General features: G+C 59.3%; 90 protein-coding genes and 2 pseudogenes. 59 read left to right on the top strand and 33 right to left on the bottom strand.

All coding sequences use genetic code 11. The features are described from left to right. The 31 genes and pseudogenes from AACY49_RS23965 to bfr form a co-directional block, all read left to right on the top strand. Positions 1-127: pseudogene (locus tag AACY49_RS23965) on the top strand (hypothetical protein); the annotation flags it as partial. Positions 128-268: 141 nt separating this feature from the next. Then, complete coding sequence (gene rpsJ / locus AACY49_RS23960; protein ID WP_003186070.1) at positions 269-580, top strand: 30S ribosomal protein S10; 312 nt, start codon at positions 269-271, stop codon at positions 578-580. 80 nt (positions 581-660) lie between these two features. Continuing rightward, on the top strand, positions 661-1296 hold the full coding sequence (gene rplC, locus AACY49_RS23955) for a 50S ribosomal protein L3 (protein ID WP_003186059.1): 636 nt from the start codon (positions 661-663) through the stop codon (positions 1294-1296). Positions 1297-1308: 12 nt separating this feature from the next. Continuing rightward, on the top strand, positions 1309-1911 hold the full coding sequence (rplD, locus tag AACY49_RS23950; protein ID WP_003228735.1) for a 50S ribosomal protein L4: 603 nt from the start codon (positions 1309-1311) through the stop codon (positions 1909-1911). Then, positions 1908-2207: a 50S ribosomal protein L23 gene (rplW, locus tag AACY49_RS23945; protein ID WP_002555488.1), complete on the top strand. Its 300-nt coding sequence runs from the start codon at positions 1908-1910 to the stop codon at positions 2205-2207. The genes rplD and rplW overlap by 4 nt, the downstream gene beginning before the upstream one ends. Before the next feature lie 14 nt (positions 2208-2221). Further along, entirely contained in the window at positions 2222-3046 is an 825-nt protein-coding gene (gene rplB, locus AACY49_RS23940) for a 50S ribosomal protein L2 (RefSeq protein ID WP_003186055.1), read from the top strand. Between the two features lie 16 nt (positions 3047-3062). After that, positions 3063-3338, top strand: a complete 276-nt coding sequence (rpsS, locus tag AACY49_RS23935) for a 30S ribosomal protein S19 (protein WP_002555486.1) — start codon at positions 3063-3065, stop codon at positions 3336-3338. Positions 3339-3351: 13 nt separating this feature from the next. Then, positions 3352-3684 carry a 50S ribosomal protein L22 gene (rplV, locus tag AACY49_RS23930; RefSeq protein WP_003103908.1) on the top strand — a complete coding sequence of 111 codons (333 nt, stop codon included), beginning with the start codon at positions 3352-3354 and terminating at the stop codon, positions 3682-3684. 13 nt (positions 3685-3697) lie between these two features. Further along, positions 3698-4384: a 30S ribosomal protein S3 gene (gene rpsC / locus AACY49_RS23925; protein WP_003176422.1), complete on the top strand. Its 687-nt coding sequence runs from the start codon at positions 3698-3700 to the stop codon at positions 4382-4384. Positions 4385-4396: 12 nt separating this feature from the next. Then, on the top strand, positions 4397-4810 hold the full coding sequence (gene rplP / locus AACY49_RS23920) for a 50S ribosomal protein L16 (protein ID WP_003228729.1): 414 nt from the start codon (positions 4397-4399) through the stop codon (positions 4808-4810). Further along, positions 4810-5001 carry a 50S ribosomal protein L29 gene (gene rpmC, locus AACY49_RS23915; RefSeq protein WP_002555481.1) on the top strand — a complete coding sequence of 64 codons (192 nt, stop codon included), beginning with the start codon at positions 4810-4812 and terminating at the stop codon, positions 4999-5001. Before rplP ends, rpmC begins: the two co-directional genes overlap by 1 nt. Positions 5002-5003: 2 nt before the next feature. Beyond that, positions 5004-5270: a 30S ribosomal protein S17 gene (gene rpsQ / locus AACY49_RS23910; protein WP_003176419.1), complete on the top strand. Its 267-nt coding sequence runs from the start codon at positions 5004-5006 to the stop codon at positions 5268-5270. 23 nt (positions 5271-5293) lie between these two features. Further along, positions 5294-5662 carry a 50S ribosomal protein L14 gene (rplN, locus tag AACY49_RS23905; protein ID WP_002555479.1) on the top strand — a complete coding sequence of 123 codons (369 nt, stop codon included), beginning with the start codon at positions 5294-5296 and terminating at the stop codon, positions 5660-5662. 11 nt (positions 5663-5673) lie between these two features. Continuing rightward, positions 5674-5988: a 50S ribosomal protein L24 gene (gene rplX / locus AACY49_RS23900; protein WP_007896770.1), complete on the top strand. Its 315-nt coding sequence runs from the start codon at positions 5674-5676 to the stop codon at positions 5986-5988. A 20-nt stretch (positions 5989-6008) separates the two neighbouring features. Next, entirely contained in the window at positions 6009-6548 is a 540-nt protein-coding gene (rplE, locus tag AACY49_RS23895; RefSeq protein ID WP_003210069.1) for a 50S ribosomal protein L5, read from the top strand. Between the two features lie 13 nt (positions 6549-6561). Further along, positions 6562-6867, top strand: coding sequence for a 30S ribosomal protein S14 (rpsN, locus tag AACY49_RS23890; RefSeq protein ID WP_003176414.1), 306 nt, complete (start codon positions 6562-6564; stop codon positions 6865-6867). Positions 6868-7077: 210 nt separating this feature from the next. After that, positions 7078-7470, top strand: coding sequence for a 30S ribosomal protein S8 (rpsH, locus tag AACY49_RS23885; RefSeq protein WP_003186040.1), 393 nt, complete (start codon positions 7078-7080; stop codon positions 7468-7470). An 11-nt stretch (positions 7471-7481) separates the two neighbouring features. After that, positions 7482-8015 carry a 50S ribosomal protein L6 gene (gene rplF, locus AACY49_RS23880; RefSeq protein WP_007896774.1) on the top strand — a complete coding sequence of 178 codons (534 nt, stop codon included), beginning with the start codon at positions 7482-7484 and terminating at the stop codon, positions 8013-8015. A gap of 10 nt (positions 8016-8025) precedes the next feature. Beyond that, the gene (rplR, locus tag AACY49_RS23875) at positions 8026-8376 is read left to right on the top strand and encodes a 50S ribosomal protein L18 (protein ID WP_003186037.1); all 351 of its coding nucleotides are present in this window, start codon (positions 8026-8028) and stop codon (positions 8374-8376) included. 3 nt (positions 8377-8379) lie between these two features. Then, the gene (gene rpsE, locus AACY49_RS23870) at positions 8380-8880 is read left to right on the top strand and encodes a 30S ribosomal protein S5 (protein WP_003186035.1); all 501 of its coding nucleotides are present in this window, start codon (positions 8380-8382) and stop codon (positions 8878-8880) included. A gap of 2 nt (positions 8881-8882) precedes the next feature. Next, positions 8883-9059 carry a 50S ribosomal protein L30 gene (gene rpmD / locus AACY49_RS23865; protein WP_003176408.1) on the top strand — a complete coding sequence of 59 codons (177 nt, stop codon included), beginning with the start codon at positions 8883-8885 and terminating at the stop codon, positions 9057-9059. Positions 9060-9062: 3 nt separating this feature from the next. Beyond that, entirely contained in the window at positions 9063-9500 is a 438-nt protein-coding gene (rplO, locus tag AACY49_RS23860; protein WP_003228720.1) for a 50S ribosomal protein L15, read from the top strand. Next, positions 9501-10829: a preprotein translocase subunit SecY gene (gene secY / locus AACY49_RS23855; protein WP_003228718.1), complete on the top strand. Its 1329-nt coding sequence runs from the start codon at positions 9501-9503 to the stop codon at positions 10827-10829. It abuts the gene before it with no gap. Positions 10830-10856: 27 nt separating this feature from the next. Further along, positions 10857-10973, top strand: coding sequence for a 50S ribosomal protein L36 (gene rpmJ / locus AACY49_RS23850; RefSeq protein WP_002555468.1), 117 nt, complete (start codon positions 10857-10859; stop codon positions 10971-10973). 130 nt (positions 10974-11103) lie between these two features. Further along, on the top strand, positions 11104-11460 hold the full coding sequence (gene rpsM, locus AACY49_RS23845; RefSeq protein ID WP_003186020.1) for a 30S ribosomal protein S13: 357 nt from the start codon (positions 11104-11106) through the stop codon (positions 11458-11460). Between the two features lie 30 nt (positions 11461-11490). After that, positions 11491-11880 carry a 30S ribosomal protein S11 gene (rpsK, locus tag AACY49_RS23840; RefSeq protein WP_002555466.1) on the top strand — a complete coding sequence of 130 codons (390 nt, stop codon included), beginning with the start codon at positions 11491-11493 and terminating at the stop codon, positions 11878-11880. Positions 11881-11898: 18 nt separating this feature from the next. After that, the gene (gene rpsD / locus AACY49_RS23835) at positions 11899-12519 is read left to right on the top strand and encodes a 30S ribosomal protein S4 (RefSeq protein WP_003176404.1); all 621 of its coding nucleotides are present in this window, start codon (positions 11899-11901) and stop codon (positions 12517-12519) included. A gap of 22 nt (positions 12520-12541) precedes the next feature. Next, positions 12542-13543, top strand: a complete 1002-nt coding sequence (locus AACY49_RS23830; protein ID WP_003186012.1) for a DNA-directed RNA polymerase subunit alpha — start codon at positions 12542-12544, stop codon at positions 13541-13543. Positions 13544-13585: 42 nt separating this feature from the next. Then, positions 13586-13972 carry a 50S ribosomal protein L17 gene (rplQ, locus tag AACY49_RS23825; RefSeq protein ID WP_007955635.1) on the top strand — a complete coding sequence of 129 codons (387 nt, stop codon included), beginning with the start codon at positions 13586-13588 and terminating at the stop codon, positions 13970-13972. A 212-nt stretch (positions 13973-14184) separates the two neighbouring features. Beyond that, the gene (locus AACY49_RS23820) at positions 14185-15633 is read left to right on the top strand and encodes a catalase (RefSeq protein WP_339526825.1); all 1449 of its coding nucleotides are present in this window, start codon (positions 14185-14187) and stop codon (positions 15631-15633) included. Positions 15634-15788: 155 nt separating this feature from the next. Beyond that, complete coding sequence (gene bfr, locus AACY49_RS23815) at positions 15789-16253, top strand: bacterioferritin (protein ID WP_258698832.1); 465 nt, start codon at positions 15789-15791, stop codon at positions 16251-16253. Positions 16254-16325: 72 nt separating this feature from the next. Here bfr and uvrA read toward each other — a convergent pair whose 3' ends face one another. Continuing rightward, the gene (gene uvrA, locus AACY49_RS23810; protein WP_339526823.1) at positions 16326-19160 is read right to left on the bottom strand and encodes an excinuclease ABC subunit UvrA; all 2835 of its coding nucleotides are present in this window, start codon (positions 19158-19160) and stop codon (positions 16326-16328) included. Between the two features lie 191 nt (positions 19161-19351). Here uvrA and AACY49_RS23805 point away from each other — a divergent pair, with 191 nt between their 5' ends. Continuing rightward, on the top strand, positions 19352-20749 hold the full coding sequence (locus AACY49_RS23805; RefSeq protein WP_320393155.1) for an MFS transporter: 1398 nt from the start codon (positions 19352-19354) through the stop codon (positions 20747-20749). Between the two features lie 9 nt (positions 20750-20758). Continuing rightward, on the top strand, positions 20759-21283 hold the full coding sequence (locus AACY49_RS23800; protein ID WP_007896798.1) for a single-stranded DNA-binding protein: 525 nt from the start codon (positions 20759-20761) through the stop codon (positions 21281-21283). Between the two features lie 65 nt (positions 21284-21348). Here AACY49_RS23800 and AACY49_RS23795 read toward each other — a convergent pair whose 3' ends face one another. From AACY49_RS23795 to AACY49_RS23750, 10 genes are all read right to left on the bottom strand, one after another. After that, positions 21349-23553 (bottom strand): OsmC domain/YcaO domain-containing protein, encoded by a 2205-nt coding sequence (locus AACY49_RS23795; RefSeq protein ID WP_339526820.1) that lies wholly within the window; start codon positions 23551-23553, stop codon positions 21349-21351. 120 nt (positions 23554-23673) lie between these two features. Continuing rightward, a complete protein-coding gene (locus AACY49_RS23790; protein ID WP_339526818.1) occupies positions 23674-24831 on the bottom strand; it encodes a glutathionylspermidine synthase family protein in 1158 nt (385 codons plus the stop codon). A 12-nt stretch (positions 24832-24843) separates the two neighbouring features. After that, a complete protein-coding gene (locus AACY49_RS23785; RefSeq protein ID WP_258698837.1) occupies positions 24844-25572 on the bottom strand; it encodes a DUF1190 domain-containing protein in 729 nt (242 codons plus the stop codon). A gap of 19 nt (positions 25573-25591) precedes the next feature. Beyond that, a complete protein-coding gene (locus AACY49_RS23780) occupies positions 25592-26020 on the bottom strand; it encodes a DUF350 domain-containing protein (protein ID WP_008008913.1) in 429 nt (142 codons plus the stop codon). A 14-nt stretch (positions 26021-26034) separates the two neighbouring features. Further along, a complete protein-coding gene (locus tag AACY49_RS23775; RefSeq protein ID WP_258698838.1) occupies positions 26035-26709 on the bottom strand; it encodes a YjfK family protein in 675 nt (224 codons plus the stop codon). Next, complete coding sequence (locus tag AACY49_RS23770; protein ID WP_339526815.1) at positions 26696-27730, bottom strand: potassium channel family protein; 1035 nt, start codon at positions 27728-27730, stop codon at positions 26696-26698. The genes AACY49_RS23775 and AACY49_RS23770 overlap by 14 nt, the downstream gene beginning before the upstream one ends. 73 nt (positions 27731-27803) lie before the next feature. Beyond that, complete coding sequence (locus AACY49_RS23765) at positions 27804-28367, bottom strand: rhomboid family intramembrane serine protease (RefSeq protein ID WP_258698840.1); 564 nt, start codon at positions 28365-28367, stop codon at positions 27804-27806. 183 nt (positions 28368-28550) lie between these two features. Next, entirely contained in the window at positions 28551-29249 is a 699-nt protein-coding gene (locus tag AACY49_RS23760; protein WP_258698841.1) for a PspA/IM30 family protein, read from the bottom strand. Between the two features lie 24 nt (positions 29250-29273). Next, complete coding sequence (locus tag AACY49_RS23755) at positions 29274-29855, bottom strand: YjfI family protein (protein WP_258698842.1); 582 nt, start codon at positions 29853-29855, stop codon at positions 29274-29276. Between the two features lie 367 nt (positions 29856-30222). Then, positions 30223-30771, bottom strand: coding sequence for a cysteine hydrolase family protein (locus tag AACY49_RS23750; protein WP_258698843.1), 549 nt, complete (start codon positions 30769-30771; stop codon positions 30223-30225). 102 nt (positions 30772-30873) lie between these two features. Between AACY49_RS23750 and AACY49_RS23745 the strand changes: the two genes are divergently transcribed. The 3 genes from AACY49_RS23745 (at position 30874) to AACY49_RS23735 (ending at position 33949) form a co-directional block, all read left to right on the top strand. Next, positions 30874-31869, top strand: coding sequence for a GlxA family transcriptional regulator (locus tag AACY49_RS23745; RefSeq protein WP_339526811.1), 996 nt, complete (start codon positions 30874-30876; stop codon positions 31867-31869). A 222-nt stretch (positions 31870-32091) separates the two neighbouring features. Beyond that, on the top strand, positions 32092-33201 hold the full coding sequence (locus tag AACY49_RS23740) for a DUF3182 family protein (RefSeq protein WP_339526809.1): 1110 nt from the start codon (positions 32092-32094) through the stop codon (positions 33199-33201). Beyond that, on the top strand, positions 33191-33949 hold the full coding sequence (locus AACY49_RS23735) for an alpha/beta hydrolase family protein (protein WP_339526807.1): 759 nt from the start codon (positions 33191-33193) through the stop codon (positions 33947-33949). The genes AACY49_RS23740 and AACY49_RS23735 overlap by 11 nt, the downstream gene beginning before the upstream one ends. Before the next feature lie 118 nt (positions 33950-34067). On the opposite strand, the gene AACY49_RS23730 is transcribed toward AACY49_RS23735, so the two are convergent. The 4 genes from AACY49_RS23730 to AACY49_RS23715 form a co-directional block, all read right to left on the bottom strand. Beyond that, complete coding sequence (locus tag AACY49_RS23730; protein WP_339526805.1) at positions 34068-35054, bottom strand: lysylphosphatidylglycerol synthase domain-containing protein; 987 nt, start codon at positions 35052-35054, stop codon at positions 34068-34070. Next, entirely contained in the window at positions 35051-36337 is a 1287-nt protein-coding gene (gene clsB / locus AACY49_RS23725; protein WP_339526803.1) for a cardiolipin synthase ClsB, read from the bottom strand. The genes AACY49_RS23730 and clsB overlap by 4 nt, the downstream gene beginning before the upstream one ends. Beyond that, positions 36334-37131, bottom strand: coding sequence for an endonuclease/exonuclease/phosphatase family protein (locus AACY49_RS23720; protein WP_339526802.1), 798 nt, complete (start codon positions 37129-37131; stop codon positions 36334-36336). The genes clsB and AACY49_RS23720 overlap by 4 nt, the downstream gene beginning before the upstream one ends. Before the next feature lie 256 nt (positions 37132-37387). Continuing rightward, positions 37388-41704 (bottom strand): DEAD/DEAH box helicase, encoded by a 4317-nt coding sequence (locus AACY49_RS23715; RefSeq protein WP_339526801.1) that lies wholly within the window; start codon positions 41702-41704, stop codon positions 37388-37390. Between the two features lie 324 nt (positions 41705-42028). On the opposite strand from AACY49_RS23715, the gene AACY49_RS23710 reads away from it, so the two are divergent. Together AACY49_RS23710 and AACY49_RS23705 are read left to right on the top strand one after the other, a co-directional pair. After that, positions 42029-42913: a sugar nucleotide-binding protein gene (locus AACY49_RS23710; RefSeq protein ID WP_223485583.1), complete on the top strand. Its 885-nt coding sequence runs from the start codon at positions 42029-42031 to the stop codon at positions 42911-42913. Next, entirely contained in the window at positions 42906-43835 is a 930-nt protein-coding gene (locus tag AACY49_RS23705; protein WP_339526799.1) for an NAD-dependent epimerase/dehydratase family protein, read from the top strand. Before AACY49_RS23710 ends, AACY49_RS23705 begins: the two co-directional genes overlap by 8 nt. Before the next feature lie 175 nt (positions 43836-44010). Here AACY49_RS23705 and AACY49_RS23700 read toward each other — a convergent pair whose 3' ends face one another. From AACY49_RS23700 to AACY49_RS23680, 5 genes are all read right to left on the bottom strand, one after another. After that, a complete protein-coding gene (locus AACY49_RS23700; protein ID WP_339526797.1) occupies positions 44011-44709 on the bottom strand; it encodes an OmpW/AlkL family protein in 699 nt (232 codons plus the stop codon). 228 nt (positions 44710-44937) lie between these two features. Beyond that, the gene (locus tag AACY49_RS23695; RefSeq protein ID WP_339526795.1) at positions 44938-45456 is read right to left on the bottom strand and encodes a DUF3299 domain-containing protein; all 519 of its coding nucleotides are present in this window, start codon (positions 45454-45456) and stop codon (positions 44938-44940) included. Between the two features lie 11 nt (positions 45457-45467). Further along, a complete protein-coding gene (locus AACY49_RS23690; protein ID WP_339526793.1) occupies positions 45468-46733 on the bottom strand; it encodes an ABC transporter permease in 1266 nt (421 codons plus the stop codon). Position 46734: 1 nt separating this feature from the next. Continuing rightward, positions 46735-47445 carry an ABC transporter ATP-binding protein gene (locus AACY49_RS23685; RefSeq protein ID WP_320393171.1) on the bottom strand — a complete coding sequence of 237 codons (711 nt, stop codon included), beginning with the start codon at positions 47443-47445 and terminating at the stop codon, positions 46735-46737. 166 nt (positions 47446-47611) lie between these two features. Next, positions 47612-48205 carry a DUF2796 domain-containing protein gene (locus AACY49_RS23680; protein WP_258698856.1) on the bottom strand — a complete coding sequence of 198 codons (594 nt, stop codon included), beginning with the start codon at positions 48203-48205 and terminating at the stop codon, positions 47612-47614. A gap of 135 nt (positions 48206-48340) precedes the next feature. Between AACY49_RS23680 and AACY49_RS23675 the strand changes: the two genes are divergently transcribed. Continuing rightward, the gene (locus AACY49_RS23675) at positions 48341-48688 is read left to right on the top strand and encodes a hypothetical protein (RefSeq protein ID WP_258698857.1); all 348 of its coding nucleotides are present in this window, start codon (positions 48341-48343) and stop codon (positions 48686-48688) included. 43 nt (positions 48689-48731) lie between these two features. Here AACY49_RS23675 and trxA read toward each other — a convergent pair whose 3' ends face one another. From trxA to AACY49_RS23660, 3 genes are all read right to left on the bottom strand, one after another. Continuing rightward, the gene (gene trxA / locus AACY49_RS23670) at positions 48732-49604 is read right to left on the bottom strand and encodes a thioredoxin (RefSeq protein ID WP_052967072.1); all 873 of its coding nucleotides are present in this window, start codon (positions 49602-49604) and stop codon (positions 48732-48734) included. Positions 49605-49781: 177 nt separating this feature from the next. Continuing rightward, entirely contained in the window at positions 49782-50438 is a 657-nt protein-coding gene (locus AACY49_RS23665) for a class I SAM-dependent methyltransferase (RefSeq protein WP_339526789.1), read from the bottom strand. Beyond that, complete coding sequence (locus tag AACY49_RS23660) at positions 50435-50899, bottom strand: YbaY family lipoprotein (protein ID WP_320393174.1); 465 nt, start codon at positions 50897-50899, stop codon at positions 50435-50437. Before AACY49_RS23660 ends, AACY49_RS23665 begins: the two co-directional genes overlap by 4 nt. Positions 50900-51016: 117 nt before the next feature. Between AACY49_RS23660 and nrdR the strand changes: the two genes are divergently transcribed. The 12 genes from nrdR to AACY49_RS23600 all read left to right on the top strand — a co-directional run bounded on the left by nrdR (position 51017) and on the right by AACY49_RS23600 (position 59818). After that, the gene (nrdR, locus tag AACY49_RS23655) at positions 51017-51481 is read left to right on the top strand and encodes a transcriptional regulator NrdR (RefSeq protein ID WP_007906838.1); all 465 of its coding nucleotides are present in this window, start codon (positions 51017-51019) and stop codon (positions 51479-51481) included. Beyond that, complete coding sequence (gene ribD, locus AACY49_RS23650; RefSeq protein ID WP_320393175.1) at positions 51478-52611, top strand: bifunctional diaminohydroxyphosphoribosylaminopyrimidine deaminase/5-amino-6-(5-phosphoribosylamino)uracil reductase RibD; 1134 nt, start codon at positions 51478-51480, stop codon at positions 52609-52611. The genes nrdR and ribD overlap by 4 nt, the downstream gene beginning before the upstream one ends. 47 nt (positions 52612-52658) lie before the next feature. Beyond that, the gene (locus AACY49_RS23645; protein ID WP_258698861.1) at positions 52659-53321 is read left to right on the top strand and encodes a riboflavin synthase; all 663 of its coding nucleotides are present in this window, start codon (positions 52659-52661) and stop codon (positions 53319-53321) included. Between the two features lie 31 nt (positions 53322-53352). Continuing rightward, positions 53353-54444 (top strand): bifunctional 3,4-dihydroxy-2-butanone-4-phosphate synthase/GTP cyclohydrolase II, encoded by a 1092-nt coding sequence (ribBA, locus tag AACY49_RS23640; protein WP_258698862.1) that lies wholly within the window; start codon positions 53353-53355, stop codon positions 54442-54444. Between the two features lie 90 nt (positions 54445-54534). After that, positions 54535-55011: a 6,7-dimethyl-8-ribityllumazine synthase gene (ribH, locus tag AACY49_RS23635; protein ID WP_003228649.1), complete on the top strand. Its 477-nt coding sequence runs from the start codon at positions 54535-54537 to the stop codon at positions 55009-55011. Beyond that, the gene (nusB, locus tag AACY49_RS23630; RefSeq protein WP_214379096.1) at positions 55008-55508 is read left to right on the top strand and encodes a transcription antitermination factor NusB; all 501 of its coding nucleotides are present in this window, start codon (positions 55008-55010) and stop codon (positions 55506-55508) included. Before ribH ends, nusB begins: the two co-directional genes overlap by 4 nt. An 18-nt stretch (positions 55509-55526) precedes the next feature. After that, entirely contained in the window at positions 55527-56492 is a 966-nt protein-coding gene (thiL, locus tag AACY49_RS23625; RefSeq protein ID WP_339526780.1) for a thiamine-phosphate kinase, read from the top strand. Beyond that, positions 56489-56992, top strand: coding sequence for a phosphatidylglycerophosphatase A family protein (locus AACY49_RS23620; RefSeq protein ID WP_258698864.1), 504 nt, complete (start codon positions 56489-56491; stop codon positions 56990-56992). The genes thiL and AACY49_RS23620 overlap by 4 nt, the downstream gene beginning before the upstream one ends. Before the next feature lie 22 nt (positions 56993-57014). Then, positions 57015-57749: a substrate-binding periplasmic protein gene (locus AACY49_RS23615; protein WP_339526777.1), complete on the top strand. Its 735-nt coding sequence runs from the start codon at positions 57015-57017 to the stop codon at positions 57747-57749. Positions 57750-57984: 235 nt separating this feature from the next. Continuing rightward, the gene (gene ribA, locus AACY49_RS23610; RefSeq protein WP_007906827.1) at positions 57985-58602 is read left to right on the top strand and encodes a GTP cyclohydrolase II; all 618 of its coding nucleotides are present in this window, start codon (positions 57985-57987) and stop codon (positions 58600-58602) included. Beyond that, a complete protein-coding gene (locus AACY49_RS23605; protein WP_339526775.1) occupies positions 58599-59018 on the top strand; it encodes an MFS transporter in 420 nt (139 codons plus the stop codon). Before ribA ends, AACY49_RS23605 begins: the two co-directional genes overlap by 4 nt. Continuing rightward, positions 59018-59818 (top strand): cobalamin-binding protein, encoded by an 801-nt coding sequence (locus tag AACY49_RS23600; RefSeq protein WP_339526773.1) that lies wholly within the window; start codon positions 59018-59020, stop codon positions 59816-59818. The genes AACY49_RS23605 and AACY49_RS23600 overlap by 1 nt, the downstream gene beginning before the upstream one ends. Positions 59819-59992: 174 nt before the next feature. Here the strand turns inward: AACY49_RS23600 and dxs are convergent, their stop codons facing one another. The 3 genes from dxs to AACY49_RS23585 all read right to left on the bottom strand — a co-directional run bounded on the left by dxs (position 59993) and on the right by AACY49_RS23585 (position 63109). Beyond that, positions 59993-61891, bottom strand: a complete 1899-nt coding sequence (gene dxs / locus AACY49_RS23595) for a 1-deoxy-D-xylulose-5-phosphate synthase (RefSeq protein ID WP_258698868.1) — start codon at positions 61889-61891, stop codon at positions 59993-59995. Between the two features lie 91 nt (positions 61892-61982). Continuing rightward, complete coding sequence (gene ispA / locus AACY49_RS23590) at positions 61983-62870, bottom strand: (2E,6E)-farnesyl diphosphate synthase (RefSeq protein WP_258698869.1); 888 nt, start codon at positions 62868-62870, stop codon at positions 61983-61985. Then, entirely contained in the window at positions 62867-63109 is a 243-nt protein-coding gene (locus AACY49_RS23585) for an exodeoxyribonuclease VII small subunit (protein WP_007894317.1), read from the bottom strand. The genes ispA and AACY49_RS23585 overlap by 4 nt, the downstream gene beginning before the upstream one ends. A 480-nt stretch (positions 63110-63589) precedes the next feature. On the opposite strand from AACY49_RS23585, the gene AACY49_RS23580 reads away from it, so the two are divergent. The 8 genes and pseudogenes from AACY49_RS23580 to AACY49_RS23545 all read left to right on the top strand — a co-directional run bounded on the left by AACY49_RS23580 (position 63590) and on the right by AACY49_RS23545 (position 75664). Then, positions 63590-64381 (top strand): YfaP family protein, encoded by a 792-nt coding sequence (locus AACY49_RS23580; RefSeq protein ID WP_339526770.1) that lies wholly within the window; start codon positions 63590-63592, stop codon positions 64379-64381. Between the two features lie 35 nt (positions 64382-64416). Continuing rightward, positions 64417-66141: a DUF2138 domain-containing protein gene (locus AACY49_RS23575; RefSeq protein ID WP_339526768.1), complete on the top strand. Its 1725-nt coding sequence runs from the start codon at positions 64417-64419 to the stop codon at positions 66139-66141. Further along, complete coding sequence (locus tag AACY49_RS23570; RefSeq protein ID WP_258698872.1) at positions 66126-66776, top strand: DUF1175 domain-containing protein; 651 nt, start codon at positions 66126-66128, stop codon at positions 66774-66776. Before AACY49_RS23575 ends, AACY49_RS23570 begins: the two co-directional genes overlap by 16 nt. Then, the gene (locus AACY49_RS23565) at positions 66773-71347 is read left to right on the top strand and encodes an alpha-2-macroglobulin family protein (protein WP_339526831.1); all 4575 of its coding nucleotides are present in this window, start codon (positions 66773-66775) and stop codon (positions 71345-71347) included. The genes AACY49_RS23570 and AACY49_RS23565 overlap by 4 nt, the downstream gene beginning before the upstream one ends. Position 71348: 1 nt before the next feature. Then, positions 71349-72968: a DUF2300 domain-containing protein gene (locus AACY49_RS23560; protein ID WP_339526765.1), complete on the top strand. Its 1620-nt coding sequence runs from the start codon at positions 71349-71351 to the stop codon at positions 72966-72968. 3 nt (positions 72969-72971) lie between these two features. Then, positions 72972-73787, top strand: a complete 816-nt coding sequence (locus AACY49_RS23555; RefSeq protein WP_258698874.1) for a YfaP family protein — start codon at positions 72972-72974, stop codon at positions 73785-73787. A 30-nt stretch (positions 73788-73817) separates the two neighbouring features. Continuing rightward, positions 73818-73973 (top strand): annotated as a pseudogene (locus AACY49_RS23550) (DUF1016 N-terminal domain-containing protein); the annotation flags it as partial. A 260-nt stretch (positions 73974-74233) separates the two neighbouring features. Continuing rightward, complete coding sequence (locus tag AACY49_RS23545) at positions 74234-75664, top strand: aminotransferase-like domain-containing protein (protein WP_339526763.1); 1431 nt, start codon at positions 74234-74236, stop codon at positions 75662-75664. A 34-nt stretch (positions 75665-75698) separates the two neighbouring features. Here the strand turns inward: AACY49_RS23545 and AACY49_RS23540 are convergent, their stop codons facing one another. The 7 genes from AACY49_RS23540 to AACY49_RS23510 all read right to left on the bottom strand — a co-directional run bounded on the left by AACY49_RS23540 (position 75699) and on the right by AACY49_RS23510 (position 81741). Beyond that, positions 75699-75965 carry a hypothetical protein gene (locus tag AACY49_RS23540; protein WP_339526762.1) on the bottom strand — a complete coding sequence of 89 codons (267 nt, stop codon included), beginning with the start codon at positions 75963-75965 and terminating at the stop codon, positions 75699-75701. Positions 75966-76082: 117 nt separating this feature from the next. Beyond that, positions 76083-76865, bottom strand: coding sequence for a class I SAM-dependent methyltransferase (locus tag AACY49_RS23535; RefSeq protein WP_258698877.1), 783 nt, complete (start codon positions 76863-76865; stop codon positions 76083-76085). Positions 76866-76968: 103 nt separating this feature from the next. Continuing rightward, positions 76969-77868, bottom strand: coding sequence for a DMT family transporter (locus tag AACY49_RS23530; RefSeq protein WP_258698878.1), 900 nt, complete (start codon positions 77866-77868; stop codon positions 76969-76971). Between the two features lie 63 nt (positions 77869-77931). Beyond that, positions 77932-78555 carry a 2OG-Fe(II) oxygenase gene (locus AACY49_RS23525; protein ID WP_258698879.1) on the bottom strand — a complete coding sequence of 208 codons (624 nt, stop codon included), beginning with the start codon at positions 78553-78555 and terminating at the stop codon, positions 77932-77934. 3 nt (positions 78556-78558) lie between these two features. Then, complete coding sequence (locus AACY49_RS23520) at positions 78559-79797, bottom strand: hypothetical protein (RefSeq protein WP_258698880.1); 1239 nt, start codon at positions 79795-79797, stop codon at positions 78559-78561. After that, positions 79797-80786, bottom strand: coding sequence for a hypothetical protein (locus AACY49_RS23515; RefSeq protein WP_258698881.1), 990 nt, complete (start codon positions 80784-80786; stop codon positions 79797-79799). Before AACY49_RS23515 ends, AACY49_RS23520 begins: the two co-directional genes overlap by 1 nt. Positions 80787-81000: 214 nt before the next feature. Further along, positions 81001-81741, bottom strand: coding sequence for an SDR family NAD(P)-dependent oxidoreductase (locus AACY49_RS23510; protein WP_258698882.1), 741 nt, complete (start codon positions 81739-81741; stop codon positions 81001-81003). Positions 81742-82071: the final 330 nt, after the last annotated feature.

Here is an 82071-nt window from a genome sequence, read left to right as displayed (position 1 = left end):
AGGTGACAACATCCAGATGACTGTCACTCTGATCAAAACCATCGCGATGGAAGATGGTCTGCGTTTCGCTATCCGTGAAGGCGGTCGTACCGTCGGCGCTGGCGTCGTAGCCAAAGTCATCGAGTAAGTTTCGATGAGTTGAAAAAGCCCCCGCCTAGCGGGGGCTTTTTTATTGGGTTGACACCTATCAGGGGCGTCTATAGAATTGCGCCTCCTTTTAACGGGCGTATTGCGCTCGGTGGGAATAGCAGCCGGAGTCTGAAATCCAATGCAAAATCAGCAAATCCGTATCAGGTTGAAGGCTTTTGACCATCGCCTGATCGACCAATCCACCCAGGAAATCGTGGAAACCGCGAAACGTACTGGTGCTCAAGTGCGTGGTCCAATTCCACTGCCTACCCGTAAAGAGCGGTTCACCGTTCTGGTCTCCCCGCACGTCAACAAAGACGCGCGTGACCAGTACGAGATCCGTACTCATAAGCGCGTTCTGGACATCGTCCAGCCAACGGATAAAACCGTTGATGCTCTTATGAAGCTTGATCTTGCGGCCGGTGTGGAAGTGCAGATCAGCCTCGGCTAAGACTCGGTCTTAGTCGTGTAACGCTCTGAAATGGGCGGCCATAGCGGGTGAAAGCCCCGTACACTCATGAGGTTTACAACATGACTATTGGTGTAGTCGGTCGTAAATGCGGTATGACCCGTATTTTCACCGAAGAAGGTGTCTCCATTCCGGTCACGGTCATTGAGATCGAACCGAATCGCGTCACCCAGTTCAAAACTGAAGAGACCGATGGCTATCGTGCAGTGCAAGTCACTGTCGGCGAGCGTCGTGCTTCGCGTGTAACAGCAGCTCAGGCTGGCCACTTCGCTAAAGCGAACGTTGCCGCTGGTCGTACCGTAATGGAATTCCGCCTTGAAGAAGGCGAGTACCAAGCCGGCGATCTGATCAACGCTGAAATCTTCGCCGCCGGTCAACTGGTTGATGTAACCGGTCAGTCCAAAGGTAAAGGCTTCCAGGGTACGATCAAGCGTTGGAATTTCCGCGGGCAAGATAACACCCACGGTAACTCCGTATCCCACCGCGTTCCAGGCTCTATCGGCCAGTGCCAGACTCCTGGTCGTGTATTCAAGGGCAAAAAAATGTCCGGTCATATGGGCGCTGAGCGCGTGACCGTGCAGTCCCTCGAAGTAGTGCGCGTGGACGCTGAACGCAATCTGTTGTTGGTCAAGGGCGCTGTTCCTGGCGCTACTGGCGGCAACTTGGTTGTACGTCCAGCAGCCAAGGCTCGCGGTTAAGGGGAAGCTGACATGCAATTAAATGTAAATGACGCTCAAGCGATCGAAGTTTCCGAACTGACATTTGGCGGCGAATTCAACGAGACGCTGGTTCACCAAGCAGTCGTGGCCTACATGGCTGGCGGCCGTCAAGGTAGCAAGCAGCAAAAGACCCGTTCCGACGTTCGTGGTGGCGGTAAGCGTCCATGGCGTCAGAAAGGTACTGGCCGTGCTCGTGCCGGTACTATCCGTAGCCCAATCTGGCGTGGCGGCGGTACCACTTTCGCAGCTCGTCCTCAGGATCACTCCCAGAAGCTGAACAAGAAGATGTATCGCGCAGCAATGCGTTCCATCCTTGCTGAGCTGGTGCGTACTGATCGTCTGGTTGTGGTTCAGGATTTCGCCGTTGAAACGCCGAAAACCAAAGACCTGCTGGGCAAGCTGAACAACATGAGCCTGACCGACGTTCTGATCGTGTCGGACGCTGTTGATCAGAACCTGTACCTGGCTGCTCGTAACCTGCCACACGTAGATGTACGTGACGTGCAAGGTTCCGATCCAGTTAGTCTGATCGCATACGACAAGGTGTTGATCACCGTGTCGGCCGTGAAGAAATTCGAGGAGCTGCTGGGATGAACCAGGAACGCGTATTTAAAGTTCTGCTTGGCCCGCACGTTTCCGAGAAGGCTACGGTTCTGGCAGACAAGAAAGGCCAGTTCGTTTTCAAGGTTGCTACTGATGCAACCAAGCTGGAAATCAAGAAGGCCGTCGAAAGCCTGTTCAGCGTGAAAGTAGAGCGTGTTACTACCCTGAATGTTCTGGGTAAGAGCAAGCGCACTGCTCGCGGTCTGGGCAAGCGTAATGACTGGAAGAAGGCAGTTATCTCCCTTCAGCCAGGCCAAGATCTCGATTTCAGCAGCAGTGCTGAGTAAGGAAGGGGTGCATCATGGCAATCGTTAAATGCAAACCGACTTCCCCTGGCCGCCGTTTTGTGGTCAAGGTGGTCAACCAGGAGCTGCATAAAGGCGCTCCTCACGCACCGCTGCTCGAGAAAAAATCGAAGTCTGGTGGTCGTAACAACAATGGTCGTATTACCACTCGTCACATCGGTGGTGGCCATAAGCAGCATTATCGTCTGGTCGATTTCCGTCGCAACGACAAAGATGGCATCGCTGCCACTGTCGAGCGTATCGAATACGATCCAAACCGTACTGCTCACATCGCTCTGCTGTTGTACGCAGATGGCGAGCGTCGCTACATCATCGCCCCTAAAGGCGTGAGTGCTGGTGACCAGCTGATCGCGGGTGCTCTGGCACCGATCAAGCCGGGCAACGCTCTGCAACTGCGTAACATTCCAGTTGGTAGCACCGTACACGGCATCGAATTGAAGCCAGGTAAAGGCGCACAGATCGCTCGTTCCGCTGGTGCTTCGGCTCAGCTGATCGCTCGTGAAGGTGTCTACGTGACCCTGCGTCTGCGTTCTGGTGAGATGCGTAAAGTGCTGGCTGAATGCCGCGCGACCCTGGGTGAAGTCTCGAACTCCGAGCACAGCCTGCGTTCGCTGGGTAAAGCTGGTGCCAAACGCTGGCGTGGCGTTCGCCCAACCGTTCGTGGTGTTGCCATGAACCCGGTTGACCACCCACATGGTGGTGGTGAAGGTCGTACCTCTGGTGGTCGTCATCCGGTATCGCCATGGGGCTTCCCGACTAAGGGCGCGAAGACTCGTGGTAATAAGCGTACCGACAAAATGATCGTCCGTCGTCGCAAGTAAATAGAGGGATACGACAGTGCCACGTTCTCTGAAAAAAGGTCCTTTTATTGATCTTCACCTACTGAAGAAGATCGAAGTGGCGGCGGAAAAGAACGATCGCAAACCAGTTAAGACCTGGTCGCGCCGTTCCATGATCCTGCCACAAATGGTCGGTCTGACCATTGCTGTGCATAACGGTCGTCAACATGTTCCAGTTCTCGTGAACGAAGACATGGTCGGCCACAAACTGGGCGAGTTTGCCGGTACCCGCACATATCGTGGGCACGTGGCAGACAAGAAAGCCAAGCGTTAAGGGGTAAGGAACGATGGAAGTAGCCGCTAAGTTGTCGGGCGCTCGAATCTCCGCCCAGAAAGCCCGCTTGGTCGCCGACCAGATCCGCGGGAAGAAGGTGGGCGAAGCGCTCAACCTGTTGGCTTTCAGCAGTAAGAAAGCCGCCGAGATCATGAAGAAAGTGCTGGAGTCGGCCGTAGCCAACGCCGAGCATAACGAAGGCGCAGACGTTGATGACCTGAAGGTCAGCACCGTTTTCGTCAACGAAGGGCGTTCGCTGAAGCGCATCATGCCACGTGCCAAAGGCCGTGCTGATCGCATCGTCAAGCGGTCTTGCCATATCACTGTCAAGGTTGCTGACAAGTAACGGAGTCGAAGAGATGGGTCAGAAAGTACATCCCATTGGCATTCGCCTGGGAATCGTCAAGGAGCACACCTCCGTCTGGTACGCAGACGGTCGGACTTATGCGGACTATTTGTTCGCTGATCTGAAGGTGCGTGAGTATCTCCAAGACAAACTAAAAAGCGCGTCCGTAAGCCGTATCGATATCCATCGTCCGGCTCAGACTGCACGTATCACCATCCACACCGCTCGTCCAGGTATCGTTATCGGGAAGAAAGGTGAAGATGTTGAGAAACTGCGTCAGGACCTGACCAAGCAAATGGGTGTGCCTGTGCACATCAATATCGAAGAGATCCGCAAGCCGGAGCTCGACGGTATGCTGGTTGCGCAGAGCGTAGCTCAGCAGCTGGAGCGTCGCGTAATGTTCCGTCGCGCTATGAAGCGCGCTGTTCAGAACGCCATGCGCATTGGTGCCAAAGGCATCAAAATCCAAGTGAGCGGTCGTCTCGGCGGTGCTGAAATCGCACGTACTGAATGGTATCGCGAAGGTCGTGTGCCACTGCACACCCTGCGTGCCGACATCGACTATGCCAACTACGAAGCTCACACCACTTATGGTGTGATCGGTGTAAAGGTTTGGATCTTCAAAGGCGAAGTAATTGGTGGTCGCCAAGAAGAGCTGAAACCACAAGCACCAGCGCCTCGTAAAAAAGCTGCTAAGTAAGGGGTACGCCAAATGTTGCAACCAAAGCGTACGAAGTTCCGCAAGCAAATGACTGGTCACAACCGTGGCCTGGCATTGCGCGGTAGCAAAGTCAGCTTCGGCGAGTTCGCGCTGAAGTCTGTTGCTCGTGGTCGTCTCACCGCTCGTCAGATCGAGTCAGCGCGTCGTGCACTGACCCGTCACGTTAAACGTGGCGGCAAGATCTGGATCCGTGTATTCCCGGACAAGCCTATTTCCAAAAAGCCACTCGAAGTTCGGATGGGTAAAGGTAAGGGTAACGTGGAGTACTGGGTTGCCCAGATTCAGCCAGGCAAAGTCCTGTATGAAATCGAGGGTGTTTCTGAAGAGCTGGCGCGTGAGGCTTTCGCCCTGGCTGCTGCAAAGCTGCCGCTCGCCACCTCCTTTGTTAAACGGACGGTGATGTGATGAAAGCGAATGAACTTCGTGAAAAATCCGCACAGCAGCTGAACGAGCAACTGCTCGGCCTGCTGCGCGACCAGTTCAATCTGCGTATGCAGAAAGCAACTGGCCAGTTGGGGCAGTCTCATCTGCTCTCGCAAGTTAAGCGTGACATCGCTCGCGTGAAGACTGTGCTCAACCAGCAGGCAGGTAAGTAATCATGGCTGAAGCCGAAAAAACTGTCCGTACGCTGACTGGCCGTGTTGTCAGCGACAAGATGGACAAAACCATCACCGTTCTGATCGAGCGTCGCGTTAAGCACCCGATCTACGGTAAATACGTTAAGCGTTCGACTAAGCTGCACGCGCACGACGAAACCAATCAGTGCCACATCGGCGACAAAGTCACTATTCGTGAAACTCGTCCTTTGGCCAAGACCAAGTCTTGGGCGCTGGTTGATGTTCTCGAACGCGCTGTGGAAGTCTAAGGACTAGGGGTCGGAGAAATTATATGATTCAGACTCAATCCATGCTCGATGTGGCCGATAACAGCGGCGCTCGCCGCGTTATGTGCATCAAGGTGCTGGGTGGCTCCCATCGTCGTTACGCTGGTATCGGTGACATCATCAAAGTTACCGTGAAGGAAGCAATTCCTCGCGGTAAGGTGAAAAAAGGCCAAGTGATGACTGCTGTTGTGGTCCGCACTCGTCACGGCGTTCGCCGTGCAGATGGCTCCATTATCCGCTTTGATGGCAACGCTGCTGTTCTTCTGAACAACAAGCAAGAGCCGATCGGCACCCGTATCTTTGGGCCAGTGACCCGTGAACTTCGTACTGAGAAGTTCATGAAGATCGTCTCGCTCGCCCCAGAAGTGCTGTAAGGAGATCCGACATGCAAAAGATTCGTCGTGACGACGAGATCATCGTGATCGCCGGCAAAGACAAAGGTAAGCGCGGTAAGGTGCTTAAGGTTCTCGCTGATGACCGTCTGGTCGTTGGTGGTCTGAACCTGGTTAAGCGTCATACCAAGCCTAACCCGATGTCGGGCGTACAAGGCGGTATCGTCGAGAAAGAAGCGCCACTGCACGCTTCCAACGTTGCCATTTTCAACGGCGAAACCAACAAAGCTGATCGCGTTGGTTTCAAAGTAGAAGACGGTAAGAAAATTCGTGTCTTCAAGTCGACCCAAAAAGCGGTTGATGCTTGAACACTGCTAGGTAGAAGACCATGGCACGACTAAAAGAGATTTACCGGAAGGAAATCGCACCGAAGCTTAAGGAAGAACTTAAGCTGTCGAACGTGATGGAAGTTCCGCGCGTTACCAAAATCACCCTGAACATGGGTCTGGGCGAAGCGATCGGTGACAAAAAAGTCATCGAGCACGCTGTTGCTGACCTGGAAAAGATCACCGGCCAGAAAGTCGTTGTGACCTACGCTCGCAAATCCATCGCTGGCTTTAAAGTCCGTGAGGGTTGGCCGATCGGCGTCAAAGTGACCCTGCGCCGTGAGCGTATGTATGAGTTCCTGGATCGTCTGCTGTCGATCTCCCTGCCTCGGGTTCGCGACTTCCGCGGCCTGAATGCCAAGTCCTTCGATGGTCGTGGTAACTACAGCATGGGCGTTAAAGAGCAGATCATCTTCCCGGAAATCGACTACGACAAGATCGATGCTCTCCGCGGTCTGGACATTACCCTGACCACCACTGCCAAGAACGATGATGAAGGTCGCGCCCTGTTGCGTGCTTTCAAATTCCCGTTCCGCAACTGATTGGAGTAGGAAAATGGCCAAGATGAGCATGAAGAACCGCGAGCTGAAGCGTCAGCTCACGGTTGCCAAGTACGCCAAAAAGCGTGCAGCACTGAAAGCAATCATTGTTGATCTGAACGCAAGTCCAGAAGCGCGTTGGGAAGCTACAGTAGCTCTGCAGAAGCAGCCACGTGACGCAAGCGCTTCGCGCATGCGTAACCGCTGCCGCCTGACCGGTCGTCCACACGGCGTTTACCGCAAGTTCGGCCTTGGCCGTAACAAGCTGCGTGAAGCTGCAATGCGTGGTGACGTACCTGGTCTGGTTAAAGCCAGCTGGTAAGCACTGTCAAAGTCTCGGTGCTCGGGGTCGCAAGATCCTGACCATCGGTGACCTTGAACTTGAATCAAGCCCCTATTGGGGCTTGATTCATTTGTGGGGTGTGTCTAGAATACCCGGCTCGCCTGAGCCCGTGCTTTTTTTGCGCGGATGTATTCGGCGACACGTAGTAGCCGCAAGGCTAATTTTTTGTGTATTAGGAGCGTCTAGCCCATGAGTATGCAGGACCCGTTAGCGGACATGCTAACTCGAATCCGTAATGCCCAGATGGCTGAAAAGTCCGTCGTAAGCATGCCATCTTCTACTTTGAAGGTAGCTGTTGCCAAAGTCCTGAAGGACGAAGGTTACATTGCGGGTTATCAGATCAGCAGCGAAATCAAGCCACTGCTGTCCATCGAGCTGAAGTACTTCGAAGGCCGTCCGGTCATCGAGGAAGTGAAGCGCGTTAGCCGTCCAGGCCTGCGTCAGTACAAGTCCGTCGATGATCTGCCAAAAGTTCGTGGCGGTCTCGGTGTGTCTATCGTCTCCACCAACAAAGGTGTGATGACGGATCGTGCTGCGCGCGCTGCCGGTGTCGGCGGCGAAGTTCTTTGCACTGTGTTCTAGGGGGGATAAGCATGTCACGCGTCGCTAAGAACCCCGTTAAGCTGCCAGCCGGTGTCGAAGTCAAATTCGCAGGCCAACAGCTTTCGGTGAAGGGTGCCAAGGGTACTCTCGAACTGAACATCCATTCGTCCGTTGAGATCGTTGAAGAAGCTGGTGAGCTGCGTTTCGCTGCTCGCAATGGCGATCAACAAACTCGCGCAATGGCTGGTACCACTCGTGCGTTGGTAAACAACATGGTCCAAGGCGTAAGCCAAGGCTTCGAGCGCAAGCTCCAGCTGGTCGGTGTTGGTTACAAAGCGCAAGCAAAAGGCACAGTGCTGAACCTGGCTCTTGGCTTCTCGCACCCAGTGGATTACGAACTGCCGGAAGGCATCACCGCTGAGACTCCTAGCCAAACCGATATCCTGATCCGGGGCATCGATAAGCAGCTAGTAGGTCAAGTGGCCGCCGAGATCCGCGACTTCCGTCCACCAGAGCCGTACAAAGGCAAAGGTGTGCGCTACGCGGACGAAGTCGTCCGTCGTAAAGAAGCCAAGAAGAAGTAGGGCATAGCAAATGACCGACAAAAAAGTTACTCGCCTGCGTCGCGCTCGCAAAGCACGCCTGAAAATGCACGAACTCGAAGTCGTGCGTCTCTGCGTGTTCCGCTCGTCGCAGCACATCTACGCCCAGGTCATTTCGGCCGACGGCAACAAAGTCCTGGCAAGCGCCTCGACTTTGGATAAAGAACTGCGTGATGGCGCCACTGGCAACATCGACGCGGCCACTAAGGTTGGCCAGCTGGTCGCTACGCGTGCTAAAGCCGCTGGCGTCTCGCAGGTGGCTTTCGACCGCTCTGGCTTCAAGTACCACGGCCGCGTCAAGGCGCTGGCTGATGCTGCTCGTGAAGCTGGGCTGGAGTTCTAAGTTATGTCAAATAACGACCAAAAGCGCGACGAAGGCTACATCGAGAAGCTGGTTCAAGTTAACCGCGTAGCCAAAACCGTTAAAGGCGGCCGTATCTTCACTTTCACCGCGTTGACCGTGGTAGGTGATGGTAAAGGGCGTGTTGGCTTCGGCCGTGGCAAGTCGCGTGAAGTGCCTGCTGCGATCCAGAAGGCAATGGAAGCTGCTCGCCGCAACATGATTCAAGTTGATCTGAACGGCACCACTCTGCAGTACGCAATGAAGTCCGCTCACGGCGCTTCGAAGGTGTACATGCAGCCTGCTTCTGAAGGTACCGGTATCATCGCTGGCGGCGCTATGCGTGCTGTCCTCGAAGTTGCTGGCGTTCAGAACGTTCTGGCCAAGTGCTACGGCTCGACTAACCCGGTAAACGTGGTTCACGCCACTTTCAAGGGTTTGAAAGCAATGCAGTCTCCTGAATCCATTGCCGCCAAGCGTGGCAAAAGCGTCAAGGAGATCTTCTGATCATGGCTACCGTTAAAGTTACGCTGATCAAAAGCATGACCGGCCGCATCCCTAACCACAAACTGTGCGTTAAGGGTCTGGGTCTGCGTCGCATCGGTCACACTGTAGAAGTCCAGGATACTCCCGAGAATCGCGGGATGATCAACAAGGCTTACTACATGCTGCGTGTCGAGGGTTAATCGATGAAACTCAATGATCTGAGTCCAGCGCCGGGTTCCCGTCGCGAAAAGCATCGTCCGGGCCGTGGTATCGGTAGCGGTTTGGGTAAGACTGGTGGCCGTGGCCACAAAGGTCAAACCTCCCGCTCCGGTGGCACCATTGCTCCAGGCTTTGAAGGCGGTCAACAGCCGCTGCATCGTCGCCTGCCGAAGTTTGGTTTCGTTTCCCTGAAAGCCATGGATCGCGCAGAAGTGCGTCTGTCCGAGCTGGCTAAAGTGGAAGGCGACATCGTCACCGTGCAGTCCCTGAAAGATGCCAACGTGATTAACGTCAACGTTCAGCGTGTGAAAATCATGCTGTCCGGCGAAGTTACTCGCGCTGTCACCATCGGAAAGGGAATCGGCGCCACCAAAGGTGCGCGTGCGGCTATCGAAGCAGCTGGCGGCAAGTTCGAGGAATAAATGGCTAAGCAAGGTGCTCTCTCTGCGCTCGGCAAAGGCGGTATGTCTGAACTCTGGGCTCGTCTGCGTTTTCTGTTCCTGGCGATTATCGTCTACCGAATAGGCGCACACATCCCGGTTCCAGGTATTAACCCGGACCGACTCGCGGACCTGTTTCGACAGAATGAGGGGACCATTCTTAGCTTGTTCAACATGTTTTCCGGCGGCGCGCTGGAGCGGATGAGCATCTTTGCACTGGGGATCATGCCGTACATTTCGGCATCGATCATCATGCAGCTGATGACCGCCGTCAGCCCGCAGCTGGAGCAGTTGAAGAAGGAAGGTGAAGCTGGCCGTCGCAAGATCAGCCAGTACACCCGCTACGGCACTGTCGTCCTTGCTCTCGTTCAGGCTATTGGCATGTCCATTGGTCTGGCGGGGCAGGGCGTTGCGTTCACTGGTGACTTTGGCTTCCATTTCGTCGCGGTATCCACTTTTGTGGCTGGTGCGATGTTCATGATGTGGCTGGGTGAGCAGATTACTGAGCGTGGTGTTGGCAACGGTATCTCGATGTTGATTTTTTCGGGTATCGTCGCCGGTCTTCCGAGAGCGATCGGGCAGTCTTTCGAGTCTGCACGTCAGGGTGATATCAACATCTTCGCCCTGGTTGCCATCGGTTTGCTGGCAGTAGCGATTATCGGTTTCGTGGTGTTCATTGAGCGTGGTCAGCGTCGTATTGCTGTTCACTACGCCAAGCGTCAGCAGGGCCGCAAGGTCTTCGCTGCGCAGACTAGCCACTTGCCGCTGAAGGTGAACATGGCCGGTGTTATTCCGGCTATTTTCGCGAGCAGCATTTTGCTGTTCCCGGCTTCGTTAGGTGCCTGGTTCGGTCAGTCTGAAGGTATGGGCTGGTTGCAGGACATCTCGCAGTCGATCGCTCCTGGTCAGCCGTTGAATATTCTGCTGTTTAGTGCAGGGATTATTTTCTTCTGCTTCTTCTATACGGCGTTGATGTTCAATCCGAAAGACGTAGCGGAAAACCTGAAGAAGTCCGGTGCCTTTATTCCGGGCATCCGTCCAGGTGAGCAGTCTGCGCGCTACATTGATGGCGTTCTGACTCGCTTGACCATGTTCGGTGCTCTTTACATGACGGCCGTCTGCCTGTTGCCCCAGTTCCTGGTGGTTGCAGCAAACGTACCGTTCTACCTTGGCGGGACCTCGTTGCTGATCGTGGTCGTGGTTGTGATGGACTTCATGTCCCAAGTACAATCGCACCTCGTTTCGCACCAGTACGAATCCCTGATGAAGAAAGCCAACCTGAAGGGTTACGGCAGCGGCATGTTGCGCTGAGTACCCATAAGGTTCGAGGAGTTGGTGATGAAAGTTCGTGCATCGGTGAAAAAGCTGTGCCGTAACTGCAAGATTATTCGCCGCGAAGGTGTTGTTCGAGTAATTTGCAGCGCGGAACCGCGTCACAAACAGCGCCAAGGCTGAGTGTGATTGTGCTTCAAGCCCGGCAGCTAGTGCGCTGCCGGGTTGATTATTTGTTATTACAGCGATATTATCTCGCGCCCTATTTCTTGGCTTCCGGGGCGTAGGTAGCTGTCAATTGGAGTCCCACTGAATGGCCCGTATTGCAGGCGTTAACATTCCAGATAACAAGCATACTGTTATCTCGCTGACCTACATCTATGGTGTTGGTCGCACTACTGCACAGAAAATTTGTGCAGTGACTGGGGTAAACCCAGCGGCAAAGATCAAAGATCTGAGCGACGAGCAGATTGAACAGCTGCGTGGCGAAGTGGCGAAGTTCACCACTGAAGGTGACCTGCGTCGCGAAATCAACATGAAAATCAAGCGTTTGATGGACCTCGGTTGCTATCGCGGTCTGCGTCATCGTCGTGGTCTTCCAGTACGCGGTCAGCGTACCAAGACCAACGCGCGTACCCGTAAAGGTCCGCGTAAGCCGATCCGCAAGTAATCGCCCCAGCGAATCGACAGGAAATTAATCATGGCAAAACCTGCTGCTCGTCCTCGTAAAAAAGTTAAAAAGACAGTGGTTGATGGCATCGCCCACATCCATGCTTCTTTTAACAACACCATCGTGACCATTACCGACCGTCAAGGTAACGCTCTTTCCTGGGCTACCTCCGGTGGTTCGGGTTTCCGCGGTTCCCGCAAGTCCACCCCGTTCGCTGCTCAAGTAGCTGCTGAGCGTGCTGGTCAAGCTGCGCTGGAATACGGCCTGAAAAACCTCGACGTTAACGTCAAAGGTCCAGGTCCAGGTCGTGAATCCGCAGTCCGCGCTTTGAACGGCTGTGGCTACAAGATCGCCAGCATCACCGACGTGACGCCAATCCCGCACAACGGGTGCCGTCCGCCGAAGAAGCGCCGCGTGTAATCCAGGAGATTGTAAAGAATGGCTCGTTACATTGGTCCAAAATGCAAACTCGCTCGTCGCGAAGGTACCGATCTCTTTCTGAAGAGCGGCGTGCGCGCGATCGAATCGAAGTGCAACATCGAAGCAGCACCTGGTATCCACGGCCAACGCCGCGGTCGCCAGTCCGATTACGGCACCCAACTGCGTGAAAAGCAGAAGGTCCGTCGTATCTACGGCGTTCTCGAGCGTCAATTCAGCGGCTACTACAAAGAAGCTGCTGGCAAGAAAGGCGCAACTGGCGAAAACCTGTTGCAGCTGCTCGAATGCCGTCTGGACAACGTTGTATACCGTATGGGTTTTGGCTCTACTCGTGCCGAATCCCGTCAGCTGGTATCGCACAAGTCGATCAGCGTTAACGGTCAGACCGTAAACGTTCCGTCTTACCAGGTTCGTGCTGGTGACGTGGTCGCAGTTCGCGAGAAAGCAAAGAACCAACTTCGCATTGTCCAAGCTCTCGATCTGTGTGCCCAACGTGGCCGCGTAGAATGGGTAGAAGTAGACACTGAGAAGAAGTCGGGCGTTTTCAAGAACGTTCCTGCTCGCAGTGATCTGTCCGCCGACATCAACGAAAGCCTGATTGTCGAGCTCTACTCCAAGTAAGGGCTAGAAAATAGGTGCATCCATGCAGATTTCGGTAAATGAGTTCCTGACACCCCGCCATATTGATGTGCAGGTTGTCAGTCCAACCCGCGCCAAGATCACTCTCGAGCCTCTCGAGCGTGGTTTCGGCCACACCCTGGGCAACGCGCTGCGCCGCATCCTGTTGTCCTCAATGCCCGGCTGTGCAGTAGTCGAGGCCGAGATTGACGGTGTGCTCCACGAGTACAGCGCCATCGAAGGTGTACAGGAAGACGTAATTGAAATCCTGTTGAACCTTAAAGGTCTGGCTATCAAGCTGCACGGTCGAGACGAAGTTACGCTGACCTTGTCGAAGAAGGGTTCGGGGGTGGTTACCGCTGCCGATATTCAGCTGGATCATGATGTCGAGATCGTCAACCCCGATCACGTAATCGCTAACCTGGCGTCTAACGGCGCCCTGAACATGAAGCTCACTGTAGCTCGTGGTCGTGGTTATGAACCGGCAGACTCGCGTCAGAGCGATGAAGATGAAAGCCGCAGCATCGGTCGCTTGCAGCTTGACTCTTCGTTCAGCCCGGTTCGCCGTATCGCATACGTGGTGGAAAACGCCCGTGTCGAACAGCGTACTAACCTGGACAAGCTGGTTATTGATCTGGAAACCAACGGTACCCTGGATCCTGAAGAGGCTATCCGCCGCGCTGCAACCATTCTGCAACAGCAGTTGGCTGCGTTCGTCGACCTCAAAGGTGACAGTGAGCCAGTGGTTGTCGAGCAGGAAGACGAGATTGATCCGATCCTGCTTCGCCCGGTTGACGATCTGGAACTGACTGTACGTTCGGCTAACTGCCTTAAGGCGGAAAACATCTACTACATCGGCGACCTGATTCAGCGTACCGAAGTAGAGCTGTTGAAGACTCCGAACCTTGGCAAGAAATCCTTGACTGAAATCAAGGACGTTCTGGCCTCCCGCGGTCTGTCCCTCGGCATGCGCCTCGACAACTGGCCGCCTGCAAGTCTTAAGAAGGACGACAAGGCGACTGCCTGATCGTCGTAATCACCGAACGTTGTGTTTGGTAAGGAATGAACCATGCGTCATCGTAAAAGTGGTCGTCACCTGAGCCGCACCAGCTCGCACCGCAAGGCCATGTTTCAAAACATGGCGGTGTCGCTGTTCGAGCACGAGCTGATCAAAACTACACTGCCAAAAGCCAAAGAACTGCGCCGCGTTGCTGAGCCGCTGATCACTTTGGCCAAGACAGACAGCGTTGCTAACCGTCGTCTGGCTTTTGACCGTACTCGTTCGAAAGCTATCGTTGGTAAGCTCTTCAACGACCTGGGCAAGCGTTACGCTACCCGTGAGGGTGGCTACCTGCGCATCCTCAAGTGCGGTTTCCGCGCTGGCGACAACGCGCCTATGGCGTACGTCGAGTTGGTTGATCGTGCTGTCGGCGGTGAAGCTGTATCCGCTGAGTAAGACGTCAGTCTGAAACAAGGAACCGGGCCTAGTGCCCGGTTTTTTGTGCGCGTCTGAAAAGTATGGCCTTGCGACTATCCATCTCCGATCTCCGTTAGTAAATTTCTATCACTGCCCACAATTTAATGAATTTGATGGCGTCATGTGCATGGTTGATACTCCCTCCCAGCCGATTAGCCGGCAGTTCCAAGACTGACAGAGGAAGAGATCGCATGAGCCAGAATAAAACGCTTACGACCGCCAGTGGCGCTCCTGTTGCCGACAACCAGAATTCCCGCTCCGCCGGCCCTCGTGGTCCTTTGCTGCTCGACGATTTCCACCTGATTGAGAAACTTGCCCACTTCAACCGTGAAAACATCCCGGAGCGTCGCGTGCATGCGAAAGGGTCGGGTGCTTACGGTACATTCACGGTGACTCGCGATATCACTCAGTACACCAGTGCCAAGCTGTTCGAGTCTGTTGGCAAACAAACTCCGACCTTCCTGCGATTCTCCACCGTGGGTGGCGAGCGCGGTTCGGCTGATACCGAGCGTGATCCACGCGGATTTGCCCTGAAGTTCTACACAGAAGAAGGCAACTGGGACATCGTCGGTAACAACACACCGGTATTCTTCATCCGTGATCCGCTGAAATTCCCTGACTTTATCCACACCCAGAAGCGCCTGCCGCAAAGCAACTTGAAAAGCGCGCAGGCGATGTGGGACTTCTGGTCTCACTCACCTGAGGCATTGCACCAGGTCACTATTCTGTTCTCGGACCGCGGCATCCCTGATGGTTATCGCCACATGCACGGCTTTGGTAGCCACACCTACAGCCTGATTAACGCCAATGGCGAGCGTCACTGGGTAAAGTGGCACTACAAAACCAAACAGGGGATCAAGAACCTTGCTCCGGCAGAAGCGGCGCGGCTGGCGGGTACCGATCCGGATTACGCACAACGTGACCTGTTCGGCGCCATTGAGCGCGGAGACTTCCCGAAATGGAGTGTCAACATCCAGGTCATGACCGAGGCCCAGGCCGCTGATCACTACGAGAACCCGTTCGACGTGACCAAAACCTGGTCGCAGAAAGAGTTTCCGTTGATCAAGGTGGGCGAGCTGGAGCTCAACCGCAATCCGCTGAACTACTTCGCTGAAGTCGAGCAAGCTGCGTTCGGTCCGAGCAACATGGTCCCGGGTGTCGGTCTGTCCCCTGATCGCATGCTGCAAGGTCGCGTGTTCGCTTACGCCGATGCCCATCGCTACCGTGTGGGCACCAATCACCAGCACCTGCCGGTGAATGCGCCTCGTAGTCCGGTCAACACCTACCAGCGCGACGGCTCCATGGCATTTGGCGTCAATGGTGGTGCGGCGCCGAACTATGAGCCGAACAGCTACGTGGAATCACCGAAACAGGCACCGCATTATGCGGAACCAGCCTTGGCCTTGAGCGGCGCCGCCGATCGTTACGATCATCGCGAAGATACTGACTACTACAGCCATGCCGGTGCGCTGTTCCGTCTAATGAACGATGAGCAGAAAGCCCTGCTGATCAACAACATTGCCGGTGCCATGGCCGGGGTTTCCGGTGACGTGATTGATCGTCAACTGCAGCATTTCTTCAGGGCTGACCCAGCTTATGGAGAAGGCATCGCAAAGGCGTTGGGCTTACAGCTTAACTAAGTCTAAACGATAAGCAGAACCGCCCTCATTTGGGCGGTTTTTGCGTCATTTAAACTGTTTTTCTCAGAATATCTTCGCTTTCATTGCGTCGAGCGAGTGACCTTCCGGTCAGCTTGGTTCAAACTACAGACTTTCAAGCAGGGAGATGTAGGGCGATGCAAGGTCACCCAGACGTAATCGATTACCTCAACACGTTGCTGACAGGCGAACTGGCAGCCCGTGATCAATATTTCATCCATTCGCGGATGTACGAGGACTGGGGGTTCACCGAGCTCTACGAACGTATCAATCACGAGATGGAAGAAGAGGCGCAGCACGCTGACGCCCTGATGCGTCGGATCCTCATGCTCGAAGGTACTCCGCGTATGCGTCCGGACGATCTGGATGTCGGCACCACCGTGCCTGACATGCTCGCCGCTGACTTGCGTCTGGAGTACAAGGTTCGGGCAGCTCTCTGCAAGGGCATTGAGCTTTGCGAGCTGCACAAGGACTACGTCACCCGCGAGATCCTGCGCATTCAGCTGGCCGATACCGAAGAAGATCATACCTACTGGCTGGAGAAGCAGCTGGGTCTGATCAAACTGATTGGTCTGGAAAATTACCTGCAATCGCAGTTCTGATCTTTTAGCAGGCCACACAAACAAAAGCCCCTGTCACCGACAAAGTGACAGGGGCTTTTTCATGGCCCTGATTCAGGCCCTGTCGCGAGCCAGCAGCGGTTTGAGGTAGTAACCGGTGTGAGACTGCTTCATCTCGGACACTTCTTCCGGTGTGCCGACGGCAATGATCTGGCCGCCCTTGGAACCACCTTCCGGCCCCAGGTCCACCAACCAGTCGGCGGTTTTGATCACATCCAGGTTGTGTTCGATCACGACCACGGTATTGCCGTGGTCGCGCAGACGATGCAGTACGTCGAGCAGTTGCTGGATATCGGCGAAGTGCAAGCCGGTAGTCGGTTCATCGAGGATATACAGCGTCTTGCCGGTATCGCGCTTGGACAACTCGCGCGACAGTTTCACCCGCTGGGCTTCACCGCCAGATAGTGTGGTCGCCGATTGTCCTAGCTTGATGTACGACAGACCGACATCCATCAACGTCTGAAGCTTGCGCGCCAGAGCCGGAACCGCGTCGAAGAAGACTCGAGCTTCCTCGATGGTCATCTCCAGGGTTTCGTGGATGCTCTTGCCCTTGTACTTGATCTCCAGCGTTTCGCGGTTGTAGCGCTTGCTCTTGCAAACATCACACGGAACATAGATGTCCGGCAGGAAGTGCATCTCCACCTTGATCAGGCCATCGCCCTGACAGGCCTCGCAGCGTCCGCCCTTCACGTTGAAGGAGAAGCGCCCAGGACCGTAACCGCGAGAGCGGGACTCCGGAACGCCAGCGAACAGTTCGCGAATCGGCGTGAACAGCCCGGTATACGTTGCCGGGTTGGAGCGCGGCGTGCGGCCGATCGGGCTCTGATCGATGTCCACAACCTTGTCCAGATGTTCCAGGCCTTTAATGCTGTCGTGAGCAGCCGCTTCCAGAGTCGTTGCCCCATTGAGTGCTGTAGCGCTCAAAGGAAACAGCGTGTTGTTGATCAGCGTCGACTTGCCCGAACCGGAGACACCCGTCACGCAGGTCAGCAGGCCGATCGGAATCTCCAGATCGACATTGCGCAAGTTGTTGCCGCGAGCGCCTTTGAGGGATAGCGACAACTTCTTGTTACGCGGCGTGCGTTTGGCTGGAACTTCGATCTTCACCCGGCCCGACAAATACTTGCCGGTCAGCGAATCAGGGTGAGCCATGACTTCGGCCGGCGTCCCTTCGGCAACGATATGCCCGCCGTGCACGCCTGCACCCGGGCCGATATCCACCACATAGTCGGCCAGACGAATCGCATCTTCATCGTGCTCGACCACGATCACTGTGTTGCCGATGTCCCGCAGATGCTTGAGGGTGCCCAGCAACCGGTCGTTGTCCCGTTGATGCAGACCGATCGACGGTTCATCGAGGATATACAGAACCCCCACCAGACCGGCGCCAATCTGACTGGCCAGGCGAATCCGCTGGGCTTCACCGCCGGACAGCGTGTCGGCACTGCGATCCAGTGATAAGTAGTCCAGGCCAACGTTGACCAGAAACTGCAGCCGCTCGCGGATTTCCTTGAGGATCTTGTCGGCAATCTCGCCACGGCGGCCGGTCAGTTTCAGCACGCCGAAATACTCACAGGCGTCGCCGATCGGCAGATTGGTCACCGCCGGCAAGGTTTTCTCACCAACCCACACATGCCGTGCCTCGCGACGCAGGCGGGTGCCGCGGCAATCCGGGCAGGGTTGGGTGCTGAGGAACTTGGCCAGTTCTTCACGGACCGAAGCCGACTCGGTTTCGCGGTAACGGCGTTCCAGGTTCGGCACGATGCCTTCGAACGGGTGCGAACGTTTGACGATATCGCCACGGTCGTTCAGGTATTTGAAGTCGACGTTCTGCGAGCCGCTGCCATGCAGGATGAATTTCTGCTGATCGGCCGGCAGTTCGTTGAACGGCACTTCAAGACTGAATTTGTAGTGCGAGGCCAGCGAGCCAAGCATCTGGAAGTAATAGACGTTACGCCGGTCCCAGCCGCGAATCGCGCCTTCGGCCAGGGTCAGTTCACCGTTCACCAGTCGTTTGATGTCGAAGAACTGTTTAACCCCCAGACCATCGCAGGTCGGGCAAGCGCCGGCCGGGTTGTTGAAGGAAAACAGCTTGGGTTCCAGCTCGCTGATGGCATGGCCGCAGATCGGGCAGGCGAAGCGGGCGGAGAAGATGATTTCTTCGCCGGGCTCGTCGTCCATTGGCGCCACAAGAGCGATACCGTCCGCCAGTTTGAGCGCGGTCTCGAACGATTCGGCCAGGCGTTGTTGCAAATCGGCGCGGACCTTGAAGCGGTCGACCACGACGTCGATCGAGTGCTTCTTCTGTTTATCCAGCTTCGGCAACTCGTCCAGTTCGCAGAGCTTGCCGTTGACCCGTGCCCGCACAAAACCCTGGGCCCGCAGTTCTTCGAAGACCGAGAGGTGCTCGCCCTTACGCTCGCGGATCACCGGGGCCAGCAACATCAGTTTGCTGCCCTCAGGTTGTGCCAGCACCAGATCGACCATCTGGCTGACGGTTTGGGCTTCCAGCGGAATGTCGTGATCCGGGCAGCGCGGAATACCGACGCGAGCGTAGAGCAGGCGCAGGTAGTCGTAGATTTCGGTAATGGTGCCGACCGTCGAACGCGGGTTGTGCGAGGTCGACTTCTGTTCGATGGAGATCGCTGGCGACAGGCCTTCGATGGTGTCGACGTCAGGTTTTTCCATCATCGACAGGAACTGCCGGGCGTAGGCCGACAGCGATTCGACATAGCGTCGCTGGCCTTCGGCGTACAGCGTGTCGAAAGCCAGCGACGACTTGCCGGATCCGGACAGGCCGGTGATAACAATCAGTTTGTCCCGTGGCAGGGTCAGGTCGATGTTCTTCAGGTTGTGGGTTCGGGCCCCACGAATCAGGATCTTGTCCAAAGTGGCCTCGCTCGGCGGGCGTCGAAAACGTAGGAGTATACGGCCAAATACTGGATGGATGCACACTATCAAATGAGAGGGCCGCAGCCTTACATGAAGAGTCTGTCAGCAGAGCGCGTCATTGCGTCGCGATATACCCCGTCAATCGATGGGACTGGTAGAATCGCCGCCGGTTCACATGAGGTTTTTCCATGCACGATCCCCACAGCGAACGCATGAGTGGCAGTGAGACCCGCGCAGCAAGCGGTCTGGCCCTGGTGTTCGCCTTCCGTATGCTTGGCATGTTCATGGTGTTGCCGGTACTGGCGACCTATGGGATGGAACTGGCGGGAGCGACCCCGGCCCTCATCGGGTTGGCGATTGGCGCTTACGGCCTGACCCAGGCGATCTTTCAGATTCCTTTCGGCTTCATTTCCGACCGCATCGGTCGCCGTCCGGTGATTTACCTGGGGCTGATCGTCTTCGCCCTGGGGAGCGTGCTGGCGGCCAATGCGGATTCGATCTGGGGCGTCATTGCCGGACGCATCCTGCAGGGCGCCGGGGCGATTTCCGCGGCGGTCATGGCGTTGCTGTCGGACCTGACCCGGGAACAGCATCGGACCAAAGCCATGGCCATGATCGGCATGACGATCGGCCTGTCGTTCGCTGTCGCCATGGTTGTTGGGCCGTTGCTGACCCGTGCCTTTGGCCTGTCCGGGTTGTTCTTCGCCACCGGCGGCATGGCGTTGTTCGGCATCGTCATCGTGATGTTCATGGTGCCCCGCGCCACCGGCCCGTTGCAGCACCGCGAGTCCGGTGTCGCGCGCCAGGCGCTGATACCGACGCTCAAGCATCCGGACCTGCTGCGCCTGGACCTGGGCATTTTTGTGTTGCACGCGATGTTGATGTCGAGCTTCGTTGCGTTGCCGCTGGCTCTGGTCGAAAAAGCCGGTTTGCCCAAGGAGCAGCACTGGTGGGTATACCTGGCCGCGCTGCTGATTTCCTTCTTCGCCATGATCCCGTTCATTATCTACGGCGAGAAGAAACGCAAAATGAAACGAGTTTTACTCGGCGCCGTCGTGACGCTGATGCTCACTGAGCTATTCTTCTGGCAGTTCGGCGACAGCTTGCGGGCTCTGGTGATCGGGACGGTGGTGTTCTTTACCGCGTTCAACTTGCTGGAAGCTTCGTTGCCATCGCTGATCAGCAAGGTTTCACCGGCGGGCGGCAAGGGCACGGCGATGGGGGTTTATTCCACCAGTCAGTTCCTCGGTTCGGCACTGGGCGGGATCCTCGGCGGCTGGATGTTCCAGCACGGCGGTTTGTCGGCTGTCTTCCTCGGATGCGCCGGCCTGGCTGCCCTCTGGCTGGCCTTTGCTGTTACCATGCGCGAACCTCCGTATGTGACGAGCCTGCGCTTGCCGTTGTCGCCCGAAGCGATTCGTGAAGCTGGCCTGATCGAGCGCCTGAAGGCCGTCGTTGGAGTAACCGATGCAATCGTGGTTGCAGATGAAGCGGCGATTTACATCAAACTGGACACCGAATTATTGGATCGCACTACCTTGGAGCGTCTGGTGAACAACCCGGCCGCGACAGCGTGCGAAGCCTAGGAGAACGTTATGGCCCGTGGGGTTAACAAAGTCATATTGGTCGGCACTTGCGGCCAGGATCCCGAAGTTCGCTACTTGCCTAACGGTAACGCCGTGACCAACCTGAGTCTGGCGACCAGCGAACAGTGGACCGACAAGCAAACCGGTCAGAAGGTCGAGAAGACCGAATGGCACCGTGTGTCGATGTTCGGCAAGGTTGCCGAAATTGCCGGCGAATACCTGCGTAAAGGTTCGCAGGTCTACATCGAAGGCAAGCTGCAGACCCGCGAGTGGGAAAAAGACGGTATCAAGCGTTACACCACTGAAATCGTGGTCGATATGCAAGGCACCATGCAACTGCTGGGCGGCCGTCCACAACAGGGCGACCAACAAGGCGGGGGCAATAACTACCAGCAATCCGCCCCAGCCCCACGTCAGCAGGCTCCGCGTCCGCAGCAGTCGGCACCGCAACAGTCGCGCCCGGCTCCACAGCAGCAGGCCGCTCCTCAGCCGGCTCCGGATTTCGACAGCTTTGATGACGATATCCCGTTCTAAAAAGCAGCTATCCAGTCAGTAACAAAAAAGCGAAGCCATCTGGCTTCGCTTTTTTGTGGGCGCTGTTAACTGAATAAAGTGGTCACATTGGCCCGTGCCGAGTGCAGTTTCTTGTAGCTATCGATCAACCGCAGGTGCCTGTCGAGCCCCTCCAGTTTCATGCTGGTCGGCGTCAAGCCATGGAAGCGCACGCTGCCGTTCACCGATCCGATTGCTGCATCTGTCCGCTCGTTGCCGAACATCCGGCGGAAATTGGCCTCGTAGTCTTCCAGTTCCAGGTCTTCGTCCAGCTTCATCTCCAGCACCACATTGACAGCCTGATAGAACAAGCCACGCTCAACCGTGTTGTCGTTGTACTGCAGGAACATTTCTACCGCTTCTTTTGCCTCTTCAAACCGCTGCAAGGCGAGATAAATCAGCAGCTTCAACTCCAGGATCGTCAACTGACCCCAAGCCGTATTGTCGTCAAACTCGATGCCGATCAAGGTGGTGATGTCGGTGTAGTCGTCCAGCTCACTTTCCACCAGGCGTTCAACCAGCGCTTGCAGTTCGTCTTCGTCCAGGCGATGCAGGTTCAGGATGTCGGTGCGGAAGAACAGCGCTTTGTTGGTGTTATCCCAGATCAGATCGTCTGCGGGATAGATTTCCGAATAGTTCGGTACCAGGATGCGGCAGGCCGTTGCACCGATATGCTCGTAGACCGCCATGTACACTTCTTTGCCCATGCCTTTGAGAATGCCGAACAAGGTCGCGGCTTCCTCGGCATTCGAGTTTTCACCCTGGCCGGAGAAGTCCCACTCCACGAATTCGTAATCCGATTTTGAGCTGAAGAAGCGCCACGACACCACGCCGCTGGAGTCGATAAAGTGCTCGACGAAGTTATTCGGCTCGGTCACTGCATGACCTTCAAAAGTCGGCTGGGGCAAGTCGTTGAGGCCTTCGAAGCTGCGGCCTTGCAGCAATTCGGTCAGGCTGCGTTCCAGCGCCACTTCCAGGCTCGGATGCGCGCCGAACGAGGCGAACACACCACCGGTTCGCGGGTTCATCAGCGTGACGCACATCACCGGGAATTCACCTCCCAGGGACGCATCCTTCACCAACACGGGGAACCCTTGTTCTTCCAGCGCCTGAATACCGGCCAGTATCCCGGGGTACTTCGCCAGTACGTGAGCTGGCACATCCGGCAGGGCAAATTCACCTTCGATGATTTCGCGTTTTACCGCGCGCTCGAAGATTTCCGACAGGCACTGCACCTGGGCTTCGGCCAGCGTGTTACCGGCACTCATGCCATTGCTCAGGAACAGGTTTTCAATCAGGTTGGACGGGAAATACACCACCTCGCCGTCCGACTGGCGCACGTACGGCAGCGAGCAGATGCCGCGCTCTTCATTGCCCGAGTTGGTATCGATCAGGTGGGAGCCACGCAGCTCGCCGTCGCGGTTGTAAATCTTCAGGCAATACTCGTCGAGGATTTCGGCCGGCAGTGCATCTTTACGGCCAGGCTTGAACCAGCGTTCGTCCGGGTAGTGCACAAACGCTGCGTCGGCGATGTCTTCGCCCCAGAACTGGTCGTTGTAGAAGAAGTTGCAGTTGAGTCGCTCGATAAACTCGCCCAACGCCGACGCCAACGCGCCTTCCTTGGTCGCACCCTTGCCGTTGGTAAAGCACATCGGCGAGTGCGCATCGCGGATATGCAGCGACCACACATTGGGCACGATATTGCGCCACGAGGCGATTTCAATCTTCATGCCCAGGTCCGCCAGAATGGCCGACATGTTGGCGATGGTTTGCTCCAGCGGCAGATCCTTGCCGGCAATATAGGTGCTCGCCTCTGAGTTGGAAGCAGGCATCAACAAAGCCTGGGCATCGGCGTCGAGGTTGTCCACCTCTTCGATCACAAACTCAGGCCCGGCTTGCACCACTTTTTTCACGGTGCAACGGTCGATGGAACGCAGGATGCCCTGGCGGTCCTTGTCGGAGATGTCCGCCGGCAACTCGACCTGGATCTTGAAAATCTGGTTGTAGCGGTTTTCCGGATCAACAATGTTGTTCTGCGACAGGCGGATGTTATCCGTGGGGATACTGCGCGTGTCGCAGTACAGTTTCACAAAATACGCCGCACACAGCGCCGACGAAGCCAGGAAGTAGTCGAACGGACCCGGTGCCGAGCCATCGCCCTTGTAGCGGATAGGTTGATCGGCCACCACCGTGAAGTCATCGAACTTGGCTTCAAGTCGAAGGTTGTCGAGAAAGTTGACCTTGATTTCCATGGGGGATTACCAGAATAGCGGCTAAACGAATGGCCGCCATTATCCGGCATTTGCGCAGTAAGTCTTGTGGGTGTCTGACGATATGTCGACACCCGGCCTTTTTAGTGGGCGATGGAGGGGTCAATCGAGTATCAGATGCGGCAAGAACCGGCTCGAATCCTTGGTAATCAAACTGTTGTCCTCGCGCACGCCGATGCCGGCCGCTTGATCCCCGATCACCCAGGAACCGATCAGCGTGTAGCTGTCGCCAAACTTCGGCAGCGGGGCGAACTCCTGAAGGATAAACGGCGCGTCGGTGTAGGGTCCGTCCTCTTTCACGATCAGCCCCTCAGCAGTTTGCAGCTCGATGTTGGCACCTTCCCGGGAGAAGAACGGCTTGCGTACCCAGCCCTTGGGCACGGCTTTGCTCGGGTCGGCGTCCAGGTACGACTCGAGCAGGTTCGGGTGACCTTTGTTGAACTCCCACAGCAGCGGCAGGATCCCCTTGTTGGAGATGATGGATTTCCAGGCCGGCTCGAAAAACTGTGTGTCGCTCTGGGCGATCGCTGCGCCGAAGGGTTCGTGGAAGATGAACTCCCAGGCATGCAGCTTGAACAGGTGAGGAATCCAACGATCTTCTAAATCGACGAAACGTCCTTCACTGGTGAGGCCGATGTCCTCGATATCGATATGCCGCGATTCGATGCCGACCTTTTCCGCGACCAGACGCAGGTAATCGGTGGTGCCCTTGTCTTCGACCGAGTCTTTCATCGAGGCGAAATAGAAGGGCTCTTTGAGCTGCAGTTGGGCAAAGGCCTGATGCAGCTTGGTGTCGATGCTGTTGAACTGGTCGGCATGCTTGGGCAGCAAGCCGCGTTCGATGCATTGCTCAAGCCAGCCCCACTGAAACGCTGCCGCCTCATACAGGCTGGTCGGCGTGTCGTAGTTGAGTTCCAGCAATTTGGCCGGCCCGCTGCCGTTGTAGGAGAAATCCATGCGCCCATACAGGTGCGGGTGGCCTTCGAGCCATGAAGTGCGAACCATGTCGAAGAATGGCGCGGGAATGCTCAGGCGCTCCAGCAGCTCCTCGCTCTGAACCACGCGGGCCACCAGGTCCATGCACATCTCATGAAGCTCGGTGGTCGGGTCTTCGAGATCGTTCTCGATCTGTTTGAGCGTGAACTGGTAGTACGCGCTCTCGTCCCAATAGGGTTCATCGTCGATGGTATGGAACAGAAAGCCGAGACTCTCGGCGGTCTGTTTCCAGTCATGACGCTCTGCGCAGAGGATTTTCTTCATGGCCCTGTTTCCTTAACTGCTCGACCCGCCAAAACTCTTGCTCGATCCGCCCCAGCCGCTGCGTGCGCTAGCCTGGCTGCCGAAGCCGCCGCGGGAGGTGGACGATGCAACAGACACCGGCTTACTGCGGGTGATGGTGTCGGTGTAACTGCCGCTGCTGCCGTAGCGCGCCTGATTGGACCTGTTGAAGGTTGAACCTGACGATACCCGCTGGCTGAGTGTCGAGGACGAGTAGTCACCGCGATCATCGCGATAGCGATAGACCGGTTCGGAGTAGTAACTGTTGCGGTTGCTGCTGAGCATGTTGCCGATCAGCAACCCGGTCAGCAGGCTGCTGCCGGAGAAGCCTGACCCGGCGGCGTTCGCTTCCGACGCGGGCAGTTTGGCCTTGGCCGCGTCCACTTCGGCTTGCGTGACCTCGCCATCGGCGTTCAGCTCGAAACCGCCGAGCTTGGGGATGAACTTGCCGGCGGAATCCTGCTGGCACCAGTCGGTAACGAAGTCGGCGTCGCAATCGGCCTGGTTGTCGTACACCGGCGCAATGCTTCGATGCTGGGCCATGGCCTTCATATAGGCGTCAGAACAGATGTCGACCGGGAGCTTTTCATCGGCGCACTGCTGGACGGACTGGAAGTTGTACTTTTTGTGTATCTCGTAGGTTTTTTCCGTCGGCCCGCAGCCTGATATCGCCATGGCGACCGATGCTGCCAGGGAGAGCTGAACGTACTTGCTTCGTTTCATCGGGATCTCCGTGGCGCAATCAGTTCTGGGAAGGGGTCATGCACGCGGCATTCAACATGCCGACGCTGATGGCCACTGCCGCGATATAGATCCCCGCAGCGATTTCACCTTTCTTGATGCGCTCAGAGGCGCCTTTTAGCACCAGGCTGGTCACCAGAAACGCCAGCAGTTGAACGAAAGCGGCGATCACTGCCCAGACGACGAAGTCCAGAATGCTGATCGAGTAGGCGATCACATTGCTGGCCGGAATGGCGAAACCAATGATGGCGCCGCCCAGGGCGATCGCAGCCGCCACGTTGCCCGAACGGATCAGTTCGAACTCCTTGTGCGGTGTGATTCGGGTGTAGATGAACTGGAACAGCGCGAACAGCACGGCGGCGCCGAGAATGTACAAAACAAACCCGAGCACGGCGGCTTTGTTCAGGGAGATGGAGAGCGCTTCAAGCATGGACTTCTTCCTTTTTAAAAAGTGTTCAGGTCGGTGGTGTACAGCGAGATGCCCAACGAAGTGCTCAAGCTGATGGTGCCTTCGGCGTCTTCTTCGACGGAAAACAGCAGGAATTCCCGGCGATCGGTCAGGCCGGTTTCGCGGGCGTACAGCATCGAATGGTGCTCGATGCTGTAGGACTCATCCGGATTGGTCAGGCGCTCGCTCAAGGCCACCAGTTCCGTCTGGCCGTTCTCGGTACCCCATTCGCGGGTGTATTCGACACCGTTGTGGGTGTAGGTCGGCAGGCCGATCAGGCTTTGAGGGCCGGCCAGTCGACGCAGCTCCGCTTCACTGTTGATGGTGACGTAACTGAGGTAGTTGAACAGGATCACCGACTCGACCTGTCCGGCGATGTCGCCGGTGGTGTGCACTTGCAGCCAGTAGTCTTCGTCGTTCATGTAATAGCGCGACAACCAGGTCGATTGCCCGAGATCAACAGTGCCGGCGCTCCAGATCTGTTGGGAGCCAGGAATGACCACTGTGGTATTGCCGTCGAGCAGCAACTTCAGGGTGGTATCGAACATCACCCCTTTGCCGAATGCCAGGCCCAGCGGCCCGGTGGCGGGCGGGCTGTCGTTGGCTGTCCATTTCGACTCGGTATTCGCTGTCGGGGCCTCAAGCCCCATCAACTGTTTAAACCATCCCATTGGAGATTTCCTTGAGGCGCGTGGAGGCGATGTAGAAGAGTTCACCGCCCTCAACGCGAGTGGCGCCGGGCGGGTTGATCGAAGGGTGGCGGGCGCCTTTGGCGCGGTAGCCGATAAGGGTAGCGTTGTGGCGTTCTTTCATCTGTGCGTACAGATCGCCGAACGTTGCTTCAAAAGCCTCGGGCAGTTTCATCAGGTATTGGGTGGCGCCTTGGCCCACGCAAAGCAATTCATTGATGACCACAGACGAGCCCGGGTCCTGAGAGGCACGCACCAACATCTCGATGGCCATGCTTGAGGTGCATTCCAGGCTGGGGGCGTAGGCGCTGGCGAGCGCGGCGATTTCACTTTCATTGAAGTGGGCGACCACATGCCCGACAGGGCTCAGTTGATTGACCGCCAGCACGGTGGCCAGGGTCAGATCGTCTGAATGGGTTCGCACCAGTACGCGTTCGGCGCCAGGCACGCCGGCCCGCAGCAAAAGCGCGGCAGCGGACAAGCTTTCGCCTTTGATAAAGGCCGCTTTGCCCGGCATGGGGTTTTCTTCAAGGGTGCAATCGCAAATGACGATCAGGTTGTCATTGGACGTTTCGTCCTGCAGCAGTAATTCAATCACCCGCTCGCTGGTCGCGCCTTCCCAGCCGATGAGAACGGTGTGGCCGACCTTGCCGGTGAAATCGCCTTTGCCCTTCATGCCTTTTCTCCATACATCGATGACACTGCTGGTGGTTTTGCCGATGGCTGCCGTCAGCAGCGCAATGCCCCCGAGCATGACCCAGGTAGCCACGAAAATCCGTCCCGCGGATGTCTGCGGCGCGAGATCGCCGTAGCCGACGGTGAGTGTGGTGGTGAGATAGAAGTAGATAAACGTGGCGGGGGCGATGAGGTGTTGTTCGCCCAGAAGCACCAGGCCGATATAGGCCGTACTCAGGTGTATGCCCAGCGCAATGGCCAGACCTGCCCAGCCGAACCGATGGAAGAAGGACGAGGCGTACGCACGCAACAAAAGGAAAATCGACATTACATCCCTGACTCCGTGGGGGGGCTCATTCCTGGCGACGTAATCGCTCTGGCGTCTGAGTGCTCAAGTGCGGTTACCGGGCGGCATTAAACCTGCTGCGCGGCGTAGATAAAAGTACCTTGGCTGCAATAAACCCGGCGATCGCACTAAAAATATGCCCTTCGAAGGAAATGCCCCGGCGAGGAAGGAAGCCAAAAATCAGCCCGCCATAGAGCAGGGCGACGACACTGGCCGTTATCAGGTTGCTCCAGCTTCTCTGGAACCAGGCGCGCGACAGGAGGTACGCCCACAGCCCGAATACCCATCCGCTGGCACCGATGTGTACGCCTGCAAAACCGAACAGCCAGATCAGCGAGCCGCCCAGCAGAATAATGATAGCGCTGACGGCCACGAACCGATTGAGCCCTTCGATAATGACCAGAGTACCGAGGATCAAGAAGGCAATCAGGTTGGCGCTCAGGTGTGCAAAGGATGAGTGCAAGAAAGGCGAGGTGATGATGCCGGCCAGTCCGTGCAATGTTCTCGGCACCAGGCCGAAGGCAGTAAGGCTGTAGCCGGTCGCCGCATTGAGCAGATGCAGCGCAACCATGAAGAGGGCTACGCCTGCGATTGTCTTGAAACCCTTCAGGGCATCCATCCTTGACCTCGACTCAACTCAACTCAACTCAACTCAACTCGACTCGACGAAAATTGAAGCGCAACCCATTGTGGGAGCGAGCCTGCTCGCGAAGCGTTGTGTCAGCAACATTGATGTCGACTGACACTCCCTCTTCGCGAGCAGGCTCGCTCCCACAGGTTATGCATCCGGCACGTGAGTCGATTACTCGGCCGATTTTTTCTTCAGGCGTTCCAGGATCGCATTGGCGCTGCCTTCGTTCGGCGTGATGCCGGCTTCGCGCAGCTTGCGCTCCAGGTCGGTGCCGGTCGACGCATCGGCCAGTTCGTCCTGGGCTTGCAGTTCAGCGGCGCGTTGCTGTTGCTTGGCTTGCAGACGGTTCAGCGTACCGACAGCGGTTTCCAGCTTGCCGTTGGCGCCGCCACTGGCGATCGAAGCGCTGACCTGGGCTTTCTGGACGCTCTCGCGAGCCTTGGCCATGTCCACTTGCTGACGCAGGCTTTTGATGCGGTTTTCGGCCTTGGTGATGTCTTTGCGCATGTTGTCCGCGTAACCGCCGAATTCGGTGGCCTGCTTTTGCTCGACATCCAGTTCATTGGTCAGGGTCGAAATGGCTTCGGCCACTTCCAGTGCCAGGTCTTCGCGATTGGCCTGGATTGCGGACAGGGCCTTGGATTCCAGGTCCTTGATCTTGGCGTTGTACTCGCTGACGCGATCAGCCGACAGTTTGTGCTTGGCCATGATGGTGACCAGCTCGCGCTTGGCGTTGGCCAGCGCGCTGTCAGCATCGCGAATTTCCTGGTCGAGGATGCGCAGCGCCTGTTGGTCGACGATCGATTCGCCGACTTCATTGGCACCGCCACGCAGCGCGGTGAACAATTTGCTCCAGATGGACTGAGTCATTGGATATTTCCTGTTCCCGAATAATTAATTGAAAAAGCGTTCGAAGGCTTCACTGGCGCGCTGGACGTTGTCGACGAGGGTTTTGACCTCGGTCACGACGTTGGTCAGGCTGGAGTCGGAGCTCAGTGCGCCGAACATGTTGTAAACGATCTGCCCGTTAGGCATGGACTCGATACCGATCGAGGACAACGGGAACATTTCCCGGCTGCGCAGAACGGCATCGTTGAAGGCCGGTACATCGTTGATGGACTCGACATCGACCAGAACGGTATCGACGATGATCTGATCGCCAACCACTGCGATGTAAATCGGCAAGCCACCGAAATCGTTCATTTCCAGCTTGATGCTGGATTCGGAGCCTTGAACGAGGGAAAGGGTGATGTCGTTCGCAATCACTTCGTCGAGGGCCTGAAGGGCGCTGTAGAGGCGATCGATGTTCCAGTTATTACCTGCGCTCATGTAATTCTCCGACATGAATGAGCCAGCCAGAATCGGTTGGCGTAGCTGTTTCTCCATCTGCTTGAGCAGGCTTCGGTTTTCGGGAAGCACCCAAGTCTCGTGTTTCACATACCCGGCGGCACCCAGGCCCGCGCGCATCTGCTTCATGTAGAAGCTGGATGGTTTTTTCGCGGAGGGTTTCGAGCGCTCTCCCTTGCGACTCGCCGAATCGGTAACAGACCCGGTAGGCGGATCTGATGGAGAGCTGCTGTTCATGATGCTGACCCCGTTGTGAAAAAATACTCACGCGTGAGAAACACTACAGGCAATTTTTGCGGCCTTCAATAGCTCACGCGTGAGATTTTTTCGACTGTTGCACAGGTGTATGACAAAAGAAGGTCTATCACTCAATGCCAGTCAGTTAAGCGCAATCCTGTGGGAGCGGGCTTGCCCGCGATAGCGATGTAACAGTCAACAAAGATGTTGGATGTGATGGCTTCATCGCGGGCAAGCCCGCTCCCACAGGTTCCTCATCTTAATCAGCCAGAAAATCGTCAGTGGACACCACGCTTGCATAAGCAAAACCCAGGGCCGACATGAAGGCGGCGTGTACGTGGGCTGCCGGAACCGTCAGACCGTTGAACTCCAGATCACGGGTGGCGCAGGCATCGTGGACGACGGTGACGGTGTAGCCAAGATCTGCCGCGGCACGGGTGATGCCGTCGATGCACATGTGGCTCATGCTCCCGACCACCACCAGGTGCTCGATGCCTTGCTGGTCGAGGATTGACTCCAGTTCGGTTTCGCGGAATGAGTTGGTGAAGTGCTTGAGCACCACCGGTTCGTCGGCACGGTTGAGAACTTTGGGATGCAACTTCGCGCCGTCGGAGCCCGGGGTGAAGAACGGTGCGGCGTCGGAGGTGAATTCGTGGCGGATATGCACCACCGGATCACCGGCCTCGCGAAACGCCTGAATCAACCGTGCGGCGTTGTCCGCTGCGGCGTCGGCGCCCGCCAGCGGCCACTTGCCTTGGGGGAAGTAGTCGTTCTGGATATCGACTACGATGAGTGCTTGCTTGGCCATGACTGTTTCCTCGAAGTGTGTGTTGGCTGTGGAATGTAGTATTGGCGCTGGCCGTTCGTTCGAGGATTGGCCGCACCGACAATAGAAGGGGGAAAACTGACAATGGGAGTCGAAAGGGCAGTCGCCGAACTGGGGGTGCTGATCTATCCCGGTGCGCAGATGGCAGCGGTGCATGGGTTGACGGACCTGTTTGGCGTGGCCAACCGGATCGCCGCCGAGCATCAGACGGCACAGCTACCATTGCTGCGGGTCAGCCATTGGCAGGTCGAGGGCGATCAGGTGCTCGAGCGGGTCTATGACACTCATCCAGGCCCGGCCGGCGCGTTGGTTGCCGTGTTGATCCCACCCTCGATCGGAGGCTTTTCCGAGGGACAGGCGCCCCAGGGGTTGATTCGCTGGATTCGACAGCAACATGCCAGCGGCGCGACCCTCGGCGGGGTCTGCGTGGGTTCTATTCTGTTGGCCGAAAGCGGCCTGCTCGACGGCCGTAGCGCCACCACCCACTGGACTTCGGCTAAATCTTTCGCCGAGCGTTACCCCGCGATAAAGCTCAAGGCAGACACGCCCATCGTCGACGACGGTGATCTGATCACCACCGCCGGGCTGATGGCCTGGTCAGAGCTGGGGTTACGGTTGGTGGACCGCTTGCTGGGGCCGAGCATCGCCACCGGCACGGCGCGGTTTCTGGTGGTGGAACACAGCGACAGCGCGAGCGAGTGCGGCAGTAACTTTTCACCGATTCTCAACCATGGCGATGGGTTGATTCTCAAGGTTCAGCACTGGCTGCAAAGCACCGGGGCGACCGATGTCTCGTTGGCGGCGATGGCCGAACGGGCGGGGCTGGAAGAGCGTACTTTCCTGCGGCGGTTCCGTGCAGCGACCGGGTTGAAACCCACCGAGTATTGCCAGCATCTGCGAGTCGGCAAGGCGCGGGAAATGCTCGAATTCACCAACGGCACCATTGATCACATTGCCTGGACCGTGGGCTATCAGGACCCGAGTGCGTTTCGCGCAACGTTCAAGAAGATTACCGGGCTGGCGCCGAGTGATTACCGGGCACGGTTTGGGGTTACGCCGACCGCGGTCATGGCTCGGTAGCGAGCATCACCACAGACCCCGCTCCCACATTAGATTTGTGCCAGGCTTTGGTCGTGCAAAATGCCGGGAATATTGAAAGGTGTCGTGCAGAATAAAGCAGGCCTTGTGCTATCACGTAATTCGCAATTGGCTGATTTGAAACCTGTTTCTCTCCAGCCTCCGTTGGCCTGATCTCTGCACTCCTTCAATGACATTCATCACACGCAGATTGAAGGGGAACGCATGACCCCAACAAACCGCAAGAAACTGGTGCTCGCCCATTCGGTGCGACCCGATGCTCCGCTGCACGAAGTCGAAACCAATCGCGCGCTGGCCCGTTGGCTGGCACAGATCGTCGGGCTTGAATACGGCGGCAGCTACGACCTTCAATTGCACAGCGGCCGTGACCTTTATCTGTTGCCGACCCAGACGCTGGTAGGCGTCGCTGCTGCTCGGCAGCTGGGCGTCAAAGGGCCGGAGGATTTGTGGGGCGGTTACGTCGACCACGATTTCATCTGCACCAAAGCCATCAGTCATGGCTTGTTAAGCCGCTATGCGTTCGCCCCCGAAGGTTGGGCGCCCCTGTTTTCCGAGCGGGTCCGCAGCGTCGTGCTCGATGGCCTCAGCGTGTTCTCCCTGGACGATGCCCGCCCGGCAGCGGAGCATCTGCTCTACAGCGGCCCGATTCGCATGAAGCCAATTCATGCCTGCGCCGGACGCGGTCAGGAAGTGATCAAAAGCCTCAGCCAGTTCGACGCCATCCTCGCTCGTCCCGATGCCAAAGCGTTGTTCACCGAAGGTGTGGTGCTGGAGCAGGACTTGACTGAGGTGATCACCCACAGTGTTGGTCAGAGTTTTATCGGCGACAGCGTGCTGAGTTATTGCGGTGATCAATACTTGACCGAAGACGGGGAGGGTGAGCAGGTTTATGGCGGGTCCAACCTGTTGGTGGTGCAGGGCTATTACGAGGACTTGCTGGCGCTGGAACTGCCGGATGAGGTGAGGCTGGCGATCCAGAAGGCGCAGGTGTTCGATAGCGCGGCGGATGAAGCCTACCCCGGTTTCTACGCCTCGCGGCGCAACTACGACATCGCCCAGGGGTTGGACTGCAACGGCCAACAACGCAGCGGCGTGCTCGAACAATCCTGGCGCCTGGGCGGTGCCAGCAGCGCTGAAGTCGCGGCGCTGCAAAGCTTCGTCAACGACCCCGGCCTGCGCGCGATTCGCGTGTCGTCGGCCGAAACCTATACCGACCAACCGCTGCCGCCGAACGCCATTGAGGTCTACCGCGGACCGGCGGAACACAGTGACTTTCTTCTCAAGTACGTAACGGTCAAATCCTATGACGGCTAGAAGCGAAACCATTGCGATCGACATCGACGATGAACAGATGAGCGGGACCTTCCTCAGCCCCAAATCGAAAGTCCCGGGTGTGCTTTTCGTCCACGGTTGGGGCGGTAGTCAGGAGCGTGACCTGGAACGCGCCAAAGGCATTGCCGGGTTGGGTTGCGTATGTCTGACGTTCGACTTGCGCGGCCATACCGGCGGGACCGGTATTCCGTTGTCCCGGGTGACCCGCGACGACAACCTGCGCGACCTGCTGGCGGCCTACGATCGCTTGCTCGCCCATCCGGCGCTCGATACCTCCGCGATCGCGGTGGTCGGCACCAGTTATGGCGGTTATCTGGCAGCGATCCTGACGACGTTACGCCCTGTGCGCTGGTTGGCGCTGCGAGTGCCGGCGCTGTATCGCGACGACTTTTGGCACGCGCCCAAGCGTGAATTGGACAAGGTCGATTTACGCGATTACCGCAACACACGGGTCCGCGCTGACAGCAATCGCGCACTGCATGCCTGTTCGCAATTTACCGGGGATGTGTTGCTGGTGGAGTCCGAGACCGACGCCTATGTACCCCATGCGACGATCATGAGTTACCGCGCTGCGTGTCAGCGGACCCACTCGTTGACCCACCGGATTATCGACGGTGCCGATCACGCCTTGAGCGAGCCTGTCTCGCAACAGGCGTACACCTCGATCCTTGTGGGCTGGATCACGGAAATGGTGGTGGGCGAGCGGTTGAGCATTATCCAGTCAACATGATGTGGGGTGTTCTTGCGATCATTCAGCTTGCCACTCACCGCTCTCACCCTCAGTCTAATTCCTGCGCAAGACACAAGCGGGCTCGCTCGCGAAGGCGGCATCCGCTTCAGCGAATACCTCAAGAAGGTTTTTTCGAGATCCGCAACGACTTGGCCTTGGCTTCCACTACCAGGTACATCACCACGGTGATCAACAGCGGCAGAATGAAATAGATCGCCCGATAAGCAATCAACCCCGCCACCAGGCTTCCCCGCGAAACCTGGTGTTGCAGCAGCGCCACGAACACCGCCTCCAACACGCCGAGCCCGGCGGGAATATGGGTGATGACCCCGGCAATGGCGCTGATCAGCAACACGCCAAGCACCAGCGGATAGTCCAGTTTGCTCGGCAGCAGGGTGAAGATCACCGCCGCCATCAGTGACCAGTTCAGTGCGCCGAGGCCTAGTTGCAGGATCGCCATGTGCAGCGACGGCAGGTCGATTTCCACGCCGCGAATCGACCACTCCCGCCGCCTGGAAAACCGGCAGGCCGCCAAATATCCTGCACTCAATAGCAGCAACAACACGCCCACGCCTTGCAAGGCTTCGCTACTCAGCTTCCAGCCTGGCGGCATTCGCACCAGTCCGCTGCTGAACACTGTGCCGGCAATCACCATGTAACCGAACCAGTTGGTCGCCAGGCTCAGCCCGAGGATTTTCGCGATGTTGCCTTTACTCACGCCAAGCCGTGAATACAGCCTGTAACGCATGGCGATGCCGCCGACCCAGGCGCTCAGGTTGAGATTGAAGGCATAGCTGATGATTCCCACCGGGAGGATCTGCCGCCAGGTCAGGTTCTGCCGGATGTAGGTGCGGCCGATCAGGTCGAAACAGGCGTAAACCAGAAAACTCACCAGGGTCAGGCCTGATGCGATGATTAGCGTGCGTACTTTGAAATCGGCCAGCGTGTCGAATACTTCATCCCATTCGATGCCCTGGGCGAGCATCGTGAACAAAACGATCAACGCCAGGAAAAACAGCATCGTCAGAGGCTTTTTCCAGCGGCGCCAGAGGGGTTTGCCTGGCGTGTCGGAGTGCGGGGCAGGCTGCGCTTCGGAATGGCTCATGCCTTGGCGCTCCCGGCCGGATGGATGAAGGGTTTGAGGCGCGGTTTATGCGCCGGCAACCAACCGGCCCACGCCGGGAAATGCCGCAGGAAGTGAAACACCAGAAAGCCGATGGTCATGTGCCAGACCCACCCGCGAGGCGCCTTGTCTATCGACATGATCTTGCAGTGGTTGCTGCTCAACTCGTCGAGACGCTCGTACAGGTCGCGATTGAAGGCTCGGTCGCGGATCAGCACATTGGCCTCCAGGTTCAGAGACAAACTCAGCGGGTCGAGATTGCTCGAACCGACGGTGCTCCAGTCCTCGTCGACCAGGGCGACTTTGCCATGCAGGGGGCGGTCGCAATATTCGTAGATCACCACCCCGGCCCGCAGCAGGTAGTCGTAGGTCATGCGCGCGGCGAGCTTGGCCACCCGCATGTCCGGCTGCCCCTGAAGAATCAGGTGCACCTCGACTCCTCGGCGCGCGGCATTGCGGATCTCCCGCAGCAGCCGATAGCCTGGAAAGAAATAGGCATTGGCAATCACCACACGACGTCGGGCAGTGCGCACTACCTGCAAGTACACCTCTTCGATATCTTTTGGGTGTTCTGCGTTGTCGCGATACACCAGCCGCACCTGACCATCATGATCGCTGACCGCCAGTTCCGCGCGCCTCTGTCTGCGGCGTTGCCACCAGTATTTGGCCCGGGCCGGTCGACCGCTTTTCAGCAGGACAAAGTGATGAATATCGGCCACCGCCGGGCCCTGCACTTCAACCGAGTAATCCTGTTTGGCCTCGGGGCCGAAGTCGGCCAGATGGTCGGCGGAAAAGTTGATCCCGCCGATGAACGCGATCATGCCGTCGACCACCACGATCTTGCGGTGCAGGCGGCGGAACCAGTTGGTGCGGATGCCAAAATGACGCGGGGCGGGGTCGAATATTTGCAGCCGTACGCCTGCGTTGCTCAGGGCGGCGAGGAACTCCGTACTCAGTTCGCCACAGCCAAAACCGTCGAGGCTGACGGTGATGCGCACACCGCGTTGAGCTGCTTCAATCAGGATCTGTTGAAGCTCATTGCCGACCTTGTCCTCGAACACAATGAACGTCTCCAGCAGGATTTCACTCTGGGCCTGGCGCAGTACTTCAAACACCCGTGGAAAGTACGCTTCACCGTTTTCCAGCAATTCGACCCGGTTGTTACCGTGCCAGCCGTACTCGAAGTCAGTCACCGCCGGTTCGCGCACGGGGGGAGGCGGGGACAGGTGCTCGGCCGTGGCTTTTCCCATCGATGGGCTGCTCATAGCTCGATTTCCACCGACAGCGGAGCATGGTCGGAAAGGTGTGACCAGGGCCGTGCTGCCAATACTTGCGGGTGACTGGCCTTGAGGTTGCGCACGTAGATGCGGTCCAGGCGTAACGCCGGCCAACGCGCCGGGAAACTGCGGGCCGGTTTGCCATGCAGCTCGGCGAAGACCTCACGCAAACCGCAAGGATTGAGCCGCGCATCGGCGCGCAGGCGCCAGTCGTTGAAGTCGCCGGCGACGATCACCGGGGTATCTTCCGGTAACTCTTCCATACGTTGGGTCAGCAGCTTGAGTTGTGCCGCCCGGTGGCTTTCGCGCAGCCCCAGATGGACGCAAATGGCATGCACTTCCCGACCATCGCCAGGCAGGCGCAGCACACAATGCAGGATTCCACGGTTCTCGTGGCCGCTGATGGACACGTCGAGGTTGTCGTGGCGGATGATCTGGAATTTTGACAACAGCGCATTGCCGTGATCGCCCGCCGGGTATACGGCGTTGCGTCCATAGGCAAATTGCGGCCACAGGGTATCGGCAAGGAATTCGTACTGGGGCATTGCCGGCCAGTTGTTGTAGCGCTGGGGGTGATGCTCGTGGGTGCCGTGGACCTCCTGTAAAAACACCACGTCGGCGGACACACTGCGCACCGCCTCACGCAACTCGGGCAGGATGAAGCGCCGATTGAGCGCGGTGAACCCCTTGTGGGTGTTGACCGTCAGCACGGTAAAGCGGCTCACGGCGCTGATGATTGGTTGCTGTTCATCGGTCCCGCCGACCGGTTCGGGAATGCTCATGGCAGCGCGCCTTCGGCAGCCGGTTCGCCGAGGACGAAGAAACTCGCCAGCGGTTCATGAATGTCCCGCAGGCGCTTGATGTGGGTGATAAAGCTTGGCCTCATGTCGCCTCCCGTCCTCGGACAGCCCTGTCTTTTGATGACTGTGGGGCGCGGGTGAAAGTTTCGACGGGGCTACGGACGGTAAAAACTCGCCAAAACACCACAAATCAAATATGGGAGTGGGCTTGCTCGCGAAGAGGCCAGGCCAACCAACATCAATGCCGGATCAATTTACTACGCACCTCGGCCATGGCCTGTTGCTCCAGCTCCAGCCAGAACTGCTGCTTGCCGGCAATCTCCGCCGCGGCAGGAAGACCATCGCGATACACCAGTCGATTGCTCGCCAGCGCCGGCACTTTCGCCCCCGGCAACAGGGTGCCGGCGAGGTTCAGCGGATCCACCCCACACACCGCGATCAGACTACCGTCGTGCGGTCGCCGCCTGACTTCGCGCAGCGACGCAATCGCCTCGGGCAGCGCAAATTGTTCCCCCGCCAGACCACTGACAAACCGCCCGCCACGTATCTCTCCCCGGGCCTCGAGCCGATGGAACGTGCGCAGCAATTCCCGCCAACTCGGCAACCAATCCGCCTCACGCTCCAGCAAGCGCCAGAACACCACGCCGTAACGGCGCAGCAAGGTCATGGCGATGTATTCCAGGGTTTCTGTGGGTGTGGGCGTTGGACGTTGCTTATCCACAACCGGCGCGGCGGCACCGCGTCGCAGCAACGCCCAGCGCCCGGCGTCGTCCATCCCGCCGACAAACACTCCGCGCCCGCGTCGGCTGCTGCGATTCTGGCGTTTGCTGGCCGGGGTGATCAGCGCGCGCAGGCCGGCGAAGCTGTCGGCGTTTACCAGTCCGGCACCGACCAGTTCCTGCAAGGCGATTTCCAGTTCCGAGCGCAGCAGATGGGCCTCGTGAATCAGTTCATCGAAAAATAGCGCGCCGTGCTGGCTGAGCGCTTCATGGACTTTCTGCGTTTTCGGCGACAGTTCACTGACCGGTGTCTGTTCGGTCAAACCACTCCACAACCCGACCTGACTGCGCGGCAGTAACAGAATTGGCGTACTGCGCAATGCCGTGCCGGCGCTCTTGTTGTGCGCGGTCAGGCGGGTCCAGACCAGTTTGCCGCTGCGGCATAACTCATCCAGCCAGCTCGCCGAATAGTCTTTGAGCCGCGCCGGCAGAATGTCGCTGTCCCACGCCGAAGCGGCGGCGGGGTAGCCTTCGAACTGGCTGATGATCGCCGGCAACACTGCACTGCCCTGGCCTCGGCTCGCGGTGGAAAGATGCTGCCAGTCGAACAGAAAACGCATGAAATCCTGCAACGCCACCGGCTCGATTTCCCGTCGCAGCCGTTTGACCGTGTAGCGATGAATCCGCGCCAGCAAATGCCGTTCGCACCATTCTTCTTCACGGGCGCCCGGGCTGAATTGCCCGCGCAGTACGTAACCTTCGCGTTCCAGTTGCGCCAGTGCCTGAGTGACTTGAAGCGCCGGTAATCCAAGCGGCTCGGCAATCGCCGTCAGCGGCAACGGACCAAACCCACTGAGCCGCGCACGGATCACTTCCAGCACCGCTTCGTCTGGCTCCCAGGTTTCATCGAAACCCGGCAACGCCTCTAGCGCTGGCAGCAACGCGGCCTGTGGATAAATCGCCTTCAGGTAGGTCAGTCGCTCCAGCGCCAACCACAGCGATTGTTCGGTATTGATTTGCAAACGGCTGGCGCGGCCACTGTCGGCCAGGGTGTGCAGCCAATCGAGCCACTTCGTGTTGGCCTGGGCCTCGGTATCGGTAATGCACGCCAGGCTCATCAAGGCCTCATGCATTTCATCGATGCCGGTGGGCGCTGGCCAGGCTTCGTCGCGCACAGCGGCAATCGCCTCGGCGTCCAGGGCACCGAGGTCGTCGGTGGACTGCGGATCGCTCCAGCGGCGGTTGAGCACCGCCTGAGTGCGCCGCTCTTCCAGCGGTGCATCGTCGAGAAAGGTGTAGGGGCGGGCGCTGAGAATCTCTGCCGCCAGTGGCGAGGGCGCCGGCAAATCGCGGCTGATCAGGCGGATGTCGCCCTGTTCCATGCGCCGTAACAACGCCAGCCAGCCTTCGCTGTCCATGGCTTCGTGCAGGCAATCGTCGAGGGTTTGTTCCACCAGCGGATGGTCGGGAATCTCGCGCTCGCCGGCGAGGTTTTCCACGCAGGCGATCTGATCGGGAAACACGCTGGCGATCAGGTCTTCGCTTTTCATCCGCTGGATCTGCGGCGGTACTTTGCGTCCGCCGCTGTAACGTGGCAGCGCCAGGGCGACCCCGGCGTTCCAGCGCCAGCGCACACCGAACAGCGGCGCCTCGAGCACCGCTTGAATCAGAATGTGCTCGGCGCTGTTGCTGTGCAGGTAACGCCAGACGTCGTCCAGCTCGAAGCTGTGGCTGGTGGACAGCGACAGCACGATGGCGTCCTCGCTGGCGGCGGCCTGCAATTCAAAATTGAACGTGCGGCAGAAACGCTTGCGCAAGGCCAGGCCCCAGGCGCGGTTGATGCGGCTGCCGAACGGCGAGTGGATGATCAACTGCGTACCGCCGGACTCGTCGAAAAACCGTTCCATCACCAAGGTATCTTGCGACGGCAAGGCGCCGAGGGTCAGGCGGGCCCGGGCCAGGTAGTCGACCAGTTGCTCGGCGCTGGCGAGGTTCAGGCCGAGGGTGTCGGTCAGCCAGTCGAGCGCCGGGTGCAGATTGCCGGGTGTGGCGCCGAGCCGTTCATCGAGGTGCGCTTGCAGGCGGGCCACGGCGAATGACAGTTCATCGCTGCGACCGGGTGCTTCACCGAGCCAGAACGGAATGGTCGGCGGCTGACCCTGAGCGTCCTCGACCCGGACCTTGCCGGTTTCAACCCGCAGGATCCGATACGACGTATTGCCCAGCTGGAAGATATCCCCGGCGATGCTTTCCACCGCGAAGTCTTCATTGACGCTGCCGATGTTCAGCCCCTGAGGCTCCAGCAACACGCTGTAGTCGGCGTTGTCCGGAATCGTCCCGCCGCTGGTCACAGCGGTCAGCTTGGCGCCCCGACGGCCACGCAAGGTGCGGCTTACGGCGTCCCGGTGCAGGTAAGCGCTGCGAATACCCAGGCGACCGTTGTAGCCCTCGGCGAGCATTTGCAGCAGTGCCTGATAGTGCTTTTCGTCGAGCGTGGCGTAAGGCGAGGCTTTTCGCAGCATCGCCAGCAGCGCCTGCTCCTGCCATTCCTGGCAGCTGACCTCGGCGATGATCTGCTGGGCCAGCACGTCCAGCGGTGCTTCGGGGATCAGCAAGGTGTCGAGTTCGCCACGGCGCACGCAATCGAGCAGGGCGGCGCATTCGATCAGGTCGTCGCGGGTGGTGGCGAACAACCGGCCCTTGGGCGTGCCGCCGACCTGGTGCCCGGAGCGGCCGACCCGTTGCAAAAAACCGGCAATCGAGCGCGGCGAAGCGATCTGGCACACCAGGTCGACGTCGCCAATATCGATCCCCAACTCCAGCGAAGCGGTGGCGATCAGCACTTGCAGCTCACCGCGCTTGAGCCGTTGCTCGGCGTCCAGGCGAAACTCCTTGGCCAGGCTGCCATGGTGGGCGGCCACGGCCTCTTTGCCGAGGCGTTCGCTCAAGTGTCGGCTCAGGCGTTCGGCCAGGCGCCGGGTGTTGACGAAAATCAGTGTGGTCCGGTGCTCGCGGGCGAGGGTGGCGAGTCGGTCATAGACCAGCTCCCACACGTCGTTGGCCATCACCGCCGACAACGGCACGGGTGGCACCTCTATATCGAGGTCCCGTGGGCGGGCGTGGCCGATGTCGATGATGTCGCAGTCGCGATCACGGCCGACCAGAAAGCGCGAGACCGCTTCGATGGGTTTTTGCGTGGCGGACAGGCCGATACGCACCAGCGGGTGTGAGCAAAGCGCCTGCAAACGCTCCAGGCTCAGGGCCAGGTGGCTGCCGCGTTTGCTGGCGGCGATGGCGTGGATTTCGTCGACGATCACCGTACGCGTAGTGCCGAGCATTTGCCGGCCAGAGTCGGAGCCGAGCAGCACATAAAGGGATTCCGGGGTGGTCACCAGAATGTGCGGCGCGGTTTTGCGCATGGCCGAGCGCTCTTTTTGCGGCGTATCGCCGGTGCGCACGGCGGTGCTGATCGGCACGTCGGGCAGGCCCATCACGCGCAGCTGTTCAGTGATGCCGGCCAGCGGGTTTTGCAGGTTGATCTGGATGTCGTTGGACAGGGCCTTGAGCGGCGAAACGTAGACCACCAGGGTTTCGTCCGGCAGGCCACCAGGGGTTTCCAGGCCGCGATGGACCAGATCGTCGAGCACCGCCAGAAACGCGGTAAGGGTTTTGCCGGAGCCGGTGGGCGCGGCAATCAGCGTTGAACGGCGCTGGCGGATCAACGGCCACGCCCGGGCCTGGGCGGCGGTGGCCGTCGCGAAGGTGTTGCTGAACCAGGCGCTGACGGCGGGGTGAAAGCCTGCCAGTGCAGCGTCCGTGGGGATGGGCAGATTCATGGAGTAATTTATGCGGGTGGGGTGAGGAAGATGCAAGTACCGCTCAAGCCTTCGCTGGTCTTTAGGGCCCCATCGCGGGCAAGCCCGCTTGTACAGTGTCCTCTGTTGTTCATAAATATTGCGTTCACAGAAGATCCCTGTGGGAGCGGGCTTGCCCGCGATGGGGCCAGTAGCAGCGCCACAATTCCCCGGGATCTACACTTTACGGATGACGGTTGCGCACTAAACCCGCAAAATGCAACGATTCCGGCAATTATTGAGGACATCGCCTGCGGGCGCTGTCGATAAAGCCATCGTTCCAATCAGACTGGGCCTGCTGACTCTATGCGAATGCGCCTTATGTTACTGGGCGGCGGAAATGCCCTTGGGCAGGCGCTGATTCGCCTCGGTGCGGAGGAAGACATCGGTTTCCTCGCCCCCCGCCCACCACAAGACGGCTGGGACGCCGCGAGCCTGACGCAACTGCTCGACGATACCCGTCCGGATGCGTTGATCAATCTCGCCTACTATTTCGACTGGTTCCAGGCGGAGACCGTCAGCGAGCAGCGTCTGGCCGGGCAGGAGCGCGCCATCGAGCGGCTGGCCGAGCTGTGCCAGCATCACAACATCGTGCTGCTGCAACCGTCGAGTTATCGCGTGTTCGATGGCTCCCGGGCGACTGCCTACAGCGAAAAAGACGAACCGGTACCGTTGGGCTTGCGCGGTCAGGCCTTGTGGCGCATCGAGCAAAGCGTGCGCGCCACCTGTCCGCAGCATGTACTGCTGCGTTTCGGCTGGCTGCTCGATGACAGCCCCGACGGCACCCTTGGGCGATTCCTGAGTCGCGCCGAAAAAGCTGAAGAACTGTTGATGGCTGATGATCGCCGCGGTAATCCGACGCCGGTGGACGACGCCGCCCGGGTGATCATTTCGGTGCTCAAGCAACTCGATTGCGCGGCGCCGCTGTGGGGCACTTATCACTACGCCGGGCATGAGGCGACCACGCCGCTGGCACTGGGGCAGGCAATCCTGACCGAAGCACGCGCCCTGCACCCGCTGGCCATCGAAGCGCCGACCGCCCAGGCTCACGCCGCACGGCCCGACGCCGCCGAAGAACCGCAACACGCGGTGCTGGCCTGCAAGAAAATTCTGCACACTTTCGGGATCAAACCCCGCGCCTGGCGCGCGGCACTCCCGGGCTTACTGGATAGGTTTTATCGCCATGGCTGACGGCCCTGTTTTAATCACCGGCGGCGCCGGTTTCATCGGCTCGCACCTGACCGACGCCTTGCTCGCCAAAGGACACTCGGTGCGCATTCTCGATGACCTGTCCACCGGCAAACGCAGCAACCTGCCGCTGGACAATCCCCTCATCGAACTGATCGAAGGCGACGTCGCCGACGCCGCACTGGTGGCGCAGGCGATGGTCGGTTGCAGCGCTGTGGCGCACCTGGCTGCGGTGGCTTCGGTGCAGGCCTCGGTGGACGATCCGGTGAAGACGCATCAGAGCAATTTCATCGGCTCGCTGAATGTCTGCGAAGCCATGCGTCAGGCCGGCGTCAAACGGGTGCTGTACGCGTCCAGCGCGGCGGTCTATGGCAACAATGGCGAAGGTGAGTCGATCGACGAAGACACACCCAAGGCACCGTTGACGCCGTACGCGGCGGACAAGTTGGCGAGCGAACATTACTTCGATTTCTATCGCCGCCAGCATGGTCTGGAACCGGTGGTTTTCCGCTTCTTCAACATCTTCGGCCCGCGCCAGGATCCGTCCTCGCCGTATTCCGGGGTGATCAGCATTTTCAGCGAGCGCGCGCAGAAAGGCCTGCCGATCACTGTGTTCGGCGATGGCGAGCAGACTCGGGATTTTGTCTACGTCGAGGACCTGGTGGACGTGTTGGTGCAAGCCATCGAGAAACCGCAGGTCGAAGTTGGCGCGGTGAATGTCGGCTGGAATCAGGCGACGACGCTCAAGCAGATGCTGGCAGCCCTTGAAGCGGTGGTCGGCAAGCTGCCGCCCGTGAGCTACGGCCCGGCGCGCTCCGGTGACATCCGCCATTCACGCGCGAATAACCGGCGTTTGCTGGAGCGGTTTACCTACCCGGAGCAAACCCCTATGAGTGTTGGCCTGGCGCGGTTGCTGGGGCGCTGAGGTTTTACACAGCCATGAAAAAGGCGCCTTTGAAGGTGCCTTTTTTGTGGCCGATGCAATAACCGTGGCGAGGGAGCTTGCTCCCGTTCGACTGCGCAGCAGTCGCCATTATTGGGTCTGCTTCGCAGCCCAGCGGGAGCAAGCTCCCTCGCCACAAAAGCCGGACAAATGTTGCTTAGAACTTGTAACCCAGACCGACCATGTAGATGAACGGGTCCACATCAACGTCGACCTTGGCTCGAGTGCCTGGTGCGACGGCGTTGTTTTCCACGGTCGCGGTGGTGTCGATGTCGATGTAGCGTACCTGAGCGTTGATCATTACGTTGTCGGTCAGCATGTAGTCGGCACCGACCTGCCAGGCCAGACCCCAGGAGTTATCCGCCTTGAAGTTGCTGAAGCCGTTGGCGGCGGCTTCGCTGCTAACGTGCTCATCGTAGATCCAGGTGTAGTTGATACCACCGCCGATGTACGGCTGGAACGCGGACTTGGAGTCCAGCGGGTAGTAGACCAGGCTCAGGGTCGGCGGCAGGTGTTTGAGGGTGCCGAGTTTGCCGTTGGCGGCGCCCAGGGAGGTGCCTTTGAGCTTCACGTCATGCTCGAACGGCGAGGCCGCCAGCAGTTCGATCCCCAGATTGTTGGTGATCATGTAGGCGAAGTTCAGACCCAATTGCGTGTCGCTGCTCATGGTGGCCTTGCCACCCAGATCGGCGCCCTTCAGCGGGCCCTGATCGACCTTGACGCTGGAGCTGTCGGCTTCCGGGTTGACGGTGATCGCACCGGCCCGAACGATGATGTCACCGGCGTCGTGGGCATGGGCGAGCGGGGCTGCAAGCGCGAGGGCAAACAGCGAAGCACTGAGCAGGGACTTGTGCATGGGGGCTCCAAAGGACGTTAAAAATGTTCGATGTCCAATGGTAGGGATCCAATTGATACAGTCTTTTGACTCAGCTCAATGAAACAGTGATGGCCCTGATTTTTGCGCAGCCTTCAAAGGCCCCTTCGCGAGCAAGCCCGCTCCCACACGGGATCTCCTGACATCGGAGATCGAATGTGCGGGCTTGCCCGCGAAAGCTATCGATCAAACAACACACAACTACCGGACTCACTCCGGCAGCTCATACACATAAATCTTGTCCGCCTCCATCTGATACCCGGCATCCGCCAACTCACTGGTGGACGCCTTGACCTGCAACGCACCCTCGATCCAGTACGGCTGATACAGCTCGTCCAGCTTCACGCCGACTTCGCTTTTGACATGCACGATCTGGTTCGACGGCGGAGGCGGTACGTGGATGCAGGCGCCGAAATACGGCACCAGCAGAAACTCCGTGGTGCGGCCTTCTTCACTGACTTCCAGCGGCACGATGTACCCCGGCAAGCGAATATTCTGGCCATCGAGGCTTTTCACCACCGGAGCGTTGGGCATGTCCTGCTTGGCGGCCAGAGCCGACTCCGCGGACAACGTGTCGCTCATCTTCGACAGGTCGTGCAGTGGCGTCATGTTCGGCACTTCTGGCGGGGCATCCGGCGGGATCATCTCCGACCAGGTCAGGTCTTTCGGCTCGGCCGCCCACAGCGGCAGAGCAACCAGCAGCAACAGCGCAAGCAGAGCGCGGGGCATGTTCAACGTCCTCACAGGCGGATCGACAGGCCATCGGCCAAGGATTGGCGATAAGCGCGCCAGGCCGGCACGCTGCCCATCAGCAGCGCGGCGATCAGGATGCCGCCGAGCAGCGTCCATTCATATTCACTCGGCCAGGCCAGCGGCAGGTACAAGCCGTAATTCGATTGCACGTAACCTTGCGCCACGGCGATGCCCACATACAGCAGCGCCACGCCGACAATCACCCCCGACAGCGCCAGGGCAAACGCTTCCAGCACCAGTAAAGTCGCAATATGCCATGGCCGCGCGCCCACTGAACGCAGAATCGCCATCTCCCGGCGCCGCTCGTTGAGGCTGGTGAGAATCGCTGTGAGCATGCCGATCAACCCGGTCAGCACCACGAACAGCGAGACGACGAACAAGGCTTTTTCCGCCGTGCTCATCAAACTCCACAACTCCTGCAACGCCACGCCCGGCAGGATCGCCAGCATCGGTTCGCCACGGAATTCGTTGATTTCACGTTGCAGCGCGAAGGTCGAAATCTTGTTGTTAAGGCCGAGCATGAACGCGGTAATCGCTTGCGGCGTCAGGTCCATGTTGCGCGCCTGATCGGCACTGATCCGGCCGTTACCACGCGCCGGCACGCCGTTGTGCCAGTCAATGTGGATGGCTTCCATGCCGCCGAGGCTGATGTGCAGCGTGCGGTCTACCGGGGTGCCGGTGCGTTTGAGAATGCCGACCACGGTGAACGGTTTGTCGTCATGCTTGACCAGGCTGATCGCCGCCACGCCATGGGCCAGCACCAGTTTGTCGCCGAGCTTGTAATGCAACGCATCGGCCACTTCGGCGCCGAGCACCACTTCGAACGGATCGCTGGCGAAGGCGCGGCCACCGGCCAGTTCCAGGTGCTGCTGATGGCCGTATTGGTAATGCTCGAAGTACGCCTCGGTGGTGCCCATCACGCGATAACCGCGATGGGAATCGCCGAGGGACATCGGGATCGCCCACTTCACTTTCGGGTTGTTGGCGAAATGCTCAAAGCTGTCCCAGCGGATATTGTTGGTGGCGTTGCCGATGCGGAATACCGAATACAGCAGCAGGTTCACTGAACCGGAACGTGCGCCGACGATCAGGTCGGTGCCGCTGATGGTGCTGGCGAAACTGGCCTTGGCCTCGGTGCGCACCCGCTCCACGGCCAGCAGCAGGCACACTGACAGGGCGATGGCGAACGCGGTGAGAATCGCGGTGAAGCGACGGTTAGCCAGGCTGGCCATGGCTAGACGAAACAAATACATCTCAGACCTCTACGGGCGTGGCGGCGCGATTGAGCTCGGCCAGCGACAGATTGCGATCGAACAGCGGCGCCAGGCTCTGGTCATGGCTGACGAACAACAGGCTCGAACCGGCTTCGCGGCATTCGGCGAACAGCAAGCGAATGAAGTTCTCGCGGGCGTCGTAGTCCAGCGCCGAGGTCGGTTCGTCGGCGATCACCAATTCTGGCTGACCGATCAACGCGCGCGCGGCGGCGACCCGTTGCTGCTGGCCGATGGACAGCGAATCGGCGCGGCGGCTGAGGATGTTTTCATCCTTCAGGCCCAAGTGGGCGAGCAGCGTGGCGGCGGCCTGATCGACGCTGCCGTGACGCTGTGTCGCCCGTTCGGCGCGTAGCCTGGAGAAGTGGCAGGGCAACTCGACGTTCTCGCGAACCGAGAGGAACGGCAGCAGGTTGAACTGCTGGAAGATGTAGCCGGTGTGATCGACCCGGAAGCGGTCGCGGGCACCGGCCGAGAGTTCGGTCAGCTCCTGGCCCAGCAGGCGAATGCTGCCGCGATCAGGCTTCTGCACACCGCCGAGCAGACCCAGCAGGGTGGTTTTGCCGCTGCCGCTGGGGCCTTTGAGGAACAGGGTTTCACCAGGCATAAGGCGAAACGCCGGGATGTCCAGCAGCGGCGGATGACCGGGCCAACTGAAGCCCAGGTCGGACAGTTCGATGAGTGCTTGGGTCATAGCGCCGATTTCATGGGTTTTGGGTACTTGTCTCAATGTCACATTCAACACCAACCCCCTGTGGGAGCGAGCCTGCTCGCGATGAGGCCATCACCTTCAACATAGATGTCGACTGTTCGGCCGCTATCGCGAGCAGGCTCGCTCCCACAGGGGATCTTCGGTGAATTCAGAATTTCAGGGCGGCAGCCTTGGCTGTTACTTCAACCCCTTGCTGCCCGCTCGGGCTGATCAGTTGTACCTGAATCTTCTGGGTGGCCGGGAATGTGTTGAATATGTTCGCCAAATCCAGGGTCTTCAGCGCGCCCGGGGCCGAGCAGCTGAATTGGTAGTGGGCATGGATCTCGCTGTGGTCATGGTGATGCTCGTGACCGTCCTTGGCGTCTTCCTTGTCATGGTCATCGGCATCCGGCGTGTCACCGAACAGCGGGCTTTCCAGTTCCTGAGTCGCGACCACGCAACCGGCGGCTTTTGGCAGGTTGAACAGCACCAGCGGTTTTTCCAGCTGCGCGCGGACGGCGGCGACCTTGGCCTTGTCGGCGTCGGTGGTGGCGGCGTGTTCGAAACCCACCAGGTTCATCGCCGGGCTTTCCAGTTCCAATTCCAGAGTCTGGCCATCCAGCGCCGCATTCAGGCGACCGACGCCATGTTCGTGGGCGCTGAGGCTGCCGTGCTCATCGTGATCATGATCATGCTCGACAGCCGCGTGGGCGACAGCCAGCGGCAACAGGGCAAACGGCAAAGCGAGCAGCAGACGGCGCATGACGGGTCTCCGAAAAGTAAAGTGAAGAGTTTGTTATGTAATCTTATAACGAAAGTGCCGAGAGTTTGACCGTCTGCTTGGCGTTGCGCAAGACCCATGGGAGCATGCAAGACATGTATGGGCAGGAGCAGACTTATGTTGCGAATACGCGGAAGCATCGGCGACTGGCCGGTGGATTTGACGCTGGAACTGGATGAGGGCGACTGGGCGCAGCTCGGTGCGCAGTTGCAGGCTGCCAAACCCGAGGCGAGTGCGACGCCCGCCAAACCGGTGAATCAGGACGATGCGCTTTGGCAGATCGCCAAAGAACTGCTGCGCAAGGCAGGGCAATTGAGCGGGCCGGATTTGCTGGAGCAGCTGGAAGGGCTGACCGGCAGCGCAGCGGCGGGCAAACGCTTGTTGGTGCGCTTGCGCCACTGCGCAGACGTCAAAGTGGTGAGCGGCGGGGATACGCCGCTCTACAGCTGGCACAAGCCGGCGTAAGAGTTGCCGCAGGCTCGGGCCGCGTTCGGACGATCTTTTGACCTTAATAGAGCGCGGCAAACAACTTGCGACGGTACGTGGTCACCAGCGGGTGATCGTTGCCCAGCAATTCGAACACTTGCAGCAAGGTCTTGTGTGGCAAGCCTTCGCTGTAGCTGCGGTTGCGGATGAACAGTTTCAGCAAGGCATCCAGCGCCGCGTCATATTGCTGACGGGCCAGTTGCTGGATCGCCAGTTGATAGACCGCCTCATCGTCCTGCGGATTTTTCGCCAGACGCGCTTTCAGGTCTGCCGCATCCGGTAAATCCCTGGCCTGACCGAGAAACTGGATCTGCGCCTTGGCACCGGCCAGCGCAGCTTTGTGTTCATCGGTCTTGACCGCGTCGAGCACGATTTGCGCTTCACCCAGTTCGCCGCGCTCGGTGAGGCAGCGGGCGTAGAGAATCAGTGCCTTGGCATTGGTGTTGTCTTCAGCCAGCAGTACTTTGAGCGTGGCTTCGGCGTCGGCGAAACGACCGTCATCGAACAGCGCCTGAGCCTGCTCGAACGGGTCGGCCGCAGCGGGCGGCGGCATTTGCACGTGGGGCTCGAGCATGGTGCGCACAGCCGATTCCGGTTGTGCACCGGCAAAACCGTCCACTGGCTGACCGTCCTTGAACAGCACCACGGTCGGCAGGCTGCGAATGCCGAAGCGCGCAACAATGTCCTGCTCGATGTCGCAGTTGACCTTGGCCAGCAGCAACTCGCCCTGATAGCTCTCGGCGATGGTTTGCAGCATCGGCATCAAGGCCTTGCACGGCGCACACCATTCGGCCCAGAAATCCACCAGTACCGGTTTGTGAAAAGAGTTCTCGATCACCGACTGGTCGAAATCGGCAGTTGTGGCGTCGAAGATGTACGGCGTTTCCTGACTCATGGGGTCTCTCGTAAAAGCGTGGATGAGGCCACTATAAGGCTTGGTGGGGGGCTGCTGAAAGTCGTAACGCTGATCGTTCCCACGCTCTGCGTGGGAATGCCTCAATGGACGCTCTGCGTCCGCTTTGGGACGCGGAGCGTCCCGGGCTGCATTCCTCCACGCAGAGCGTGGGAACGATCAAGCTCGGGTGGCATGGTAGAGGCTCACATGCCGAAACTCTTCGGGTTCGGCCAGGTCCGGCAAGGTCATCGCCTCCAGCATCTCGATGCGCCGATACAGCGGATGGCGAAAATCCCGCACCCGTGAATCCGCCACCAACGCTTCCCGGCCACGGCTGAGAAACTCGTCGAGCAACGGCAGATTCGCCCGGTCGTAGAGCACATCGGCCACCAGAATCAGATCAAACCGATCCGCTTCGGCGAAAAAGTCCGTCGAGTAGCTGAGCTGCACATCATTGAGTTCAGCATTCGCCCGACATGCAGCAATCGCCAGCGGGTCCAGGTCGCAGGCCACCACTTCCAGCGCCCCGGCTTTCACCGCCGCAATCGCGGCCACCCCGGAACCGGCGCCGAAATCCAGCACCCGTTTGCCCTCGACCCAGTGCGGGTGATCGGCGAGATAGCGCGCCACGGCCAGCCCACTGGCCCAGCAGAAACTCCAGTACGGCGGCTCGTGGAGAATCCGCCGGGTTTCTTCGGGGCTGAAGGCGCGGTCCATGTTGTCGCCGTCGATCAGCCAGAGTTTCAGCGCGGTGCCCGGTAACTCACAGGCTACAAGCTGTGCATCGCCGAGCAGTTCACTCAATGCCTGTTGCAGGTCGAGCGGTGCAATCATGGTGCTTTGACGAATTGCAGCTGACCCAATGCCTGGGTGGTTGGCTGTGTGATCATTTGCGCCGGCAGATGCAGAATCAACTGCCCGGACTGGCTGGCGCGCCCGCGCAGTTCAACGCGAGCGCCAACCGGGAAGGATTCAGGGTTGAAACGCAGACGAAACGGCAACACCTGATGGGTGCCGATCAGGTTGGCACTGGCGAGCAATTGTTGCGGGCGATCCTTGTCGTCGATCACCAGCAGCGCCAGTTCGACTTCGGCATCGGCCGGCACGCCCAACAGCGTGCCGCTGATTTCACGTTGGTAAGCCGGCAGCGGACCGAGCTCGGCAGACGCCTTGGCTTTCTTCTGCGCCTGTTGTGGCGCCGGGCCTGGAGTCGGTGGCTGGGGCTTGGGCGCATCACTGCCACAGGCCACCAACAGGCTGAAAAGACTGAGCAAAATGAGGGGGCGTAAAGACATTGGCGGCTCCAGCAAGTGAAATCCATATACAGCCAGTCTGTATACCGCAAACCCTATGGCTTGTCTTGCCACGGGGATGCGCTACCATGGCCCTCCCATTTTTTGTTGCCTGCCACCATGCACTGTCCCTTCTGCGGTGCCAACGACACCAAGGTCATCGACTCGCGTCTGGTCGCCGAGGGCGAACAGGTGCGCCGCCGGCGTGAATGCCTGGCCTGCGGCGAACGTTTCACGACGTTCGAAACCGCTGAACTGGTGTTGCCGCGCCTGATCAAAACCGACGGCAGTCGCCAGCCGTTCGATGAAGAAAAACTGCGCGCCGGCATGCAGCGGGCGCTGGAGAAGCGCCCGGTAAGTGTCGAGCGCCTCGAATCGTCGCTGGTGCACATCAAACACAAGCTGCGCGCCACCGGTGAGCGTGAGGTCAAATCCCTCGTGGTCGGCGAACTGGTGATGGCCGAGCTGAAGAAGCTTGATGAAGTCGCCTATATCCGCTTCGCTTCGGTGTATCGACGCTTCCAGGACCTCAACGAGTTCCGTGAAGAGATCGATCGCCTCGCCCGTGAGCCGGTGAAAGAATGACCACCTCCCCGGAACAAGCCATCCTCGACATCCATTACATGGCCCGCGCCCTGGAACTGGCGCGCAAAGGTCATTACACGACGCACCCCAACCCCCGGGTTGGCTGCGTGGTGGTGCGTGACGGGCAGATTGTCGGCGAAGGCTGGCATGTGCGCACCGGCGAGCCCCATGCCGAAGTCCACGCCTTGCGTGCCGCGGGCGACAAGGCGCGGGGCGCCACGGCTTACGTGACCCTCGAACCTTGCAGCCACCACGGCCGTACGCCGCCCTGTGCCGAAGCGCTGGTCAATGCCGGTGTGGCGCGCGTCGTCGCGGCGATGCAGGACCCGAACCCGGAAGTCGCCGGTCGCGGCCTGCAACGTCTGGCCCAGGCCGGTATCGCCACCGAAAGCGGCGTGCTGGAAAGCGAGGCGCGCAAGCTTAATGAAGGCTTCCTCAAGCGCATGGAACACGGCTTGCCATTCGTGCGGGTCAAATTGGCCATGAGCCTCGACGGTCGCACGGCGATGGAAAGCGGCGAGAGCCAGTGGATCACAGGTACAGCGGCGCGTTCGGCGGTACAACGCCTGCGCGCCCAGGCCAGCGTGGTGCTGACCGGCGCCGACACGGTGCTCGCGGACAATGCCCGCTTGACCGTGCGAGCCGATGAATTGGGCCTGGATCCCGAACAAACAGCCTTGGCCATGAGCCGTCCGCCGCTTCGCGTGCTGATCGACGGTCGTCTGCGGGTGCCGCTGGATGCGCCGTTCTTCAAGGCTGGCCCTGCGTTGGTCGCCACGTGTATGGCAATCGAAGAGCAATACGCCAACGGTCCTGAATGCCTGATCGTGGCCGGCGACGATGGCCAGGTTGACCTGCGCAAGCTGTTGGTCGAGCTCGCGGCCCGTGGCGTCAACGAAGTGCTGGTCGAGGCCGGCCCGCGTCTGGCCGGGGCGTTCGCTCAGCAAGGGCTGGTGGATGAGTTCCAGATCTTCATCGCCGGCAAGTTTCTCGGCTCCACGGCGCGACCGTTGCTGGACTGGCCGCTGGCGCAAATGAAAGAGGCGCCCGAGCTCAAAATTACCGAAATCCGCGCGGTTGGCGATGACTGGCGAGTCACTGCCATCCCTGTGCCATCGGCGAGCGTATAATTCCCGGCCATTGCTCTAGTGCTGGCCCTGTTCTCGAGGAGGACTCCATGTTTACCGGCATCATCGAATCCATCGGCAGTATTCGTGCATTGACCCCAAAAGGCGGAGATGTGCGGGTTTACGTAGAAACCGGCAAGCTTGACCTGAGCGACGTCAAACTGGGCGACAGCATTGCCGTCAACGGCGTGTGCCTGACGGCGGTTGAACTGCCGGGCAATGGTTTTGCGGCGGACGTCAGTCGCGAAACCCTCGACTGCACCGCCATGAATGACCTTAAAAGCGGCAGCCCGGTCAACCTGGAAAAAGCCCTGACCCCGACCACCCGCCTGGGCGGGCATCTGGTCAGCGGTCACGTCGACGGTGTTGGCGAAGTGGTCTCGCGTACCGACAATGCCCGCGCCGTGGAATTTCGCATCCGCGCGCCGAAAGACCTGGCCAAGTACATCGCCCACAAGGGCTCGATCACCGTCGACGGCACCAGCCTGACGGTGAACGCAGTCGATGGCGCCGAATTCCTGCTGACGATCATTCCGCACACCCTGAGCGAAACCATCATGGCGTCTTACAAGCCAGGTCGCCGGGTGAACCTGGAAGTCGACTTGCTGGCCCGTTATCTGGAGCGCCTGCTGTTGGGCGACAAGGCCGCGGAGCCTTCTGCCGGTAACATCACCGAAAGCTTTCTGGCCCAAAACGGCTATCTCAAATCCTGAAGCTCAAATTTCGAAAGAAGGGGGGTGCCTTGTGGCGCTCAATAGCATCGAAGAACTGGTTGAAGACATCCGCCAAGGCAAGATGGTCATCCTCATGGATGACGAAGACCGCGAGAACGAAGGCGACCTGATCATGGCCGCCGAATGCTGCAAGGCTGAACACATCAACTTCATGGCCAAGCATGCCCGTGGCCTGATCTGCATGCCGATGAGTCGCGAGCGCTGCGAACTGCTCAAGCTGCCGTTGATGGCACCACGCAACGGTTCCGGCTTCGGCACCAAGTTCACCGTGTCCATCGAAGCCGCCGAAGGCGTCACCACCGGTATCTCCGCGGCTGACCGTGCGCGCACCGTGCAAGCCGCTGCCGCCAAAGACGCCAAGGCTGAAGACATCGTCAGCCCTGGCCACATCTTTCCGCTGATGGCCCAGGCCGGCGGTACCCTGGCCCGCGCCGGCCACACCGAAGCCGCCTGCGACCTGGCGCGCATGGCCGGCTTCGAGCCGAGCGGCGTGATCTGCGAAGTGATGAACGACGACGGCACCATGTCCCGTCGCGCCGAACTCGAAGCGTTTGCCGCCGAGCACAACATCAAGATCGGCACCATCGCCGACCTGATTCACTACCGGATGATCCACGAACGTACCGTTCAGCGGATTGCCGAGCAGCCGCTGGACAGCGAACTGGGCCAGTTCAACCTGGTGACCTATCGTGATTCGGTGGAAGGCGACGTGCACATGGCCCTGACCCTGGGCACCGTGTGCGCCGAAGAGCCGACCCTGGTCCGGGTGCACAACATGGACCCGCTGCGTGACCTGTTGATGGTCAAGCAACCGGGCCGCTGGAGCCTGCGCGCCGCCATGGCCGCGGTCGCCGAGGCTGGCAGCGGTGTGGTGCTGTTGCTGGGGCACCCGCTCGATGGCGACGTGTTGCTGGCACACATCCGCGAAACCGCCGACCACAATGCGGTGAAAAAACCGACCACCTACAGCATCGTCGGCGCCGGTTCGCAGATCCTTCGGGACCTGGGCGTGCGTAAAATGCGCCTGATGAGTGCACCGATGAAATTTAATGCGATATCCGGTTTCGATCTGGAAGTTGTAGAATACGTGCCCTCCGAATAAGACCTGGGTGTTGCGGTCCTGTATTCGCGGTTCAAATATCACTGAGGGGCGCGTAGAAAACGCGTCCCGGCTCTTTAAGAGATCTAACGAATGACCCTGAAGACCATCGAAGGTACCTTCATCGCCCCTAAAGGCCGCTACGCTTTGGTAGTGGGCCGTTTCAACAGCTTCGTCGTTGAAAGCCTGGTCAGCGGTGCAGTTGATGCCCTGGTTCGCCATGGCGTGAGCGAAAGCGACATCACCATCATCCGTGCGCCTGGCGCCTTCGAAATCCCGCTGGTTGCGCAGAAAGTCGCTCAGAAGGGCGAGTTCGCGGCAATCATCGCCCTGGGCGCGGTCATTCGTGGCGGTACTCCGCACTTCGAATACGTGGCTGGCGAATGCACCAAGGGCCTGGCCCAGGTGTCCATGGAGTTCGGCGTACCGGTCGCTTTCGGCGTGCTGACCGTTGATTCCATCGAACAAGCCATCGAACGTTCCGGCACCAAGGCCGGCAACAAAGGTGCTGAAGCTGCCCTGTCCGCCCTGGAAATGGTCAGCCTGCTGGCGCAGTTGGAGGCCAAGTGATTAGCGACGATAGCGATCGTTTCAACCCGCGCGATCCAAAGCCTGCGGATGCCGGCAAGCCATCGAAAAGCGTCAAGCGTCGCGAAGCCCGTCAGCTCGCGACTCAGGCACTGTACCAATGGCACATGGCCAAGCAATCGCTGAACGAGATCGAAGCGCAGTTCCGGGTCGATAACGATTTCAGTGATGTCGACGGCGCCTACTTTCGTGAAATCCTGCATGGGGTTCCAGCGCAGAAGGACAAGATCGACGCGGCTCTCAAGCCTTGCCTGGATCTGACCATCGAAGAGCTGGACCCTGTTGAGCTGGCGGTATTGCGCCTGTCCACCTGGGAACTGCTTGAGCGCGTCGACGTGCCGTACCGCGTTGTAATCAACGAAGGTATCGAACTGGCCAAGGTCTTCGGTTCCACCGACGGCCACAAGTTCGTCAACGGTGTGCTCGACAAGCTGGCCCCGCGTCTGCGTGAAGCTGAAGTGAAGGCATTCAAGCGCTGATCGGCGCTTGAATTTGCGATGGGTGAGTTTGAGCTGATCCGCAATTTCTTCGCCGCCGCGCCCTGTGCGCGGGGCGGCGAAGGCGTTGCCCTCGGGATCGGTGACGACTGCGCCTTGCTGGCTGTTCCCCCCGGGGAGCAGTTGGCGATTTCCACCGATACGCTGGTGGCCGGTGTGCATTTCGCCGACCCTTGCGACCCGTTTCTGCTCGGTCAGCGCTCGCTGGCTGTGGCTGTCAGTGATCTGGCCGCCATGGGCGCCGCTCCCATTGCCTTTACCCTTGCCCTGACCTTGCCGACGGTGACCACCGATTGGCTGGAAGCCTTCGCCCGTGGTTTGAACCTCATGGCGCAAAATTGCGGTGTGGCGCTGGTGGGTGGCGATACCACTCGCGGGCCGTTGAGCCTGACCATGACCGTGTTCGGTCGGGTGCCGGTCGGTCTGGCGTTGACCCGCAGCGGAGCACAGCCGGGCGATTTGCTCTGCGTGGGTGGTGAGTTGGGTAACGGTGCGGGCGCATTGCCGCTGGTGCTCGGCCAGCGAATGGCTGACGCGGCCATCGCTGAGCCGTTGCGTGCCCATTACTGGTCGCCGCAACCGCAGCTTGGTCTGGGCATGGCGTTGCGCGGCAGAGCCACTGCGGCGCTGGATATCTCCGACGGCCTGCTCGCCGACTGCGGGCATATTGCCTTGGCGTCGAAAGTCGGGGTTCAGGTAGAGCGCAACAAGCTGCCGTTGTCTAAGGCGCTGCTGGCCTTCCTCGGTCAGTCCGACGCTGAGCAAGCCGCCCTGAGCGGCGGTGACGATTACGTGCTGGCCTTCACCTTGCCGCCCGCCGAGTTGCCATTGTTGCTGGCGGACGGCTGGCCGATCCATGTGCTTGGGCAGGTCATAGCAGGGCAGGGCGTGACACTGCTGGACGCCGACGGACACGACATCACCCCGCCAATCCGGGGTTATCAACATTTTCGGGAGACACCGTGACAGATCATCCCAAACAGGTCCCGGCAGAGTTCGTGCCGCCATCGGTGTGGCGCAATCCGTGGCATTTCCTGGCGTTCGGCTTCGGCTCGGGCACCCTGCCAAAAGCGCCGGGCACCTGGGGTTCGTTAGTGGCGTTACCCTTTATTCCGTTGTGGCAGATGCTGCCCGACTGGGGCTACTGGCTGATGCTCGGCCTCACCATGCTGTTCGGCTTCTGGCTGTGCGGCAAGGTCGCCGACGATTTGCGTGTGCACGACCATGAAGGCATCGTCTGGGACGAAATGGTCGGAATGTGGATCACCCTGTGGCTGGTGCCGGAAGGTTGGTATTGGTTGCTGGCGGGGTTCCTGATGTTCCGCTTCTTCGACATCCTCAAGCCGTGGCCGATTCGCTGGATCGACCGGCATGTGCACGGTGGCGTCGGGATCATGCTCGACGACGTACTGGCTGGTGTGTTTGCCTGGTTGGCGATGCAAGGGCTGGTGTGGCTTTTCGCCTGAAGGCTGCAGACGAGGACGAAAAATGGCTCGCTGGTTGATGGTAATGGTTTTCGCGACGTTTTGGTCGCTCGCCCGGGCGAGTGAAGCACCGACGCCGCCGTCCGTGATTCACCTTGCCAGCGAAGCCTGGGAAGACTTCACCGCCGCCGATGGTCGTGGTTTGGGCTGGGACCTGTTGCGCGAGGTGTTCGAGCCGGCGGGCGTCAAACTGGATATTCGAATCGAACCGTATACGCGCGCCACGGGCCTGGCACAGCGTGGCGAAGTGGACGCCTGTGTCGGTGCCTATCGGGATGAAGTCAGCGACGTGCTCTATCCGCGCTGGAGTTTCGATACCGATCCCATCTATGCACTGGGCCTGGCCAGCAATCCGACACCGACCGCGGAAAACCTGGGCAATTATCGATTGGTCTGGGTGCGCGGCTACAAGTATCAGGCTTACCTGCCCAACGTGCGGCGCTATAACGAAGTTGTGCGGCGTAGCGGGATTCTGTCGATGCTGATTCAAAACCGCGTCGACTACTACATCGACGCGCTAGACGAGGTTGACTCCATCGTCAGCCGAGCCAAGGACCCGTCGCAGTTTCAACGCACGCACATCGCGGATTTGCCACTGTACCTGTGCTTCGCCGATACACTCCGGGCACGCCATCTGATGGCGTTGTTCGATCAGCGCATGGAACTGCTGGTAAAAAGCGGCCAGCTGAAACCGATCTTCGCAAAGTGGAAACAGCCGTACCCGTTTGGCGCAGACTGAATACGATCAATGTGGGAGTGGGCTTGCTCGCGAAGGCGGACGCACATTCAACATATGAGTAGCCTGATACACCGTTTTCGCGAGCAAGCCCGCTCCCACAGGGCCATTGGCTTGGCCGCTTGATCAAACTTTTTGATCGTTATGGCCGATAATTCAGCCTAAGCGTCTGTAGGAACGTGCTGTTACAATGCCGCTTCTGCGAATCTTCAGTACTTAATAGATCAGGAGCACACCGGTGCCTGTCGTTTTTGTCGCCGCTTCCAAGCTGCCAACGCCTTTTGCGCAATTCACCATGCACGGCTTTCTCGATGAAGAAAACGGGCGCGAGCACGTGGTGCTGAGCCTGGGTGAGTTCGCCGACGGTGCTCCGGTACTCGGCCGGTTGCACTCCGAATGCCTGACCGGCGATGCCTTGTTCAGCCAGCGTTGCGACTGCGGCTCGCAGCTTGAGGCGGCGTTGCAGGCGATCGCCCGCGAAGGCCGTGGCGTGTTGCTCTACTTGCGTCAGGAAGGTCGCGGCATTGGCCTGCTGAACAAGATCCGCGCCTATGAATTGCAGGACGGCGGTGCCGATACGGTTGAAGCCAACGAACGTCTGGGCTTTGCCGCCGACCAGCGCGACTACGCCATGTGCCTGCCGATGCTGGAGCATCTGGGCGTGAAGTCCCTGCGTCTGATGACCAACAACCCACGCAAGGTCAAAGCCTTGACCGACATGGGCATTGTGGTCGCCGAGCGCGTGCCGTTGCACACCGGGCACAACCCGCACAACAAACTTTACCTGGCCACCAAGGCCAGCAAGCTTGATCACATGATGGGCAACGAGCATCAGGGCGAGGTTGACCGGGCGTGACCCGCGCTCAGGTACGGCGGCGACTGTCCGTCAGCTGGTGGCAATACCTGGCGCAGGCCTTGCTGCCGCTGTTCGTGATCAACGGCGTATTCGGCCAGAGCGAGGCGGTTCTGCCGGTGCTGGCCATGCCGTTATTCATTGCCGGTGTGGCGTCGATGTTTGTCAGCCTGAAGTTCTTTGGCGGCTACAAGCACGCGCTGATCGCCACCCAGAAAGCCCTCGACACCCCTGAAGAGCCCGCCGCCTGGATCGCCCTGGCTGCAAAGCGCCGCACCGCGTTGCTGGTCGCCGGTCTGCCTGCCTGGATCGGTGCGCTGGCGGTATTCGTTGGCCTTGAAGCCGTGCCGCTGGTGCTGCTCGCGCTGTCGACCACGGTGCTGTTCTACCTCTACCGTATCCCGCGTCAACTCGGCTGATGCGCAAAGTCTGGCTGGCGGTGTTGCTGCTGGCCGTCAGTGGGGCGGCGGTTGCTGTCGAACGGGTTGTCACTCTGGCTCCGTCGCTTTCTGAAATCGTCGTGGAGCTGAACTCGGCTGACCTGCTGGTTGGTGTGCTGGATGCCGGTGAGCGTCCTGCCGAGCTCAAAGACATTCCTTCGGTGGGCCGCTATGGCCAGTTGGACATCGAACGATTGCTCAGCCTCAAGCCCGATTTACTGCTGCTCTGGCCGGGCGGTGTGGGGCCGGCTCAGCGTGAACAGCTCAAACGGCTGAACATTCCCACCTATGCCGTTGAACCTCACAACCTCGAACAACTTACCGTGCAGATCGAGGCAATTGCCGCGCAACTCGGCCGGCCGGAGCGAGGCGTTTCATTGGCTGAAAGTCTGCGTCAACGACTCGATTCCCTGCGCCAGCGCTATCGGAGGAATGAACCGTTACGGGTGTTTTATCAAGTCTGGGATCGGCCGCTGTACACCGTTGGCGGCAGCCAGATCATCAGCGATGCGCTTGAAGTGTGTGGCGCGCGCAATGTGTTCGCCGACCTGCCACAGCCTGCGCCGCAGGTCAGTGTGGAGGCCGTGTTGCAGCGCAATCCCGAAGTGATTCTGGCCGGTGATCAGGCGCAGCTCGATGCGTGGAAGGCCTGGCCCCAGGTGACGGCGGTGGCGCGGGGGCAATTGCTGTTGGTGATCGATAAAGGCCTGGAGCGGCCGAGTGGGCAGATGATCGAAGCGACCGCCAAGTTATGCCACGCCATCGCACCGGACCGTTGAGACCGAGGTGCCTGCTTCGCGAGCAAGCCCACTCCCACATTGACCGGGTGGGACGCGGTCAACTGTAGGCGCTGCCGAAGGCTGCGATCTTTTGATTTTGTTTTTCAGATTTGGAGCCGCCGAAGGTCAGGATCAAAAGATCGCAGCCTTCGGCAACTCCTACGGGGAGCGGGATCAGATGTTCAGCAGTTGCAGGCGCTGACGCACCGCTTCTTCGATCCCGGCTTCGTCCAGCCCGCATTCGGCCAGCATTTGCGCAGGCTTGGCGTGCTCCACATAGGCGTCTGGCAGGCCCAGGTGCAGCATCGACTTGAGGATGTTTTCGCGGGCGAGGAACTCGCTGACCGCGCCACCGGCGCCGCCCATGATCGCATTCTCTTCGATGGTCACCAGCAACTCGTGGCTGCCGGCGATTTCGCGAACCAGTGCTTCGTCGAGCGGTTTGACGAAACGCATGTCGACCACCGTCGCATCCAGCTTCTCGGCGACTTTCAGCGCCTCGGCCAGTTGCACGCCGAACACCAGCAGGGCGACTTTGCTGCCCTGGCGACGAATCACACCCTTGCCGATTTCAATCGGTTCGAGGTCTTTCTCTATCGGCGCATTCGGGCCGGTGCCTCGCGGGTAGCGCACGGCCGCCGGGCCGTTGTACAGGTGGCCGGTGCTGAGCATTTTGCGCAGTTCGTTCTCGTCGCTCGGGGTCATTACCAGCATGCCGGGGATGCAACGCAGGAACGACAAATCGAAGCTGCCCGCGTGCGTCGGGCCGTCTTCGCCCACCAGGCCTGCGCGGTCGATGGCGAACAGTACGTCGAGGTTTTGCACCGCGACGTCATGGATGAGTTGGTCGTAACCGCGCTGCAGGAAGGTCGAATAGATCGCCACCACCGGTTTCGCACCTTCGCAGGCCATGCCGGCAGCGAGGGTCACGGCGTGTTGCTCGGCGATCGCTACGTCGAAATAGCGCAGTGGGAAACGCTCGCTGAAGGCCACCAGATCGGAGCCTTCCTTCATGGCCGGGGTGATTCCGACCAGGCGCGGGTCGACAGCGGCCATGTCGCACAGCCACTCACCGAATACTCCGGAATACTTCGGCCCGCCGGCTTTCTTCGGCGCGGCGGCCGGAGCGTCCAGCGGTTCGAGTTTGGTGATGGCGTGGTAACCGATCGGGTCGACTTCCGCCGGGGCGAAGCCTTTGCCTTTTTTGGTGACCACATGCAGGAACTGCGGGCCTTTCAGATCGCGCATGTTGCGCAGGGTGGCGATCAGGGTCGGCAGGTCATGGCCGTCGATCGGGCCGATGTAGTTCCAGCCCAGCTCTTCGAACAGGGTGCCGGGGACCAGCATGCCTTTGGCGTACTCTTCGGTGCGTCGGGCGATTTCCCAGGCGCCGGGCAGGCGCGACAGGACCTTTTTGCTGCCTTCGCGCATGCTGGCGTAAGTGCGGCTGGAAAGGATCTTCGCCAGATAGTTCGACAGCCCGCCGACGTTGCGCGAGATCGACATATCGTTGTCGTTGAGGATCACCAGCATGTTGGCGTCCACTTCCGGCGCGTGGTTCAGCGCCTCGAAAGCCATGCCGGCGGTCAGTGCGCCGTCGCCGATCACCGCGATCGCCTTGCGATCACTGTGTTGCAGGCGGGCAGCAATCGCCATGCCCAGCGCTGCGCTGATCGACGTGCTGGAATGGCCGACGCCAAAGGTGTCGTACTCGCTCTCGGAACGACGCGGGAAGGCGGCAATGCCGTCCTTCTGGCGCAGGGTGCTCATGCGCTCGCGACGGCCGGTGAGGATCTTGTGCGGGTAGGCCTGATGACCCACGTCCCACACCAGCCGGTCGTCCGGGGTGTCGAAGACGTAATGCAACGCGATGGTCAGCTCGATCACGCCCAGGCCGGCACCGAAATGCCCGCCGGTCTGACCGACCGTGTAGAGCAATTCCAGGCGCAACTCATCGGCCAGGGTTTCCAGCTCTGCTTCGCCTAACCGGCGCAGGCCGTCCGGCGTGTTGGCACGGTCGAGCAGGGGCGTGGTCGGGCGCTTGCGGGGAATCTCATGAAACGTCGTGGGCATCAGGCGAATCGTTATAGGTATAAAAGATGCGGCAGTTTACCTGATGCATCGCCCCCTGCCCACGCGTTGGTCTTTTTTGGCGAGTACGCCGTCAGCTGCGGCGATCGACGATGTACCGGGCCAGATCGCGCAATGGCTCGGCCGCCGCGTCAAACGGTCGCAGCGCGTGCAGGGCTTGGTCGCGCAGTTCCAGGGCATAGACCTTGGCCGCGTCGAGGCCGAGCAGGGCCGGGTAGGTCGGCTTGTCCCGGGCGATGTCGGCACCCTGGCGTTTGCCGAGGGTTTCGGTGTCACTTTCGACGTCGAGAATGTCGTCCTGGACCTGAAATGCCAGACCGATGGCCTGTGCATAACTGTGCAGGGACTTCAGTTCGTCCTTCTCGGCATGACCGCTGGCCAGGGCGCCGAGTTTGACGCTGACCTCGATCAACGCACCGGTCTTGTGCCGATGCATGTATTCAAGGGCTTTTTGATCGAGCTTCAGGCCCACCGAGCCGAGGTCGATGGCTTGCCCGCCGACCATCCCCGCCGGACCTGCCGCCAACGCCAGAGCGCTGACCATCTGCAGACGGGTTTCAGCGTCCGAGCTGCTCAGGCGCGGGTCGAGCAGGGCGCTGAAGGCCAGGCTCTGCAAACCGTCGCCGGCGAGGATCGCACAGGCTTCGTCAAATTTCTTGTGGGTGGTTGGCTGGCCGCGACGCAAGTCGTCATCGTCCATGGCCGGCAGATCGTCGTGCACCAACGAATAGGCGTGGATCAGCTCAACCGCACAGGCTGCGCCGTTGGCTTGCTCGGCTTTGCCGCCCAGTGCTTCACACGCGGCGTAGGCCAGCAACGGACGCACGCGCTTGCCGCCATTCATCACGCTGTAGCGCATGGCTTCATAGAGGCGAGCGAGTTCAGGGCCTGGCGGGTTGAACAGGGTTTCCAGTGCAGCGTTGACGCGAGCCTGGCTGGTGGCCGAATACGCCGCAATCATTCTGGCTGATCCGCGTCGAAGGGTTCCTCGGCCAGCTCGCCATCACGCTCGAGCAGCACCTGAACCTTTTGCTCGGCCTGGGCCAGCGCCGCCTGGCAATCGCGGGTCAGACCAATGCCCTGCTCGAAAGCGGTCAGCGAGTCTTCCAGCGACAATTCGCCGTTCTCCAGACGCTCCACCAGCGTTTGCAGGTCAGCGAGGGATTGTTCGAAATCCAGTGCAGCTTTTTTGCGGGCCATGGCGGCTATTTCCGGTTGACGTTAAACCGGCGCGACACTAGCAGACATGGGGGGTATGGGCAAATGAGCGGGGTCGTTGGCGCAGCAGTTCCGGGGTGACAACACACCTTGTGGCGAGGGAGCTTGCTCCCGCTGGGACGCGAAGCGGCCCCAAAACCATACGCCGCGTTTCTTCAGGCACGCTACGCTGCATTCAGCGAATTGCGACTGCTTCGCAGTCGAGCGGGAGCAAGCTCCCTCGCCACAGAGATATGTCGTCTATAAAAGGTGATGGGGGTTATTCGGCTCACGCCCGACAATCACCGTGATTCCCACCGCAAATATAGATGTATCCGATTGTTAAAAAACCGCCGAATGGCTAATCTTCGCGCCTTCTACGACCCTATATTCAGGGTCTTTCTGACGAAACGCAGTTTTTTCGATCTGTAACGCGCCGAGGATCGGGCGCAGGGTTTCGTTATGCATGGCAGGAGGCGTCACATGCGTTGTGTTCTTTCACTGCTGATCACGCTGGTCTGTGCCCAGGTTGCGTGGGCCGAGCCCACGGCCGAGTTGTCGGAACCGGTGGGCGGCTGGCGCTATCACGGCCTGTTGGACCGCAGTGAAAATCCGCGAGTCGCCTATCCCACGCCGCCCATCGACCGGGGCGTGCAGCGCAATCGCACGATGATCGAAGGCCAGCTCAAGGCCCTCGGCACACTCCGTGGCCCCCATAGCCTGGCGGTCAACGGCAATCCCCTGAATTTGTACACCGACGACCAAGGGCGTTTTGCCCGGCCGTATGCGTTCGGCGCCGGCTCCAACAGCGTCGAAGTGCGCAGTTCCGAGGGCAAGTCGCTCAAACGCGTCCAATTCTATGAAGCCAACGACCAGCGCACTCCGGCGCGGATTCGCGTGGTGCTGGGCTGGGACGACCCCAAGGCCGAACTCGACCTGCACATCATTACGCCCGATGGCCAACATGCGTTCTGGGCTCGCCCGGCGATGAGCAACGGCGGCGGCCTGGACCCGGACGGGGTCGATGGCCCCGGCCCGGAAATGTTCACCATGACCGCGCCGATGCACGGCACCTACCTGGTTTACGTGAACTATTGGGGCAACTTCGGCAGTGGCGGCTATAACTTCGATGAGACCAGCAACCAGAACGAGGTGATCACCTCGCAAATCAATCTGGTGCTCAACGAAAACACCGTCGACGAAAAACGCGAGACCTTCATTGTGCCTTTGCGGGCGATCGGCGACCTGCTGCTGGTCAAGACTTTCAACTATTAAACATCCCGCACCACGGATGAATTGGGTTTGTGAACATGAGTGATAACACTATTCCACCAGCCGCTTCCCCGGCCGCCGACGCACCTGCTGCCAACACTTCCCGTCGCTGGCCGGCGCTGCTGGTCGGGCTGTGCCTGGTGGCTGGCGTGGCGGGCGGGTTAGGGTGGTTCCTGCACAAACCCAAGGCGCCGCCCGCTGAGTTGGCCAGTGACAAACTGGGCATGAGCCGGCCGGACGGTCTGCTCGAAACCCATTCCCTGAGCCAGCTGCCCAAGGATTTGCTGGCGGTGCCGTTTCTCAAGGAAACCCTGACCGAAGATTTCGTCTTCTATTACGAAGCTCACGCCGATCGCCTCGGTTTGATTGGTAGTCTGCGGCGGATCATTTACGAGCATGACCTGAAGTTGCAGGACAGCCTGATCGAGCAGCTGTTCGATCAACCGGCGGATGTGGCGCTGTGGCGCGGGGCGGATGGACGTCTCAAGGATTTCCTGTTGGTGATGGATCGCGGCGGGCTGGCCAAGGTACTGGAGCCGCTGGCGAAAGTGGCGCTGGATGATACGCAGCTGAGCAAACTGGCTGAAATCAAAGTCGCCGGCGATGTGGTGCCGCTTTATCAACTCACCTACAACAACAGCAAAGCGCTGCTGTTCGCCTCTCATGGCGACAAACTGGTGGTGCTGTCCAACCCGGCCAAGCTTTATGAAACCGGCCACGGTCCAGTCGACGACCCCGGCATGGTATCGACCGAATCGCTGGAAGCACTACTCGGCGGCCAGAAACTCTTCCCCGAAGCCTTCGGCCTGCCACCGCGCGCGCCCGAGGTAAAACAACGCCTCTCGGTCAATTCCAGCGTTCTGGCCATGGGCTACCAGCGCTTCATCCCGAACTTCGCCGGCCTGCGTTTCGACATGGACGACAAGGGCTGGCACAGCTTCCTGGCCATGGACGAACTGGAAAACCAGCCAGACTTCGACTTCAAACCGATCTGGCAAGCCATGCCGATGGGCGCCAGCGCCTGCGTGGCCTTGCCACTGGCCGCCGAACAACAGAAGCCGCTGCTGGTGAAACTCGGTGCCGAAGAGTCCGTGGCCCAGGCCCTGACTGAACACATGGCCGGTGCTGCCGGCCTGTGCTGGTATGCCGACTCGCGGTTGTACACGCCGCTGCTGGTGGCCAGCCTGAATGATGATGACAGCGCCAAACTCGACGGCGACCTGGGCAACCTGTTCGGCTCGATGGTGGGTGCTTACGAAGGCAACGTTGCCGATCACACCTTCCCGGTGGTCGAAAAACAGGAAGGCCAGACCCATCAGTGGCAGCGCCAGGTCAGCTCCAACTTCGGTCCCTATAAGGCCAAGGATGCCGAGCAGCCCGACGCGATCACCGGCAAAGCCTTTATGCGCGTAAGTCTCGCGCGCCACGGTTCGACCCTGCTGTTCTCCCTCGACGACAAACTGGTCGACAAAGCCCTCGGCACCCTCGACAAACGCTTCCCGCCGCTGGCTGACGTGCTGCCAAAAGACCTGTTGATGCCGATCTATTTCGGCCCGGATTCCATGGCGCAGTTGATGCAGCAGGAAACCCTCGACAGCCTGCCGCAGGACATGGAACCGGTGTTCTACAACGCCGCGCAAACCTACCTGATCCCGAAACTGCGCACCCTCGGCGGCTATGGCAAATATGCCCTGACCTTGCCCAAAGGCAGCGAGCCCGACGGCCACTGGCAGTGGCTGCCGCTGGAATGGAAAGCCTTGTGACCGCACTCATCCGAGGCCTCGGCCTGCTGGCGTTGTTGCTGGGGACTCGCACCTTTGCCAGCGAAGCCCCGGCGCTCGACCCGCAACAGTCCCAGGTATTCCGCGCCTGGTTCGTGCGCATCGCCCAGGAACAACTGACCCAAGGCCCGAGCCCGCGCTGGTATCAGCAGGACTGCGCCGGGCTGGTGCGGTTTGCCGCCAACGAAGCGCTGAAAGTCCATGACGACAAATGGCTGCGCAGCAATGGCCTGTCCAACCGCTACCTGCCGCCGGAACTGCAACTGAGCGACGCCCAACGCGGCCTCGCCCAGCAATGGCAGCAGGGCGGCGGCAAGGTCGGGCCCTATGTCAACGCGATCAAACTGATCCAGTTCAACAGCCACCTGGTTGGCCGTGATCTGGCCCAGGCCCGGCCCGGCGACTTGATGTTTTTCGATCAGGGCGACGACCAGCACCTGATGATCTGGATGGGCCGCTTCATCGCCTATCACACCGGCACCACTACCCCCACCGACAACGGCATGCGCTCCGCAAGCCTGCAACAACTCATGACATGGAAGGACACCCGATGGATACCCGACGCAGCCAACCCCAACTTCATCGGCGTCTATCGACTGAACTTTCTCTCCCAATGATCGGTGCCCGCATGCTGCGCATTTGCTCAAAACTGCCTCTTTTGCTTGCGTTGATTTTGCCTCTGTCGGCGGTCAACGCCGAAGACACCGTCGAGCCGAGCGGCTATACGCCGGTGGCCGGTGAAAGTTTCTTCCTGCTGGCCGACAGCAGTTTCGCCAGCGACGAGCAGGCGATGGTGCGCCTCGAAGCGCCGGGCCGCGATTACCGCCGGTTCCGCATGGAGCCTTACGGCGGCGCGGACATTCGTGTGTACCGCATCGATAAACCGCTGGATTTCCTCAAGCGCCAGAAGAACCTGCACCGCGTGGTCAGCGACGGCCAGTTCAAGGGCGAAGGCCTTTCGAACACCCTCGCGTACCTGTGGGACAACTGGTACCGCAAATCCCGTCGGGTGATGCAGCGGGCGTTTTCCTACGAGTCACGTAAACAAGTCACCGAGGAAGTACCGGAGCTGAAGATGGGCACCGCCATCGCCGCGCCAACGCCGTACGACGCTCAGCCGCAGTTCGCGTTGATTCCGGGCCTGCCAGTGGTCAGCCAATTCCGTTATCCGCTGTGGCAAGCCAAACCGATCCAGCCGCCTGAAGGCGTGAACCTGGCCGGTTCTTCCAGCGAGTTCGTCAGTGTCTCGCCGGGCAACGTGTACATCCCGTTGGGCAACCTGAAACCGGGGCTGTATCTGGTGGAAGCGCTGATCGGCAAGTACCGCGCGACCACCATGGTCTTCGTCTCCAACACCGTGGCCGTGAGCAAGATTGCTGGCGATGAATTGCTGGTGTGGGCCGCGCGCAAACACGAAGGCAGTTCGGTGCCCAAGGTCAATGTGCTGTGGACCGACGGCCTGGGCGTGATGAGCAGCGGCGCTACTGACGCCGACGGATTACTGCGTCTGAAACACGTCAGCCCCGAGCGTTCGTTCGTGATCGGCGAGGACGAAGAGGGCGGGGTGTTCGTCTCCGAGAACTTCTATTACGACAGCGAAATCTACGACACCAAACTTTATGCGTTCACCGACCGGCCGCTGTATCGGCCGGGGGATTGGGTGTCGCTGAAAATCGTCGGCCGCGAGTTCAAGAATGCGCGGGATTCCGTGGCACCGACCGCTGCCGACGTCAATGTGACCGTGCTCGATGCCACCGGCACCGCTCTGCAATCGTTGGCGCTGAAGCTCGATTCCAAGGCTGGCACTCAGGGCCGTTTCCAGTTGCCGGACAACGCGGTGGCGGGTGGCTATGAGCTGCGTTTCAACTACAAGGATCAGGCCTACAGCAGTGCCTTCCGTGTCGCTGAATACATCAAGCCGCACTTCGAAATTTCCCTGAACCTGGCCAAGCAGGATTACCGCACCGGCGAACCGGTGAAGGGCAGTCTGGTGTTGTTGTACCCGGACGGCAAACCGGTGGCCAACGCCAAGGTAAGCCTGAGCCTGCGCGCCCAACAATTGTCGATGGTCGATAACGAACTGCAGTACCTCGGGCAATTCCCGGTGGAGCTGACCAGTGCCGAATTGACTACCGACGCCAAGGGCAACGCAAGCCTCGATCTGCCCGCCGCCGAGAAACCGAGCCGCTACATGCTCACCGTGTTCGCCAGCGATGGCGCGGCGTATCGGGTCAAGACCACCAAGGAAATCCTCATCGATCGCGGCGCCGCCAGTTTCCGCTTGAGCGCGCCGCAGCGGTTCAGCGCGGTGGGCGGCAAGGTTGCATTCAGCTACGTCAATGAAGGTGGCAGCGAGCAGAGCAAAGCGGTCAACCCGAGCAGCTACAGCTGGGTGCGACTCGAAGATCAAACCACTGGCGAAGGTAAACTCGCCGCCAAAGATAAAGGCTTCACCCTGGCCTTTGACCGTCCGGGCACTTACAACCTGACGCTGAAAGATGACCATGGCCGCGTACTTGGCGCGACCGGTCATTCGGTCACTGGCGACGGCGTCAAAGCCGTGCCCGGCACCGTGGAAATCGTCCTCGACAAACCTGAGTACAAGGCCGGCGACGAAGCCCTCGCGTTGATCACGTTCCCCGAGCCGGTCAGCGATGCGTTGCTGTCGCTCGAGCGCGACAAGGTCGAGGCCACGGCGCTGTTGTCCAAGGGCAGCGACTGGCTGAAGATGGAAAAACTCAGCGACACCCAATACCGCGCGCGTATCCCGGTGAAGGACAACTACGCGCCGAACCTGACCTTCTCCGTGCTCTACACCAAGGGTGGCCAATACAGCTTCCAGAACGCCGGCATCAAGGTGATCGCGCCGCAGATCGACGTGGCCATCGCCACCGATAAAGAGGCGTATCAACCCGGCGATACTGTGTCCGTGGACCTCACCACTCAATTCGCCGGCAAGCCGATTCCGGCGCACCTGACGGTCAGCGTGGTCGACGAAATGATCTACGCGTTGCAACCGGAAGTCGCGCCGACCATCGACCAGTTCTTCTACCACCCGCGCCGCAACAACGTGCGCACTAGCGCCAGTTTGTCGTTTATCAGCTACGACGTGGCACTGCCGGGCAGCCCGGGCGCACCGGGCAAAGCCAACCGCAGCGAGCGTGGGGTGAAAGTGCTGGAGCGGCCGCGTCGTGAAGACGTCGACACCGCCGCGTGGCAGCCGGAATTGATCACCGACGCCAACGGCAAAACCCGTTTCACCTTCAAGATGCCGGACTCCTTGACCCGCTGGCGCATCACTGCCCGCGCCATCGCCGATGACGGCCAGGTCGGGCAGAAGAAGCAATTCGTGCGCTCGGAGAAACCGCTGTACCTGAAGTGGAGCGGCCCGACCAAATTCCGCAATGGCGACAAACCGGATCTCGGTGTGTTCGCTTTCAGTCAGGCCGAGAAACCGGTCAAGGCTGAGCTGGTGATTCATTACGCGGGTGCCGAGCAACGTGTGCCGGTCACCCTGAACAACGGCGTCAACTACATCGCATTGCCGGCGTTCGCATTGACCAATGGCGAGTGGACCGCCGAGCTGGTGCAGGACGGCAAAACCGCTGACGCCTTGGCCGTGCGCCTGACCGCGACCGGTGAAGGTTGGCAGGTGACCCAAAGCCAAAGCCTGGATGTGGCCAGCGGTGATACGCCACTGACCTTGCCGGCGGACGCCAGCGACATCCGCCTGCGTCTGGATGACAGCCCGCAAGCGGTGTTCCGCTCGGCCCTCGATGATCTGCTGAGCTATCCGTACGGCGGCGTCGAACAAACCGCCAGTCGTTTGCTGCCGTTGAGCATCGCTTATCCAACGCTGTCGTCGAATCCACAGATCCGCGACCGCTTGCGTTTGATCATGCAGAACAGCCGCCTGCGGCTGGTGCAAATGGCCGGCCCGTCGGCGAGCTTCACCTGGTGGGGCTATGACGGTGAGCCGGATGCGTTCCTCACCGCTTACGCCTATTACGCCGACTGGCACGCCAGCAAGGCGCTGGAACTGAGCCTGCCGCCGGAGCACTGGCAGCGGGTGCTGGAGGTGTACGCGAAACAGGCGCAGAACACGCCGCTGTTGCAGCGGGCGTTGATTCTGTCGTTTGCCAAACAGATGCAATTGCCGGTGAACACGTTGCTCAGCGGTTTGATCGACGACTTGGTGAAAGCCGGCGAAGGCAATGCGGCGAGCGTCATGGACGATGGCGCAGAGAGCCTGGTCATGAACGATCCGGATTCGGCATTGGGTCTGGCCAGTGCTCGGGTGCTGACCGCGTCTTTGGCGCGTCAGGCCAAAGTCAATCTGCCCCCGGCGTTCAGCCGTCAAGTGGATGCTGCGCAACAGCAAGTGGCTGCCAGCGCTCAACCGTTTGCCGAGGCCTTGAACCTGTCGCTGCAAGCTTTCGATCAAGCGCATGCACAAGCGTTGTTGCAACGCCTGTTGCCACAGCAATCGACCCTGGAGCGCGCCTTGGCGCTGACTTGGTTGCAACGCAGTATCGAGCAAGCCTCTCCGACCATCGCACTGGCACCGGGGGAAGGCTGGAAGAAACGCTACGGTGATACCGGTGAGATGTATTGGACGTGGCAGGGCGCTACGCCGGTGCCGGCGGTGTTGTCGCTGACCGGGACGCAAGAACGCCCGCTGCGTGCCGCGCTGAGCTACCAGACCAAACAACCGGCAATCGATCCGATGGCCGTGACCATCACCCGTCGCCTGTCGCGTCTGGTGCCGGGTGATGAAGCGTTCGAGTTCAAACTCGAAGCGGTCGGCACCAAGCCGTTGTCCAGCGACAGCCTGTACCTGGACGAAGTGATCATCACCAGTAAAGCGGCGAAACCGCTGCGCTACGGCATGCTCGAAGTGCCGCTGCCACCGGGTGCGGACGTCGAGCGCACCACGTGGGGCATCAAGCTGATGGGCAAGGCCGGCACCGAGCCGACCGCGTTGGAGAAGGCCCGTTTCGAACCGGGGCAAATGGCGTATGCGGTGCCAGTGGATGCGCTGAGCGGTGAGTTGCGCCTGCGTCATCTGGTGCGCTTCTCGCAAAAAGGCCAGTTCAGCCTGCCACCGGTGCGCTTCACGCAGGTCTACGCGCCACAGCATCAGGCTCAGGAACAGAAGCCGGCATTCGGTCAGGTCACGGTCAACTGACATGACCCGGTGTCTGGTCTGGTGGCTGCTGTGCTTGATCCCTGCGCTGGCGACAGCGCAGGACGAGCCGTTGCACCTGGGCTTCAAGGGTGAACTGCTTGCGTTGAGCCGGACTCAGATGATCTCGCGTGAGCCATTGCCTGCCGATTTGCAGACGCCGCTGGGCAGCTTGTGGAAGTTGTTTGTCTACGGCTGGCTGGTGGACACCGGCGCGCGTGAACCGGCTTATGAGTGTCGCGGGCAGTCGAAGGAAGAAATTTATTGCTGCACGGCGGGTGGCACGATCGGTCGCGATCAGGCGTTGGTGAAGTCCTGCGGGTTGTACTTCGAGCCCGCGCGGTTGGGCATTTCCGGCACTGAGTGGCGCGAGTATTGGCAGACGAGACAAGCGCCAACGTGGTTGCTGGACTTGCCGTCGTTGCAACCGCAGACCCGGGTTTCGGTGGCTGAGTTGTTGAAGGTCTTGGCCGTGATGCCGGCGCAGGATCGAGCGCGGCGGGTATTGCTCGATGTGGTGCTCAATGCCGCTGACGGCAATGTCGTGGGTGAGCTTGGCGGTCGGTTGCGGGTGAAAACCTGGAGCTGGCTGGGGGATCAGGATCCTTCGTCGCGCCAGGGCGGATTCGCGGGCTGGACGGCGGACGGCACGCCGGTCTGGGCCGGTGGGCGTGGCACCAGCCAGATGGTTTTGCGCAATTATGGTCAGGCGCTGGCGACGGTGTTGCCCTCGTCATGGCCAGCAGAAGCGGGGAAGTGTGTCGAGGTCGGCCTGTTCGCGCGTTATCCGCTGAAACGCGTGCTGTCGGGGGGGCGCGTGTTAGCGCCTGGCCCCCTGCAGGGCGACTACCGCGTCGAATTCGCCAACGGCAACCAACTCGATATCCACAGCGACGGCGAGTTGTTCTTGCTCAAGGACAAGCTCGTCGCCCGCCTGGACCGCGAAGAGTACGTCGCCCGTGTCCTGCAGCGCGAAGCCAGACCCGAGCCCGTTGAAGCAGCCAAAGCCCTGAGCGTCGCGATCCGCACCTACCTGCTGCAAAACGCTACCCGTAACGGCGACTGCCTGAGCATCGACGACAGCAGCAGCCGGCAGCGCGTCGCCCCACGTCCGGCCGCCACCGAATCGCGCAACATCGCCGCGTGGACCAGCGACCTGGTTCTCGCCGGCAGCACCGTTACCTATCACTCCGACCAACCCGGGCCGGACAAACTCTCCTGGCAGCAAGCCGTCGAACAGGCCAACGCCGGTCAACGCTACGACGCCATCCTGCTGCACGCCTACCCGCGTGCAAGCCTCAGCCGCTGGGACAGCCCGGTCGCTTCCTGCGAAGCGCTGCCCGCCGCGCAAGACTGGTTGCAAAACCAACGCCGCGGCTGGCGCCAACGCCTCGAAAGTGAGGTCGGTTACAACGAAGTCAGCACCTTCGCCGTTTGCCGCCTGGCCTTCGGTCGTCCCTTCGTGGACCGCGAACGCCAGCGCATCTATGTGCGTGGCGTGCTGACGCTGCAAGACCGCCTCGACTTGACCCACGAATACCTGCACCTGGCCTTTGAAGCACATCCCAATGGCCAGGATGAAACCTACATCGAAGGGCTCGCCCGCCACCTCTTGCTGGAATAGGCCATGAAACTCCGTTATCCACAGGTCTTCCTGTTCCTTTGTTCGTTTTGCGTATGGCCGACGACATTCGCCGCCGATAGCGCGGTCAAACTCGACACCCCCGTCGGCGGCTGGCGCACGGGCGCCCCCGAAGGCGAAGGTGAAAACTTTCGTCAGACGGTCAATTACCCGGCTTCGTCGGTGAACACACCGGTGGGGCAGGCCAATACCGCTCGCATTACCGGCCAAATCCAATCCACACCCAAGGGTAATGAGCCCGGTAAGCTGATCGTCAACGGCGTCAGCATGCCACTGAAAATTGACCCCGCGGGCCGCTACGACCGCCCGTTCTCATTCCCCAACGGCAGCAACAGCGTTGAAGTCCGCAGTCCCGATGGCCAACAGCGGCATCGCACTCAGTTCCTGAACGCCAGTGGCGGTGCCACTCCGGCGAAGTTGCGAGTACTGCTTTCCTGGGACAGCGACGGCACTGATCTGGACTTGCACCTCATCACCCCCGATGGCGCACACATCTGGTACGGCGATCGTGTCGCGCCCAATGGTGCGGCGCTGGATGTGGACGTCACCACCGGCTACGGCCCGGAAATCTTCGCCATGCCGGCGCCGATCAAGGGGCAATACCTGGTGTACGTGAACTACTACGGTGGCGGGTATCGCGGCGATGAAGAGGGGCAGGAAGAGGCTGTTCAGCCGCTGACCACCGCGCAAGTGACGGTGATTACGCAAGAGGGGACGCCGAACGAGAAGATGGAGACGTTCCTGGTGCCGATGCGGGCGGTGGGGGAGTTGACGTTGGTTAAGGGGTTTAGTTATCCGTGATCGGGCAATTGTGACAGCGGTGCTGACACTATTGAATTGGGCAGCAGTCTGCTGCCCAATGGCGTAAACCACCGACCGAACCTCTTTCGTATGCGCCAGTTTTACGAGGTGTACAGGCACCATGCAAAAGTCTCAGCACTGCTGCGACAATTACCCTGGACCCAAAACCTGATCATTCTCAACCAATACCTCGGCAAACTGGACTTCTACCTCGAGCCTTTGGATCGCAATGTCCGCAAACCCCATGAAAACCCATTCTCGTCCCTGAGTTTTTTACTCGATGGAATAGGCAAGGCATTTTTCGAGCACTGGCGTAAACTTTGCTTACAAAGTATCCAGGATACTGCCTCGCACGCGAGTGTTGGCGATGGCTTGTTGATTACCGGCCTGCTCTTTGCCAAGCATCAGGAAGGCCATGATGGCGGTGGTTTCATTAAGGGAATGAGATGTTTGAGATAGATCGCAGCAGCAAGACACTGTTGGTGGACCAGATCCGAAGCGCGATTATTGCCCGCATCGAGTCTTTCCAATGGGTTCAAGGCAGTCGGTTGCCTTCGGTCAGGGCTCTGTCCAAACAACTGGGCGTCAGTAACTTTACGGTGAGCAGCGCTTACGAGGACCTCGTGGCGCAGCACATCATTGAGTCCCGACCCGGGGCCGGTTACTTTATTCTCGCGGCCAATCCATCGGGATCCCTCAAGGATCTGGACGAGTTGATCCCACCGTCCAGCCTGCATGCGGGGTTTCTGTACCGCGCGCTGGACCCTTCCCAATACGATATCCCCGTCAGTTCAGGTTACTTTCCTCCGTCCTGGCTGGCTGACGCTGTGCCTGTTTCTGTTACCGGACGGTTGATTCGTAACACGCTGTCTTGCAGCGTCCCTGCGCCCGCCGCGGGGAGCCAGCAGTTGCGCTCGGTAATTGCACGCAAGTTGCGAGAGATTCAAATCGATGCCTCCAGCAACCAGGTTGTGGTGACGGTGGGGGCTACCCATGCGTTCTCGCTGATTCGTAACGCCATGCTCAAGCCCGGTGATTACCTGTTGGTCGAGGACCCGAGCTACTTGTTGCTGCAGTTGAAGCTGATCAAGGGGCGGGATTTCAACATCATCACCGTGCCACGAATGGGGGATGGTCCGGACCTGGAGGCCATGGAGGCCATGCTGATCAAGTACCGGCCAAAACTGTTTCTGACCCAGACCCTGATCCACAACCCTACTGGCGGCAATACCTCCCCGGCCAAGGGGTTCAAGATTCTTTCGCTGGCCGAGAAGTATGACTTTCATATTGTTGAAGACGATATTTTCGGCTCGTTGTCTGCCAGGCAAACACTTCGGCTGGCCAGCCTGGATGGTTTGAATCGCACCTTTTACATCAGCGGTTTCAGCAAGGTGCTCAGTCCTGCCCTGCGCCTTGGGTATGTGGCGGCACCCCCCGCTTTTGTCGAGCGTCTGGTGGAGCAGAAGATGTACAACCTGTTGTGCGGCTCATCCCTGGACGAAACCATCGTGACCTACACCCTGGAGTCCGGGCGCTATCAACACCATCTGGATGGCCTGCGCCAGCGAGTGATGCAGGAGCGTGCCCGGGCGCGGGAGTGGCTGGGCAAGGTGGGCGTGGTGTTTGATGAACCCAGCATGGATGGTTTGTTTCTGTGGGGGCGTTTCCCCGCGCACGTGGATATTCGTCGTCTGATTGAACAGGCCCATGACGCCCGCATCTTTCTGGCACCAGGGTCGTTGTTCAGCAACACCCGCGATTACGATCAGTATATTCGCCTGAACGTCAGCCACTGCAATGACATCCAGTTCAAGCGTTTCATCGATTCTCAGACCGGCAGCGAAACAGCCCAACGAGTCACCGAACACAGCATTTGAAACCTGGCCCCGGGTTAGCCTGATGCTCGTCGATCTAGCTGTCCGGCGACGTGTTACGGCTGCCCAGGTTTTGCTGCCAGCTTTTGAAGTACTCCACCAGGGTGGCCACTTCCCCCAGGTCTTCATAGGAGTAGATGACGCCGTTGAGGATCTGGACTTCATCATTGTCGTGCAGTGTTTGAATGAGCGAATCCTCAACGATTTCCGAGCCGTTGACGGCCAGGCTGATGTCATCGATCCAGTACAGCGGTTTGCCCTCCTGGTTCGACCACACTTGGGCGTCGGTGTAAAAAGATTTCAACGCTAATCCATTGGTTTTCATAGACATATCGTTAATTCCAATTAGACGGCAAGCCTCGCGCCGGTTGTCTGCTGATTGATCCAATGTGTCGCTTTTTGTCAGCCAGGTTCTGTGGGGCTATGCCTTTTTTTCAGCTCTGAAACGCAGGCATGTGTAGTCCACCGTCCATCGGCCGTCGGAGTCCAGCAGGTCATTGACCAGTTCCTCCGTCACTTCCTCCAGAAAACCCGCGCGGGCTTCAAGCGGCAGCGCCGCCAGGTAAGGAGTGCCAAAGGTTTGTATCCATTCGGCAATGGGGTAATCCAACACCACCGGTCGTTCGAACCAACTGATGAAGCTGACGTGAAACCCCGCGTTCTCCAGCACCTGTTGGTATTCACCGGCGGTGGGCAAGTACCAGGGGTCAATGTCCTGTGCGTCGACGGATCTGCGCTCCAGGGCGCCGTGAATCGCCCGTCGGATCAGCAGCGCATTCTCGGCTCCGGCAAATTCTCCGATGAAACGCCCACCGGGCTTGAGGGCCATAAAGGCCCCATAGGCGACTTGATCGGCACGTCGCATCCAGTGTATGGCGGCGTTGCTGAACACCGCGTCGAACTCCTGGTGAAAGAACAGTTCCTCGGCATTACCCAGCCTCACATCCAGGCCGCGAGAGCGTGCGGCTTCCACCAGTTCCGGGCTGTAGTCGAAACCCACCACTTCAGCGCCTTGACGAGCCAGTTGCTCACTCAGATAGCCGTCACCACAACCGATATCCAGGACTCGGTCGCCGGCCTTGAGGGCCAGCAGTTCCACCGCGCCATTGGCGAGGTGGGCGACGAAATGGGCGTTGTTTTCATACTGCGAGGCGTCCCATTGTTGCAGTTCAGAGGTGGGGCGAAAAAAGCTCGAAGAAGTCATGGGCGGATTTCCGTCTGGGTGTGGAGAGGGTGAACAGCCAGGCTGAAACCCCCTCGAGGAACACGTGGATGGAGCGCGCTGGTTGACCCGCGCGCGATCCTGTTCAGATGCGCTTGGACAGCCAGACCAGCACGATGACGATGGCGCAGACGGCCGGGGTCAGCCAGTTCCACGACTCGCCCATCAGGAAGATCGAAAAAGCAAATGTGAAGAACGGTTGCAGCAACTGCAGCTGGCTGATGCGCTGGATGCCACCCAGGGCCAGGGCACGGTTCCATGAGAAGAAACCCAGCAGCGAGTTGATCAGGGCCAGAAACAGCAGGGCGGCGACCCCTTGTCCCGGCAGGTTGGCAATGGTTTGGCTGTCATAGAGCCAGAGGCTGACCGGGAGCAGCACAGGCAGGCTGATGACCAGAGTCCAGCACATGACCTGCCAGCCCGGCAGTTCCTTGGACAGTGCACCGCCCTGGGCGTAGCCAAAACCGGCCAGCAGCACGGCGCCCAGCAGTGCCAGATCGCCGATGTAGATGTCGGAGACATTCGACTTGATGACGGTGTAGGCCATCACGACCAGGAAGCCCAGGCTTGAAACCGCCCAGAACATTTTGGATGGGCGAGTGCCTGTAATGAGCGTACCGAAAATCGCTGTGGACAGCGGCAGTGCAGCGAGTACCACGCCGCCATGGCTGACCGGAACGTATTGCATGCCCAGCGCGGTGAGGATCGGAAAGCCGTAAACGATCCCGGTGGACGTCAGCAACATTCGCTTGATTTGCGAACGATTGGGAATCTTTGCCCGGCCGATAAGCAAGAAAGGAATTGCCGCAAACGCAGCCAACACTGACCGGAAGAACCCGACTTGCAGGGCACTCAGGTCGCCAGCGAGCATTTTTGCCGCCGGTAAGGTCATGGCAAAGGCCGCGACCGAAATGAGTCCCAGGAAATAGGCCTGCAGGTCTTGATTCTTTGTTTCTTGAAAGCTGGCTACGTTGGTTTGCGTCATGAGACGTTTCCTTCTGGTTTCGCCGGTTGAGCGTCCGCCTTGGGGGGCGGACGCACACTCCGATCAGATCTGTTTATTGTTGAGGTTGGGTTTGTCCAACGGGCTGGTGCTCAGGAAAAACACCAAGGAGGAGCGTGTGCCGCTCTCTACCTTGCGTACGCCGTGGGGAATCTCGCAGCGGTTGATCAGCACGTCGGCGTAGTCTGTTTTAAATTGCGATTCGCGGCCTTCATGCTCGATGAAAAACTCGCCGCCTTCGTATTGCTTGCCGAACTGGATCACCACGGAGTAGCGATATTCCAGGTTGCTGTAGGTATCGATGTGCTTGCCGATGAAGTTGCCGGCTTCCAGCAGATTGGACTGGCAGCGACGGATAAAACACTCGGCTTCCATGATGCCGTTGAAGAACTCACGGCTTTTTCCCGAAGAGAGGATCTCCACCACACGTTTGCCGTAAGGATCATTGCGATACACGGGTAACTGGCCTTTTTGATCCTCCATGAAGCGTCCCACCGCGAGAAAGTTTTCTTCGCCTACATCGCCGATTTCGATGATGGTTTTGGGGATGACCTGGCACGCCGCTTCCATGTACTCCAGCTCTTCTTGAGAAAACAGCTGTGAGGCCTTGAGGGAGGCGTAGGCGTTGTTCTGCAGTTCGTGGTTAGCAGCTTGGATCGTCTCTTGCATTGCTCAGACTCCTTGAGAGGTGGACGTTGGGTACAGGCTGTTTGGGTTATTGAGAGAAGCAGGTTTCCGAGGGGTAAACGGCTCGACCACCCCTCGGCACAAATGGTCGCGAATCAGGTACAGGCCCGCCATGAACCCCCAGACTTCGAGGAACGGGCCATAAGGAGAAGGCTGTTGCTCGACGCTGGCGCGATAATTGGCGATATGCCGGTAATGGACGTTGGGGCGGCGGTGGTGCGCGTCGTGGTTGGGCAAGTCTTGCGGGTACACATACAAGCGCACCGGCAGATCGTAGAGCGCACACTTCAGCACCCAGGCGGCATGGGCGATGACCCCGCCTTCTGGAGGTGTGCGGCCCTGGAAACGACCCCAGGTCAGCCGGCCATAGTGGCTTTTCTCGCTGCTCCCGGCGTCCCGGTGGTAGAACCACAGGTGCTCGGTAAACAATTGCAGCCACATGGAGTGCTCAAACAGCACGGCGCGCGGGATCACGTACATCAAGCCAAAGGCTTGCAACCCGCCTGTCGCCCACAGCAGCGTGAGCAATACGCCCCAGAAACCCCAGCGAAACAGTGCTTCACGACGTTCAAGACGAACAAAGCTGTCGAGCAACGTCCCGCGCCATTGGCGCATCAGGTAAACGGGGCGAAAGGGCGTGCAGCAGACCCTCCACCAGTAGACCGGTTCAGGCATCCCCGGGTAGAAACCTTGCTCACGGATGAAACGCTGGTCGGGGTCCGTGTCAGAGCACAACACGTGGATATTGTGGTGTTCGCGTACATGGCTCTGGTTATAGGTGTCCCAGTCCTGGTACAGCAGCGGCGTGGTCAGAAATAGCCTGGCATAGCGCTGTGCGCGGGCCTTGTCCTTGAGCACTGCGCCATGGGTCAAGTAGTGGAAGGTGGCTTGCATGCTACGCAACCGGTTAACCATCAGGACCCAGCCCACCAGCACCAGCAACACCGCCATACCCGTGGAGAAGGCACCCTCCAGAACGGCCTGGCCGAGCAGCACCAGGGCGATCATCACCAACCAGGTGAACAGCAAATGAGCCACCAGAAAGCGCTCACCGCTCTCATTCATTGCGCTCTTTAACGCCTCGGGTGTGAGTGGCTGACCCTTGCCGGTCAGCCAGGTCCAGAAACCCTGGAAGGGCAGATGGGCATAGCTGGCACGGACATCGCCCTGTGGCCCGTACTGACAGTAGTGAGTGCATTGACCTGCACTTTCACGGGCGCTCATCAGTAAACCCTGGTCAGATAAAGGACAGGAATGGTGCTGTACAGCCAATAGAAGGGTTGCATGCGATTGTGATCCGCACCGATAACAATCGGGTTGGTCCACTGCTGGGCAAACACCTTGCCGATGGCCGCATACTCCGCACCCTGGGCATACAGGATCTGCATCAGCTCTTCGTTGCTGCGCTGCTGGTGCCAGGCCTGATAGAGCGGCAGTCGTGCACTGAAGATGGAGGCATAGTCGAGATCATCCTCGACGATGCAGCCGTTATCCTGATGTGCCAGGCGCTGTTGGGCTTCTGCCGTCAGTGCATGCCAGCAGTCCTCGCCACCGGCGGCTTCGGCGATCATGATCGACTCGGCGCCAGGACCGAGAACGTCGAGGATCTTCTGCTGGCTGATACGCAGTTTGTGAGCGAAGCCTTCGCGTGTTTCCTTGAGGCGGTTCAGGGTACTGGCGTCAAACCCTTCAAAATCCCCGGCCGCCACGGCGATCCGTGCATCGATGCCGTGCTTTTGCAGCACTGCTTGCAGGTCAGGCAGGGTCTTGACCACACGTCCGGCCACCAGCCCGATGCCTTCGCCCAAGTGCTCGAAGGTATAGCGCAGGCGGCCATTCTTGTTTTCGTAGCCATAATCAGGGCACACCGGGGAGACCAGGGTAATGGTTTCACCGGCCAGTCCCTTGGCCAGAGCCTGGGCAAAACGCGCGACGAAGTGGGGCGCTGATTGGGCAAATGACAAACGCTCAAAGGCCTGCTCAAGATCCACCACCAACTCGTCCGGCAGTTCTCGCATGGCGGGGTATCGCACTTTCAAGGCCGGGGTCGTGGCGGTGTTGTCGTTGATGGCGCACAGCAACAAGTTCAATAACGAAGGTCGGCTTTGGTTGATGTATGGCTTGTCCAGAATCAAGGTTTTCTTGCCCTGAGTGGAGCGAACCTGCCATTGAAAACCGGGGAATTTAGACTGAATGAAACGATAAAACGGCATGTAACGAGGAAGCCCCGTCTGGCCATCGTCCGAGTGTTGGAACTGGGCATAAACAGCTGACAACTTTGACACTTCACTTTCAATGCAAAGTGCCTGTACCAAGTCAGCCGGAGGCTGCTGGGAAAGTGAAATAGGTGACAGCACGCGCTTGCTGATCAACTTATGGGTGAGTTTGTTTCTGACATAGTAGTGGGCGAGAGATTGGCTCATGGGATCACCGGTATGAAAGTTCCTGATCAGCAGGCATTAGTTCAATAAGATTAATATTGACGTGGGTGGGCTGATGCAGGGCCCAGAGGATCGAGTTGGCAACATCCATCGGCTCAAGCGGCGTCAGGGTGCTGTACACCCGGTCGGCTCTGGCTTGATCGCCAGCAAATTGAACCAAGGCGAATTCTGAGCGGGTTTTACCAGGTGCGATGTTGGTCAGCCGGACCCGAGCGCCCACCAGTTCGGTGCGCAGGCATTGTCCGAAGTGGTCGACAAAGGCCTTGGATGCCGCATAGACATGGCCGCCGGCGTAGTGATAATGAGCGCCAATCGAGGTCAGGTTGATAATGTGCCCGCGTCCACTTTCTATCAGCTTGGGTAATACCGCCCGAGTGACATTGATCAAACCGTGAACATTGGTCTCCAGCATGGTGGATATTTGAGCATCCGAGACTTCCAGTAACGTCCCTTGTCCCTGAAGTAAGCCGGCGCTATTGATGAGTTTGCTGATGGCGGCAAATGCATCGGGGAGTTGTTTCAGTTGTGTGTTGAGTGCGTCGATGTCACGCACATCACAGCTGAGGGGATAAAAACGTTCACCCAGTTCGTCGGCCAGTGCATTGAGGCGCTCGGTTCTGCGCCCGATCCCAACTACCTTGTTTCCCTGTTCTATCAACTTTCTGGCGCAGGCCAGACCAATGCCTGATGTCACTCCGGTGACAACCACTGTTTCATCAGTGTTCAATTGAAGCTCCTTTTTTATTGCATTTTTATCGGTACTTGGCGAACTGAGGCGTGGGTGCCTGATGACGAACTGCAGATTAGGGAGCTTGGCGAGGGAAGTACCGGTACGGCGACGGGCATGGGCAACGAACTGTATCGTTGCGCGACCATGACAGTTGGAGGGCCGTTTGTTTCGATAGCGCGCGGGTGTGCGTGCGCGCACAGTGTAGTGGTCAACTAATTCCGGACACCTCGATAGGAGGTTTAGACGCCATTGCCCGTTCGTAAACGGTCGGTGGCAGATATCCCAGTTTCGAGTGCAGCCGCTCGTTGTTGTAAAACCCAACGATGT

The sequence above is a fragment of the Pseudomonas sp. EL_65y_Pfl2_R96 genome, assembly GCF_963970905.1.
In the GTDB taxonomy this organism is placed as follows: Bacteria; Pseudomonadota; Gammaproteobacteria; order Pseudomonadales; family Pseudomonadaceae; genus Aquipseudomonas.
The sequence above is the reverse complement of the archived record's forward strand: the minus strand, read 5'-3'. Positions and strand labels throughout refer to the sequence as shown.

Coding starts and splice junctions, on each gene's coding strand:
- AACY49_RS23765 (WP_258698840.1), bottom strand. CDS start 28,367: ATGGATGCCCTGAAGGGTTTCAAGACAATCGCAGGCGTAGCCCTCTTC.
- AACY49_RS23750 (WP_258698843.1), bottom strand. CDS start 30,771: ATGGCCAAGCAAGCACTCATCGTAGTCGATATCCAGAACGACTACTTC.
- rpsK (WP_002555466.1), top strand. CDS start 11,491: ATGGCAAAACCTGCTGCTCGTCCTCGTAAAAAAGTTAAAAAGACAGTG.
- AACY49_RS23795 (WP_339526820.1), bottom strand. CDS start 23,553: ATGGAAATCAAGGTCAACTTTCTCGACAACCTTCGACTTGAAGCCAAG.
- AACY49_RS23615 (WP_339526777.1), top strand. CDS start 57,015: ATGGCTCGCTGGTTGATGGTAATGGTTTTCGCGACGTTTTGGTCGCTC.
- rpmD (WP_003176408.1), top strand. CDS start 8,883: ATGGCTACCGTTAAAGTTACGCTGATCAAAAGCATGACCGGCCGCATC.
- rpmJ (WP_002555468.1), top strand. CDS start 10,857: ATGAAAGTTCGTGCATCGGTGAAAAAGCTGTGCCGTAACTGCAAGATT.
- AACY49_RS23535 (WP_258698877.1), bottom strand. CDS start 76,865: ATGACTTCTTCGAGCTTTTTTCGCCCCACCTCTGAACTGCAACAATGG.
- ribH (WP_003228649.1), top strand. CDS start 54,535: ATGACCCTGAAGACCATCGAAGGTACCTTCATCGCCCCTAAAGGCCGC.
- rplB (WP_003186055.1), top strand. CDS start 2,222: ATGGCAATCGTTAAATGCAAACCGACTTCCCCTGGCCGCCGTTTTGTG.
- AACY49_RS23580 (WP_339526770.1), top strand. CDS start 63,590: ATGCGTTGTGTTCTTTCACTGCTGATCACGCTGGTCTGTGCCCAGGTT.
- dxs (WP_258698868.1), bottom strand. CDS start 61,891: ATGCCCACGACGTTTCATGAGATTCCCCGCAAGCGCCCGACCACGCCC.
- rplO (WP_003228720.1), top strand. CDS start 9,063: ATGAAACTCAATGATCTGAGTCCAGCGCCGGGTTCCCGTCGCGAAAAG.
- AACY49_RS23685 (WP_320393171.1), bottom strand. CDS start 47,445: ATGACCCAAGCACTCATCGAACTGTCCGACCTGGGCTTCAGTTGGCCC.
- AACY49_RS23695 (WP_339526795.1), bottom strand. CDS start 45,456: ATGCCCCGCGCTCTGCTTGCGCTGTTGCTGCTGGTTGCTCTGCCGCTG.
- AACY49_RS23830 (WP_003186012.1), top strand. CDS start 12,542: ATGCAGATTTCGGTAAATGAGTTCCTGACACCCCGCCATATTGATGTG.
- AACY49_RS23545 (WP_339526763.1), top strand. CDS start 74,234: ATGTTTGAGATAGATCGCAGCAGCAAGACACTGTTGGTGGACCAGATC.
- AACY49_RS23525 (WP_258698879.1), bottom strand. CDS start 78,555: ATGCAAGAGACGATCCAAGCTGCTAACCACGAACTGCAGAACAACGCC.
- AACY49_RS23645 (WP_258698861.1), top strand. CDS start 52,659: ATGTTTACCGGCATCATCGAATCCATCGGCAGTATTCGTGCATTGACC.
- rplV (WP_003103908.1), top strand. CDS start 3,352: ATGGAAGTAGCCGCTAAGTTGTCGGGCGCTCGAATCTCCGCCCAGAAA.
- AACY49_RS23790 (WP_339526818.1), bottom strand. CDS start 24,831: ATGAAGAAAATCCTCTGCGCAGAGCGTCATGACTGGAAACAGACCGCC.
- rplE (WP_003210069.1), top strand. CDS start 6,009: ATGGCACGACTAAAAGAGATTTACCGGAAGGAAATCGCACCGAAGCTT.
- ispA (WP_258698869.1), bottom strand. CDS start 62,870: ATGATTGCGGCGTATTCGGCCACCAGCCAGGCTCGCGTCAACGCTGCA.
- AACY49_RS23715 (WP_339526801.1), bottom strand. CDS start 41,704: ATGAATCTGCCCATCCCCACGGACGCTGCACTGGCAGGCTTTCACCCC.
- rpsM (WP_003186020.1), top strand. CDS start 11,104: ATGGCCCGTATTGCAGGCGTTAACATTCCAGATAACAAGCATACTGTT.
- rplQ (WP_007955635.1), top strand. CDS start 13,586: ATGCGTCATCGTAAAAGTGGTCGTCACCTGAGCCGCACCAGCTCGCAC.
- AACY49_RS23700 (WP_339526797.1), bottom strand. CDS start 44,709: ATGCACAAGTCCCTGCTCAGTGCTTCGCTGTTTGCCCTCGCGCTTGCA.
- AACY49_RS23530 (WP_258698878.1), bottom strand. CDS start 77,868: ATGACGCAAACCAACGTAGCCAGCTTTCAAGAAACAAAGAATCAAGAC.
- nrdR (WP_007906838.1), top strand. CDS start 51,017: ATGCACTGTCCCTTCTGCGGTGCCAACGACACCAAGGTCATCGACTCG.
- AACY49_RS23805 (WP_320393155.1), top strand. CDS start 19,352: ATGCACGATCCCCACAGCGAACGCATGAGTGGCAGTGAGACCCGCGCA.
- rplD (WP_003228735.1), top strand. CDS start 1,309: ATGCAATTAAATGTAAATGACGCTCAAGCGATCGAAGTTTCCGAACTG.
- AACY49_RS23785 (WP_258698837.1), bottom strand. CDS start 25,572: ATGAAACGAAGCAAGTACGTTCAGCTCTCCCTGGCAGCATCGGTCGCC.
- AACY49_RS23710 (WP_223485583.1), top strand. CDS start 42,029: ATGCGAATGCGCCTTATGTTACTGGGCGGCGGAAATGCCCTTGGGCAG.
- secY (WP_003228718.1), top strand. CDS start 9,501: ATGGCTAAGCAAGGTGCTCTCTCTGCGCTCGGCAAAGGCGGTATGTCT.
- AACY49_RS23600 (WP_339526773.1), top strand. CDS start 59,018: ATGCGCAAAGTCTGGCTGGCGGTGTTGCTGCTGGCCGTCAGTGGGGCG.
- AACY49_RS23565 (WP_339526831.1), top strand. CDS start 66,773: ATGATCGGTGCCCGCATGCTGCGCATTTGCTCAAAACTGCCTCTTTTG.
- AACY49_RS23555 (WP_258698874.1), top strand. CDS start 72,972: ATGAAACTCCGTTATCCACAGGTCTTCCTGTTCCTTTGTTCGTTTTGC.
- rplR (WP_003186037.1), top strand. CDS start 8,026: ATGACCGACAAAAAAGTTACTCGCCTGCGTCGCGCTCGCAAAGCACGC.
- trxA (WP_052967072.1), bottom strand. CDS start 49,604: ATGAGTCAGGAAACGCCGTACATCTTCGACGCCACAACTGCCGATTTC.
- thiL (WP_339526780.1), top strand. CDS start 55,527: ATGGGTGAGTTTGAGCTGATCCGCAATTTCTTCGCCGCCGCGCCCTGT.
- AACY49_RS23775 (WP_258698838.1), bottom strand. CDS start 26,709: ATGGGATGGTTTAAACAGTTGATGGGGCTTGAGGCCCCGACAGCGAAT.
- AACY49_RS23515 (WP_258698881.1), bottom strand. CDS start 80,786: ATGCCGTTTTATCGTTTCATTCAGTCTAAATTCCCCGGTTTTCAATGG.
- rpsQ (WP_003176419.1), top strand. CDS start 5,004: ATGGCTGAAGCCGAAAAAACTGTCCGTACGCTGACTGGCCGTGTTGTC.
- clsB (WP_339526803.1), bottom strand. CDS start 36,337: ATGAGCAGCCCATCGATGGGAAAAGCCACGGCCGAGCACCTGTCCCCG.
- AACY49_RS23560 (WP_339526765.1), top strand. CDS start 71,349: ATGACCCGGTGTCTGGTCTGGTGGCTGCTGTGCTTGATCCCTGCGCTG.
- AACY49_RS23570 (WP_258698872.1), top strand. CDS start 66,126: ATGGAAAGCCTTGTGACCGCACTCATCCGAGGCCTCGGCCTGCTGGCG.
- rplC (WP_003186059.1), top strand. CDS start 661: ATGACTATTGGTGTAGTCGGTCGTAAATGCGGTATGACCCGTATTTTC.
- rplW (WP_002555488.1), top strand. CDS start 1,908: ATGAACCAGGAACGCGTATTTAAAGTTCTGCTTGGCCCGCACGTTTCC.
- AACY49_RS23680 (WP_258698856.1), bottom strand. CDS start 48,205: ATGCGCCGTCTGCTGCTCGCTTTGCCGTTTGCCCTGTTGCCGCTGGCT.
- AACY49_RS23730 (WP_339526805.1), bottom strand. CDS start 35,054: ATGAGCCATTCCGAAGCGCAGCCTGCCCCGCACTCCGACACGCCAGGC.
- AACY49_RS23675 (WP_258698857.1), top strand. CDS start 48,341: ATGTTGCGAATACGCGGAAGCATCGGCGACTGGCCGGTGGATTTGACG.
- AACY49_RS23690 (WP_339526793.1), bottom strand. CDS start 46,733: ATGTATTTGTTTCGTCTAGCCATGGCCAGCCTGGCTAACCGTCGCTTC.
- AACY49_RS23585 (WP_007894317.1), bottom strand. CDS start 63,109: ATGGCCCGCAAAAAAGCTGCACTGGATTTCGAACAATCCCTCGCTGAC.
- rpsJ (WP_003186070.1), top strand. CDS start 269: ATGCAAAATCAGCAAATCCGTATCAGGTTGAAGGCTTTTGACCATCGC.
- rplN (WP_002555479.1), top strand. CDS start 5,294: ATGATTCAGACTCAATCCATGCTCGATGTGGCCGATAACAGCGGCGCT.
- rplF (WP_007896774.1), top strand. CDS start 7,482: ATGTCACGCGTCGCTAAGAACCCCGTTAAGCTGCCAGCCGGTGTCGAA.
- rpsH (WP_003186040.1), top strand. CDS start 7,078: ATGAGTATGCAGGACCCGTTAGCGGACATGCTAACTCGAATCCGTAAT.
- AACY49_RS23745 (WP_339526811.1), top strand. CDS start 30,874: ATGGGAGTCGAAAGGGCAGTCGCCGAACTGGGGGTGCTGATCTATCCC.
- AACY49_RS23665 (WP_339526789.1), bottom strand. CDS start 50,438: ATGATTGCACCGCTCGACCTGCAACAGGCATTGAGTGAACTGCTCGGC.
- AACY49_RS23520 (WP_258698880.1), bottom strand. CDS start 79,797: ATGAGCGCCCGTGAAAGTGCAGGTCAATGCACTCACTACTGTCAGTAC.
- rpsN (WP_003176414.1), top strand. CDS start 6,562: ATGGCCAAGATGAGCATGAAGAACCGCGAGCTGAAGCGTCAGCTCACG.
- AACY49_RS23820 (WP_339526825.1), top strand. CDS start 14,185: ATGAGCCAGAATAAAACGCTTACGACCGCCAGTGGCGCTCCTGTTGCC.
- rpmC (WP_002555481.1), top strand. CDS start 4,810: ATGAAAGCGAATGAACTTCGTGAAAAATCCGCACAGCAGCTGAACGAG.
- rplX (WP_007896770.1), top strand. CDS start 5,674: ATGCAAAAGATTCGTCGTGACGACGAGATCATCGTGATCGCCGGCAAA.
- bfr (WP_258698832.1), top strand. CDS start 15,789: ATGCAAGGTCACCCAGACGTAATCGATTACCTCAACACGTTGCTGACA.
- AACY49_RS23735 (WP_339526807.1), top strand. CDS start 33,191: ATGACGGCTAGAAGCGAAACCATTGCGATCGACATCGACGATGAACAG.
- AACY49_RS23800 (WP_007896798.1), top strand. CDS start 20,759: ATGGCCCGTGGGGTTAACAAAGTCATATTGGTCGGCACTTGCGGCCAG.
- AACY49_RS23740 (WP_339526809.1), top strand. CDS start 32,092: ATGACCCCAACAAACCGCAAGAAACTGGTGCTCGCCCATTCGGTGCGA.
- rpsD (WP_003176404.1), top strand. CDS start 11,899: ATGGCTCGTTACATTGGTCCAAAATGCAAACTCGCTCGTCGCGAAGGT.
- AACY49_RS23755 (WP_258698842.1), bottom strand. CDS start 29,855: ATGAAGCAGATGCGCGCGGGCCTGGGTGCCGCCGGGTATGTGAAACAC.
- ribD (WP_320393175.1), top strand. CDS start 51,478: ATGACCACCTCCCCGGAACAAGCCATCCTCGACATCCATTACATGGCC.
- AACY49_RS23720 (WP_339526802.1), bottom strand. CDS start 37,131: ATGAGCATTCCCGAACCGGTCGGCGGGACCGATGAACAGCAACCAATC.
- AACY49_RS23760 (WP_258698841.1), bottom strand. CDS start 29,249: ATGACTCAGTCCATCTGGAGCAAATTGTTCACCGCGCTGCGTGGCGGT.
- rpsC (WP_003176422.1), top strand. CDS start 3,698: ATGGGTCAGAAAGTACATCCCATTGGCATTCGCCTGGGAATCGTCAAG.
- AACY49_RS23575 (WP_339526768.1), top strand. CDS start 64,417: ATGAGTGATAACACTATTCCACCAGCCGCTTCCCCGGCCGCCGACGCA.
- AACY49_RS23780 (WP_008008913.1), bottom strand. CDS start 26,020: ATGCTTGAAGCGCTCTCCATCTCCCTGAACAAAGCCGCCGTGCTCGGG.
- AACY49_RS23770 (WP_339526815.1), bottom strand. CDS start 27,730: ATGTCGATTTTCCTTTTGTTGCGTGCGTACGCCTCGTCCTTCTTCCAT.
- rpsE (WP_003186035.1), top strand. CDS start 8,380: ATGTCAAATAACGACCAAAAGCGCGACGAAGGCTACATCGAGAAGCTG.
- AACY49_RS23705 (WP_339526799.1), top strand. CDS start 42,906: ATGGCTGACGGCCCTGTTTTAATCACCGGCGGCGCCGGTTTCATCGGC.
- rplP (WP_003228729.1), top strand. CDS start 4,397: ATGTTGCAACCAAAGCGTACGAAGTTCCGCAAGCAAATGACTGGTCAC.
- AACY49_RS23660 (WP_320393174.1), bottom strand. CDS start 50,899: ATGTCTTTACGCCCCCTCATTTTGCTCAGTCTTTTCAGCCTGTTGGTG.